The organism is Microbacterium sp. che218 (genome assembly GCF_040436305.1).
In the GTDB taxonomy this organism is placed as follows: Bacteria; Actinomycetota; Actinomycetes; order Actinomycetales; family Microbacteriaceae; genus Microbacterium; species Microbacterium algihabitans.
On the sequence record NZ_AP031501.1, the window covers coordinates 285,378 to 396,768 of the forward strand.

The 111,391-nt window shown below is 70.5% G+C and carries 117 protein-coding genes and 4 tRNA genes (1 of these 121 running past the window's edge); 80 read left to right on the plus strand and 41 right to left on the minus strand.

The genetic code is table 11. From position 1 onward, the window contains the following. Nucleotides 1-256: 256 nt before the first annotated feature. Entirely contained in the window at nt 257-1,570 is a 1,314-nt protein-coding gene (locus ABXS86_RS01285) for an LLM class flavin-dependent oxidoreductase (RefSeq protein WP_353665374.1), read from the minus strand. Next, nucleotides 1,567-2,877 (minus strand): O-acetylhomoserine aminocarboxypropyltransferase/cysteine synthase family protein, encoded by a 1,311-nt coding sequence (locus ABXS86_RS01290; RefSeq protein WP_353665375.1) that lies wholly within the window; start codon nt 2,875-2,877, stop codon nt 1,567-1,569. The genes ABXS86_RS01285 and ABXS86_RS01290 overlap by 4 nt, the downstream gene beginning before the upstream one ends. Before the next feature lie 260 nt (nt 2,878-3,137). Here ABXS86_RS01290 and leuC point away from each other — a divergent pair, with 260 nt between their 5' ends. The 6 genes from leuC to ABXS86_RS01320 all read left to right on the plus strand — a co-directional run bounded on the left by leuC (nt 3,138) and on the right by ABXS86_RS01320 (nt 9,505). After that, a complete protein-coding gene (gene leuC, locus ABXS86_RS01295; RefSeq protein ID WP_353665376.1) occupies nt 3,138-4,610 on the plus strand; it encodes a 3-isopropylmalate dehydratase large subunit in 1,473 nt (490 codons plus the stop codon). Between the two features lies 1 nt (nt 4,611). Then, a complete protein-coding gene (gene leuD, locus ABXS86_RS01300; RefSeq protein ID WP_353665377.1) occupies nt 4,612-5,208 on the plus strand; it encodes a 3-isopropylmalate dehydratase small subunit in 597 nt (198 codons plus the stop codon). 62 nt (nt 5,209-5,270) lie between these two features. After that, a complete protein-coding gene (murA, locus tag ABXS86_RS01305; protein ID WP_251506664.1) occupies nt 5,271-6,644 on the plus strand; it encodes a UDP-N-acetylglucosamine 1-carboxyvinyltransferase in 1,374 nt (457 codons plus the stop codon). A 3-nt stretch (nt 6,645-6,647) separates the two neighbouring features. Further along, entirely contained in the window at nt 6,648-7,388 is a 741-nt protein-coding gene (locus tag ABXS86_RS01310; protein ID WP_230704758.1) for a lysophospholipid acyltransferase family protein, read from the plus strand. Further along, nucleotides 7,378-8,520 carry an NAD(P)H-dependent glycerol-3-phosphate dehydrogenase gene (locus tag ABXS86_RS01315; RefSeq protein WP_144834884.1) on the plus strand — a complete coding sequence of 381 codons (1,143 nt, stop codon included), beginning with the start codon at nt 7,378-7,380 and terminating at the stop codon, nt 8,518-8,520. The genes ABXS86_RS01310 and ABXS86_RS01315 overlap by 11 nt, the downstream gene beginning before the upstream one ends. Continuing rightward, on the plus strand, nt 8,420-9,505 hold the full coding sequence (locus tag ABXS86_RS01320; RefSeq protein ID WP_307211569.1) for a D-alanine--D-alanine ligase family protein: 1,086 nt from the start codon (nt 8,420-8,422) through the stop codon (nt 9,503-9,505). Before ABXS86_RS01315 ends, ABXS86_RS01320 begins: the two co-directional genes overlap by 101 nt. 9 nt (nt 9,506-9,514) lie before the next feature. Here ABXS86_RS01320 and ABXS86_RS01325 read toward each other — a convergent pair whose 3' ends face one another. Next, nucleotides 9,515-10,012: a DUF3515 family protein gene (locus tag ABXS86_RS01325; protein ID WP_307211566.1), complete on the minus strand. Its 498-nt coding sequence runs from the start codon at nt 10,010-10,012 to the stop codon at nt 9,515-9,517. Between the two features lie 25 nt (nt 10,013-10,037). On the opposite strand from ABXS86_RS01325, the gene thiL reads away from it, so the two are divergent. Then, on the plus strand, nt 10,038-11,033 hold the full coding sequence (gene thiL / locus ABXS86_RS01330; protein ID WP_353665378.1) for a thiamine-phosphate kinase: 996 nt from the start codon (nt 10,038-10,040) through the stop codon (nt 11,031-11,033). A 1-nt stretch (nt 11,034) separates the two neighbouring features. On the opposite strand, the gene rsmD is transcribed toward thiL, so the two are convergent. Beyond that, nucleotides 11,035-11,595: a 16S rRNA (guanine(966)-N(2))-methyltransferase RsmD gene (gene rsmD, locus ABXS86_RS01335; RefSeq protein WP_353665379.1), complete on the minus strand. Its 561-nt coding sequence runs from the start codon at nt 11,593-11,595 to the stop codon at nt 11,035-11,037. 76 nt (nt 11,596-11,671) lie between these two features. On the opposite strand from rsmD, the gene ABXS86_RS01340 reads away from it, so the two are divergent. From ABXS86_RS01340 to ABXS86_RS01375, 8 genes are all read left to right on the plus strand, one after another. Further along, nucleotides 11,672-13,855: an ATP-dependent DNA helicase RecG gene (locus ABXS86_RS01340; RefSeq protein WP_353665380.1), complete on the plus strand. Its 2,184-nt coding sequence runs from the start codon at nt 11,672-11,674 to the stop codon at nt 13,853-13,855. 41 nt (nt 13,856-13,896) lie between these two features. After that, nucleotides 13,897-14,394: a pantetheine-phosphate adenylyltransferase gene (coaD, locus tag ABXS86_RS01345; protein ID WP_353665381.1), complete on the plus strand. Its 498-nt coding sequence runs from the start codon at nt 13,897-13,899 to the stop codon at nt 14,392-14,394. Between the two features lie 157 nt (nt 14,395-14,551). Continuing rightward, nucleotides 14,552-15,046, plus strand: a complete 495-nt coding sequence (locus ABXS86_RS01350) for a YceD family protein (RefSeq protein ID WP_144835045.1) — start codon at nt 14,552-14,554, stop codon at nt 15,044-15,046. A gap of 2 nt (nt 15,047-15,048) precedes the next feature. Then, nucleotides 15,049-15,258 carry a 50S ribosomal protein L32 gene (rpmF, locus tag ABXS86_RS01355; RefSeq protein ID WP_013586329.1) on the plus strand — a complete coding sequence of 70 codons (210 nt, stop codon included), beginning with the start codon at nt 15,049-15,051 and terminating at the stop codon, nt 15,256-15,258. Nucleotides 15,259-15,268: 10 nt separating this feature from the next. After that, entirely contained in the window at nt 15,269-15,961 is a 693-nt protein-coding gene (gene rnc / locus ABXS86_RS01360; protein ID WP_307211555.1) for a ribonuclease III, read from the plus strand. Beyond that, nucleotides 15,954-16,844, plus strand: a complete 891-nt coding sequence (gene mutM, locus ABXS86_RS01365; RefSeq protein ID WP_353665382.1) for a bifunctional DNA-formamidopyrimidine glycosylase/DNA-(apurinic or apyrimidinic site) lyase — start codon at nt 15,954-15,956, stop codon at nt 16,842-16,844. The genes rnc and mutM overlap by 8 nt, the downstream gene beginning before the upstream one ends. A gap of 44 nt (nt 16,845-16,888) precedes the next feature. Next, nucleotides 16,889-17,332: a MerR family transcriptional regulator gene (locus tag ABXS86_RS01370; RefSeq protein WP_307211551.1), complete on the plus strand. Its 444-nt coding sequence runs from the start codon at nt 16,889-16,891 to the stop codon at nt 17,330-17,332. Nucleotides 17,333-17,365: 33 nt separating this feature from the next. After that, nucleotides 17,366-18,361 carry an NAD-dependent epimerase/dehydratase family protein gene (locus ABXS86_RS01375; RefSeq protein WP_353665383.1) on the plus strand — a complete coding sequence of 332 codons (996 nt, stop codon included), beginning with the start codon at nt 17,366-17,368 and terminating at the stop codon, nt 18,359-18,361. A 47-nt stretch (nt 18,362-18,408) separates the two neighbouring features. Here ABXS86_RS01375 and ABXS86_RS01380 read toward each other — a convergent pair whose 3' ends face one another. Beyond that, nucleotides 18,409-19,491 carry a GNAT family N-acetyltransferase gene (locus ABXS86_RS01380; RefSeq protein ID WP_353665384.1) on the minus strand — a complete coding sequence of 361 codons (1,083 nt, stop codon included), beginning with the start codon at nt 19,489-19,491 and terminating at the stop codon, nt 18,409-18,411. A gap of 68 nt (nt 19,492-19,559) precedes the next feature. Beyond that, entirely contained in the window at nt 19,560-19,847 is a 288-nt protein-coding gene (locus ABXS86_RS01385; protein WP_353665385.1) for a hypothetical protein, read from the minus strand. A 435-nt stretch (nt 19,848-20,282) separates the two neighbouring features. Between ABXS86_RS01385 and smc the strand changes: the two genes are divergently transcribed. The 4 genes from smc (at nt 20,283) to ABXS86_RS01405 (ending at nt 25,684) form a co-directional block, all read left to right on the plus strand. Further along, the gene (gene smc, locus ABXS86_RS01390; protein WP_353665386.1) at nt 20,283-23,789 is read left to right on the plus strand and encodes a chromosome segregation protein SMC; all 3,507 of its coding nucleotides are present in this window, start codon (nt 20,283-20,285) and stop codon (nt 23,787-23,789) included. 4 nt (nt 23,790-23,793) lie between these two features. Beyond that, nucleotides 23,794-24,666: a signal recognition particle-docking protein FtsY gene (gene ftsY, locus ABXS86_RS01395; RefSeq protein WP_251506708.1), complete on the plus strand. Its 873-nt coding sequence runs from the start codon at nt 23,794-23,796 to the stop codon at nt 24,664-24,666. An 84-nt stretch (nt 24,667-24,750) separates the two neighbouring features. Continuing rightward, the gene (locus tag ABXS86_RS01400) at nt 24,751-25,251 is read left to right on the plus strand and encodes a DUF2004 domain-containing protein (protein WP_144834913.1); all 501 of its coding nucleotides are present in this window, start codon (nt 24,751-24,753) and stop codon (nt 25,249-25,251) included. A 4-nt stretch (nt 25,252-25,255) separates the two neighbouring features. Further along, nucleotides 25,256-25,684: an MSMEG_6728 family protein gene (locus ABXS86_RS01405; protein WP_353665387.1), complete on the plus strand. Its 429-nt coding sequence runs from the start codon at nt 25,256-25,258 to the stop codon at nt 25,682-25,684. Between the two features lie 7 nt (nt 25,685-25,691). On the opposite strand, the gene lipA is transcribed toward ABXS86_RS01405, so the two are convergent. Together lipA and lipB are read right to left on the minus strand one after the other, a co-directional pair. Then, on the minus strand, nt 25,692-26,726 hold the full coding sequence (lipA, locus tag ABXS86_RS01410) for a lipoyl synthase (RefSeq protein ID WP_353665388.1): 1,035 nt from the start codon (nt 26,724-26,726) through the stop codon (nt 25,692-25,694). Further along, entirely contained in the window at nt 26,723-27,361 is a 639-nt protein-coding gene (gene lipB, locus ABXS86_RS01415) for a lipoyl(octanoyl) transferase LipB (protein WP_307211536.1), read from the minus strand. The genes lipA and lipB overlap by 4 nt, the downstream gene beginning before the upstream one ends. Nucleotides 27,362-27,429: 68 nt before the next feature. On the opposite strand from lipB, the gene ABXS86_RS01420 reads away from it, so the two are divergent. After that, nucleotides 27,430-27,978: a TetR/AcrR family transcriptional regulator gene (locus tag ABXS86_RS01420; RefSeq protein WP_307211532.1), complete on the plus strand. Its 549-nt coding sequence runs from the start codon at nt 27,430-27,432 to the stop codon at nt 27,976-27,978. Between the two features lie 50 nt (nt 27,979-28,028). After that, complete coding sequence (gene ffh, locus ABXS86_RS01425) at nt 28,029-29,573, plus strand: signal recognition particle protein (protein WP_353665389.1); 1,545 nt, start codon at nt 28,029-28,031, stop codon at nt 29,571-29,573. A gap of 12 nt (nt 29,574-29,585) precedes the next feature. On the opposite strand, the gene ABXS86_RS01430 is transcribed toward ffh, so the two are convergent. Together ABXS86_RS01430 and ABXS86_RS01435 are read right to left on the minus strand one after the other, a co-directional pair. Next, nucleotides 29,586-30,317 (minus strand): SGNH/GDSL hydrolase family protein, encoded by a 732-nt coding sequence (locus tag ABXS86_RS01430; RefSeq protein ID WP_353665390.1) that lies wholly within the window; start codon nt 30,315-30,317, stop codon nt 29,586-29,588. Between the two features lie 48 nt (nt 30,318-30,365). Next, the gene (locus tag ABXS86_RS01435) at nt 30,366-31,529 is read right to left on the minus strand and encodes a glutamate--cysteine ligase (protein WP_307211526.1); all 1,164 of its coding nucleotides are present in this window, start codon (nt 31,527-31,529) and stop codon (nt 30,366-30,368) included. A 233-nt stretch (nt 31,530-31,762) separates the two neighbouring features. Here ABXS86_RS01435 and rpsP point away from each other — a divergent pair, with 233 nt between their 5' ends. From rpsP to trmD, 4 genes are read left to right on the plus strand one after another with little or no spacing between them, the layout of a single operon-like run. Continuing rightward, nucleotides 31,763-32,176, plus strand: coding sequence for a 30S ribosomal protein S16 (gene rpsP, locus ABXS86_RS01440; RefSeq protein ID WP_307211524.1), 414 nt, complete (start codon nt 31,763-31,765; stop codon nt 32,174-32,176). A 5-nt stretch (nt 32,177-32,181) separates the two neighbouring features. Continuing rightward, on the plus strand, nt 32,182-32,412 hold the full coding sequence (locus ABXS86_RS01445) for an RNA-binding protein (protein WP_144834927.1): 231 nt from the start codon (nt 32,182-32,184) through the stop codon (nt 32,410-32,412). Next, nucleotides 32,412-33,056, plus strand: a complete 645-nt coding sequence (rimM, locus tag ABXS86_RS01450) for a ribosome maturation factor RimM (RefSeq protein WP_307211522.1) — start codon at nt 32,412-32,414, stop codon at nt 33,054-33,056. The genes ABXS86_RS01445 and rimM overlap by 1 nt, the downstream gene beginning before the upstream one ends. A gap of 1 nt (nt 33,057) precedes the next feature. Further along, the gene (gene trmD, locus ABXS86_RS01455; RefSeq protein WP_353665391.1) at nt 33,058-33,747 is read left to right on the plus strand and encodes a tRNA (guanosine(37)-N1)-methyltransferase TrmD; all 690 of its coding nucleotides are present in this window, start codon (nt 33,058-33,060) and stop codon (nt 33,745-33,747) included. Nucleotides 33,748-33,897: 150 nt separating this feature from the next. Here the strand turns inward: trmD and map are convergent, their stop codons facing one another. Continuing rightward, complete coding sequence (map, locus tag ABXS86_RS01460) at nt 33,898-34,680, minus strand: type I methionyl aminopeptidase (protein ID WP_144834933.1); 783 nt, start codon at nt 34,678-34,680, stop codon at nt 33,898-33,900. A 112-nt stretch (nt 34,681-34,792) separates the two neighbouring features. Between map and ABXS86_RS01465 the strand changes: the two genes are divergently transcribed. From ABXS86_RS01465 to ABXS86_RS01510, 10 genes are all read left to right on the plus strand, one after another. Continuing rightward, nucleotides 34,793-35,284 (plus strand): MFS transporter permease, encoded by a 492-nt coding sequence (locus tag ABXS86_RS01465; protein WP_307211516.1) that lies wholly within the window; start codon nt 34,793-34,795, stop codon nt 35,282-35,284. Between the two features lie 161 nt (nt 35,285-35,445). Beyond that, nucleotides 35,446-35,793, plus strand: a complete 348-nt coding sequence (gene rplS / locus ABXS86_RS01470; protein WP_307214071.1) for a 50S ribosomal protein L19 — start codon at nt 35,446-35,448, stop codon at nt 35,791-35,793. Between the two features lie 142 nt (nt 35,794-35,935). Further along, nucleotides 35,936-36,685 carry a signal peptidase I gene (gene lepB, locus ABXS86_RS01475; protein WP_307211514.1) on the plus strand — a complete coding sequence of 250 codons (750 nt, stop codon included), beginning with the start codon at nt 35,936-35,938 and terminating at the stop codon, nt 36,683-36,685. Continuing rightward, entirely contained in the window at nt 36,682-37,335 is a 654-nt protein-coding gene (locus tag ABXS86_RS01480) for a ribonuclease HII (protein WP_353665392.1), read from the plus strand. Before lepB ends, ABXS86_RS01480 begins: the two co-directional genes overlap by 4 nt. A gap of 89 nt (nt 37,336-37,424) precedes the next feature. Next, a complete protein-coding gene (locus tag ABXS86_RS01485; RefSeq protein ID WP_055836674.1) occupies nt 37,425-37,748 on the plus strand; it encodes a DUF2469 family protein in 324 nt (107 codons plus the stop codon). Nucleotides 37,749-37,841: 93 nt separating this feature from the next. Continuing rightward, the gene (locus ABXS86_RS01490) at nt 37,842-38,204 is read left to right on the plus strand and encodes a YraN family protein (protein WP_307211507.1); all 363 of its coding nucleotides are present in this window, start codon (nt 37,842-37,844) and stop codon (nt 38,202-38,204) included. Further along, nucleotides 38,201-39,724, plus strand: coding sequence for a YifB family Mg chelatase-like AAA ATPase (locus tag ABXS86_RS01495; RefSeq protein ID WP_353665393.1), 1,524 nt, complete (start codon nt 38,201-38,203; stop codon nt 39,722-39,724). Before ABXS86_RS01490 ends, ABXS86_RS01495 begins: the two co-directional genes overlap by 4 nt. Further along, on the plus strand, nt 39,721-40,878 hold the full coding sequence (dprA, locus tag ABXS86_RS01500) for a DNA-processing protein DprA (RefSeq protein ID WP_353665394.1): 1,158 nt from the start codon (nt 39,721-39,723) through the stop codon (nt 40,876-40,878). Before ABXS86_RS01495 ends, dprA begins: the two co-directional genes overlap by 4 nt. Before the next feature lie 73 nt (nt 40,879-40,951). Beyond that, nucleotides 40,952-41,908, plus strand: coding sequence for a tyrosine recombinase XerC (locus ABXS86_RS01505; protein ID WP_353665395.1), 957 nt, complete (start codon nt 40,952-40,954; stop codon nt 41,906-41,908). Nucleotides 41,909-41,963: 55 nt separating this feature from the next. After that, nucleotides 41,964-42,599, plus strand: coding sequence for a hypothetical protein (locus tag ABXS86_RS01510; protein WP_353665396.1), 636 nt, complete (start codon nt 41,964-41,966; stop codon nt 42,597-42,599). A gap of 23 nt (nt 42,600-42,622) precedes the next feature. On the opposite strand, the gene ABXS86_RS01515 is transcribed toward ABXS86_RS01510, so the two are convergent. Further along, nucleotides 42,623-43,120: a murein hydrolase activator EnvC family protein gene (locus ABXS86_RS01515; RefSeq protein WP_353665397.1), complete on the minus strand. Its 498-nt coding sequence runs from the start codon at nt 43,118-43,120 to the stop codon at nt 42,623-42,625. Nucleotides 43,121-43,434: 314 nt separating this feature from the next. On the opposite strand from ABXS86_RS01515, the gene rpsB reads away from it, so the two are divergent. From rpsB to ABXS86_RS01560, 9 genes are all read left to right on the plus strand, one after another. Next, nucleotides 43,435-44,349, plus strand: coding sequence for a 30S ribosomal protein S2 (rpsB, locus tag ABXS86_RS01520; RefSeq protein WP_353665398.1), 915 nt, complete (start codon nt 43,435-43,437; stop codon nt 44,347-44,349). A gap of 151 nt (nt 44,350-44,500) precedes the next feature. Next, entirely contained in the window at nt 44,501-45,328 is an 828-nt protein-coding gene (gene tsf / locus ABXS86_RS01525) for a translation elongation factor Ts (RefSeq protein ID WP_307211492.1), read from the plus strand. A gap of 148 nt (nt 45,329-45,476) precedes the next feature. Further along, a complete protein-coding gene (gene pyrH, locus ABXS86_RS01530; protein WP_186325582.1) occupies nt 45,477-46,193 on the plus strand; it encodes a UMP kinase in 717 nt (238 codons plus the stop codon). Nucleotides 46,194-46,270: 77 nt separating this feature from the next. After that, the gene (gene frr / locus ABXS86_RS01535) at nt 46,271-46,825 is read left to right on the plus strand and encodes a ribosome recycling factor (RefSeq protein WP_307211489.1); all 555 of its coding nucleotides are present in this window, start codon (nt 46,271-46,273) and stop codon (nt 46,823-46,825) included. Nucleotides 46,826-46,830: 5 nt separating this feature from the next. After that, nucleotides 46,831-47,880 (plus strand): phosphatidate cytidylyltransferase, encoded by a 1,050-nt coding sequence (locus tag ABXS86_RS01540; RefSeq protein WP_307211487.1) that lies wholly within the window; start codon nt 46,831-46,833, stop codon nt 47,878-47,880. Then, nucleotides 47,877-48,452, plus strand: coding sequence for a DivIVA domain-containing protein (locus ABXS86_RS01545; RefSeq protein WP_251506784.1), 576 nt, complete (start codon nt 47,877-47,879; stop codon nt 48,450-48,452). Before ABXS86_RS01540 ends, ABXS86_RS01545 begins: the two co-directional genes overlap by 4 nt. Before the next feature lie 49 nt (nt 48,453-48,501). Further along, on the plus strand, nt 48,502-49,230 hold the full coding sequence (locus tag ABXS86_RS01550) for a transglycosylase SLT domain-containing protein (protein ID WP_307211484.1): 729 nt from the start codon (nt 48,502-48,504) through the stop codon (nt 49,228-49,230). 9 nt (nt 49,231-49,239) lie between these two features. After that, complete coding sequence (locus tag ABXS86_RS01555) at nt 49,240-49,527, plus strand: hypothetical protein (RefSeq protein ID WP_353665399.1); 288 nt, start codon at nt 49,240-49,242, stop codon at nt 49,525-49,527. Next, on the plus strand, nt 49,527-50,249 hold the full coding sequence (locus ABXS86_RS01560) for an alpha/beta hydrolase (RefSeq protein ID WP_353665400.1): 723 nt from the start codon (nt 49,527-49,529) through the stop codon (nt 50,247-50,249). Before ABXS86_RS01555 ends, ABXS86_RS01560 begins: the two co-directional genes overlap by 1 nt. A 9-nt stretch (nt 50,250-50,258) precedes the next feature. Here the strand turns inward: ABXS86_RS01560 and ABXS86_RS01565 are convergent, their stop codons facing one another. Continuing rightward, entirely contained in the window at nt 50,259-51,332 is a 1,074-nt protein-coding gene (locus ABXS86_RS01565; protein ID WP_353665401.1) for an AI-2E family transporter, read from the minus strand. Nucleotides 51,333-51,503: 171 nt separating this feature from the next. Between ABXS86_RS01565 and ABXS86_RS01570 the strand changes: the two genes are divergently transcribed. Together ABXS86_RS01570 and ABXS86_RS01575 are read left to right on the plus strand one after the other, a co-directional pair. Further along, a complete protein-coding gene (locus ABXS86_RS01570) occupies nt 51,504-53,282 on the plus strand; it encodes a glycosyl transferase (RefSeq protein WP_353665402.1) in 1,779 nt (592 codons plus the stop codon). Further along, a complete protein-coding gene (locus tag ABXS86_RS01575) occupies nt 53,279-54,226 on the plus strand; it encodes a tetratricopeptide repeat protein (protein WP_353665403.1) in 948 nt (315 codons plus the stop codon). Before ABXS86_RS01570 ends, ABXS86_RS01575 begins: the two co-directional genes overlap by 4 nt. Nucleotides 54,227-54,308: 82 nt before the next feature. Here ABXS86_RS01575 and glgB read toward each other — a convergent pair whose 3' ends face one another. The 3 genes from glgB to glgX form a co-directional block, all read right to left on the minus strand. Then, complete coding sequence (gene glgB / locus ABXS86_RS01580; RefSeq protein WP_353665404.1) at nt 54,309-56,447, minus strand: 1,4-alpha-glucan branching protein GlgB; 2,139 nt, start codon at nt 56,445-56,447, stop codon at nt 54,309-54,311. Next, the gene (locus ABXS86_RS01585; protein WP_409988244.1) at nt 56,444-58,513 is read right to left on the minus strand and encodes a maltotransferase domain-containing protein; all 2,070 of its coding nucleotides are present in this window, start codon (nt 58,511-58,513) and stop codon (nt 56,444-56,446) included. The genes glgB and ABXS86_RS01585 overlap by 4 nt, the downstream gene beginning before the upstream one ends. An 83-nt stretch (nt 58,514-58,596) precedes the next feature. Continuing rightward, a complete protein-coding gene (gene glgX / locus ABXS86_RS01590) occupies nt 58,597-60,687 on the minus strand; it encodes a glycogen debranching protein GlgX (RefSeq protein ID WP_353665405.1) in 2,091 nt (696 codons plus the stop codon). Between the two features lie 46 nt (nt 60,688-60,733). Here glgX and ABXS86_RS01595 point away from each other — a divergent pair, with 46 nt between their 5' ends. From ABXS86_RS01595 to ligA, 3 genes are all read left to right on the plus strand, one after another. Next, the gene (locus tag ABXS86_RS01595; protein ID WP_353665406.1) at nt 60,734-61,930 is read left to right on the plus strand and encodes a cysteine desulfurase family protein; all 1,197 of its coding nucleotides are present in this window, start codon (nt 60,734-60,736) and stop codon (nt 61,928-61,930) included. A gap of 9 nt (nt 61,931-61,939) precedes the next feature. Further along, nucleotides 61,940-63,037 (plus strand): tRNA 2-thiouridine(34) synthase MnmA, encoded by a 1,098-nt coding sequence (gene mnmA / locus ABXS86_RS01600; RefSeq protein WP_307211468.1) that lies wholly within the window; start codon nt 61,940-61,942, stop codon nt 63,035-63,037. 167 nt (nt 63,038-63,204) lie between these two features. Then, on the plus strand, nt 63,205-65,694 hold the full coding sequence (gene ligA / locus ABXS86_RS01605; RefSeq protein WP_353665407.1) for an NAD-dependent DNA ligase LigA: 2,490 nt from the start codon (nt 63,205-63,207) through the stop codon (nt 65,692-65,694). A 155-nt stretch (nt 65,695-65,849) separates the two neighbouring features. Here the strand turns inward: ligA and ABXS86_RS01610 are convergent, their stop codons facing one another. Both ABXS86_RS01610 and ABXS86_RS01615 read right to left on the minus strand, forming a co-directional pair. Further along, complete coding sequence (locus tag ABXS86_RS01610) at nt 65,850-66,347, minus strand: hypothetical protein (RefSeq protein ID WP_353665408.1); 498 nt, start codon at nt 66,345-66,347, stop codon at nt 65,850-65,852. 131 nt (nt 66,348-66,478) lie between these two features. Next, nucleotides 66,479-68,158, minus strand: coding sequence for a long-chain-fatty-acid--CoA ligase (locus ABXS86_RS01615; RefSeq protein WP_353665409.1), 1,680 nt, complete (start codon nt 68,156-68,158; stop codon nt 66,479-66,481). 62 nt (nt 68,159-68,220) lie between these two features. Here ABXS86_RS01615 and gatC point away from each other — a divergent pair, with 62 nt between their 5' ends. The 6 genes from gatC to ABXS86_RS01645 all read left to right on the plus strand — a co-directional run bounded on the left by gatC (nt 68,221) and on the right by ABXS86_RS01645 (nt 73,976). Next, a complete protein-coding gene (gene gatC, locus ABXS86_RS01620; RefSeq protein ID WP_058231460.1) occupies nt 68,221-68,520 on the plus strand; it encodes an Asp-tRNA(Asn)/Glu-tRNA(Gln) amidotransferase subunit GatC in 300 nt (99 codons plus the stop codon). Further along, on the plus strand, nt 68,517-70,049 hold the full coding sequence (gene gatA, locus ABXS86_RS01625) for an Asp-tRNA(Asn)/Glu-tRNA(Gln) amidotransferase subunit GatA (RefSeq protein WP_353665410.1): 1,533 nt from the start codon (nt 68,517-68,519) through the stop codon (nt 70,047-70,049). The genes gatC and gatA overlap by 4 nt, the downstream gene beginning before the upstream one ends. After that, complete coding sequence (gene gatB / locus ABXS86_RS01630; RefSeq protein WP_353665411.1) at nt 70,049-71,566, plus strand: Asp-tRNA(Asn)/Glu-tRNA(Gln) amidotransferase subunit GatB; 1,518 nt, start codon at nt 70,049-70,051, stop codon at nt 71,564-71,566. Before gatA ends, gatB begins: the two co-directional genes overlap by 1 nt. Before the next feature lie 201 nt (nt 71,567-71,767). Continuing rightward, entirely contained in the window at nt 71,768-73,024 is a 1,257-nt protein-coding gene (locus ABXS86_RS01635) for a DNA polymerase IV (RefSeq protein ID WP_307211449.1), read from the plus strand. A gap of 63 nt (nt 73,025-73,087) precedes the next feature. Beyond that, complete coding sequence (locus tag ABXS86_RS01640) at nt 73,088-73,408, plus strand: hypothetical protein (RefSeq protein WP_076675934.1); 321 nt, start codon at nt 73,088-73,090, stop codon at nt 73,406-73,408. Next, nucleotides 73,383-73,976: a hypothetical protein gene (locus tag ABXS86_RS01645; RefSeq protein WP_353665412.1), complete on the plus strand. Its 594-nt coding sequence runs from the start codon at nt 73,383-73,385 to the stop codon at nt 73,974-73,976. Before ABXS86_RS01640 ends, ABXS86_RS01645 begins: the two co-directional genes overlap by 26 nt. A gap of 19 nt (nt 73,977-73,995) precedes the next feature. On the opposite strand, the gene ABXS86_RS01650 is transcribed toward ABXS86_RS01645, so the two are convergent. From ABXS86_RS01650 to ABXS86_RS01660, 3 genes are read right to left on the minus strand one after another with little or no spacing between them, the layout of a single operon-like run. After that, a complete protein-coding gene (locus ABXS86_RS01650; RefSeq protein ID WP_353665413.1) occupies nt 73,996-74,478 on the minus strand; it encodes a DUF2017 family protein in 483 nt (160 codons plus the stop codon). After that, the gene (gene clpS / locus ABXS86_RS01655; protein WP_307211442.1) at nt 74,475-74,774 is read right to left on the minus strand and encodes an ATP-dependent Clp protease adapter ClpS; all 300 of its coding nucleotides are present in this window, start codon (nt 74,772-74,774) and stop codon (nt 74,475-74,477) included. Before clpS ends, ABXS86_RS01650 begins: the two co-directional genes overlap by 4 nt. Then, nucleotides 74,774-75,121: a metallopeptidase family protein gene (locus ABXS86_RS01660; protein WP_316001335.1), complete on the minus strand. Its 348-nt coding sequence runs from the start codon at nt 75,119-75,121 to the stop codon at nt 74,774-74,776. Before ABXS86_RS01660 ends, clpS begins: the two co-directional genes overlap by 1 nt. A 197-nt stretch (nt 75,122-75,318) precedes the next feature. Between ABXS86_RS01660 and ABXS86_RS01665 the strand changes: the two genes are divergently transcribed. Further along, nucleotides 75,319-75,765, plus strand: coding sequence for a winged helix-turn-helix transcriptional regulator (locus ABXS86_RS01665; protein ID WP_307211440.1), 447 nt, complete (start codon nt 75,319-75,321; stop codon nt 75,763-75,765). Here ABXS86_RS01665 and ABXS86_RS01670 read toward each other — a convergent pair. The 3 genes from ABXS86_RS01670 to orn all read right to left on the minus strand — a co-directional run bounded on the left by ABXS86_RS01670 (nt 75,746) and on the right by orn (nt 77,368). Next, nucleotides 75,746-76,435, minus strand: a complete 690-nt coding sequence (locus ABXS86_RS01670) for an SDR family NAD(P)-dependent oxidoreductase (protein WP_353665414.1) — start codon at nt 76,433-76,435, stop codon at nt 75,746-75,748. The genes ABXS86_RS01665 and ABXS86_RS01670 overlap by 20 nt on opposite strands. Before the next feature lie 194 nt (nt 76,436-76,629). Continuing rightward, a tRNA-His gene (locus ABXS86_RS01675) sits at nt 76,630-76,705 on the minus strand. A 36-nt stretch (nt 76,706-76,741) separates the two neighbouring features. Then, nucleotides 76,742-77,368: an oligoribonuclease gene (orn, locus tag ABXS86_RS01680; RefSeq protein ID WP_353665415.1), complete on the minus strand. Its 627-nt coding sequence runs from the start codon at nt 77,366-77,368 to the stop codon at nt 76,742-76,744. A gap of 91 nt (nt 77,369-77,459) precedes the next feature. Here orn and ABXS86_RS01685 point away from each other — a divergent pair, with 91 nt between their 5' ends. Further along, on the plus strand, nt 77,460-77,765 hold the full coding sequence (locus ABXS86_RS01685; protein WP_353665416.1) for a hypothetical protein: 306 nt from the start codon (nt 77,460-77,462) through the stop codon (nt 77,763-77,765). Between the two features lie 263 nt (nt 77,766-78,028). Here ABXS86_RS01685 and ABXS86_RS01690 read toward each other — a convergent pair whose 3' ends face one another. Together ABXS86_RS01690 and ABXS86_RS01695 are read right to left on the minus strand one after the other, a co-directional pair. Further along, on the minus strand, nt 78,029-78,244 hold the full coding sequence (locus ABXS86_RS01690) for a hypothetical protein (protein ID WP_353665417.1): 216 nt from the start codon (nt 78,242-78,244) through the stop codon (nt 78,029-78,031). A 36-nt stretch (nt 78,245-78,280) separates the two neighbouring features. After that, nucleotides 78,281-78,353: transfer RNA gene (locus ABXS86_RS01695), tRNA-Arg, on the minus strand. A gap of 104 nt (nt 78,354-78,457) precedes the next feature. Between ABXS86_RS01695 and ABXS86_RS01700 the strand changes: the two genes are divergently transcribed. Then, nucleotides 78,458-78,667, plus strand: coding sequence for a methyltransferase (locus ABXS86_RS01700; RefSeq protein ID WP_154096540.1), 210 nt, complete (start codon nt 78,458-78,460; stop codon nt 78,665-78,667). An 87-nt stretch (nt 78,668-78,754) separates the two neighbouring features. Here ABXS86_RS01700 and ABXS86_RS01705 read toward each other — a convergent pair whose 3' ends face one another. Next, entirely contained in the window at nt 78,755-79,363 is a 609-nt protein-coding gene (locus tag ABXS86_RS01705) for a YczE/YyaS/YitT family protein (protein ID WP_353665418.1), read from the minus strand. Between the two features lie 61 nt (nt 79,364-79,424). Between ABXS86_RS01705 and ABXS86_RS01710 the strand changes: the two genes are divergently transcribed. Continuing rightward, nucleotides 79,425-80,843: a PLP-dependent aminotransferase family protein gene (locus ABXS86_RS01710; RefSeq protein ID WP_353665419.1), complete on the plus strand. Its 1,419-nt coding sequence runs from the start codon at nt 79,425-79,427 to the stop codon at nt 80,841-80,843. Nucleotides 80,844-80,848: 5 nt separating this feature from the next. Here the strand turns inward: ABXS86_RS01710 and ABXS86_RS01715 are convergent, their stop codons facing one another. Continuing rightward, nucleotides 80,849-81,106 carry a hypothetical protein gene (locus ABXS86_RS01715; RefSeq protein ID WP_186325583.1) on the minus strand — a complete coding sequence of 86 codons (258 nt, stop codon included), beginning with the start codon at nt 81,104-81,106 and terminating at the stop codon, nt 80,849-80,851. A 205-nt stretch (nt 81,107-81,311) separates the two neighbouring features. Between ABXS86_RS01715 and ABXS86_RS01720 the strand changes: the two genes are divergently transcribed. The 4 genes from ABXS86_RS01720 (at nt 81,312) to ABXS86_RS01735 (ending at nt 84,696) form a co-directional block, all read left to right on the plus strand. Next, the gene (locus tag ABXS86_RS01720; protein WP_353665420.1) at nt 81,312-81,830 is read left to right on the plus strand and encodes a single-stranded DNA-binding protein; all 519 of its coding nucleotides are present in this window, start codon (nt 81,312-81,314) and stop codon (nt 81,828-81,830) included. A gap of 91 nt (nt 81,831-81,921) precedes the next feature. Continuing rightward, nucleotides 81,922-82,428, plus strand: a complete 507-nt coding sequence (locus ABXS86_RS01725; RefSeq protein ID WP_353665421.1) for a DUF6993 domain-containing protein — start codon at nt 81,922-81,924, stop codon at nt 82,426-82,428. Nucleotides 82,429-82,487: 59 nt separating this feature from the next. Next, on the plus strand, nt 82,488-84,167 hold the full coding sequence (gene ettA, locus ABXS86_RS01730) for an energy-dependent translational throttle protein EttA (protein ID WP_144835008.1): 1,680 nt from the start codon (nt 82,488-82,490) through the stop codon (nt 84,165-84,167). Further along, nucleotides 84,160-84,696, plus strand: a complete 537-nt coding sequence (locus ABXS86_RS01735; protein ID WP_307211422.1) for an acyl-CoA thioesterase — start codon at nt 84,160-84,162, stop codon at nt 84,694-84,696. The genes ettA and ABXS86_RS01735 overlap by 8 nt, the downstream gene beginning before the upstream one ends. Before the next feature lie 116 nt (nt 84,697-84,812). Here ABXS86_RS01735 and ABXS86_RS01740 read toward each other — a convergent pair whose 3' ends face one another. Further along, nucleotides 84,813-85,682 carry an acyl-CoA thioesterase gene (locus ABXS86_RS01740; protein ID WP_353665422.1) on the minus strand — a complete coding sequence of 290 codons (870 nt, stop codon included), beginning with the start codon at nt 85,680-85,682 and terminating at the stop codon, nt 84,813-84,815. A 54-nt stretch (nt 85,683-85,736) separates the two neighbouring features. Between ABXS86_RS01740 and ABXS86_RS01745 the strand changes: the two genes are divergently transcribed. Further along, nucleotides 85,737-86,405: a hypothetical protein gene (locus ABXS86_RS01745; RefSeq protein WP_353665423.1), complete on the plus strand. Its 669-nt coding sequence runs from the start codon at nt 85,737-85,739 to the stop codon at nt 86,403-86,405. Nucleotides 86,406-86,595: 190 nt separating this feature from the next. After that, on the plus strand, nt 86,596-87,423 hold the full coding sequence (locus ABXS86_RS01750; RefSeq protein ID WP_353665424.1) for a cation-transporting ATPase: 828 nt from the start codon (nt 86,596-86,598) through the stop codon (nt 87,421-87,423). Here ABXS86_RS01750 and ABXS86_RS01755 read toward each other — a convergent pair whose 3' ends face one another. From ABXS86_RS01755 to pepN, 5 genes are all read right to left on the minus strand, one after another. Continuing rightward, entirely contained in the window at nt 87,424-87,873 is a 450-nt protein-coding gene (locus ABXS86_RS01755) for a globin (protein WP_353665425.1), read from the minus strand. Next, nucleotides 87,870-89,111 (minus strand): mechanosensitive ion channel family protein, encoded by a 1,242-nt coding sequence (locus ABXS86_RS01760; protein ID WP_353665426.1) that lies wholly within the window; start codon nt 89,109-89,111, stop codon nt 87,870-87,872. Before ABXS86_RS01760 ends, ABXS86_RS01755 begins: the two co-directional genes overlap by 4 nt. A gap of 63 nt (nt 89,112-89,174) precedes the next feature. Next, nucleotides 89,175-89,972 carry an ABC transporter permease gene (locus ABXS86_RS01765; protein ID WP_353665427.1) on the minus strand — a complete coding sequence of 266 codons (798 nt, stop codon included), beginning with the start codon at nt 89,970-89,972 and terminating at the stop codon, nt 89,175-89,177. Continuing rightward, on the minus strand, nt 89,969-90,880 hold the full coding sequence (locus tag ABXS86_RS01770) for an ABC transporter ATP-binding protein (protein ID WP_353665428.1): 912 nt from the start codon (nt 90,878-90,880) through the stop codon (nt 89,969-89,971). The genes ABXS86_RS01765 and ABXS86_RS01770 overlap by 4 nt, the downstream gene beginning before the upstream one ends. A gap of 132 nt (nt 90,881-91,012) precedes the next feature. After that, nucleotides 91,013-93,562: an aminopeptidase N gene (gene pepN, locus ABXS86_RS01775; RefSeq protein WP_353665429.1), complete on the minus strand. Its 2,550-nt coding sequence runs from the start codon at nt 93,560-93,562 to the stop codon at nt 91,013-91,015. Nucleotides 93,563-93,709: 147 nt separating this feature from the next. Here pepN and ABXS86_RS01780 point away from each other — a divergent pair, with 147 nt between their 5' ends. The 5 genes from ABXS86_RS01780 to ABXS86_RS01800 all read left to right on the plus strand — a co-directional run bounded on the left by ABXS86_RS01780 (nt 93,710) and on the right by ABXS86_RS01800 (nt 99,229). Beyond that, on the plus strand, nt 93,710-94,897 hold the full coding sequence (locus ABXS86_RS01780; protein ID WP_353665430.1) for a ferrochelatase: 1,188 nt from the start codon (nt 93,710-93,712) through the stop codon (nt 94,895-94,897). Nucleotides 94,898-94,986: 89 nt separating this feature from the next. Further along, entirely contained in the window at nt 94,987-95,529 is a 543-nt protein-coding gene (locus ABXS86_RS01785) for a ribose-5-phosphate isomerase (RefSeq protein WP_353665431.1), read from the plus strand. Next, nucleotides 95,529-96,521 carry an Fpg/Nei family DNA glycosylase gene (locus ABXS86_RS01790; RefSeq protein WP_353665432.1) on the plus strand — a complete coding sequence of 331 codons (993 nt, stop codon included), beginning with the start codon at nt 95,529-95,531 and terminating at the stop codon, nt 96,519-96,521. The genes ABXS86_RS01785 and ABXS86_RS01790 overlap by 1 nt, the downstream gene beginning before the upstream one ends. A 582-nt stretch (nt 96,522-97,103) precedes the next feature. Next, on the plus strand, nt 97,104-97,736 hold the full coding sequence (locus ABXS86_RS01795; protein WP_353665433.1) for an FMN-binding negative transcriptional regulator: 633 nt from the start codon (nt 97,104-97,106) through the stop codon (nt 97,734-97,736). After that, nucleotides 97,733-99,229 (plus strand): amidohydrolase, encoded by a 1,497-nt coding sequence (locus tag ABXS86_RS01800; RefSeq protein ID WP_353665434.1) that lies wholly within the window; start codon nt 97,733-97,735, stop codon nt 99,227-99,229. The genes ABXS86_RS01795 and ABXS86_RS01800 overlap by 4 nt, the downstream gene beginning before the upstream one ends. 182 nt (nt 99,230-99,411) lie before the next feature. On the opposite strand, the gene ABXS86_RS01805 is transcribed toward ABXS86_RS01800, so the two are convergent. The 5 genes from ABXS86_RS01805 to ABXS86_RS01825 all read right to left on the minus strand — a co-directional run bounded on the left by ABXS86_RS01805 (nt 99,412) and on the right by ABXS86_RS01825 (nt 102,839). After that, the gene (locus tag ABXS86_RS01805; protein WP_154096551.1) at nt 99,412-99,897 is read right to left on the minus strand and encodes a Dps family protein; all 486 of its coding nucleotides are present in this window, start codon (nt 99,895-99,897) and stop codon (nt 99,412-99,414) included. 109 nt (nt 99,898-100,006) lie between these two features. Next, nucleotides 100,007-101,215, minus strand: coding sequence for a signal peptidase I (locus ABXS86_RS01810; RefSeq protein ID WP_353665435.1), 1,209 nt, complete (start codon nt 101,213-101,215; stop codon nt 100,007-100,009). Beyond that, entirely contained in the window at nt 101,212-101,721 is a 510-nt protein-coding gene (locus tag ABXS86_RS01815; RefSeq protein ID WP_307211389.1) for a hypothetical protein, read from the minus strand. Before ABXS86_RS01815 ends, ABXS86_RS01810 begins: the two co-directional genes overlap by 4 nt. Next, on the minus strand, nt 101,718-102,230 hold the full coding sequence (locus tag ABXS86_RS01820) for a hypothetical protein (RefSeq protein ID WP_353665436.1): 513 nt from the start codon (nt 102,228-102,230) through the stop codon (nt 101,718-101,720). The genes ABXS86_RS01815 and ABXS86_RS01820 overlap by 4 nt, the downstream gene beginning before the upstream one ends. 12 nt (nt 102,231-102,242) lie before the next feature. After that, nucleotides 102,243-102,839 carry an alternate-type signal peptide domain-containing protein gene (locus ABXS86_RS01825; RefSeq protein ID WP_353665437.1) on the minus strand — a complete coding sequence of 199 codons (597 nt, stop codon included), beginning with the start codon at nt 102,837-102,839 and terminating at the stop codon, nt 102,243-102,245. 165 nt (nt 102,840-103,004) lie between these two features. On the opposite strand from ABXS86_RS01825, the gene ABXS86_RS01830 reads away from it, so the two are divergent. Beyond that, nucleotides 103,005-103,583 (plus strand): gamma carbonic anhydrase family protein, encoded by a 579-nt coding sequence (locus ABXS86_RS01830; protein WP_353665438.1) that lies wholly within the window; start codon nt 103,005-103,007, stop codon nt 103,581-103,583. 10 nt (nt 103,584-103,593) lie between these two features. Next, entirely contained in the window at nt 103,594-103,962 is a 369-nt protein-coding gene (locus tag ABXS86_RS01835) for a hypothetical protein (RefSeq protein WP_353665439.1), read from the plus strand. A 7-nt stretch (nt 103,963-103,969) separates the two neighbouring features. Here the strand turns inward: ABXS86_RS01835 and ABXS86_RS01840 are convergent. Further along, nucleotides 103,970-104,043: transfer RNA gene (locus ABXS86_RS01840), tRNA-Gly, on the minus strand. A 194-nt stretch (nt 104,044-104,237) separates the two neighbouring features. Between ABXS86_RS01840 and ABXS86_RS01845 the strand changes: the two genes are divergently transcribed. From ABXS86_RS01845 to ABXS86_RS01880, 8 genes are all read left to right on the plus strand, one after another. Further along, nucleotides 104,238-104,311: transfer RNA gene (locus ABXS86_RS01845), tRNA-Pro, on the plus strand. 72 nt (nt 104,312-104,383) lie between these two features. After that, the gene (gene tig / locus ABXS86_RS01850) at nt 104,384-105,892 is read left to right on the plus strand and encodes a trigger factor (RefSeq protein WP_353665440.1); all 1,509 of its coding nucleotides are present in this window, start codon (nt 104,384-104,386) and stop codon (nt 105,890-105,892) included. Between the two features lie 227 nt (nt 105,893-106,119). Beyond that, nucleotides 106,120-106,608 carry a tetratricopeptide repeat protein gene (locus ABXS86_RS01855; protein WP_353665441.1) on the plus strand — a complete coding sequence of 163 codons (489 nt, stop codon included), beginning with the start codon at nt 106,120-106,122 and terminating at the stop codon, nt 106,606-106,608. 77 nt (nt 106,609-106,685) lie between these two features. After that, complete coding sequence (locus ABXS86_RS01860) at nt 106,686-107,273, plus strand: ATP-dependent Clp protease proteolytic subunit (RefSeq protein ID WP_174799692.1); 588 nt, start codon at nt 106,686-106,688, stop codon at nt 107,271-107,273. A 23-nt stretch (nt 107,274-107,296) separates the two neighbouring features. Then, entirely contained in the window at nt 107,297-107,959 is a 663-nt protein-coding gene (locus ABXS86_RS01865; RefSeq protein ID WP_056231073.1) for an ATP-dependent Clp protease proteolytic subunit, read from the plus strand. A 278-nt stretch (nt 107,960-108,237) separates the two neighbouring features. Further along, nucleotides 108,238-109,506: an ATP-dependent Clp protease ATP-binding subunit ClpX gene (gene clpX / locus ABXS86_RS01870; RefSeq protein ID WP_144835365.1), complete on the plus strand. Its 1,269-nt coding sequence runs from the start codon at nt 108,238-108,240 to the stop codon at nt 109,504-109,506. Between the two features lie 41 nt (nt 109,507-109,547). After that, nucleotides 109,548-110,081, plus strand: a complete 534-nt coding sequence (locus ABXS86_RS01875) for a hypothetical protein (RefSeq protein ID WP_307211372.1) — start codon at nt 109,548-109,550, stop codon at nt 110,079-110,081. A gap of 79 nt (nt 110,082-110,160) precedes the next feature. After that, a complete protein-coding gene (locus ABXS86_RS01880) occupies nt 110,161-110,670 on the plus strand; it encodes a GNAT family N-acetyltransferase (RefSeq protein WP_353665442.1) in 510 nt (169 codons plus the stop codon). A 51-nt stretch (nt 110,671-110,721) separates the two neighbouring features. Here the strand turns inward: ABXS86_RS01880 and ABXS86_RS01885 are convergent, their stop codons facing one another. Then, nucleotides 110,722-111,391, minus strand: the end of a protein-coding gene (locus ABXS86_RS01885; protein WP_353665443.1) for a M3 family metallopeptidase. It continues 1,382 nt past the right edge of the window; only the last 670 of its 2,052 coding nucleotides appear in the window; its start codon lies beyond the right edge, outside the window; the stop codon is at nt 110,722-110,724.

Below are 111,391 nucleotides of genomic sequence, written 5' to 3' on the forward strand. Positions count from 1 at the left end.
TGGCTTCGACGGGCTCAGCCACCTGGGTCGGGGGCCCGCGGGTTCCGGTGGCTTCGACGGGCTCAGCCACCTGGGTGGGGGCCTGTGCGTTGCGGTGGCTTCGACGGGCTCAGCCACCTGGGTGGGGGCCTGTGCGTTGCGGTGGCTTCGACGGGCTCAGCCAGCTGGGTGGGGGCCTGTGCGTTGCGGTGGCTTCGACGGGCTCAGCCAGCTGGGTCGACAGGGTCAGCCGCCTGAGGTCACGGCATCCGCCCCGCTAGAACGCGCGCAGGTTGGCCTGCAGGCCGCCGTCGACGTACTCCTCGCGGAGGATGCCGCGCCGACGCAGGATCGGCACGAGGTCGTCGAGCACGCGATGCACGGTGACCGGGTGCAGGTCGCCCCACAGCAGCACGCCGTCGTTGCCCCAGTCGCCGAGCTCCTCGATACGGTCGGCGAACTCGTCGGCCGTGCCCACGAAGCCCGAGCCGTCGTTCAACCGGCCCAGGCGCGCGTGCGCGGCGAGGATCGTGCGCAGGGGAGCGTCGTCGTCGTGCTTTCCGACGAGGCGGCGAATGCTGCCCTCCGACACGTGCTCGCCGAAGATCGAGCGGTCGAGCGGCTTGTCGAGGTCGAGTCCGGTGAGATCGGTCTCGAGATCGCTCGACTGCTTGCGCGCGATGGCGACCAGCGCGTCTTCGGTCGGATCGGCGGATGCCGCGACCAGACGGTCGGCTTCCTCCGGCGACGAGACGAGCACGGGCTGGATCGCGAAGAGGATCTTGATGTCGGCCGCGGTGCGGCCCGCGGCTTCGGCGGCCGCGTGGATGCGACCGCGGTACGCCCGGATGCTCTGCTCGTCGAGGGGCGCGAGCGCGAGCTGCACGTCGGAGTTGTGCCCCGCGAACGACAGGCCGCGGCCCGATCCGCCGGGGGAGACGATCGCCGGCGCGCCGTCGGTGAAGGGGACGGCGTTGAGCGGCCCGTCGAAGCCGAAGTGCTCGCCTCGGTGCTGCACCGCCTCGAGCTTCGTGCCGTCGGCATAGACACCCGTCTCCTCATCGGCGACCAGAGCGCCCTCGCCCCAGCTGTTCCAGAGCTTCCGGATGCCGTCGAGCCACTCTTCGGCGCGGTCGTAGGCCGCGTCGTGCCCGAGCTGCGGCGCGGCGGAGAAGTGGCGCGCGCTGCCGGTGTCGGTCACGACGTTCAGGCCGAGACGGTGGCCGCTCAGGTGCTGGAGCGTCGCGAACTGCCGGGCGGCGGTGTACGGCAGGTACGCGGCCGGGTTGACCGTCGGCACCACGCCCAGGTGGTGCGTCGCGGCGAACAGATACGGCGCGAGCAGCAGCGGGTCGTGCTTGGGTCCGCCGAAGGCGTGACGCACGCGCAGGTCGATCGTGTCGGCGCTGCCGAGCGAGGGCGCGTCTTCGATGATCAGCAGGTCGAAACCGGCCTGCTCGAGCGTGCGGGCGGAGTCCTGGTAGAGGCCGGGCTCGGTCCAGCGGTGGTTCCATCGCAGGTAGGGGTGGCCCCACCCGTGCGGGCCGAAGCCGCGGGCGAGGAACCAGCCGAAGTGCTGCAGCCGGCTCACAGCACGACCGTCTCGCGCTCGAGGACGGGGACGCCGACGAGCGCCTGGTCGAGGTCGGCGAGCAGGTCGTCGATGTCCTCGATGCCGATCGACAGGCGGATCGTGCCGGGGAAGACCCCCGCGCGCTCGCGCTCCGCGACGGTGCGGGCGGCGTGCGAGGTGCTCTGGGGGTGCAGCACGAGCGATCGCACGTCGCCGAGGTGGGTCATGTGCGTGATGACCTCGACCGACTGCACGACGTGTCGCGCGGCTTCGAGCCCGCCGCGCAGGGTGACGGTGAAGACCGAGCCGAAGCCGCGAGTGAGATACCGCTCGCCGAGGTCGTGGTGGGGGTGCGAGTCGAGACCGATGTAGTCGACGCGCTCCACCTCGGGGCGCTGTTCGAGCCAGCGGGCGACGGCGAGGGCGTTCTGCGACTGCCGTTCGACGCGCAGGCTCAGCGTCTCGATCCCCTGGCCGATCAGGAAGGCGTTCAGCGGCGAGGGCGACGGGCCGAACCGCGGGGCCACGCTCTCGCGGATGTACTGCCCGCGCGCGCGGGCGCCGTGCTTCTCGGCGTAGCTGGCGCCGCCCAGGCGGTCGGTCTGCACGAGGTGGGGGAAACGGTGACCGGATGCCGCGGCGTCGAAGCGACCGTCGTCGACGATGACCCCGCCGAGCACGGCGCCTTGACCGGCGAGGAACTTGCTCGCCGAGTGCACCACGACGGCGGCCCCGTGCTCGATCGGGCGGAGCAGGTACGGAGTGGTGAACGTGCTGTCGACGACGAGCGGGATGCCGTGCTCGGCGCCGATCGCGGCCACCGCGGCAACGTCGAGCACGTCGTTGCGGGCGTTCGAGAGCGTCTCGGCGAAGAGGGCCCGCGTGCGGGGCGTAATCGCGGCGCGCCAGGCGTCGAGGTCGTCGGTGTCGACGAAGGTCGTCTCGACCCCGAGGCGCGCGAGGTTGTCGAGCAGCAGGCCGCGGGTGCCCTCGTAGATGTGCTCCGACACGACGACGTGGTCGCCCGCGCCCGCGAGGGCGAGGAGCGCGACGGTGACCGCCGCCTGGCCGCTCGAGACGAGCACGGCCTGGTCGCCGCCCTCGAGCGAGGCGAGGCGCTCCTCGACGGCGTGCACGGTGGGGTTGCCGGTGCGGCTGTATCCGAAGCCCGTGCCCTCGCCGAAGTGCGCGGCCGACTCGTCGAGGTCGCTGAAGGTGAAGCCCGCCGTGAGGTAGATCGGGGTCGCGCGGGGGCTCGCCTGCGCGGTCGCCGATCCTGCGTGGACCTGGCGAGTGGAGAATCCGGTGTCGGCGCCTGCGGCCATGGCGCACTCCTTCCTTCGGGTCGGCCCAGATTCGCACGCGCGGGCGCCGGGAGACGAAACGTGCGTCGCTCTGTGACACCGCCGGCCCGGCATCCGGCATCCGTTCCCGACGGCAGGGGTGTCGGACGCCGGTGGTATCGTGACGACGTGCGGATCGCTCGCCTCCTCCTTAGCGGCCGCGACGAGACCTTGTCCTAGGCCTCTCTCGTCGCGGAGTTCGTCGCGGGCCTCACACCCCCTTCCGAGGAGAAACGCAAGACATGAGCACGATTCCCGAGAACCCTCGCACCCTGGCCGAGAAGGTCTGGGACGACCACCTCGTCGTCAAGGGCGAGAACGGTCAGCCCGACCTCATCTACATCGACCTGCACCTCGTGCACGAGGTCACCAGCCCCCAGGCCTTCGACGGCCTGCGCGCCGAGGGTCGCCCCGTGCGCCGGCTCGATCTGACGATCGCCACCGAAGACCACAACACCCCGACGCTCGACATCGACAAGCCGATCGCCGACCTCACCAGCCGCACCCAGATCGACACGCTGCGCCGCAACGCCGAGGAGTTCGGCGTGCGCATCCACTCGCTGGGCGACAAGGAGCAGGGCATCGTCCACGTGGTCGGCCCGCAGCTCGGCCTCACCATGCCGGGCATCACGGTCGTGTGCGGCGACTCGCACACCTCCACCCACGGCGCGTTCGGCGCGATGGCGTTCGGCATCGGCACGAGCGAGGTCGAGCACGTGCTCGCCACGCAGACGCTGCCGCTGAAGCCCTTCAAGACGATGGCGATCACCGTCGAGGGCGAGCTGAAGCCCGGCGTCACGGCGAAGGACATCATCCTCGCGATCATCGCCAAGATCGGCGCCAACGGCGGTCAGGGCTACGTGCTCGAGTTCCGCGGCAGCGCGATCCGCTCCCTCTCGATGGAGGGGCGCATGACGATGTGCAACATGTCGATCGAGGCCGGCGCCCGCGCGGGCATGATCGCCCCCGACGAGACGACCTTCGCGTACGTCAAGGACAAGCCCCACGCGCCGCAAGGTCAGGACTGGGACGACGCGGTCGCCTACTGGCGCACGCTGCCGAGCGATGAGGGTGCCGTCTACGACGCCGAGGTGTTCCTCGACGCCGCCGAGCTCGAACCCTTCGTCACCTGGGGCACGAACCCCGGCCAGGGCGTCTCGCTGAGCGACGTCGTTCCCACCCCGGCCGACATCGTCGACGCCAACGAGCGCGCAGCCGCCGAGCGGGCGCTCGAGTACATGGATCTGCAGGCCGGCACCCCGATGAAGGACATCCCGGTGGATGCCGTGTTCATGGGTTCCTGCACGAACAGCCGCATCGAAGACCTCCGCGCCTTCGCCTCGGTCATCGAGGGGCGCACCAAGGCGGAGAACGTCCGCGTGATGGTCGTGCCGGGTTCGGCACGCGTGCGCCTCGAAGCCGAGGCCGAGGGCCTCGACAAGGTCTTCACCGACTTCGGCGCCGAGTGGCGTTTCGCCGGGTGCTCGATGTGCCTGGGCATGAACCCCGACCAGCTCGCCCCCGGGGAGCGCTGCGCGTCGACCTCGAACCGCAACTTCGAAGGACGCCAGGGCAAGGGCGGTCGCACGCACCTCGTGTCGCCGCTCGTCGCCGCGGCCACCGCCGTGCGCGGCACGCTGTCGAGCCCGGCCGACCTCGACCCCCTCCCCGGGCAGAACGCGCCGGAGACCGTTTCGACCGGGGCGGAGGCCTGACATGGAGAAGTTCGCCACGCACACCGGAATCGCGGCCCCGCTGAAGCGGTCGGCCGTCGACACCGACCAGATCATCCCCGCCGTGTTCCTCAAGCGCGTCACCAAGACGGGCTTCGAAGACGCCCTGTTCTCGAACTGGCGCCAAGACCCCGGGTTCGTGCTCAATCAGGACGCCTACCGCTCGGCATCCGTCCTCGTCGCCGGCCCCGACTTCGGGACCGGATCGAGCCGCGAGCACGCGGTGTGGGCGCTGCGCGACTACGGATTCCGCGTCGTGCTCAGCCCGAAGTTCGCCGACATCTTCCGCGGCAACTCGGGCAAGCAGGGCCTGGTCACGGGCGTGATCACCGAAGACGAGGTCGAGCAGATCTGGGCCGTCCTCGAGGCGAACCCCGGCATCGACATGACCGTCGACCTGCAGGCGAAGACCGCCACGGTCGGCGACCTCACGGTCTCTTTCGAGATCGACGATTACACTAGGTGGCGGCTTCTCGAAGGGCTCGACGACATCGGGCTCACGCTGCGTGACGAAGACAAGATCACGCAGTTCGAGGCGCGCCGCGAGGCATGGCGGCCGCAGACCCTTCCGGTCCGCTGAGCCCGATCGACCCGATCGGGTCGATCTGCCGCCCCTCGTCCACGAAGTGAGGTCCACCCCCCATGAGCACACTCGTCACCGATTCCGGAGACCAGAACCCCGGACAGCCGGACTGGGAGGCGGCCGAGACCCTCGCGATCCGCGGCGGCCGGCCCCTGCGCGGAACCGTCGAGGTCAAGGGCGCGAAGAACCTGGTGACGAAGGCCATGGTGGCCGCGCTCCTGGGCGAGACCACGAGCACGCTGCGCGACGTGCCGATGATCAGCGACGTCAAGGTCGTCCGCTCGCTCCTGGAGGTCCACGGCGTCACGGTGACCGAGGGCGACGAGGAGGGCACGCTCCACCTCGACCCCTCGGGCGCCGTCGCCGCGCACTTCGAAGAGATCGACGCCCACGCGGGCGCGTCGCGCATCCCGATCCTCTTCTGCGGCCCGCTGCTGCACCTCCTGGGTGAGGCGCTCATCCCCGACCTCGGCGGATGCCGCATCGGCGACCGACCGATCAACTTCCACATGGACGCCCTGCGCGCCTTCGGCGCCGTCGTCGACAAGAGCTACGAGGGCATCCGCATCACGGCGCCCAACGGCCTGCACGGCGCCTCGATCGAGCTGCCGTACCCCAGCGTCGGCGCGACCGAGCAGGTGCTGCTCACGGCCGTCCGCGCGAAGGGCGTGACCGAGCTGCGCAACGCCGCGATCGAGCCCGAGATCATGGATCTCATCGCCGTGCTGCAGAAGATGGGCGCGATCATCTCGTACGAGCCCAACCGCGTCATCTTCATCGAGGGCGTCGACAAGCTCGTCGGCTACGACCACCGCGCGATCTTCGACCGCAACGAGGCCGCGTCATGGGCCTGCGCCGCGCTCGCGACCGACGGCGAGATCTTCGCCAAGGGCGCGCGCCAGCAGGACATGCTGACCTTCCTCAACGTCTTCCGCAAGGCCGGCGGATGGTTCGACGTGCGCGAAGACGGCATCCTCTTCCGCCGCGGCGACGCGCTCAAGCCCGTCATGGTCGAGACCGACGTGCACCCCGGCTTCATGACGGACTGGCAGCAGCCGCTCATCGTCGCCCTGACGCAGGCGCCCGGCACCTCGACGGTGCACGAGACGGTGTACGAGAACCGTCTCGGCTTCACCGAGGCCCTCAACAAGATGGGCGCCGACATCACCGTGCATCCGAAGGGCATCTCGAGCCCCGACCGCCGCGTCCCGCGTCGTTCGCTCGAGCAGGCCGCCGTCATCAACGGCCCGACGCCGCTGCACGGCGCCGACGTCGAGGTGCCCGACCTGCGCGGCGGCTACAGCTACGTCATCGCGGCCCTGGCCGCCGAGGGCGAGTCGACGGTGCGCAACATCGGCATCATCCGCCGCGGCTACGAGAAGTTCCTCGAGAAGCTGACCGCTCTCGACGCCGACTTCGACGTCGTGGGCTGATCCGTGGCCGCCTCGCCCGAGAAGACGAAGCCGAGCGCCTTCTGGCCGCTCGCGGCGATCATCGTGCCCATCACGGGCCTGTTCGCCCGCATCGAGATCCGCGGGGCCGAGAACCTCCCGCGCGAGGGCGCGTACGTCATCGCTCCGAACCACAACTCGGAGTTCGATCCGGTCATCGTGGCGGTCGCGGTGTGGCGTCTCGGGCGCGCTCCGCGGTTCATGGCGAAAGAGAGCCTGTTCAAGGTCCCCGTCCTCGGGGCCGCCTTGAAGGCCACCGGGATGGTGCCCGTGCCGCGCACCTCCACGAGCGCGAACCAGTCGATGAAGGCCGCGCAGCAGATCGCGAGCGACGGCCGCGGCGTCATCGTGTATGCCGAGGGAACCCTCACGCGCGATCCCGAGCTGTGGCCCATGCGCGGCAAGACCGGCGCCGTGCGCCTCGCTCTCGCCGCCGACCTGCCGCTCATTCCGATGGCGCAGTGGGGCGTGCAGCAGATCCTCCCGCGCTACGGCAAGCTGAAGTTCCCGCGTCGCTCGCACGTGATCGTCGAGATCGGACCCGCGATGGACCTCAGCGAGTACACCGCGACGGCGACCCAGCCCGCCACGCTGGCCAAGGCCACCGACGCGATGATGAACCGCATCACCGAGATGCTCGCCGGCATCCGGGGCCTTCCCGCTCCGACCGAGCGCTGGAACCCGTCGCAGCACGGGCAGAACGAGACGGGCCGCCTTGACGCGTAAGGCGGTCGTGCCCACCACCGGGCCCAAGGTCGCCGTCGTCGGCGCGGGCAGCTGGGGCACGACGTTCGGCAAGATCCTCGCCGACGGCGGGGCCTCGGTCGTGATGTGGGCGCGCCGCCCCGAACTGGCCGCCGAGATCACCGAGTCCAAGCGCAACAGTCGCTACCTCTCGGGCATCAACCTTCCGCGGACCATGACCGCCACGACCGATCTCGCCGAGGCGCTGAACGGCGCCGAGCAGATCTTCCTGTCGGTGCCGAGCCAGTCGCTGCGCGAGAACCTCGCGGCCATCCGTCCGCTCGTCGAGCACACCGACGTGCCGCTCGTCTCACTGATGAAGGGCGTCGAGAAGTCGACCGGCCTGCGCATGAGTCAGGTCATCGAACAGGTGCTGGAGTGCGACCCGGCGCGCATCGCCGTGGCATCCGGCCCCAACCTCGCCCTCGAGATCGCGCGCGAGCAGCCGACCGCGGCGGTCATCAGCTCGCTGAGCCCCGAGACGGCCGAGGCCGTGGCCCGCCGCGCGCGCAACAGGTACTTCCGCTCGTTCGTGAACACCGACGTGATCGGCACCGAGTTCGGCGGCGTGCTGAAGAACCTCATCGCCGTCGCGATCGGCATCGTCGACGGCGTCGGCTACGGCGAGAACACGAAGGCCTCGATCATCACGCGCGGTCTCGTCGAGATGACCGACTTCGCCGTCGCGCAGGGCGCCCAGCCCGAGACGCTGCAGGGCCTCGCGGGCCTCGGCGACCTCATCGCGACGTGCCAGTCGCCGCTCAGCCGCAACAACACCGCCGGGCGCCTGCTCGGCCAGGGGTACGGCTACAAAGAGGTCGTGGCCCAGATGCAGCAGACCGCGGAGGGCTTGGCATCCGTCGCCCCCGTCCTGCAGCTCGCGAAGCAGGTCGGCGTCGACATGCCCATCGTGCAGCAGGTCAAGATGGTGCTCGACGGGACAATGGACCCGCGCGACATCGCACCGCACCTGACGACAGACGACGACCAGCCGCAGGGCGAGAGGACGCAGAATGACCAAACCGGTGGTGGTGGTGCTCTTCGGCGGGCGCTCCAGCGAGCATTCGATCAGTTCCGCCACGGCGGGCGGGGTGCTGCGGGCGATCGACCGTGACCGCTTCCGGGTCATCCCGGTCGGCATCACGCGCGACGGCGCCTTCGTGCTCGAAGACGACGATCCCGACAAGTTCGCGCTGATCCCCGACGCGCTGCCCGAGGTGCGCGACAACGGCACGCGCGTGCGCCTGCCCGACTCGACGCTCTCGCGCGAGTGGACGGTGACGGATGCCGAGGGCACCCGCTCCCTCGGAGACGTCGACGTCGTGCTGCCGATCCTGCACGGCCGCTTCGGTGAGGACGGCACCGTGCAGGGGCTGCTCGAGCTGCTCGGCATCCCGTACGCCGGCGGGGGAGTGCTCATGTCGGCGATCGGCATGAACAAGCACGTGACCAAGCAGGTGCTGCGCGCCGCGAACGTGCCCGTGGTGCCGTGGGTCGCGGTGACTCGCGCCGACCTCGCCCGCGACCGTGCCCTGTGGGAGCGCCGCATCCGCGCGCTCGACCTGCCCGTGTTCGTCAAGCCGAACGAGGCCGGCTCCAGCGTCGGCGTCACGAAGGTGTCGCAGTGGGACGACCTCGACGCCGCGCTCGACACCGCCTTCGCCGAAGACGGCCTGGTGCTCGTCGAGAAGGCGATCGTCGGCCGCGAGGTGGAGTGCGGCGTGCTCCCCGGGCGTGACGGCGGACCGGTGCGCGTCAGCGTCGCCGGCGAGATCGTCGTGACCGGCCGGGAGTTCTACGACTTCGAGGCGAAATACCTCGGGGCTGCGGGCGTCGAGCTCGTGTGCCCCGCCGACCTGCGCGACGGCGAGCTCGCCGAGATGCAGCGGATCGCCGCTCAGGCGTTCGAGGCGATCGGCGGCCAGGGCCTCGCGCGCGTCGACTTCTTCTACACCGGCACCGAGTTCTACGTGAACGAGGTCAACACCATGCCCGGGTTCACGCCGATCTCGATGTTCCCGACCTGCTGGATCGCTTCGGGCCTGTCGTACCCCGACCTCATCAGCGACCTGCTCGACGCGGCCCTCGTCAAGGCCTGACGCGCGGGATCAGGGCGTCGGAGACGGGGTTGTGTCGGATGCCGAGGTGCACACGGCACCCGTCGACGGCAGGTACTGGCTGATCAGCGGGCCGAGGGCTTGGGCCACGTCGGCACTGCTCGCCTCTTCGTAGTCGAGGTAGACCTGGATCGCGGGACTGCGCCCGAAGGTCGTCAGCGTGTAGCGATTCTGGTCGGCCTGCGATTCGTCGACGAGCCAGTCGACGCCGTCGAACGGGCGGCACGGAAGGGTGGACGGGCCGGGGGTCTCGAGGCCGCACGTCATGAGGATCGCGGCGGGGTCGCCCCACGCGCCTGTCGACTGCGCGTCGGTCCACCGGCGCTGCTGGCCCGAGATCTGGTCGGGCAGGCGCGAGATGACGGCGGCGCAGGCGGGGTCGTTCGCCTGCTTCGCCGGTTCCATCGCGACCGTCGTGCTGCACGCCGCGAGTCCCGGGAGAAGGACGAGGGCGGCAACGAGCGCGAGGGAGCGGGAGGAGCGGGGCACCCCTCCAGGCTAATAGCGTGGGGAGGTGACCGACGCCGAGACCACCCGTGCAACGACTGTGGGGGAGCTGTCCGAGGGGCAGATCCTGCGCGGCATCCTCGACCGCCTTCCGCCCTCGACCGCGCCGGTGGGGCCGGGCGACGATGCCGCCGTGCTGGCGGTGCCCGACGGGCGGGTGGTCGCAACCACCGACACGCTCGTGCACGGGCCCGATTTCCGCCTGGCGTGGTCGAAGCCCTTCGACCTCGGGTTCAAGGCGGCGGCGGTGAACCTCTCCGACGTCGCGGCGATGGGGGCGCGCCCGATCGCCCTGCTCGTGGCGCTCGCGATGCCGGATGCCACTCCCGTGTCGTTCGTGCGCGGTTTCGCTGACGGCCTCGCCGCCGCCTGCGCGGAGCTCGCTCCCGGCTGCGCGGTCGAGGGCGGCGACCTCACCGTGTCGGACACCCTCACGATCGCGGTCACGGCGCTCGGCAGCCTCGATGGCCGCGAACCGGTGCGCCGCTCGGGCGCGCGAGCGGGCGACGGCGTCTACGTGATCGGCGAGCTGGGTGAGGCCGCGCGCGGGCTCGAGGTGCTGTTCCGACGGTTCACGGATGCCGAGGGGGCCCCGGTCCCGGTCGATCCGGCGCTGCTCGACTCGGCCGAGGCCCGCGCTCTGTCGCGTCAGCTCCGGCCGCGCCCACCCATCGCCGAAGCGCTGGAGGCCGCGGCATCCGGAGCCACGGCCATGATGGACGTCTCCGACGGACTCGTGCTCGACGCGACGCGCCTGGCCGATGCCTCCGACGTCACGATCGCGTTCGACAGCGCGACGCTGGGAGACGACCCGGGCCTCGCGCTCGACGGGGGAGAGGACCACGGCTTTCTCGTGACCTTCCCCGCCGACGCCGCGCCCCTCGGTCGCCGCGTCGGCACGGTCGAGCCGCGCGGCGCGGAGGCGGTCACGGTCGACGGACGCGCCTGGACCGGTCGCGGCGGCTGGGACCCCTACCGCGACTGGGACGCCGGGCGCGGCTGAGTCAGGCGGGGCGCCCCCACCACATCGTCGTGTCGCCGTAGGCGCGGTCGCGGTCGGCGTCGAGGCCCGCGGCGGCCCAGTCGGGCGCGGGGGAGCGCTTCGCGCGTTCGACGATCACCGTGGCATCCGGACTCAGCCGCGGAGCGAGGGCGACCAGGGCGCGCGTGAGCTCGTCGTCGCCGACGTCGTAGGGCGGGTCGAGGAACACCAGGTCGAATTCGGCGACGGATGCCGTGAGCCAGGTCGTGACGTTCGCCCGGTGCACGCGCGCGGGGGCGCTCACGCCGGCGGTGCGCAGACGGTCGGCGTTCTTGCGGATGAGCGTCGCGGCGGGGGCGGACAGCTCCACGAGGTCGGCGGACGCCGCGCCGCGGCTGAGGCTCTCGAGCCCCAGGGCCCCGGATCCGGCGTAGAGGTCGGCCACGCGCGCGTCGTCGAGGAGCCCGGCCGATTCGAGTGCGCCGAACAACGACTCGCGGACGCGGTCGCTGGTGGGCCGCGTGCCCTTCGGGGGGACGTCGAGAACGGTGCCGCCGGCGCGGCCGGAGATGATGCGCGTCACCGTCCCAGCCTAGGGTCCGGGCGCCGTCGCCGCCGGGCGGGCCGCCGGTGTCGGAGGCCCTGCCTAGACTCGGAGCATGCCCGGATTCTCGCTCGCCTCGCGCCTCGACGGCGCCATCGGCGGCAAGACGGCGACCGCGTTCGACAAGGCGTTCGGCGTGAAGACCGTGGGCGAGCTGCTCGAGCACTATCCGCGGCGGTACGCACGACGCGGCGAGCTCACGCCCATCGCCTCTCTGCCGCTGGGCGAACCCGTCACGATCGTGGCCGAGGTGGTCAGCGCGAGCGAGCGCCGCATGCAGAACCGGCGCGGATCCCTGCTCGAGGTCGTCATCAGCGACGGCGACGGGCGCATGTCGCTGACGTATTTCAACCAGCCGTGGCGGCTGAAAGACCTCACTCCCGGGCGACGAGGCATCTTCTCGGGCAAGGTCGGCGAGTACCGCCGCCAGACGCAGCTGACCAACCCCGACTACGAGCTGTTCGACGACCTCGCCGAAGCCCGCGCCGAGGCCGAGGTCACGGCGAAGCGGCCGATCCCGATCTATCCGGCGACGAGCTCGGTGCCCAGCACCCTCGTGCAGAAGACCATCTCGCTCGTGCTCGACGGGCTCGACGACATCGACGATCCGCTCCCCGAGAGCCTCCGCGCCCGGCGCGGGCTGCTCCCCGCGCGTGCGGCGCTCGAGAGCATCCACCGCCCGCAGCACGACGACGACATCCCTCCCGCGGTGCAGACGCTGCGCATGCAAGAGGCGTTCGTGCTGCAGACGGCCCTGCTGCAGCAGCGGCAGTTCGTGCGCGCGCTGTCGGCGACCAAGAGGCCGGCCGCCGCGGGCGGACTGCTCGAACGGTTCGACGCGATCCTCCCGTTCGAGCTGACCCCCGACCAGCAGACCGTCGGGGCGCAACTGCAGACCGACCTCGTGGCCGATTGGCCGATGAACCGTCTCGTGCAGGGCGAGGTCGGCTCGGGCAAGACGCTGGTGGCGCTGAGGGCGATGCTGCAGGTCGCCGAGTCGGGCGGGCAGTCCGCGCTCATCGCGCCCACCGAGGTGCTGGCGGGTCAGCACCTGCGGTCGATCGCGCGGATGCTGGGTCCCGAGCTCGCACCCGAGCTCATGCCGACGCTGCTGACGGGGCAGATGCCCGCGGCCGAGCGTCGCAAGGCGGCACTGCGCGTCGCGTCGGGCCAGGCGCGCATCGTCGTCGGGACCCACGCCCTGCTGAGCGCCACGACGACCTTCGCCGATCTCGGTTTCGTGGTGGTCGACGAACAGCACCGCTTCGGCGTCGATCAGCGCGAGGCCCTGCGCTCCAAGGGCGACTCTCCGCACACCCTGGTGCTCACCGCGACGCCCATTCCGCGCACGGTGGCCATGACGGTGTTCGGCGACCTCGACGTCTCGACCATCCGCACCATGCCGGCCGGTCGCGCGGGCATCCAGTCGTTCGTCGCCCCTCTCGCCGAGAAGCCCGGCTGGTTCGCCCGGGTGTGGGATCGCGTGACCGAAGAGGTCGCGCTCGGACGACAGGCCTTCGTGGTGTGCCCCGCGATCGACGCCGATCAGGTGGCCGACGGAAAGAGCGACGAACCCGCCGACGCGCCCGATGCGCCCGCTCCGACCGCCGCCGAGGGAGCGCGCACGCGCTGGGGCGTCGTGCAGGTCGAGGCCCTGCTGTCGCAGTTGCCCGCCTTCCGCGGCATCCATACCCAGATCCTGCACGGAAAGATGTCGGCCGACGAGAAGGACGCCGTCATGCAGGCCTTCGCCCGCGGCGACATCGACGTGCTCATCGCGACGACCGTCATCGAGGTCGGCGTCGACGTGCCCAACGCCTCGACGATGGTGATCCTCGAGGCTGACCGGTTCGGCGTGTCGCAGCTGCACCAGTTGCGCGGCCGCGTCGGTCGAGGGGGCCTGCCGGGGCTCTGCCTGCTCGTGACCGAGGCCGCGCCCGGAACCTCGGCGCGCTCGCGGGTCGAGGCCGTCGCCGCGACCCTCGACGGCTTCGCGCTGGCCGAGGTCGACCTCGAACTGCGCGGAGAGGGCGATGTGCTCGGTGGTGCGCAGTCGGGGGCGCGCTCGTCGCTCAAGCTGCTGCGGGTCATCACCGACTCCGAGCTCATCGTCGAGGCCCGCGCCGAGGGCGAGAAGCTTCTCGCCGACGACCCGGCTCTGCAGCGGCATCCGGCCCTCGCCGCCGCCCTCGAACGCCGAGTCGGGGTCGAGGAGCGCGCCGCGCTGGCGAAGTCCTGAGCGCCCGCCGCCTCGGCCGGAGCGATCGGTAGGCTGGCGACATGGATCCCCGGATCGCCGTCGTGCCCGGCTCGTTCGACCCGCCCACGCTCGGTCACCTCGACGTCATCCGTCGTGCCGCCGGTCTGTTCGACCAGTTGCACGTGCTCGTGGTGCACAACCCCGGCAAAGAGGCGATGCTGCCCATCGCCCAGCGGCAGCTTCTGCTCGAGCAGTCGATCTCGGAGGCGGGCGTCGAGGGCGACGTGATCGTCGCCGCGTGGAGCATGGGCCTGCTCGTCGACTACGCCACCGATGTGGGGGCGAAGGTGCTGGTCAAGGGCATCCGCTCGCAGGTCGACGTGGCCTACGAGACGCCCATGGCGATCGTCAACCGCGACCTCGCGCACGTCGAGACGGTGTTCCTGCTGCCGGATCCCGCACACGCCCTCGTCTCGAGCTCGCTCGTGCGCCAGGTCGCGGGACTCGGCGGAGACGTGTCGCCCTACGTGCCGCCGGCCGTCGCCCGCTTCCTCGACACCGGCGCCCGCGGCATCTGAGGCGCCGCTGCGGGCCGGGCGATCCGCCCGGCGTTCGCCCCCGCGTGCCGCCCGGCCCCCGTTCAGGCGCCCGCCGGTAGCATTGACGACCGTGAGAACCCACCGACCCGGACCCTTCCAGCTCCCCGTGCGCGACATCGAGCACCACCCGGGCGAGATGCGCGAGCACAGCCTCGACCTCGCCACCCCCGAGAAGTGGGGCGAGGGGCTGCTCTCCATCCCGGAGGGCGAAACGCTCGAGCTCGACGTGCGTCTCGAGTCGGTGCACGAGGGCATCCTCGTCTCGGGCACCGTCGACACCACCGCCACGGGCGTGTGCGGACGCTGCCTGATCGACATCACCGAGCCTGTCGAAGTCGAGTTCCAGGAACTTTTCGCGTATCCTGGGGATGAAGCGAGCGACTACGACGTTCAAGACGACCACGTGGATCTTGAAAATCTGGTCCGGGATGCCATTGTCCTGTCGCTTCCGTTCCAGCCGGTGTGTCAGCCGGACTGCCCCGGGCTCGACCCGAACACGGGCGAGAGGCTGACGGAAAGCCCCGGCAACACGGAGCAGACGCCCGCCGATCCCCGGTGGGCAGCGCTCCAGCAGTACACCCCAGACGACGGCGATGCGCTCCGCGCCGCCCCCAAGACAGAGAAGAGCTAGTCATGGCAGGTAACCCCCCGAAGCGGAAGGTCTCCCGCTCCAACACCCGCTCGCGTCGTGCGCAGTGGAAGGCTGAAGCCCCCGCGCTGGTCAAGACCATCGAGAACGGCAAGGTCGTCTACAGCCGCCCCCACCAGGCGAAGGTCGTCACCGACTCGCAGGGCACCGAGCTCTTCCTCGAGTACAAGGGCCGCAAGGTCGCCGACGTCTGATCGGCGATTCGTGACGCGTAACAACGTCGAGCGCGCAGCGCTCACCGAGAAGCTCGGGGTCGACATCGACCCCGAGCTTCTTTCACTCGCTCTGACGCACCGCTCGTTCGCTTACGAGAACGGCGGCATCCCGCACAACGAACGCCTGGAATTCCTGGGCGACTCGGTGCTGGGCCAGGCCGTCACGGTGCGTCTGTTCACCCGGCATCCGGATCTCGATGAAGGAAGCCTCGCCAAGCGGCGCGCGAGCGTCGTGTCGACGGTCGCCCTCGCCGAGATCGCGCGGACGATCGGCCTCGGGGCGCACATCCGGCTCGGCCGCGGCGAAGTCCTCACCGGCGGCCGCGACAAGGACTCGATCCTCGCCGACACCATGGAAGCCCTGATCGGCGCGACCTTCCTCTCGGCGGGTCCGGATGCCGCATCCGCGATGGTCCTGCGTCTGGTCGAACCGCTCATGGCCGACCCCGAGCGCTACGGCGCCGCGATGGACCCGAAGACGAGCCTGCAGGAGATCGCCGCGCGTCTCGGACTGGCGGCGCCGCTGTACGGAGTCGAGGCGACCGGCCCCGACCACGACCGCCGATTCACGGCGACCGTCACGGTGGGCGACGTCTCGACCACGGGCGAGGGGTCGAGCAAGAAGCAAGCCGAGATGGCCGCCGCCCTCACCGCGTGGCGCGAGCTCGACGCGCGTGCCTGAGCTCCCCGAGGTCGAGGTCGTACGCGCGGGTCTCGAACCCGCCGTCACGGGCGCCCTCATCTCGTCGGTCGACGTGCGCGATGAGCGCGCTCTGACCCGGCACACCGGAGGAGCGGCGCACTTCGAGGCGGAGCTGACCGGCCGGCGCATCGCATCGGCCGTGCGGCGCGGCAAGTTCTTGTGGATGCCGGTCGGCGACGACGAGGCGATCGTCACCCACCTCGGCATGAGCGGTCAGATGCTGCTGCGCCTGCCCGGGTCCCCCGAGGAACGGCACGAGCGCATCCGCATCGAGCTCGAACACCCGGAGCACGGCGCACTCTCGGTCGTCTTCGCCGATCAGCGCACCTTCGGCTCGCTCGCGATCGACCGTCTCGTCGACACCCCCGACGGGGCGGCGGGCGGCCGGGGATCCGCGCTCGCGCGGGTTCCCACGCAGGTCGCGCACATCGGTCGCGACCCCCTCGACCCCGCATTCAGCGCGACGCGCTTCCGCGCGCGTCTCGCACGCACGGCATCCGGCATCAAACGCGTGCTGCTGGATCAGACGGCGGCCAGCGGCATCGGCAACATCTACGCCGACGAGTCGCTGTGGGCGGCGCGCATCCACCCCGAGACCTCGGCGCGCGATCTGCCGACCCGGGCGGTCAATAGACTGCTCGGAGAGGTGCAGGCGGTGCTCGAGAAGGCCCTCGCCGAGGGCGGCACGAGTTTCGACGCGCAGTACGTCAACGTCAACGGTCAGGCGGGCTACTTCGCGCACTCCCTCAACGCCTACGGCCGCACGGGTCAGCCGTGTCCGCGATGCGGGCGGCCGATCGTGCGGGTGTCGTTCATGAACCGCTCGAGCCACTTCTGCCCGCACTGTCAGAAACGACGGTGACGCGACCTCGACCTCGAGTGCGTGAGGTGTGCTGTGCTGGGGACATGTCGATGGTCACGATCCAGCAGGCCGCCCGGCGTTCGGGGCTGAGCGAACCCACCCTCCGGTACTACGAGGAGGTCGGGCTCATCGGTCCGATCTCGCGCGATCCGAGCAGCGGACACCGACGGTATCGAGAGCGCGACCTCGACGACCTCCAGGTGCTCGCGTGCCTGCGCGCGATGGGGGTCGGCATCGAGGACATGCGCACGTACCAGGCGAATCGGGCGCGGGGGCACGAGGCGGCGGGGGAGCAGCGGGATCTCCTGCTGCGCCATGCCGAGCGGGTCGAGCTCGAGATCGCGACACTGCACGTGCACCGCGACTATCTGGAGCGCAAGGCCGCGCTGTGGGATGCCCGCGAGCGCGGCGACGTCGCCGCCGAGGCCGAGGCGCAGGCGCGCGTGGCGGAGATCACCCCGCGGCTCGAAGCGATGATCCACGCTTGACTTCACGCGCTTGAGGTCTGTTCGACTCTGACCATGAACACTTCTCACCGCACCATGCTCGTCACCGGAGCCACGGGATACCTCGGCTCTCGCATCGTCGCCGACCTCCTCCAGCGCGGCACTCCCGTCCGCGGGGCCATCCGCTCCCTCGAGGCCGAGCCTGCACTGCGGGCGGCGGTCCGTCGTGCGGGAGTCGACGACGCCGGGCTCGAGGTGGCCGTCGCCTCGCTGACCGAAGACGCCGGCTGGGACGCGGCGGTATCGGGCGTCGCCGGCGTGCACCACGTCGCCTCGCCGATGACCCACGCCACCGAAGACGCCGACCTCGTGGTCACCCCGGCACGCGACGGAGCGTTGCGCGTGCTGCGCGCCGCCCGGGATGCCGGGGTCAAGCGGGTCGTGCTGACCTCGTCGTTCGCTGCGGTCGGCTACTCCGCCAAGCCGGTGAACGCCCAGGGCGTGCGCGAGTTCGACGAGGGGGACTGGACCGACCCCGACACCGCGGGACTGCCGGCGTACCCGCGGTCGAAGGCTGTCGCCGAGCGCGCCGCATGGGACTTCGTCGAGCGCGAAGGCGCCGGCCTCGAACTCGTCGTGCTCAACCCGACCTGGATCGCGGGGCCGTCGCTGACGGCAGACCCCCGGTCATCGTTGCAGGCGTTCCTCGCCATCCTCGGCGGGCAGATGCCGCTCGCCCCGCGTCAGCGTTTCGGCGTCGTGGACGTGCGCGATGTCGCGACGGCGCATCTCGCGGCGATGGATTCTCCGGATGCCGCGGGCAAGAGGTATCTGCTGCTCGCGGACGGGCCGACGACGTCGTGGCTCGGTGTAGCCTCGGTGCTGCGGGAGCACCTCGGCGAGCTGGCATCGAAGGCACCCGTCGAAGAGGTGCCCGGCGACGACCTCCCGCCGCTGGTGATCCACAATGAGCGGGCGACGGCCGAGCTCGGCTTCGCGCCCCGCCCGGCCGAGACCACGCTCGTCGACACCGTCGACGACCTCCGCACGCGCGGGCTGATCGGCGCCTGAGACGACGAGGAACGGGGCGCCGGCGATGACCGCCGGCGCCCCGCCCGTCAGTCGAGGACCTTCTTCCACACGCCCTCGTACGAGAGGGGGCGGAAACCGATCTCCTCGTTGATCGAGAGCATCGGCCGGTTCTCCTCGGCGTTGTAGGTGATCACGCGAGGCGAGTCGGGCGCGACCTCGTGCCAGGCGAGCAGACCCGCGCACTTCACGAGCATGCCGAGGCGGTGGCCGCGGTGGCTCGCGACGACCAGGGTGTCCTCCTGGTGCGTGGCGGCCGCGCGGTCTTTGCCGATGACGAGCTCGTTGAAGGCGGCGAGTTCACCGGTGTCGACGTGCTGCGCCGCGGTGACGAGAAGGTGCCGACCGGCGTCGAGGTAGTCGCGCTCGTAGCGACGCAGGCGCGCGGCATCCCACACCTCCTCGTCGAACTCGAGTCCGGCCGAGGGGGCGTCGGTCACCATGCGCGACTTCATCCACGCGAACGCGTCGACGAACTCGTCGGGCGTGGGCAGCGTCCACTGGACCACGCGGTACCCGGCCGCGGCCCCCTCAGCCGCAGCGAGGAGACTCTCGAGGTTCGGTCGGGAGCCCTCCAGGTCGAGGGCGCTCACCCGCACGATCTGCTCGAGGGTGTTGCCGGATGCCAGGAAGAAGCGGGCCGCGTGATCCTCGGGGATCGCGCCGAATCCCGTCGGCGCCGCGACCTGCGGCCCCTCGACGGCGGGGTGCTCCGCCCACGCCTGCAGAACCGAGCGTCCCTCCTCGCGGGCGACGCTCTCGATGAGGGCGAAGGCGGTGCGGCCGATGCCGTGGCCCCACGCGGAGCGCCGGAGGTCGATGTGCCAGAAGCCGGTGCGGGCGCCCTCCTCCTGCGGGAACTCGAGGCCGACGCGGCCGACGACCTCCCCGTGGAAGACGACGATCCACGCGTAGCGCTTCATGTCGGGCTTGGGCTGATACATCGGCAGCAGTTCGTCGGCGGGCATCGACCCGTCGTCGTGGCCGGAGATCTCGGCGTAGATGAGGTTGCGCAGGCGCACCATGTCGCGGAAGTCCGCGGCATCCGGCGCGTCGATCGAAGTGGGGACGTGCAGGGGGCGCAGCTCGAGGCCGGCCGTGAGGGTGGTCATGTCGTGACTTCCGTGTCGCAGGAGGAGAGGGAGGGGTGGAGTCGACCGGGTGGTCGACCCCACCGGGATCAGAACGGCGGGCGGCTGAACGCGGCGGCGCTCTGCCACGCGCGTTCGCGGCGATCGCGCTCGGCGGCGGCGTCGCGCGCCCGCAGGGCTTCGACGGCCCGGTGGTCGAGGGCCCGTGCGCGGTCGGCGTGCCGCGTGAGCAGCCAGAGGCCGAGACGCAGCGAGAGCCGGTCGAACAAGCCCAGCGGCCGGTAGGCCGTGGTGTCGAAGGTGATGGTGTTCGGGGTGGGAGTGGTGGTGGGCGCGGCCGTCGTGTGCTGCGGCGCGCGCGTGAACAAGGCGTTCATGCGGAGGCTCCGTGAAGAAGAGGAGTGCGAGTGAAGGTGCGCGCGAAGCGCGGGCGGGATCACGGGGATCCGGCGGGAGCGGCGTCGAAGGACGGCTCACGGGAAGCGGAGACGCAGAGCGTCTCGACGCGACGGGTCAACCCAGACGAGAGGGCATGCCGACGGCGAGGGTCACTCCGGTGACGGGTGCGGAGAGCACGGGAACGGCGACGAAGCCGGTGGCGGTGAAGCCGGTGTGGGTGCGAATCATGGGAGGACCTCCTTTCGACGTCGGTTGCGACTGCCGACGCTAGCGAAGGCATTCAGCCGATGTCAAGCTCTCGTCCAGAAATGGCTGGTCCCCGGGCGCGTCGCGTGCCCGGGATCGGCTCGGCGCCGCGGAATTCCGCGCCTTTCGGTTAGCGTGAGACGCCGGGTCGATCGAGGGAGGGTGACGTGCATCTGAAGAGCCTGACCCTCCGCGGCTTCAAGTCGTTCGCCCAGTCGACGACCTTCGCCCTCGAACCGGGGGTCACGTGCATCGTCGGTCCCAACGGGTCGGGCAAGTCCAACGTGGTCGACGCGTTGGCGTGGGTGATGGGCGAGCAGGGGGCCAAGACCCTGCGCGGCGGCAAGATGGAAGACGTCATCTTCGCCGGCACCTCGACCCGCGGCCCCCTCGGCCGCGCCGAGGTGCAGCTCACGATCGACAACGCCGACGGCGCCCTGCCGATCGACTACAGCGAAGTCACCATCAGCCGCACGCTCTTCCGCACCGGCGCGAGCGAGTACGCGATCAACGGTCAGACGTGCCGTCTTCTCGACGTGCAGGAGCTGCTCAGCGATTCCGGCCTCGGCCGCGAGATGCATGTCATCATCGGGCAGGGCCGTCTCGACACGGTGCTGCAGGCGACGGCCGAGGACCGACGGGGGTTCATCGAAGAGGCCGCCGGCATCTTGAAGCATCGCCGCCGCAAGGAGAAGACCGTGCGCAAGCTCGAGGCGATGGAGACGAACCTCACCCGTCTCAGCGACCTCGCCGGAGAGCTGCGACGCCAGCTCAAGCCCCTCGGCAAGCAGGCCGAGATCGCGCGCGAGGCGGCGACCATCGCCGCCGTCGTGCGTGACGCGAAGGCGAGACTGTACGCCGACGAGCTCGTGCTGCTGCGCACCCAGCTCGCCGACGCGGCGCGGGCCGAGAGCGAGCGGCACACCGAACGACTGGGCCTGCAGGAGCAGGCCGAGGGGCTCCGCGGCCGGGTCGAGCGCCTCGAGAACGACCAGCGTTCCGAGGCGGTCGATCGTGCCCGCAGCGTGGCCTTCGCCCTCGAGCAGGTGCAGGAGCGCGTGCGCGGGCTGTACACGCTCGCCGGTCAGCGTCTCGCGCTGCTCACCGACGACGGCGACGGCGGGGGAGGGTTCGCGCCGACCGTCACGCAGTCGATGATCGACGACGTCCGGGCCGAGATCGATGACATCGCGGCGGGCCTGGGGGATGCTCAGGATGCCGCGTCGCAGGCCGCCCGCGGCGTGGCGCGAGCGCGCGCCGAGCTGGACGCGCTCGACGTCGACATCGCCGCCCAGAGCGCCCTCGTGTCGGAGCACGACATGCGCCTGACGAGCCTGCGCGGTGCGGCCGATGCCGCGAACTCGGCCCTCACCGCGGTGCGCGCAGGCGTCGATCGACAGCAGCGGGCGCTCGACGCCGCGCTGGTGCGTCGTGCCGAGGCCGAGGAGGCGCGCGCGGGGCTCGATCCCGACGTCGCCCCCGAGGCGGCCAGCGCCGAACACGCTGCGGCCTACGAGCGTGCGCAGCGCGAGGCGAACGACGTCGAGACGCGCGTGGCCGGGCTGCGCGAACGCCTGCACGCCGCCGAACGCGAACGCGATGCCCTCGAGGCGCAGACGACGGCTCTCGGCCGCGCCCTCGATGTGCGCAACGCCGCCGCAGACCTCATCGCCGCCGGAGGTCGCGGCATCCGGGGTCTCGTCGGAGACGACGTGAAGGTCACCGCCGGCTACGAGGCGGCGATCGCCGCGGCGCTCGGGGGGCTGGCCGAGGGTCTGCTCGTCGACGACGCTGCGGCGGCCTTCGCGGCGGCGCAGACCGCGAGCGAGGCGGATCTGGGCGTCGTCGACATCGCGATCGCGGATGCCGCGGGGGCACAGCCCGCACGCGTCGCCGGGGGGACGCCGGCCGTTGACGTCGTCACCGCGTCGGCGGGCGTGCGCGGAATCCTCTCGCGCGTGGTGATCGTCGACGACCTCGAGGCAGCGCGCGCAGCGCAGTCGTCTCTCGAGCCCGGCGTGACGCTGGTGACCCGGGCGGGGGAGCTGCTCACCGCGCACACCGTGCGCGCGGGGTCGGGCGCCGGGCGTTCCCGGCTCGAGCTCGCCGCGGAACGCGATGCCGCCGCTGAGCGTCTGGCCGAGATCGTCGTCGTGGCCGACTCGCTGCGAGAGGCTCTCGCCGACGAGCAGCGCGTGCTGACCGAGGCACGCCAGAAGACGAAGGACGCGCTCGCCCACCTGCGCGAGCACGACGCGGCACTGGCGGCCCACGCCGAGAAGGTCAATCGCGTGACGGTACGGCACGAAGCCGCCGTCGCGGAGTGCGAACGCCTGGCCGCGGGACTGGCGCAGACCGAGACGGCGGTCGCCGAGGCCGAGGACGCCGCCCGTCGAGCCGACGAGGTCCTCGCCCGGGCGCTCGAGGCGCCGCGCCCCCTGCTCGATGCGTCGGCGCGCGAGGGGATGGCCGCCGCCGTCGACGCGGCTCGGGAGCTCGAGATGCGGGCGCGCCTCGACATCGAGACGCTCAAGGAACGCGTGCGGGCCGGTGAGGCGCGCATCGTGCAGCTCGAGCAGCAGCGAGAGCGCGAACGGTCGGCGGCCGAAGAGGCCGCTCGCCGGGCGGTGATCCGCCGTGCTCAGCGCGAGGTCGCCGCCGAGGTCGCGGGGCAGCTGCCGGCGCTGCTCGACGCGATCGACCGGTCGGTGAGTCAGGCGCGCGTCGAGCTCGCCGCGGCCGAGGCGGCGCGCACCGCGGTCACCGCCGAGCTGTCCCGCGCGCGGGCCGACGAGACGGTGGTGCGCGAGCGACTCGCGCGACTGACCGAGAGCGTGCACGGCCTCGAGCTGCAGATGCACGAGAAGAAGCTCCACGTGACGAGCCTGCTCGAGCGCGCGCAGTCCGAGCTGGCGCTCGACGAGCACATTCTCGTTTCGGAATACGGCCCTGACCAGCTCATCCCCGCCGAGACGGAGGGCGAGAGCGTCCCGTTCGAGCGGGCGGCGCAGAAACGCCGACTGCAGGATGCCGAGCGCAAGCTGTCGCAGTTGGGCCGGGTGAACCCGCTGGCCCTCGAGGAGTTCGCCGCCCTCGAGCAGCGCCACGCCTTCCTCACCGAGCAGCTCGCCGACCTGCAGCAGACCCGCGCCGACCTGCAGACGATCATCGCCGAGCTCGACGAACGTATGCAGACGATCTTCGTCGCGGCGTTCGAGGACACCCGCGCGGCGTTCACCGAGATCTTCCCGATCCTCTTCCCGGGCGGAACCGGCAGCATCTCCCTGACCGACCCCGAGAATCCGCTGACGACCGGCATCGAGGTGTCGGTGCGACCGGTGGGCAAGAAGATCGAGCGTCTGTCACTGCTCTCGGGCGGCGAGCGGTCGCTGGCGGCGGTGGCCTTCCTGACCTCGATCTTCACGGCGCGCCCGAGCCCCTTCTACATCCTCGACGAGGTCGAGGCGGCGCTCGACGACGCCAACCTCGGGCGCCTGCTGGGCGTGTTCGAGAAGCTCCGCGCGAGCAGCCAGCTCATCGTCATCACCCACCAGAAGCGCACGATGGAGATCGCCGACGCGCTGTACGGGGTGTCGATGCGGCAGGACGGCGTCTCGGCCGTGGTGGGCCAGCGCGTGGGCGACCGTGCCGCCCGACCCGCCCCCGTAAGCTGAAGCAATGGCTGAGAACTCCTGGTCGTTGGGCCGCGCGCTGCGCGGGCTGTTCGTCAAACCCACCATCGACGAGACCACGTGGGAAGACCTCGAGACGGCCTTGCTGACCGCCGATTTCGGCCCCGACGTCACCGAGCGGCTCGTCGACGAGCTGCGCGAGAAGGTCGAGCGTTTCCGCACCACGGATCCGCGCGACCTGCAGCGCATGCTGAAGGAGACGCTCGAAGAGCACTTCGCCAAGTTCGATACGACGCTGCGCCTCACCGAGCGTCCCGCCGTCGTGCTCGTGGTCGGCGTCAACGGCGTGGGCAAGACCACCACCATCGGCAAGTTCGCCAAGTTCCTGCAGCGCTACGGCCGCACCGTCGTCGTCGGCGCCGCCGACACCTTCCGCGCGGCGGCCGTCGATCAGCTCGCCACCTGGGCCGAGCGCGGGGGAGCGACGATCGTCCGGCCCCAGCACGAGGGCCAGGATCCGGCATCCGTCGCCTTCCAGACCGTGGCGCACGCCAAAGAGACCGGCACCGAGATCGTGCTCGTCGACACCGCCGGTCGGCTGCACACCAAGGGCGGCCTCATGGACGAGCTCGGCAAGATCAAGCGCGTCATCGAGAAGCAGGCCCCCATCAGCGAGGTGCTTCTCGTGCTCGACGCGACGACCGGCCAGAACGGTCTCATGCAGGCCCAGGCCTTCCTCGACAGCGCCGGCGTCACCGGTCTCGTGCTCACCAAGCTCGACGGGTCGGCCAAGGGCGGGTTCGTGCTCGCGGTGCAGGAGCTCACCGGAATTCCCGTCAAGCTCCTGGGCCAGGGTGAGGGCATCAACGACCTCACGGGTTTCACCCCGCACGTGTTCGCCTCCTCGCTCGTCGACTGACGGAAGAGCAGAAGCGCCGTATCGCATGCGCGGGTGCGGGCGGGTCGTCTTCCCGAAGAGGGGGCGGACTGCTTACATGGAGTCATGGCCATCGAGCACGACTTCTTCGGACTCCTCGAGTCGGGCCCCGACGGGTCGATCTTCTGGAGTGAGAACGTCGAGTTCGGCGATCAGAGCGTCACGGTCGACCTGACCGCTCCCGACCAGGACGACGTCTCGGTCGAGGCGCTCGACGTCGCGGCATCCATGGTCTCGTCTCTCGAGGCGATCGACCTCGCCGCGCGCAACGCGATGGTCAACGAGCTCGACGACCGCACCAGCGAGGTGACGGAGTACATCCTGCAGCAGCAGGCGACCTTCGGCGAAGAGATCGAAGACCTGCTCACCGACGTCACGGGCGACACGCACATCGACGTGATCAAGGCGCTGCAGTTGATGAGCATGACGATCCTCGCCGACGAGCACGGCGGGGCAGACCCCTTCGCGGTCCTCGAGTACGCGCTCGACCCCGACGCCACCGACGACGTGCTACTTGTGAATCTCGCCTCCGACGGCCGGGTGCAGTCGGTCACCAGCGCCGACTGACGGCGTGCAGACCTTTCTGCCGTATCCCTCGTTCACGGCATCCGCTGCCGCTCTCGACCTCAAGCGTCTGGGCAAGCAACGCGTCGAGACGTTCCAGCTGTTGCGCGCGTTGACCGTGCCCGACCACGGCTGGCGCCACCACCCCGCCGCGAAGATGTGGGACGGCCACCTGCCGGCGCTCGTCTCGTACGGCCTCGTCATGACGGACGAGTGGATCGCCCAGGGCCGCGCCGACACCGTGCGGGACAAGATCCGCGTGTTCGCGCCCGAGGTCGACGGCCTCGCGCAGAACGCACTCGACCTCCCGCCGTGGGTCGGGGACGAGGCGTTCCACCTCGCGCACCGCTCGAACCTCGTCCGCAAGGACCCGGAGTTCTACGTCCCTCGATTCGGCGACGTTCCCGACGACCTGCCCTACGTCTGGCCGGTCTGAGGCGCGCTCACACCGCCTGGGCGAAGCCCGCGTCGGCGGCGGCGATGTCCTTCGCGAGGTGCGCGAGGTGCGGCGGGATCTCGCGGCCCTTCGACACCATCGACTGCGCCCACAGGCGCCCTGCGCGGTACGACGAGCGCACCAAGGGACCTGCGAGCACGCCGAGGAAGCCGATGCGCTCGGCCTCCTCCTTGAACTCCACGAACTCGGCCGGCTTCACCCAGCGCTGCACGGGGAGGTGCCGCGGGGTGGGGCGCAGGTACTGCGTGATCGTGATGATGTCGGTCCCCGCCGCGTGCAGGTCTTCGAGCGCTTGCACGACCTCTTCGGGTTCTTCGCCCATACCGAGGATGAGGTTCGACTTGGTGATGAGCCCCGCCTCGCGCGCCGCGGTCAGCACTCCGAGGGAGCGCTCGTAGCGGAAGGCGGGACGGATGCGCTTGAAGATGCGGGGCACGGTCTCGACGTTGTGCGCGAAGACCTCGGGCCGCGACGAGAAGACCTCGTCGAGGTGCGCGGGGTTTCCCGAAAAGTCGGTCGCGAGGATCTCGACCCCGGTGCCCGGGTTGTCGGCGTGGATGCGGCGCACCGTCTCCGCGTGCAGCCACGCGCCCTCATCCGGCAGATCATCGCGGGCGACGCCGGTGACCGTGGCATAGCGCAGCTGCATCCGGGTGACGCTCTCGGCGACGCGCCGGGGCTCGTCGCGGTCGTAGTCGGCGGGCTTACCGGTATCTATTTGGCAGAAGTCGCAGCGGCGCGTGCACTGCGAGCCGCCGATGAGGAAGGTCGCCTCGCGGTCCTCCCAGCACTCGAAGATGTTGGGGCAGCCGGCCTCCTGGCACACCGTGTGCAGATCCTCGCTCTTCACGAGCTTCTGCAGGGCGGTGTACTCCGGGCCCATCTTCGCCTTGGTCTTGATCCACTCGGGTTTGCGCTCGATCGGCGTCTCGGCGTTGCGCACCTCGAGGCGCAACAGCTTGCGTCCGTTGGGGGCGGTGGATGCCGGCGCTCCGGCGTGACCGGTTCCGCAGGCGCTCATGCGGCCACCGCCGCGTACTCGGCGCGGAACACGCGTTCGATCGCGTCGACGAGGTCGGCGGGGGAGACGTCGGCGCCGACGATCTCGCTGACCGTGGTCACCCCGGCATCCGAGATCCCGCACGGCACGATGTGCCGGAAACCCGCGAGGGTGTTGTCGCAGTTGACGGCGAAGCCGTGCATGGTGACTCCTCTTTCGACGCGGACTCCGATCGCCGCGACCTTGTCGACGCCGAGGGGACGTCGGACCCACACGCCGCTGCGTCCGTCGACGCGGAAGCCGTCGACGCCGTGAGCGGAGAGGGCCTCGATCAGCAGGCCCTCCAAACGGCGCACGTGCGCGACGACGTCGATCGGTTCGGGCAGGCGCACGATCGGGTAGCCCACGAGCTGGCCCGGACCGTGCCAGGTGATCTTGCCGCCGCGATCGACGTCGACCACGGGGGTGCCGTCGTCAGGACGCTCGTGCGCTTCGGTGCGCTTGCCGGCGGTGTACACGGCCTCGTGCTCGAGCAGCAGAAGGGTGTCGGGACGCTCGCGCGCGACGACGTCGGCGTGCACGCGGCGTTGGTGCGCCCAGCCGTCGAGATAAGGCACGTAGTACGGGGCGAGGCCCGCCCGCTGGATGTCGATCATCGACGATCCCTCCCCTTGTTGGATCGCGTCTAACAATACACATCGGCCCGCCGCCTAGGCTGGCTGGCGTGACCACCGAACCTCGCAGCGGGCGCCCCCGCGCCTCCTCGCGCGAGGTGCTGTCGGAGGCCGCGTGCGAGCTGTTCCTCGAGCAGGGCTACGACGCCACGAGCGTCTCCGACATCACGCGCCGGGCCGGGGTGAGCCGCTCGAGCTTCTTCAACTACTTCTCGGCCAAGAGCGACGTGCTGTGGTCGGGTTTCGACGAGCAGGCGGATGCCGGGATCGCGCTGCTGCGCGACGGGACGCCCGTCGCCGACGCCCTGTCGGCGATCGGCCGGGGGCTCGCCCCCGATGCGCTCGCCCTCGCGATCACGAACGCCGACGCGATGGGCATCGCCGCCGAGCTCGACCGTGACCGCGCCGTGCGGCAGTTCCGGCTGCAGCGCGAGGTCGCCTCGCGCCTCGCGCACGACGGGGCGGCCCCGCTCGCCGCCCAGGTGCGCGCCGGTGCGCTCTCGGCCGCCGTGCTCGCGGCGGTGTGGGCGTGGGCCGACCGCACCGCGGCCGGTCGCTCCCTCGCCGACACCCTCGCCGAGGCGCTCTCCGCGGCATGAGCGCGGGGCGGGCGACGGCTGCGGCCCGGCCCGCGTAAACTCGTCTCATCATGGCGACTTTCGGCACCCTCTCCGACCGGCTCACAGAGACCTTCCGCAATCTCCGGAAGAAGGGCCAGCTCACGCCCGCCGACGTCGACGGGACGGTGCGCGAGATCCGCCGTGCCCTCCTCGACGCCGACGTCGCGCTGCCCGTGGTCAAGGAGTTCACCGCCGCGGTGCGCGAGCGCGCCCTGGGCGACGAGGTCAACCGCGCGCTCAACCCCGCGCAGCAGGTCGTGCAGATCGTCAACGACGAGCTCATCGGCATCCTGGGCGGTCAGCAGCGTCGCCTGCAGTTCGCCAAGAACCCGCCCACGGTCATCATGCTCGCCGGCCTCCAGGGATCCGGTAAGACCACCTTCGCGGGCAAGCTCGCCAAGATGCTCGAGAAAGACGGCCACACCCCGCTCCTGGTCGCGTGCGACCTCCAGCGCCCGAACGCCGTCAACCAGCTGCAGGTCGTCGCCGAGCGCGCCGGTGCCGCGATCTACGCGCCCGAGCCCGGCAACGGCGTCGGCGACCCGGTCAAGGTCGCCCGCGACGGCGTCGCCTACGCCACGCGTCAGCAGCACGACATCGTCATCATCGACACCGCCGGCCGCCTGGGCGTCGACGCCGAGCTGATGAAGCAGGCGTCCGACATCCGCAAGGCCACCGAGCCCGACGAGGTGCTCTTCGTCATCGACGCGATGATCGGTCAAGACGCGGTCAACACCGCCAAGGCGTTCCAGGACGGCGTCGACTTCACCGGTGTCGTGCTGTCGAAGCTCGACGGTGACGCCCGCGGTGGAGCCGCCCTCTCGGTCGCCTCGGTCACCGGCCGCCCCATCATCTTCGCCTCGACGGGCGAGGGCCTCGACGACGTCGAGCCCTTCCACCCCGATCGCATGGCATCCCGCATCCTCGACCTCGGTGACATCCTCACCCTGATCGAGCAGGCGCAGTCGGCCTTCGACGAGGCCGAGGCGATGAAGGTCGCCGAGAAGCTCGCGACCGAGACCTTCACCCTCGAAGACTTCCTCGAGCAGATGCAGCAGATGAAGAAGCTGGGCTCCATGAAGAAGATGCTCGGGATGCTCCCGGGCATGGGAAACATGAAGCAACAGCTCGAAGACTTCGACGAGCGCGAGATCGACCGCACCGGGGCGATCATCCGCTCGATGACCCTCGTCGAGCGTCGCAACCCGAAGATCCTCAACGGCTCCCGCCGCCTGCGCATCGCGCGCGGTTCGGGCATGACCGTCACCGACGTCAACCAGCTCGTGCAGCGCTTCGACCAGGCCGCGAAGATGATGAAGACCGTCGCGCGCGGCGGTGTGCCCAACATCCCCGGCATGGGCCCCGTCGGCGGCAAGCCCGGCGCGTCGTCCAAGCGCGGCAAGCAGCAGAAGGCCAAGGGCTCGCGTTCGGGCAACCCGGCCAAGCGCGCCGCCGAGAACGCCGGCATCGCGGCATCCGCCCCCGCCACCGGCTCGGGCTTCGGCCTGGGCGGGCAGAAGGCGCCGAGCGAGGCCGATCTCGCCGAGCTGCAGAAGATGCTCGGCCGCGGCTGAGCCCCGGCTCTTCTACGGCAGCACGTCGGCGTCCTGCAGCGCCGACATGACCGTCTGCTCGATCGCCCGCTGACCGCGGGCGGTCGGGTGCACGTCGTCGTCCTGCATCCACTCGGGGTGGCCCACGAGAGGCTGACCGACGTCGATGAACGTCCCCCCGACCTCGTCGACGGCGTCGCGGAGGGCATCGGAGGTGACGGCGGTGTCGTCGGGCACGTCGGGGTCGTCGTTCCAGATCGTGCTCAACCCGACGATGCGCGCGTCGGGGGCGGCGTCGTGGATCTGCGACACGGTGTCGGAGGTGTCGCTGCGGATCTCGTCGCCGTCCTCCCAGAAGTCGTTGCTCGAGGACTCCACGACGACCAGTTGGGGCTGCAACGCCGCCACCGCGGGCACGAATCCGGCGTAGGTCGTTCCGCATCCGCCCTGCACGACGAAGCCCATGCCGGGGCAGGCGAGGTTCGTCAGCGCGAGGTGCGCCCGATCGCCGAGCAGCACCGGCCAGGCCTCCTCGGGCGGCAGGTTGTACCCCGACATCAGCGAGTCGCCGATCATGACCACCCGCAGCGGCCGGGTCTCGTTGGGCGACGGAGCCGGGCTCGCCGACGCCTCCAGCTCGGGCGCCGCGAAGGTCGGAGAAGGGGCGGATGCCACGGGCTCGGGCGCGCACGCGCTGAGGGCCAGCACGAGGCCCGCCGCAACGACGACCAGCGACGGCGTCGACCGGGGGCGCGCGGAGACCATGGGGCGATCCTAGGAGCGCGCGCCTATGAACCAGCGCGGAGTCGCCTCTCAGACACGCAAGGCCGCGAGGTGTTCGCGCAGCGTGGGGCCGCCGCGGAACTCGCCGATGAGGTGCTGCACGACCTCGCGCAGATCGCCGTCGGCGGCTTCGGCCACCGCGATCTGGCGCGCCGAGCTGCCGCCCGTGGCGAGGATGGTCTCGAGGCTCGCGAACTCCTTCGCGCAGTGCAGCTCGAGGGCCACGTCGGCGAGTTCTTCCATGGTCTCGCGGAGGTGCTCCACCACCGGACGCTGCGTGCCCTCGCGGTCGACGATCACGTGCGCGTCGAGACCGTAGCGCGCCGCGCGCCACTTGTTCTCGCGGGCGTACCAGGCCGGGATGCCCGGCAGCGGCTTGCCGTCGTCGATCAAGCGCGAGAAGTGCTCCACGAGCGTCTGCGCGAGGGCGGCCACCGCGGCCAGCTCCGGCAGGGTCGACATGCCGTCGCACGCGCGGATCTCGACGGTGCCCCACTTGGGCGCCGGACGGATGTCCCACCGCACCTCGCTGGCATCCGCCATCACTCCGGTGCGGACCATGTCGTCGAGGTAGTCCTCGAAGTCGCCCCAGGTCTCGAGCTGCCAGGGGAGCCCCGCGGTCGGGAGCTGTTGGAACACCAGCGCGCGGTTCGAGGCGTACCCCGTGCGTTCGCCCGCCCAGAACGGGCTCGACGCCGACAGGGCCTGCAGGTGGGGGAGGAAGACGGTCAACGCGTTGACGATCGGCACGACCTTCTCGACGTCGTCGACGCCGATGTGCACGTGGATGCCCCAGATCATCATGTTGCGCCCCCACCACTGGGTGCGCTCGATGAGCGTGTGGTAGCGCGTCTTGTCGGTGACCTGCTGGTCGTACCACTGCGCGAACGGGTGACTGCCGGCGCAGAGCAGCTCGACGCCGCGCGGCTCGGTCTCTTCGCGCAGCGCGCCGATGGCGTCGGCGATGTCGTCGACGGCCTCGGCGACGGTGTGTCCGACGCCGCTGGTGACCTCGACCGTGTTGGTGAGCAGCTCTCCGGTGACGGTGAAGCGCTCGAGGGCCGTGCGCTCTTCGAGCTCTTCCAGGATCTCGGGGGCCCGGGGTGCGAGGTCGCCCGTACCGCGGTCGGCGAGCATGAGCTCCCACTCCAGCCCCACGGACGAGCGCGTCGATGCAGCGAACGGCAGCCTCATGCGGTCAGTCTGACACGGGGCCCGCGGAGTGGGCCGCTCCGCTACCCTGCGCGACGGCGCGTGTCGTTTCGCGTCGCCTGTCACGCGGCGGCCCGGGGATCTGGCAGAATAGAGGGCTGGACCCGCTACTCGACCCTCTATCCAGTATCGGTCCACCCTTTTGAGCTTCCGCCGGGTGTGCACCCCACTCTCCAGGCGACCGGTTCGTTCGTTTTTCATCATCAGGAGTCATCGTGGCTGTCAAGATCCGTCTCAAGCGCCTCGGAAAGATCCGCGCGCCCTACTACCGCATCGTCGTCGCCGACTCGCGCACCAAGCGCGATGGTCGTGTCATCGAGGAGATCGGCAAGTACCACCCGACCGAGGAGCCCTCGTTCATCGAGGTCGACTCGGAGCGCGCGCAGTACTGGCTGTCGGTCGGCGCCCAGCCCACCGAGCAGGTCGCCGCCATCCTCAAGCTCACGGGCGACTGGGGCAAGTTCAAGGGCGACAAGAACGCCGTCTCGACCGTCAAGGTCCGCGAGCCCAAGGCTCCGTTCGAGGCCGACACCTCGAAGAAGTCGGTCGTCAAGCCCAAGGCCGAGAAGAAGGCCGAAGCTCCCGCGGAGGCGCCTGCTGACGCCGCCGCCGAGACCTCGGCCGAGTAATTCCCGTGCTGTCCGCCGCGCTCGAACACGTCGTCAAGGGGATCGTCGATCACCCCGACGCCGTGACCATCCGCTCCAGCTCGTCCCCGCGTGGCGACGTGCTGGAGGTTCGCGTGCACCCCGATGACCGGGGTCGCGTGATCGGGCGCGGCGGTCGCACCGCCAAAGCACTGCGCACGGTCGTCGCCGCTCTGGCGGACGGCCGTCGCGTGCGCGTCGACGTCGCCGACGACTGATGTCGGCCGGCGACACCGCGGGCGCGCAGCCCGCCAAGACCCAGCTCCGCGTCGGACGCCTCGTCAAGGCCCACGGCCTCAAGGGCGCCTTCAAGATCGAGCTGTACACCGACGATCCCGACGGGCGCTTCACCCCCGGGAGCACGTTCACCCTGCAGGTTCCGGAGTCCTCGCCGTGGCACGGCCGCGAGCTGACGGTCCGCGAATTCCGCTGGATGAACTCCCACCCCGTGGTCTTCTTCCAGGGGGTCGACGACCGCAACGCCGCCGAAGAACTGGTCAAGGCGATCCTCTGGATCGACCAGGACACCGAGGCCGCCTCCACCGAAGACGACGCCTGGTACGACCACCAGCTCGTCGGTCTCGACGTGGTGCGCGAGGGCGCGGTGATCGGCCGTGTCGTGCGCGTCGACCACTTCCCCGCTCAAGACCTGCTGATCGTCAAGCCCTCCGGTGACGAGCGCGAGGTTCTCGTGCCCTTCGTGAGCGCGATCGTCCCCGAGGTCGACATCGCCGGCGGCCGCGTCGTCATCACCCCGCCGACCGGTCTCTTCGAAGACCTCCCGGCCGACGCCGACGACGAGCCGGAGCCGGCGGATGCCGCGGTCGAGGCCGACGAGAACCCCGACTCCCGCGAGGACTGACGTGCGCATCGACGTCGTCTCGATCTTCCCGACGATCTTCGACGCTCTCGAGGTGTCGCTGCTGGGCAAGGCCCGTCAGAGCGGGCTGCTCGACGTGCGCGTGCACGATCTGCGCGACTACACGCACGATCGACACCGCACCGTCGACGACACCCCGTACGGCGGCGGGGCCGGCATGGTCATGAAGCCGGAGCCGTGGGGCCTCGCGCTCGACGACATCGCCGGCGGCGCCGACCCGCGACCGGTCATCGTCTTCCCCTCGCCCGCCGGGGAGCGCTTCACCCAGGCGACGGCTCGCGAGCTGTCGCAGGCCCCGCACCTCGTCTTCGGGTGCGGACGCTACGAGGGCATCGACGAGCGCGTGTTCGACTACGCGTCCGAGCTCGGCGAGGTGCGCCTGATCAGCCTCGGCGACTACGTGCTCAACGGCGGCGAGGTCGCCGTGATGGCGATGATCGAGGCCATCGGGCGTCTCGTGCCCGGCGTGGTCGGCAATCCCGAGAGCCTCGTCGAGGAGTCGCACGAAGACGGCCTCCTCGAGTACCCGTCGTTCACCAAGCCCGCGGTGTGGCGCGAGCGCGAGGTGCCGCCGGTGCTGCTGAGCGGCAACCATGGCGCCGTGGCCTCGTGGCGCCGCGAGCAGCAGATCGAGCGCACGCGCGAGCGTCGGCCCGACCTCCTCGCCGACTGAACGTCACCGCCTTCGCGGGCGACTCCGGATGCTGCGGCATCCGGTCGTCCGGCAGCGCTCGCGCCGTCCTCTGCGCGCCGCCGACGACACCGGCACGGCCGGACATGACGGATGCCGCGACCTCGAAGCCGCGGCATCCGGAAACCGTCGTCAGTCGACGCCGAGGAACGAGCGATCGGTCAGCACGATCGGACCCGCGGTCGTGATCGCGACGGTGTGCTCGGAGTGCGCTCCGCGCGAGCCGTCGACGCTGCGCAGCGTCCACCCGTCGGGGTCGGTGACCAGTTCGTCGGTGGTCTGCAGGAACCACGGCTCCAGCGCCAGCACGAGGCCGTCGCGCAGCGGGTAGCCGCGCCCGGCCTTGCCGTCGTTGGCGACGTGCGGGTCGCCGTGCATCGTGCGTCCGACGCCGTGACCGCCGAAGTCGGTGTTGATGCTGAGGCCCTCGGCGTGCGCGACGGCGGCGATCGCGGCGGAGATGTCGCCGATCTTGTGGCCCACCGTGGCGGCCTCGATCGCGGCGGCCAGCGCGCGCTGCGAGGTGTCGATGAGGGCGAGGTCCTCATCGCGGGCGGTGCCCACCACGAACGACACCGCGGAGTCGGCGACCCAGCCGTCGACCGAGGCGGCGAAGTCGAGCGAGACGAGGTCGCCGTCGCGCAGCGCGTAGTCGTGGGGGAGGCCGTGCAGCACCGCGTCGTTGATCGAGGTGCACAGCACCTTGCCGAAGGGACTTGCCCCGAACGAGGGGTGGTAGTCGATGTAGCAGGACTCGGCTCCCGCGGCGCGGATCATGTCGTGAGCGCGACGGTCGAGCTGCAGCAGGTTGGTGCCGACCTTCGTCTCGTCGCGCAGGGTCGCCAGCACTTCGGCCACGAATCGCCCGGCCGGACGCATCGCGTCGATCTCAGCCGGGGTGCGCAGTTCGATCATGGGGGACTTCCTTCCGTCGAACTCCCATTGTCCCCGATGCGGGGCGCGTACCCGCTCCGGAGACAGAGGCATCTCAAAGCCACCGCACATGGATCGGCCATAGCATCGGTTCATGGTGCTGCGCCGAATCTTCTTCCGCTGGCTGTTCCCCGCGGCCTTCGTGCTGCCGCTGTGGTTGTTCATCGGGTGGATCGTGTTCTCGGGCGGAAGCGGCTGGGCTCTGCTCTGGCTGTTCATGGCCGCCCCCGCGGTCTTCGTATCGCAGCTGATCCTGACCCTGGTCGTGCGGGCGCGGGCCTCCGTGCGCGAGTCGCGCGCCGTGTCGTGGCGTGATGCGGCCGGCATCGGCGTGTGGCACGTCGCGATCGTGGCGCTCGGGCTCTTCGACTCGCGCGTGTTCTTCCCGCTTCTCGTGCTCTCGGTGCTCGGCGCCCTGCTGCTGTTCTGGTCGTCGCTCGCGCAGCTGTGGAACGAGGCGCGAGGAGCCGTGACCGTCATGCACGCCAGCGACGGCACCGCCTACATCCCGCCCGTGCGCGAGCGCCCGGCGGCGCCGGTCGACGGCGAGGTCATCGTCGTGTCGGAGACGCGGCGGCCCGACTGAGCCCGGTTTGGCCGGGTGGTCGTGGCGTGGCAGAATAGACGATTGTGCCCTGACAGACTCTGCCTCAGGGGAGTCCGCCGCATCCCGCGGCCTCGGGTACGCCTCACCTTTTCCCTTTAAATCGTGCGATCGACCTGTGGCGGTCGCAGGAAGTGATGATCATGCAGATCCTCGACTCCGTCGACGCGGCTTCGCTGCGCTCCGACATCCCCGTCTTCGGCCCCGGCGACACCGTCAAGGTGCACGTCAACATCACCGAAGGCACCCGCTCGCGTATCCAGGTGTTCCAGGGCGTCGTCATCGGCCGCTCGGGCGACGGCGTGCGCGAGACCTTCTGCGTCCGCAAGGTCAGCTTCCAGGTCGGCGTCGAGCGCACCTTCCCGGTCCACAGCCCCGTGATCGACCACATCGAGGTCGTCACGCGCGGTGACGTGCGTCGCGCCAAGCTGTACTACCTGCGCAGCCTGCGTGGCAAGAAGGCCAAGATCAAGGAGAAGCGCGACCGCTGAGTCCGCGCTCTCGAACGCCCCGTGGGTCCGCCCACGGGGCGTTCGGCGTTTTCGCGGGTGAGCCGGTCACGGGCGGCGGCTCGGATATGCGACCCTGGTCTGTGCGGTTCCCCGACGGGCGGTGGACCCGGTGAAGGATCACATGAGCGACCAGACCGCCTCGACCTCGGATGCCGTGGCATCCCGTTCCGCCGCACCTCGGCGCCGTGGATGGGGGGCGTTCTTCCGCGACCTGCTGGTGATCGTCGTGATCGCCCTGCTGGTGTCGTTCCTGGTGAAGACCTTCGTCGTGCGCTCGTTCTACATCCCGTCGGCGTCGATGGAGAACACCTTGATGATCAAGGACCGCATCCTCGTCGACGAGCTGACCCCCCGCTTCGGGGAGTACTCGCGCGGCGACGTCGTCGTCTTCCGCGACCCGGGCGGCTGGCTCGACCAGACCCCGGCGCCGGCGCGATCGCCGTTCGTCGAGGGCGTGGACTGGGTCCTCTCGCTGTTCGGCCTGTCGGCACCCGACAGCGACGACCACCTCATCAAGCGCGTGATCGGGGTCGCCGGCGACCACGTGGTGTGCTGCAACGCCCTCGGCCAGACCGAGGTCAACGGCGTTCCGATCGATGAGCCCTACGTACGTCTCGCGCCCGGGGCGAACGCCCCCTCGCCCGTCCCGTACGACGTGACCGTCCCCGACGGTTCGCTGTGGGTGTTGGGCGATAACCGCAACAGCTCGCGCGACTCGCGCTTCAACCAGGACCAGCCCGGTCGCGGCTTCGTGCCCGTCGACAACGTCGTCGGACGCGCGTTCCTCATCACGTGGCCGTTCGACCGGTTCGGGCTGATCGATTTCCACCACGAGGTGTTCGCGGGGGTTCCCGCACCGGGAGCGCAGTGATCGAGCCCACCTTCACCCTCGAGCGGCGCCTGCTGAAAGAGCACGCGCTGATCATCGCGTGCGACGAGGTCGGCCGCGGTGCCCTGGCCGGCCCGGTGGCCGTGGGGGCGGCCGTGATCGACCCCGCGCGCTCGCGCAAGCGCGTGCCGGCGGGGCTCCGCGACTCGAAGCTCGTGCCCGAGGCGCGGCGCCCCGAGGTCGCGGCGCGTGCGGCGGCCTTCGTGCAGCACAGCGCCGTGGGGTGGGCGAGCTCGGTCGAGGTCGACGAGATCGGCATCATCCGTGCCCTGGGCCTCGCTGCGGTGCGCGCGATCGCCGATCTGCGCGCGCACGGGGTCGTCCCCGAAGACGCGCTCGTCATCCTCGACGGCAACCACGACTACATCACGCCGGCGGGGGAGTCCGGGCTGCGCGTGAAACCCATCGTGAAGGCCGACCGCGACTGCGCGAGCGCCGCCGCGGCATCCGTCATCGCCAAGGTCGCCCGCGACACCCTCATGACGGGCCTGCACGACGACCTGCCCGCCTACGGCTGGGCGCGCAACAAGGGCTACGCCAGCCTCGACCACCGCGACGCGATCGCCGCCCACGGCATGAGCGTGCACCACCGTCACTCGTGGGCGATCGCGGCCGCGCCGACCCTGTTCTGACCGGGTGCCGCGCCCGTGCCGGCCGGACGTGCCCGAAGCGCCCGCCCCGTGCGGCCGCGGTGGCGGCGCGCGCCTAGGATGGAGTCACCATGGATGACGACGTCTTCGAGGACTACGACCGCGAACTCGAACTGGCCCTGTACCGCGAGTACCGCGATGTCGTGCGCCAATTCACCTACGTGATCGAGACCGAGCGTCGGTTCTACCTCGCCAACGACGTCAACGTCGTGCGTCGCGACACCGAGCACGACTTCTACTTCGAGATCTCGATGACCGACGTTTGGGTGTGGGACATCTACCGCGCCGACCGCTTCGTCAAGTCGGTGCGCGTGCTGACCTTCAAAGACGTCAACGTCGAAGAGCTGTCGCGGCACGACTTCCAGCTGCCCGACGAGCTGTCGCTCGACAACTGACGCCTCCTCCCCAGCGAGGCGCCCGCGGAGCTTGTCCACAGATGGCGCCGTACGGCCGACGCGAGGGGTGATCCGGATGCCACGCTCTCGGGCATGGCAGCGAAAGACGACCTCGGCCGAGCCGGAGAAGAGCGCGCCGTCGCCTTCTTGAGCGACGACGGCTACCGCATCATCGACCGCAATTGGCGGTGCCCGCAGGGCGAGATCGACATCGTCGCCGAGCGCGACGACACCCTCGTGGTGATCGAGGTAAAGACGCGCCGCAGCGAGGCGTTCGGTCACCCGTTCGAGGCGATCGACCGCCGCAAGGCTGCACGGCTGTGGCGCTTGGCGATGGCGTGGCTCGCCGCTCACCCCGACGAGGCCCGCGGGCGCGCCCTGCGCATCGACGCGATCGGACTCGTCGGCGAAGACCCCGCGACGGCACGCCTCGAACACCTCGAAGACGCGCTGTGACCGTCGCGCGCACCTGGGCCGTCGCCCTCTCGGGACTGCGGGGCGACCTGGTCGAGGTCGAGGCCGATGTGTCGGCACAGATGCCCGAGTTCGCGATCATCGGGTTGGCCGACAAGGCGCTCGGCGAGGCGGGCAGACGCGTGCGCAACGCCTGCGCCAACCGCGGCCTCGATCTGCCCAAGCGCCGCATCACGGTGAACCTCTCACCGGCGAGCCTGCCCAAGCGCGGCTCGGGGTTCGACGTGGCGATCGCCGTGGCCGCCCTTGCCACGAGCGTGCGGATGGATGCTGATCACGTCGCGCAGACGGTGCATCTCGGCGAGCTCGGTCTCGACGGTCGGCTGCGTCCCGTCCCCGGCGTGCTGCCGGCGGTGGTCGCCGCGCACCGCGGGGGAGTGCGGCGGGTCGTGGTGCCGATCGCCAACGCCGCCGAGGCGCGGCTGGTCGAGGGCATCGAGGTCTTCGCCGCGGTGTGCCTGGCGGAAGTGGTGCGCTGGCACGGCGGATCGTGCGATGCGCCCGAACTCGCGCCCGTCGATGCTCCCACCGCCGAGGCCGCCGACGACGCGCCGCTCGAGCTCGCCGACGTGGTCGGACAGTCCGAGGCGGTCGATGCACTCGTCGTGGCGGCGGCGGGCGGGCACCACATCCTCATGAGCGGGCCGCCCGGTGCGGGCAAGACGATGCTCGCCCGGCGCCTGCCCGGCATCCTGCCCCCGCTCGACGACGAGGCGGCGCTGTCGGTCGCCTCGGTGCGATCGCTCGCGGGCGAGACGGTGACGCGGCTCTCACGGACGCCTCCTTTCGAGAGCCCGCACCATGGAGCGACCGCTGCCGCACTCATCGGAGGCGGTTCGGGCATCGTGCGTCCGGGCGCCATCGCGCGCGCGAGCGAAGGCGTGCTGTTCCTCGACGAAGGAGGCGAGTTTCCCGCCGCCGTGCTCGACGCCCTGCGGCAACCGCTCGAGAGCGGCGTCATCCAGGTGCACCGGTCGGGGGTCTCCGCCACCTATCCGGCCCGGTTCCAGCTCGTGATCGCGACGAACCCGTGTCCGTGCGGCCAGTACGGGGTCGCGGGCGGATCCTGCGAGTGCGCGCCGCAGGCGATCCGCCGGTACACCCGTCGACTGTCGGGCCCTCTTCTCGACCGCATCGACATCGATCTGCGACTGCAGCGGGTGTCGTCGGCGCGACAGGCCAGTGACGTGCAGCCCACCAGCACCGCCCAGGCGCGCGAGGTCGTGGCATCCGCCCGCGCCCGCGCGGCGCATCGGTGGGCGCAGACCCCCTGGCGACGCAACGCCGACGTGCCCGGCACGTGGCTCCGCGGACCCGCAGCGCCCGCGGCCGACGTGCTGCGTCCCCTCGACACGGCCCTGCGCCGCGGCGCCCTCACCCTGCGCGGCTACGACCGTCTGGTCCGGGTCGCGTGGACGGTGGCCGACCTCGCCGGACACGACGACCTGCGTTCCGATGACGTCGGCCGAGCGCTGTTCCTTCGGCAGGGAACCCGTACGTGACTGCCCTCGATCCCTCGCCGCGCGCCGCCGCGGATCTGGCGGCGGTGCGCCCCGGCGACGACGGAGACCCGCTCGACGTCTACGCCCGCGTCGTGTGGAACGTGCTGGTCGAGCCCGGAGACGGGGTGGCCGGTGCACTCATCCGCGCCTACGGCGCGCGCGAGGCGTTGCGCATCGCGACGAGCGACGAGGCGCCCGAGCTGACGACGGCGCGCGCGCGGTGGATGCCGCGTCTGCAGCCCACGGCGATCGAAGCGGCCCTCGCGTCGGCCCGGCGCGCGGAGGTGCGGTTCCTCGTTCCGGGCGACCCCGCGTGGCCGGCGCGGCTCGACGACCTCGACGACCATGCCCCGCTCGCGCTCTGGCGCCGCGGCGGACACGAGACGGCCGCCGCTGCGACCATCGCCCTCGTCGGAGCGCGCGCGGCCACTGCTTACGGTGAGGGGGTCGCCGCCGACCTCGCGGGGGATCTCGCCGCCGCGGGAGCCGCCGTCGTGTCGGGAGCCGCGTACGGGATCGACGGAGCGTGCCATCGCGCCGCTCTGGCCGCCGGGGGAGCAACGGTCGCCGTGCTGGCCGGAGGTGTGGACCGGCCGTACCCCCGCGGACACGAGGCCCTGCTGGGGCAGATCGCCGCCGGGGGCGCGGTGTGGAGCGAAACCCCCTGCGGAGCGGCGCCGACGAAGTGGAGGTTTCTCGCGCGCAACAGACTCATCGCCGCGATGGCCGACGCGGTGGTGGTCGTCGAGGCGGGGTGGCGCAGTGGCTCGCTCAACACCGCGGCGCACGCGGCGAGCATCGGCCGCCCGCTCGGGGCGGTGCCCGGCCCGGTCACCAGCGCCGCCTCGGCCGGATGCCACCGCGTGCTGCGCGAATACGGCGGCGTCTGCATCACCTCGGCGTCGGATGTCTGGGACATGCTGGGCCACCCGGGCGACGCGACGGGGACCGACGATCGCGTCCCTCACGAGACCACGCGCCTGTTCGACGCGCTGTCGGCGCGCTCGCCCCGGTCGACCACGGAAGTGGCGCGGCGCAGCGGTCTGGCCCCCGACGAGGCGGGGGTTCTGCTGGGGTTCGCCGAGCTCGAAGGCCGCGTGACACGCGATGACGCCGGGCGGTGGCGCGCCACGAGCGCCGCCCAGAGGGGATGAGCAGGGGTGCCGCGCATCCTCGCTCTGCGCGTGGCGTGCGCGCGGGGGTCGCGGGCGCGGGCAGGCTGAAGCCATGCGTCTGTCCGAAGCCGTCGAGGGGTATCTGGCCCACCTCGCCGAGGTGCGGCGGCTGTCGCCCGCGACGGTCCGGGCCTACCGATCGGATCTGACCGATCTCATCGCCGTGGTGGGCGACGGTGCCATTGAGGCGGTGAGCGTCGACGACCTGCGGGAGTGGCAGTGGCGGGCCACCAAGGCGGGGCAGTCGAAGGCGACCTCGGCTCGGCGCACCTCGAGCGTGCGCGGCCTGTTCTCGTGGGCGGCGGAGGAGGAGCTCATCGCGCTCGACCCGTCGCAGCGTCTGGTGACGCCCAAGCGGGGCCGCACCTTGCCGACCGTGGCGACGGCGGAGACGCTCGACGGCGTTCTCGAGGCGGCCCGCGTGCGCACCGCAGACGGCGACCCTCTCGCTCTGCGCGACCACGCCGTGCTCGAGGTGCTCTACGGCTCCGGCGCGCGCGTGTCGGAGATCTGCGGACTCGACCTCGACGACGTGGACCACGAGCGTCGCACCCTGCGCGTGCGCGGGAAGGGCGACAAAGAGCGGGTCGTCCCCTTCGGCCTGCCCGCCGGAGAGGCTCTGCAGGCCTATCTCGTGCGCGGGCGACCCGTGCTCCTGGCGCGTGCCTCGGCTGCGGGCGCCGATGCCACCGAGCCGGCCGCCTCCCGCGGCCGTGTCGTCGAGAGAGCGGCGCGCGCCGTGTTCCTGGGTGCGAAAGGCGGCCGTCTCGGTCCGCGGGCGGTGCACGCGCTCGTCTCGGCCACCGTCGCCCCGAGCGTCGGAGCCGAGGTGCTGGGCCCGCACGCCCTCCGTCACTCCGCGGCCACCCACCTGCTCGACGGCGGCGCGGACCTCCGCTCCGTGCAGGAGATCCTGGGACACGCGAGCCTGGGGACGACCCAGATCTACACCCACGTCTCAGCCGAACGGTTGCGCGAGGCGTACCGGCTCGCGCACCCCCGAGCCTGACGCGGCTCCGCGCGCCGCGGTGGCGCCACGCACGCACGCGTCCTAGCGTGGGGGAGTGCGAAGAGCCCGAACACCCGCCCTGCTGACAGGTGCCCTCGTGTTGGCGGCCGTTCTCGCGGCGTGCGCGCCGGTCCCGCAGCCCGTCGAGACGCGCCTCCCGCCTGGCATGTCGGCATCCGCCCCCGCCCCCACCCCGACCGTCTCGGTGCCCTCGCCCTCGGTCGTCACCCTGTCGCCGGCGCCGTCGGCGAGCGTCGCACCGGCCCCCACAACCGCGCCCTTCGTGCCCAGTGACGACCCCGGTGCCCTCTCGTGCGGTGACGGCGGCTCGCAGAGCGTGTCGGGCGCCGAGCAGACCGTGAGGATCGTGGGCACCTGCGCCGAGCTCGACGTCTCGGGCTCCGCGCTCACCGTCGACGCGTCGGGAGCCACGGTGCAGACCCTGCGCGTCTCGGGCGATCGCGCGCGGGTGACCGTCGCGTCCGTCGACTCGCTCGTTGTGCAGGGGAACGACGGCTCCGTCACCTCCGCTGGAGCGATCGGCAGTGCCGACCTCAGCGGCGACCGGACGACCGTGCAGTCGGGCGGGACGATCTCGTCGGTCACGGTGCGCGGTCAGGACAACGTCGTCCGCGCAGACGGCGGAGTCGGCTCCACCACGGTCGAAGGGCGCGGCAACCAGGTCGGGTGACGGCATATGCCCCCTCGCCCCGGTCAACAGCAGGGGAGGAGGACCGCACGCGGGACTCCTCCGAGCAGGCGCAGCGGATTGACGTAGACGCCGTCGAGGCGCACGCCGAAGTGCACCTCGCCGGGGCCCGTGTGCCCGCCCGTCGAGACGACCCCCACGGGGGCGCCCCGCGCCACGGCATCCCCCACCGCGAGCTCTGTCGTGACCGGTTCGAGCGTCGTCACCAGCCCGTCGCCGTGGTCGATCGTGACCACCGCGCGCCCGGCGACCTCGCCCGCGAACGCGATCCGTCCGTCGGCGGGGGAGTGCACGCTGCCCGACGCCGTCAGGTCGAGGCCGCGATGACCCGGGCCGTACGCGTGCGCGGGAGCCTCGAACGGGCGGACGACCTGTACCCGGTCGGTCGGCCAGACCCATCCCTTCGTCGCGGGGGGATCCCCCGGACCGGCCGCCCCGCAGACCAGGACGATCGCGGCGAGCACGACCAGAGCGCGGACGAGACGGAGCCGAACGGGAGACATTCCGGCAGTCTCACCGCCTCGGCGGGGCCGAGCGAGCTCGATCGCCCCCTCGGTGTAGGCGCGGGGCGGAAGGCACTGTGGGGAGGAGGCGTCCTGTATGCTGGGCGGTGCATCTCGCACGTCGGGATGACTCCGCGTGCCCACAGCGCATCGCGTGGCCCTCACGGGCAGCGCACCGCGCGGCATCCACATCCCATGGTCCACCGCTCCGGCGGTCGGCGGGTGTGCGCCGGGCACCAGGCTCGTCAGACGGACCGTCTGACGCGAACAACCGCAACCATGGCGCGAAAGCGCCCAGAAACAGGAGTACGACCATGGCCGTCGTCACCATCCGCCAGCTGCTCGACAGCGGCGTTCACTTCGGACACCAGACCCGCCGGTGGAACCCGAAGGTCAAGCGCTTCATCCTCACCGAGCGCAGCGGCATCCACATCATCGACCTGCAGCAGTCGCTCGGTTACATCGACAAGGCGTACGAGTTCGTCAAGGAGACCGTCGCGCACGGCGGCACCATTCTCTTCGTCGGTACCAAGAAGCAGGCGCAGGAAGTCCTCGCCGAGCAGGCGACCCGCGTGGGCCAGCCCTACGTCAACCAGCGCTGGCTCGGTGGCCTCCTCACCAACTTCCAGACGGTGTCGAAGCGCCTCGCCCGCATGAAGGAGCTCGAGGAGCTCGACTACGAGAACCCGGCTGAGAGCGGCTTCACCAAGAAGGAGCTCCTGCTCAAGAAGCGCGAGCTCGACAAGCTGCACAAGTCGCTCGGTGGTATCCGCAACCTGCAGAAGACCCCCTCGGCCATCTGGGTCGTCGACGCCAAGCGCGAGCACCTCGCGGTCGACGAGGCCAAGAAGCTCGGCATCCCCGTCATCGGCATCCTCGACACGAACGCCGACCCCGACGAGTTCCAGTACCCGATCCCCGGCAACGACGACGCGATCCGTTCGGTGAGCCTGCTCACGCGCATCATCGCCGACGCCGCCGCCGAGGGCCTCATCCAGCGTCACCAGCCCGCTGGCGAAGAAGAGGCCGCTGAGCCCCTCGCCGAGTGGGAGCGCGAGCTGCTCGAGACCCCCGCCGAATCGACCGAGGCTCCCGCCGCCGAATCGACCGACGAGGCTCCTGCCGCTGAGGCGACCGACGAGGCTCCCGCCGCCGAGTCGACCGAGGCCGTCGAGGCCCCGGCCGCCGACGCCGAGGCTGCCGACGCCGAGGCCACCGACAGCAAGTAAGCCGCGAGTCGCTCCGTTCGCCTCCGCGTGAACGGCGCGCCACCCGCACAGGCTACGATCCGGCGGGGTCGTGACAGCTCCCTCTTCGGAGGGCGCGCACGGCCCCGCCGGGCTCACATACAGAACGCAAACGACAAGGAGACGCCACACCATGGCAAACTTCACGATCGCCGACATCAAGGCGCTGCGCGAGCAGCTCGGCACGGGCATGGTCGACACCAAGAAGGCGCTCGAAGAGGCTGACGGCGACGTCGAGAAGGCCGTCGAGATCCTGCGCCTCAAGGGTGCCAAGGGCAACGCCAAGCGTGCCGACCGTTCGACCAGCGAGGGCCTCGTCGCCGCGCGCGAGAACAACGGCTCGGTCACCCTGCTCGAGCTCGCCTGCGAGACCGACTTCGTCGCCAAGAACGAGCGTTTCATCGCTCTGGCCGACAAGGTCGTCGACGCGGCCGCCGCCGCCGGTGCCGACTCCGTCGAGGCCGCCCTGGCCGCCGACGTCGACGGCAAGACCGTCGAGCAGCTCATCTCGGACGAGGCCGCGATCATCGGCGAGAAGGTCGAGCTCCGTCGCGTGCGCACCATCTCGGGCGACAAGTTCGAGGTCTACCTGCACAAGACCAGCAAGGACCTGCCCCCGCAGGTCGGCGTGGTGCTCGCCTACACGGGTGACGACGCCGAGACCGCTCGCTCGATCGCGCAGCACATCTCATTCGCGAACCCCTCGTACCTCACCCGCGACGCCGTGCCCGAGGCCGACGTCGACAAGGAGCGCGAGATCGTCACCGAGATCTCGCGCAACGAGGGCAAGCCCGAGGCCGCCCTGCCCAAGATCGTCGAGGGCCGCGTCAACGCGTTCTTCAAGCAGGTCGCCCTGCTCGACCAGGACTACGCGAAGGACAACAAGCTGTCCGTCGCCAAGGTCGCGTCCGACGCCGGTCTCACGCTGACCGACTTCGCGCGCTTCAAGGTCGGCGCGTAACCCCGAGACAGGCTCACGGCCCGTCAAAAGGCCCGGGATGCCACGGCATCCCGGGCCTTTTCCCTGCCCGCGCTCCGTCGGTGACCTGCCGTATCGGTCGCGACGGGCAGGGGGATAGTTTGTTCAAGACGAGAGGACACATCACGTGATGGATGCAGCCACCAAGCGCCGCCGAGTACTGCTGAAGCTGTCGGGGGAGGCGTTCGGCGGAGGCCAGTTGGGCGTGAACCCCGACGTCGTCAGCCAGATCGCCCGCGAGATCGCCGAGGCGACGGATCGCGTCGAGATCGCGATCGTCGTGGGCGGAGGCAACTTCTTCCGCGGAGCCGAGCTCAGCCAGCGCGGCATGGACCGCGGGCGCGCCGACTACATGGGCATGCTGGGCACGGTCATGAACGCCCTCGCCCTGCAGGACTTCCTCGAGCAGGCCGGAGCCGCCACGCGCGTGCAGTCGGCCATCTCGATGACCCAGGTCGCCGAGCCCTACATTCCGCGCCGCGCGATGCGCCACCTCGAGAAGGGCCGCGTCGTCATCTTCGGCGCCGGCGCGGGCCTGCCCTACTTCTCCACCGACACCGTGGCCGCCCAGCGCGCGCTCGAGATCGGCGCGACCGAGGTGCTCGTGGCGAAGAACGGTGTGGACGGCGTCTACACAGCCGACCCGCGCACCGACCCCTCCGCCACCAAGCTCGACCACGTGACCTACGGCGACGCCCTGCAGAAGGGCCTCAAGGTCGTCGACTCGACCGCGTTCAGCCTCTGCATGGACAACGGAATGGACATGCGGGTGTTCGGCATGGAGCCGGCGGGTAACGTCACCCAGGCGCTGCTCGGCGAGACGATGGGCACCCTGGTCACCGCGTGACGCGCCGCGCGCGGGCCCGGGGAGCCGGGCCCGCGCGCGACTAGACTGAGAAGCCAGTTCCAACGAATGGAGTCACCGTGATCGCCGATGTCCTCGCCGAAGCCGGAGCGCGCATGGATCGCGCCGTCGAGGCCGCCAAGGAGGACTTCGCGACCGTCCGCACCGGACGCGCGAACCCCCAGATGTTCCAGAAGGTCCTGGTCGACTACTACGGGTCGCCGACCCCCCTGGCGCAGCTCGCGTCGCTGAACAACCCCGAGGCTCGCACCCTCGTCGTGAACCCTTACGACAAGTCCGCGTTGAAGGCCATCGAACAGGCCATCCGCGACATGCCGAACCTCGGGGTGAACCCCACCAACGACGGCACCATCGTGCGCGTCACCATGCCCGAGCTCACCCAGGACCGCCGCAAGGAGTACGTCAAGATCGTGCGCGGCAAGGGCGAAGACGCCAAGGTGCAGGTGCGCAACCTCCGCCGCAAGGCCAAGGACGACCTCGACGCCCTCAAGAGCGACGTCGGCGAAGACGAACTCGTCCGCGCCGAGAAGGAGCTCGACACCGTCACGCGCACCCACGTCGACCAGATCGACGAGGCTCTCAAGCGCAAAGAGGCCGAGCTTCTCGAGGTCTGACCCCCATGCCCGACGCCCCTGAGATTGGCGACACCGGACCCCTCGACAAGCGCGGGACCCGTCGTGCCGAGTCGGCTCGGCGTGCGCCGGTCACGGGCGAGAACGCCACCGCCATCGAAGCGCAGCTGCGTGCGATGCGCACCGACGCGGAGCGCAACATCGCCCACGCCCGCGCGGAGTTCGACCAGGCCAACGAGCGCCTGAAGCAGCGCACCGGCCGCGACCTCATCGTCGCGACGCTCATCGGCGTCGCGATCGGTGCGATCGTCGTCGCCTCGCTGATCTTCGTGAAGTGGCTGTTCGTGCTGTTCGCCGCCACCGCGATGGTGCTGGGCGTGCTGGAGTTCTCTCGCGCCCTGCAGGTCGCCGGACGCAAGGTCGACGTCGTCCCGCAGCTCGCGATGGGCTTCCTGCTGCTGCTCAGCGGGTTCTTCCTCGGGCCGTGGGTGCACTGGATCGCCCTGCTGGTGGCCATCGCGGTCGTCATCGTCTGGCGCCTCACCGCCCAGATGTTCGCCGACGACGGGCGCGCGCACATCGAGGTCATCGGCGACGTGCTCGTCGCCTCGTTCGTACAGCTGTACGTGCCGTTCCTTACCTCGCTCGCGACGATCCTGCTCGCGCAGCCGCGCGGCGAGTGGTGGGTGCTGGCGTTCCTCATCCTCGCGGTCGCCGCCGACACCGGCGCCTACGTGTCGGGCCTGACGTTCGGCCGGGGCGGTCGGCATCCGATGGCCCCTCGCATCAGCCCGAAGAAGACCTGGGAAGGCTTCGCGGGCGCGTGCGCCGCCGCCCTGATCGCCGGTGCTCTGCTCGCGGTGTTCATGCTGCAGGTGCCGTGGTGGGCCGGGTTGATCTTCGGCGCCGTCGTGCTCGCCACAGCGACCGTGGGCGACCTCGGGGAGTCGATGGTCAAGCGCGACCTCGGCATCAAGGATATGAGCTCGTGGCTGCCCGGCCACGGCGGGGTGCTCGACCGCCTCGACTCGATCCTGCCGTCGGCTACGGCCGCCCTGGCGTTGTACTACCTGCTCGCCCCGTTGGGAGTGTCATGAGCGAGACCCCGATCCACGATCGTGCGGCCGCGACGCCGTTCCCCACCGTGACCGGGCGGGCGCAGGGCTACGAGAAGCGCGCCGTCGATGCCTTCCTCGCCAAGGCCCGCGAGGCCTTCGAGCAGGACGAGACCGGGACTCTCCGCTCCTCCGAGATCCGCGCCGTCGCCTTCCCCCTCGTGAAGGGCGGGTACGCCGTGCACGCCGTCGATGCGGCCCTCGGGCGCGTCGAAGACGCCTTCGCCGCGCGTGAGCGCGAGCACGCGTTGTCGCGCTTGGGCGCGCGCGCCTGGGTCGCCGAGACCCGCGACACGGCGCAGGTGGTGCTCGACAGGTTGCAGCGTCCGCGCGGCGAACGCTTCGAGCGCGTCGGCTGGATGCATTTCGGGTACCGCGTCGACGAGGTCGACGTCGTCGCCGATCGCGTCGCACGCTATCTCGCCGCGGGTGATCCCGTGACGGCGGAGCAGGTGCGCGCCGTGGCGTTTCGTCTGCAGCGCGGGGGATATCGCGAGACCCAGGTCGACGCCGTGCTCGACGCCGTCGTCGAAGTCATGCTCGCTGTCGGATGAGCCGCGCGGATGGCAGCTGTCGCGATGCGTCGGTAGAATCGGCGTCACTGTGACTTCTGGTTCGGAACTCTCGCGCGCATCGTCCCGCCGCGTCGCCCGTCGGGGCGGCTCGGCCGGTGACGTGGTCCCCCCGGCCCTCCCGCGCCGCACCGCCCCGCGGTGGTCGCGTCGTCGCGGCGTCGTCGGTGTGTTCGGCGCCTGCGCCGCGGTGCTGTTCGCCGCCGCGTACGTCGGCCCGATGGGCGCCGCTCTCCAGCCCGCGCAGGCCGAAGGCCCCCAGACGGTCACGCTGTACGCCCAGGGTCTCGACGACGTGCAGTCGGTGTCGACCACGGGCGAGAAGCAGGCCCCGTCGCTCGAGCGCTCCAGCTACAACGTGTACGTGAAGCCGAAGCCGACGCCGACCCCCACGCCGACGTCGTCGGGTTCGAAGAAGTCGGGGTCCGGTTCGGGTTCCGGCTCGTCCTCGGGCGGGGGCGGTCCGGTGAAGTACAGCGGCGGCGGCGCTCCCGCAGACTGGATGGCCGCGGCGGGCATCTCCGAGGCCGACATGGGCTACGTCGACTACATCGTGAGTCGCGAGAGCGGCTGGAACCCCAACGCGACCAACCGTTCGTCGGGTGCCTGTGGTCTCGTGCAAGCCCTGCCCTGCAGCAAGGTGCCGGGCAACGGCTACGACCCGGTCGACAACCTCCGCTGGGGCACGGGCTACGCTGTGGGCCGCTACGGCAGCTGGGCGAAAGCGTACGCCTTCTGGACCAGCAACCACTGGTGGTGAGCGGCGCCGATGCCCCGCTCCCGTAAGCGGCGTCCCGATCCGGGCCGCGGCGACGAGTCGCTCGATCGCCTCATCGCCGGCTGGAAGCGCACCGAGGTCAAGCGCGGCGTCGAGTGGACCGTGCAGCCGATCTCGGCCCCGCAGGCGCAGAAGGAGTACCTCTGCCCGGGATGCGGGCGCACCGTGGCCGTCGGGACCGCCCACCTCGTCATCTGGCGCGCCGACGGCGTGCTCGGCGACGCCGCCGACCTCGCGGCACGCAGACATTGGCACACGCACTGTTGGAGGATCGCCTGATGGAGATTCGCGGACCCGTCCTGCTCCCCGCTCGACGCGAGGAGATCGAACTGCGCACCGTCGACGAGCTGACCCTCGTCGGCGAACTCGCCCTGCCCGCGGACCGCGACCCGGTCGCGACCCTGGTGACCCTGCATCCGCTCCCCACCGCCGGCGGCTTCATGGACTCGCACATCCTGCGCAAGGCGGCGGGCCGTCTGCCGGCCCTGGCCGATCTCGCTGTGCTGCGGTTCAACACCCGCGGCACCACCTCGCCGCGCGGGACGAGCGAGGGCTCGTTCGACGGAGGCGCGGCCGAGTGCTTCGACGTCGCCGCCGCGGTCGATTTCGCGCGTGAGCGCGGGCTCCCGCGACCCTGGCTCGTGGGCTGGTCGTTCGGCACCGAGCTCGCGCTGAAGTACGGCCGCGATCACGACATCGAGGGCGTCATCCTGCTCTCGCCACCCTTGCACCGCGCCACGGCCGACGAGGTAGCGGCATGGGCGGGCGACGCGCGGCGCATGGTCGTGCTGGTTCCGGAGTTCGACGACTACCTGCGGCCCGACGAGGCCCGTGAGCGCTTCGCTCCGGTTCCGGATGCCACGCTCATCGCCGTCGAGGGCGGCAAGCACCTGTGGGTCGGTGAGACCCAGACGCGACGCGTCCTCACCGAGATCGTCGCCGCGGTGAACCCCGACGCGCTGCCGTTGCCGGTCGAGTGGGACGGCCCGCTCGCCGACTGAGACGGCGGCTCAGCGCTCGTTCTGCCGCGGGATGATGACCTCGCGGTAGATGATGAGCACGCTCGCGGCGACCGGGATCGCGATGAGCGCGCCGAGAAGGTTGAGCAGCGCGCCACCGGCGAGGGCGGCGATGACGACGACCGAACCGGGCACCGACACCGCGCGGTTCATGATGCGCGGCGAGATCACGTACGCCTCGATCTGCATGTAGACGAGGTAGTAGATCAGCGCGATGAGCGCCGTGGTTGGCGAGCCGAGCCCCGGCAGCAGACAGGTCAGCACGATGATCGTCGATCCGGTCAGGGTGCCCACCAGCGGGATGAGCGAGAAGAAGAACGCCACCACGGCCAGCACCGCGGGGAAGGGGGCTTGGATGATCGACAGGAAGATCGCGCTGAGCACGCCGTTGATCACACCGAGGCTGACCTGCCCCATGACGTAGTAACCGACGGAGTCGGTGATCTTCTCGGCCAGTTCGATGAACCGGGCACGCTTCGACGCGGGGACGAGCTGATAGACGGCCGACTTCAGCGAGGGGGTGGATGCCGTGAAGTAGATCGTGAGGATGAGCACGATGAACGCGCCGCCCAGGCCCGCGGCGACCGCGCCGGCGCCCGTGAGCAGGCCGTTTCCGACCATCGTGGAGATCGAACCGACGTCGAGGGTCGAGAGCCACTGCTGCACGCTGGCCCAGACGTCGTCGATCTTGAGCCAGGGGAGGGTCTGCGACACCCACGCCTGCACGTTCAGGACGATGTCGTTCCACGCCCCGGGCTGCAGCAGCTGCTCGATCTGCCCGACGAGCTGGGCGATCTGACCGACGATGATCGGCACGACCATGAAGACGATCCCGGTGAAGACGCCGAGCACCCCGAGGATCGTCACCAGGACGGCGGCCCAGCGGGGGAGCCCACGGCGTTCGAGGAACGACACCAGCGGATCGAGCCCGAGCGAGAGGAACAGCGCCGTGCCGACGTAGAGCAGGATCGTGGACAGACTCTGCACACTGCCGATGACGAGCAGGCCGACGCCGACGCCGAGCGTCGCGAGCAACGCGACCCGGAACGGGTTGTGGATCTTCATGGGAACGGCTCCCGCCTCAGCCGGGCGGTCGTGCCCGTGTGGTCAGGATACTGAGCACGGCGCCTTCGGAGCGTACGACGGGCCTCGCCGAGAACTTTCAGACGCCCTCGGATAGTCTGAAACGTCGATTCTTCGGTGGCGTCCGAGCCACCGGTGGGGATGGTGTGAAGCGTGAGATTCGTCTGGGCCGTGGTGGCGTTCGTCATCGCCGCCGCCATGATCGGTGCGGGCATCGCCCAGCGCACGGTTTTCCAGGGTCCGTCCGAGGCATCGGCGAACGTGCAGACCGACGGGAGCGAGGCCTACACGCTGATCGACGGCTCGGTTCTGACGAGCGTCCCCGGCGCGCAGACCCTGCGTGTCGAGGGCGACGGCGAGGTCTTCGCCTCGTACGGCCGCACCGCCGACATGGAGGCGTGGCTGGCCGACGTGCCGTACACCGCGGTGACCGTCGACGGTGAAGGCACGGTGCAGACCGCGACGGTCGAGCCGACCGTGACCCCGGCGTCCGACGCCGCCGCCGGACGCAGTCCCGTGGACTCCGACCTGTGGCTCGACGAGTACGAGCAGACCGGGTCGCTCTCGACGACACTGCAGCTGCCCTCCGACATGAGCGTGCTCGTGGCATCCGACGGCACCGCTCCCGCCCCCTCGAACATCAGCGTGACCTGGCCCATCGACAACTCGACCCCGTGGGCCGGCCCCCTCATCGTCGGCGGTGGCATCGTGCTGTTCATCGGCGTCGTGCTGTACGTGCTCGGCATCATGCACGTCCGTCGTCGTCGTCGCCCGCGTCGCAAGGGTCTACCTCTGCCGGTCACCGAGCCCATCTCGACCGTCGACGCGGATGCCGAGGCCAAGGGCGTGGTCAGTCGATCGCGCCGCGGCGGTGCCCGCCGTGCCCTGATCGCGGTGCCCGCACTCGGGGTCTCAGTGGCGCTGATGGCCGGGTGCTCGGCCGACGCCTGGCCTCAGCTGGCCGCGACGGAGACACCGAGTCCGACGCCCACCGTGATCGTTCCCGAGGGGCAGTTCCCGCCGGCCGTGACCGAGGCGCAGGCTCAGCGCATCGTCTCGCGCGTGTCGAGCACGGTCGCCGAAGCCGACTCCGCCCTCGACGCGAACGCGGCGAGCCAGCGCCTGGCCGGTCCCGCTCTCGCCGAACGTCAGACCAACTACACGCTGCGCGCCGCGCTGAGCGATCGCCCCGCCCTTCCGGCGATCCCGGCGGAGCCCGTGCAGATCGTGTTGCCGCAGACCACCGCCGCCTGGCCCCGCACGGTGATGACGGTGGTGGAGTCGGCGGATGCCGCCACGCCCACCACGACGATCATGATGCTGACGCAGGACTCGCCCTGGGATGAGTACAAGGCGTCGTACGTCGGCAACCTGGAGGCCTCGACCAACCTCCCCGAGCTCGCCGCCCCCTACGTCGGCGCGACCCAGGTGCCGCCGGACTCGTCGTTCCTCGTGCTCGCTCCGGACAAGGTCGCCGCGGCCTACGCCGACATCATCAACAACGGTGACAAGAGCGCGTCGTACGCCACCTTCGACACCGCCAACGACCTGCTGTTGAGCGCGATCCAGGCGAACAAGACGCAGCGCACCGACGAGCTCAATCAGACCGGCGCCGGCACGGCACAGATCAGCTTCTCGGCCTCCGCGGGTCCGGCGACGCCGATCGCCCTCGCCACGCTCGACACCGGCGCGATCGTCGCCGTCAACGTGTACGAGAGCGACACCGCCAAGCCCACCAACGCCGACGCGGTGATCAAGCTCGACAACAACCCCGCGGTCAAGGCCCTGACCGGCGTCGACCAGTCGGCGACCGGCTTCACCACGACCTACTCCGACCAGGTGTTCTTCTACGTGCCCAGCCAGGGCTCCGACGATCAGATCCGCCTGCTCGGCTACCGTTCCAGCCTCCTCGAAGCGAAGGTGTCCCCGTGAGCACTCCCGCCCCCGGTTCCGTCATGCGCGGTGCCGTCGACCTCTCGTCGTTGCGCAACCGCCCGCAGCCTCCTGCCGCCCCCGCCGCCGGAGCCCCGGCCGCACCGGCCCTCGCGGGGGGAGCGAGCCCGCTCGTGTTCGACGTCACCGACGCGTCGTTCGGTGAGGTGCTCGAGCTCTCGCGCACGGTGCCGGTCGTCATCGACCTCTGGGCCGAGTGGTGCGGTCCGTGCAAGCAGTTGAGCCCCGTGCTCGAGAAGGTCGTCATCGAACTCGGCGGGCGCCTGGTGCTCGCCAAGGTCGACGTCGACGCCAACCCGCAGTTGGCGCAGGGCTTCCGCGCCCAGTCGATCCCGATGGTGCTGGCCCTGGTCGCGGGTCAGCCCGTTCCGCTGTTCACCGGTGCGGTGCCCGAGCAGCAGGTGCGCGACGTATTCGCCCAGTTGCTGCAGCTGGCCGCGCAGCACGGCGTGACCGGAACGGTGCCGGTAGACGGCGTCACGGACGACGTCGCGCCCGAAGAGCCGCCGCTGCCCCCGCTGCACGCCGAGGCCTTCGCCGCGATCGAGGAGGGCGACTACGCCCGCGCGATCACCGCGTACGAGAAGGCCCTCGTCGAGAACCCGCGCGACGCCGACGCTCGCGCAGGCCTCGGCCAGGTTCGCTTGCTCGATCGCGTGCAGGGCGCTGACCTGCAGGCCGCGCGCGACGCGGCGGCCGCCGAGCCGACCGGTCTCGACGCGCAGTTCCTCGTGGCCGACCTCGACGTGGTCGGCGGTCATGTCGACGACGCGTTCGGTCGCCTGCTCGACCTCTTCCAGGCGCTGCCGGCCGACGACCGCGCTCCGGTGCGCGAGCGCCTGCTCGAGCTGTTCGGTCTCGTCGGCGACGACGACGCGCGCGTCATCCGGGCTCGTGCCCGTCTGGCATCGCTGCTGTTCTGACCGCGAGACGCCGTCGGCCGCCTGCGGGCATGCGAAGGCCCCGACCCGCAAAAGCGCATCGGGGCCCTCACACGATGAGTCGTCAGCTGCCGGCGCGGTGGTGCAACCAGAGCACACCCAGCGGCGGGATGGTCAGCGTGGCGCTGCCCCGCGCGTCGGTCACGACAGCGCCCAGGTTGCCCTGACCCGAACCGCCGAAGGCCTCCGCGTCGCTGTTGAGCACCTCGGTCCAGGTTCCGGCCTCGGGCAGGTCGAGCGGGAAGTCGCCGAGCGGCACTCCCGAGAAGTTGCACACGACCGCGACCGTGTTGCCGTGGTGGTCGCGGCGCGCGAACGCGAGCACGTTGGGGTTCCACGCGGGCGCGCCCAAGCGGGAGAACGCTGCTCCGTCGTGGTCGCGCGACCACAGCGGAGCCTGGTCCTTGTACACGCGGTTGAGCTCGGCGACGAAGTCGTGCAGCTGCGCGTGCGAGGGCTGGTCGAGCATCCACCAGTCGATGCTGCGCGACTCCGACCACTCGGACATCTGGCCGAACTCCTGGCCCATGAACAGCAGCTGCTTGCCGGGGTGGCCCCACATGTAGGCGAGGAAGGCCCGCATGTTGGCGAGCTTCTGCCAGTGGTCACCGGGCATGCGGCCGAAGAGACTGCCCTTGCCGTGCACGACCTCGTCGTGGCTGATCGGCAGGATGAAGTTCTCGCTGAAGGCGTAGACGAACGAGAACGACAGCTCGCCCTCGTGGTGCGAGCGGTACATCGGATCGCGCCCGATGTACTGCAGCGAGTCGTTCATCCAGCCCATGTTCCACTTGAAGCCGAAGCCGAGGCCCGCGGCGGAGGTGGGGGCGGTGACGCCGGGGAAGCTGGTCGATTCCTCGGCGATGAGCGCGATGCCGGGGTAGCGCTTGTACGAGGTGGCGTTGACCTCCTGCAGGAAGCGGATCGCCTCGAGGTTCTCGCGGCCGCCGAACTGGTTGGGCGCCCACTCGCCGTCGTTGCGGGAGTAATCGAGGTAGAGCATGGAGGCCACGGCATCCACGCGCAGACCGTCGACGTGGAACTCCTCGAACCAGTACAGCGCGTTCGCGACGAGGAAGTTGCGCACCTCGTTGCGGCCGTAGTCGAAGATCAGCGTGCCCCAGTCCTTGTGCTCGCCTCGGCGGGGGTCAGGGTGCTCGTAGAGGGGCTCGCCGTCGAAGCGCGCGAGGGCGAAGTCATCCTTCGGGAAGTGGCCGGGAACCCAGTCCATGATCACGCCGATGCCGGCCTGGTGGAGCCGGTCGATCAGGTAGCGCAGGTCGTCGGGATCACCGAAGCGGCTCGTCGGGGCGTAGTAGCCCGACACCTGGTAGCCCCAGGAGCCGCCGAAGGGGTGCTCGGACAAGGGCAGGAACTCGACGTGGGTGAACCCCTGCGCGCCGACGTAATCGATGATCTCGTCGGCCGCGTCGCGGTACGACAGGCCCTGCTTCCACGACCCGAGGTGCAGCTCGTAGATCGACATCGGTCGGTCAATCGGCGCGGTGCGCGAGCGCTCGTCGATCCATTCGTCGTCCGCCCAGGCGTACGTCGAATCGGTCACGACGGATGCCGTGGCGGGAGGGACCTCCGCCAGCCGCGCCATCGGGTCGGCCTTCTCGATCCACTGTCCGCCGCGCGTGAGGATCTCGAACTTGTAGCGGGTGCCGACGCCGACACCCGGGACGAACAGCTCCCAGACGCCGCTGCCGCCCATCGAGCGCATCGCGTGGCCGGTGCCGTCCCAGCCGTTGAAGTCGCCGATCACGCGGAGGGCCCGTGCGTCGGGCGCCCAGACGGTGAACGCGGTGCCGCTCGAGCCGTCGAGCTCGCGCGGGTGGGCGCCGAGCACGCGCCACAGCTCCTCGTGGCGCCCCTCGGTGATCAGGTGCAGGTCGAGTTCGCCGATCGAGGGGGCATGGCGGTAGCCGTCGTCGGCGACGTGCTCGCTTCCGTCGTACGACGCGCGCACCGTGTAGGCGCCGGGGTGGGCGTCGACGGTGGCCTCCCAGACGCCGCCGCGCACGTGCGCGAGCGGCACGGTCGAGCCGTCGGCGAGGACCGCGTCGACCTCGTGCGCCAGCGGGCGGCGGGAGCGGATGACCCACCCGTCGCTGCTCTCGTGCACGCCCAGCACGCTGTGCGGGTCGTGGTGCGCACCGTGGGCCACGGCATCGAGGATCTCGGGGGGAAGGGTGCTCATCGGTTCTCCTTGACGTGCAGGATGTGCACGGGCTCGGCGAAGGCGTCGAGACGCACGAAGTTGTGGTCGGCCCAGGTCCAGACCTGGCCGGTCACGAGGTCTTCGACGTCGTACGACGTTCCGGGCTCGATCCCGAACACGGTGGTGTCGAGGTGCACCGTCGTCTCGCGCGCGGAGTGCGGGTCGACGTTGGCCACGACGATGATCGTGTCGGTCTCACCCGTGGGGGAGAGGGCGGCATCGAGGTGCTTGGAGTAGACGAGGATGGCGTCGTCGTCGCTCCAGTGGATGTCGAGGTTGCGCAACTGACGCAGTGCCGGGTGCGCGCGTCGGGCGGCGTTGAGCATGCGCAGGTAGGGGGCGAGCGAGTCGCCAGCGGCTTCGGCCGCCTCCCAGTCGCGGAACTTGTACTCGTACTTCTCGTTGTCGATGTTCTCTTCCGACCCCGGCCGGGCGACGTTCTCGAACAGCTCGTAGCCCGCGTACACGCCATAGGTGGGTGCGGCCGTCGCGGCGATCGCGGCGCGGATCTTGTAGCCGGGGCGCCCGCCGAACTGCAGGTACTCGGTGAGGATGTCGGGCGTGTTGACGAACAGGTTCGGACGGAGGAAGTCGGCGGTGTCGTGGGCGAGACCGCCCAGGAACTCCTCGAGTTCTTCCTTCGTATTGCGCCACGCGAAGTAGGTGTAGCTCTGCTGGAACCCGGCCATCGCGAGACCCTGCAAGGGAGCGGGGCGCGTGAAGGCCTCGGCGAGGAAGACCGCACCGGGCTCTTCGGCGCTGACGGTGGCGATGAGCCATTCCCAGAACTGCAGGGGCTTGGTGTGCGGGTTGTCGACGCGGAAGATCGTGACGCCCTGCGCGATCCAGTGCCGCACGACGCGGAGGACCTCGGCGCGGATGCCCTCGGGATCGTTGTCGAAGTTGACCGGGTAGATGTCCTGGTACTTCTTCGGCGGGTTCTCGGCGAACGCGATCGAACCGTCGGGAAGGGTCGTGAACCACTCGGGGTGCTCGGCAACCCAGGGGTGGTCGGGCGAGGCCTGCAGCGCCAGGTCGAGCGCGACCTCGATGCCGTTCTCGCGCGCGGCGTCGACGAACGCGCGGAAGTCGTCGAGCGTGCCGAGATCGGGGTGGACCGTGTCGTGCCCGCCCGCTGCGCCGCCGATGGCCCACGGCGAGCCGGGGTCTCCGGGCTCGGTGACGAGGGTGTTGTTGGGGCCCTTGCGGTTGGTCTGGCCGATCGGGTGGATCGGGGGCAGGTACAGCACGTCGAAGCCCATGCCGGCCACGCCGGGCAAGCGTTCGGCGGCGGTGCGGAACGTGCCGCTGATCACGCTGCCGTCGTCGGCTCGGCGTGCCCCCTCTGAGCGGGGGAAGAACTCGTACCAGGCGCCGACTCCGGCGCGCTCGCGCTCGACGAGGAGCTCGGCGTCTTTGCCGACGGAGACGAGGCTCATCATCGGGCGCGCGTCGAACAGCGCGGCGATGGCGGGGTCGCGCACGATCTGCAGGGCGGTGTCGTCGTGCACGTCGGGGTCGCGCAGCAAACGCGCCGCGTCGTACAGCAGGTCTTTGTCGCTGCCGGGTCGCTTCTTCTCGCCGCGCGCGCGATCGAAGAGCTGAGCGCCCATCTCGCGCATGAGCGCGGAGTCGACGCCCGCGGCGATCTTGAGGTCGGCGGCGTGCTGCCACGTGGCGAAGTCGTCGGCGAACGACTCGCAGCGGAAGCGCCACACGCCCTGCTCGAGCGGAGCGACGAGGGTCGACCAGCGGTCGAACCCGTCGTTGAGCGGGCTCAGCCGGTGCAGCGACTCGTCACCGGACGGCGAGAACAGCCGCACCTGCACGCCGATGCGGTCATGGCCCTCGCGGAAGGCGGTGACGGTGAAGGGCACCGCTTCGCCGACGTAGGCGGAGGGCCGGAAACGCCCTCCGGGGACGCTGGGGTGCGGCAGCGCCATCGGGATGCGCGGTGTGACCACGCTGCGCGTGGTCTGCGTCGGCTTGACCGGACGCACCGGGATCGAGGCGGCGCTGCGCCAGGGCAGCTCGGGCGAAGGCATCGTCGTGGTGGCCACGGTCCGAACCTATCGCGGGCCGCCGACATCGCCGTACGGATTGCTCCGGCCTTGACAGCGAGCCCGGTTCAGTCGACGCGGAACAGCAGCATCGACGCCCCCGTCACGGGAACGGTGTCGCCGGGGGCATGGCGCTCGGCGCTCTCGACCGGCGTCTCGTCGGCGCTCGACCACAGCGGGACGTACACCGCGCCCTCGATGTCGGGGAGCGTGATCACGGTGTCGGCCTCGGTGCCGTGCACGACGAGCAGCACCCGGTTGGGCGACTCGTCTTCGGGCGTCGAGGTGGCGAGGTACTGCAGAGTGCGGTGCGCCGGGTCGTTCCAGCGCTCGCTCGACATCGTCTCGCCCCGCTCGTCGAACCACTCCATCACCGACGCCGAGGGGATCACCTCCCCGAGGCGTGCGAACCGCTGGGGGCGCAGCGCCGGGTTGTCGCGGCGCAGGCGCAGCAGCTGCTGGGTGTGGGCGAACAGGTGCTCCTGCCACGGGGCGAGGTCCCACGACAGCCACGTGAGGGCGGAGTCGTGGCAGTAGGCGTTGTTGTTGCCGCGCTGCGTGCGGCCCATCTCATCGCCCGCCGTGATCATCGGCACGCCCGCCGACAGCAGCAGTGTGCCCAGCAGGTTGCGCATGGCCTTGCGGCGGGTGGCGAGCACGCGTTCGTCGGTGGTGCTGCCCTCGGCGCCGTGGTTGAACGAGCGGTTGGTGTCGGCGCCATCGCGGTTCTGCTCGCCGTTGCCGAGGTTGTGCTTGACGTCGTACGAGACGAGGTCGCGCAGGGTGAAACCGTCATGCGCGGTGACGAAGTTGACGCTCGCCAGGGGCCCGCGTTCCTCGCTGAACGTGTTCGACGACCCGGCCAGGCGCGTGGCGAAGCCGCCCACGCCGACGGGGGCGGTGTCGGCGCGGCGGGCGTAGTCGATGTCGCTGAGCCAGAAGTTGCGCACGCGGTCGCGGTAGCGGTCGTTCCACTCCAGCCAGCCCTCGCCGAAGTTGCCGGTCTGCCAGCCGCCCATGCCGACGTCCCACGGCTCGGCGATGAGCTTCGCGCCCGCCAGCGACGGATCCTCCCGGATCGCGGTCAGAAGCGGGTGCGCCGGGTCGAACGAGTGGCGGGCGTCGCGCCCCAGCGTGACGGCGAGGTCGAAGCGGAACCCGTCGACCTGCACCTCGTCGCTCCAGTACCGCAACGAGTCCAGAACGAGGCGCGCAGCGGCATCCGTCGACGTGTTCACCGCGTTGCCGCATCCGGTCTCGTCGATGTAGACGCCCTCGTCGGTCTGGCGGTAGTAGGCGCGGTTGTCGATGCCGCGCAGGCTCGTACGCGGGCCGCCGATGCCCTCTTCGGCGGTGTGGTTGTACACCACGTCGAGCAGCACCTCGAGCCCGGCCTCGTGCAGGAGCTTCACCATGCCCTTGAACTCGCGCAGGACCGCCTCGGGTCCCTCGGCGCGGCTCGCGGCGGTCGCGTACGGCGCGTGCGGCGTGAAGAAGTTGAGGGAGTTGTAGCCCCAGTAGTTCGCGAGTCCCAGCTGCAGCAGGCGCGGCTCGGTCGCGAACGCGTGCACCGGCAGCAGCTCGACGCTGGTGATGCCGAGCGAGAGCAGGTGGTCGATCATCGCGGGGTGCGCGAGGCCGGCGTAGGTGCCGTGCAGGGCCGGGGGGATGAACGGATGCCGCTTGGTCAGGCCCTTCACGTGCCCCTCGTAGACGACGGTGCGGTCGAGGGGGATCCGCGGCTTCTGCGACGAGCCCCAGTCGAACGAGCCGTCGACGACCACCGAGCGCCAGTCGCCGTAGCTGCCCGAGACCAGACCGCGCGAGTAGGGCTCGACGAGCAGCGACTGCGGGTTGAAGGTGTGCCCGGGCCCGTGCGGACCGCCCACGCGGATCGCGTACCGCGCGCCGGGACGCAGGAGCGCGGAGGACGCCTCGAACACGCCCCCGCCGACGGGGGTCATCGTGATGGTCTCGGTCGCCCAGTCGAGGTCGACCTCGTCGAAGACCAGCAGCTGCATGGCATCCGCCGCTCCCGACCAGACGCGGAGCGTGCCGCCGTCGGGACCCAGGCGCACGCCCAGGTCGTCGAGGGTCGGGCTCAGCAGCCCGGGGCGGGCGGAGGCGCGGACGGGCAGGGCAGTCTCGGGTCGGACCATGCGTCATAGGCTAGTCACCGCGGCAGGCGAAACCGGGAGGGCGTGGATGCGGGTATACCTCGATCACGCGGCGACGACCCCGCTGCGGCCCGAGGCGCGCGACGCGTGGCTCGCGGCGCACGAGGTGCTCGGCAATCCGTCGTCGATCCACGGCGCGGGGCAGCAGGCCCGCCGCCTGCTCGAGGACGCCCGCGAGAGCCTGGCCGCGGTGCTCGGCTGCCAGCCGATCGAGGTCGTCTTCACCTCGGGCGGGACCGAGGCCGCGAACCTCGCGCTGAAGGGGCTGTGGTGGTCGCGGGCCGAAGGTGAAGACGCGGTGGTGCTGCCCGACGGAGAGCATCACGCGACCCTCGACGTGGTGCAGTGGCTCGCGTCGGCCGAGGGCGCGACGGTGCGCCCCGTCGCGCTCGACGAGGGCGGACGCATCGTGCCCGAGGTCTTCGCCGCCGCTCTGCCGGGTGCCGCGCTCGCGACGGCGCTCGTGGCCAACAACGAGGTCGGGACGATCCAGGATGCCGCGGGCCTGGCCTCGGCGGCCGCTGCGGCGGGAGTCCCGCTGCACCTCGACGCGGTGTCGGCCCTCGGCCAGATCCCCGTGGACTTCGCGGCGTGGCGCGGCGCCGGGTCCGCGGCATCCGGACTCGTGACGATGTCGGTGTCGGCTCACAAGGTCGGCGGACCCGTGGGCGTCGGTGCGGCCGTTGTGTCGCGGCACGCTCGCGTCACCCCTCTCGTGCACGGCGGCGGCCAGCAGCGCAGCCTGCGCGCGGGCACCCAGGACGTCGCGGGGGCGGCCGCCTTCGCCGCGGCGGCGACCGTCGCCGAGATCGAGCGCGAGGCCGAGTCCGAGCGTCTGCGCGGGCTGCGCGATCGCCTGATCGCCGGGATCCGCGCGGGGGTCCCGGCCGCACGGCTGCTCGGCGACCCGACGGATCGTCTGCCCGGCAACGCGCACGTGCTGTTCCCGGATGCCGCGGGCGAGACGTTGCTGTTCCTGCTCGACATGCACGGCTTCGCCGTCTCCACCGGGTCGGCGTGCCAGGCCGGGGTCGCCGAGCCGTCGCACGTCGTGCTCGCCCTCGGCCTCGACGAGCGCGCGGCGCGGTCGGTGCTGCGTTTCACCCTCGGGCGCACCTCCACCGCCGAGGACGTCGACGCTCTTCTCGCCCGCCTGCCCGAGGTGTACGCCCGGGCCGTGGCATCCGGAGCCCCATCCGGCGCTCGTTCAGACCGGGCTTCGTAGACTGGCTGCATGCGAGTTCTTGCGGCGATGAGCGGTGGAGTCGACTCCGCGGTGGCTGCGGCCCGCGCGGTCGAGGCGGGTCACGACGTAGTCGGCGTGCATCTGGCGCTTTCGCGCGCCGGGGGGACGCTGCGGGCCGGCAGCCGCGGCTGCTGCACGATCGAAGACGCGATGGACGCCCGCCGCGCCGCCGACAAGCTCGGCATGCCGTTCTACGTGTGGGACTTCTCGGAGCGTTTCCGCGACGACGTGATCGACGACTTCGTGTCGGAGTACCGCGCCGGGCGCACCCCCAACCCCTGCATGCGCTGCAACGAGAAGATCAAGTTCGCCGCCCTCCTCGAGCGCGCGGTCGAGCTCGGCTTCGACGCCGTGTGCACGGGCCACTACGCCACGCTCGTCGACACGCCCGAGGGACGCGAGCTGCACCGGGCCTCCGACAACGCCAAGGACCAGTCGTACGTGCTGGGAGTGCTCACCGCCGAGCAGCTCGCGCACACGTACTTCCCGCTCGGCTCGACCCCCTCGAAGGCGCTCGTGCGCGCCGAGGCGGAGGAGCGCGGACTCTCGGTCGCGCAGAAGCCCGACAGTCACGACATCTGCTTCATCCCCGACGGCGACACGCGCGGCTGGCTCGCCGACAAGGTGGGCGCCGAGCGCGGCGAGATCCTCGACCGCACCGGAGCCGTGGTGGGCACGCACGAGGGCGCGCACGCCTTCACCGTGGGGCAGCGCCGCGGCCTGCAGCTCGGCGTGCCCGCCGCCGACGGCAAGCCCCGCTTCGTCCTCGAGGTGCGCCCCATCAACAACACCGTGGTGGTCGGGCCGAAGGAGGCGCTCGCGTGCTCCGAGATCGCGGGGGAGCGCTTCACCTGGGCAGGTCGGGCTCCGGATGCCGACTCCTTCGCGTGCGACGTGCAGATCCGCGCCCACGCCGACCCGGTGCCGGCGTTCGCGGAGTTCGTCGACGGCGTGCTCACCGTGCGCCCCGAGACGCCGTTCGACGGCGTCGCGCCCGGACAGACCGCCGTGCTCTACGACGGAACGCGCGTGATCGGTCAGTTCACGATCGACCGCACGGTGTCGGCGGTGCCGGTCGAGGTCTGAGCCGACCGCAGCCTGGGCGACGGGAGGTCCGGGGAAAGGAGGGCGCTGACGCGTTCTGTTCCCCTCCCTTCCCCGAATCCCCTCCGCTCAGCCGGATGTCGCGATCGTCGCGGAACGCGGCGGGCAAGGCCCGGGGCGATGTCGTACCCCCTCCCTAAGCTGGAGACGTGACCGAGCACGATCAGCTTCCCGACCTGACCCTCGACCAGGCACGCGCCGAGGCGGGCGATCTCTCGCAGCGCATCCTGGGCGCGCGCGACGCCTACTACGGGCGCGACGCCGAGCTGGTCGACGACGCCACCTACGACGGGTGGATGCACCGTCTCGAGGCGATCGAGCGGCTGTATCCCGAACTTCAGGGGCAAGACAGCCCGACCCAGTCGGTGGGCGCCGCCGAGGCGACCGATCTGGCGACGATCGAGCACGCCGAGCGCATGCTGAGCCTCGACAACGTCTTCTCGCCCGATGAACTGCGCGACTGGGCGGTCAAGGCCGAGGCCTCCGCGGGTCGACCCGTGCACTGGCTCAGCGAGCTGAAGATCGACGGGTTGGCCATCAACCTGCGGTACGAGAACGGGGTGCTGACCTCGGCCGCCACCCGCGGCGACGGCCGGGTCGGCGAGATCGTGACCGACAACGCTCTGCGGGTCGCGGGCATCCCGCGCGAGCTCGCCGGCGAGGGCCACCCCTCTCTGGTCGAGGTGCGCGGCGAGGTCTTCATCCCGGTCGCGAAGTTCGAGAACCTCAACCGGCTCCAGGGCGAGTTCCGCGAGCGCGCGGTCGCCGAGGCGCGCGAGCGGGCGTCGGGCCGTCGCGGCGGTCGGGTCTTCGACGAGGAGAAGGCCGAGATCGCCGCCGCCCGTCGGTTCCCGGCTTTCGCCAACCCCCGCAACGCCGCGAGCGGAGGCCTCCGTCAGCAGATCGAGAAGAAGTCCGGCCTCGAGCTCGAAGCCGGACTCGCGCGCATCGACTCCCTCGCGCTCTACGTCCACGGCATCGGCGCCTGGCCCGATCCTCCCGTCGCCGCCCAGAGCGAGATCTACGCCTTGCTGGCGTCGTGGGGGCTGCCCACCTCGCCGTACTTCCGCGTCGAAGACTCCATCGACGGCGTGCTCTCGTTCGTCGCCCACCACGGCGAGCATCGCCACGATGTCGAGCACGAGATCGACGGAGTCGTGGTCAAGATCGATGAACTCGCCCTGCACGACGAACTCGGCGCGACCAGCCGCGCTCCGCGGTGGGCGATCGCCTACAAGTACCCGCCCGAGCAGGTCAACACGAAGCTGCTCGACATCGTCGTCTCGGTCGGGCGCACGGGCCGCGCCACCCCCTTCGCCGTGATGGAGCCCGCGCGCGTGGCCGGCAGCGTCGTGCGCCAGGCGACCCTGCACAACCAAGACGTCGTGAAGGTCAAGGGCGTGCTGATCGGCGACACCGTCGTGCTCCGCAAGGCGGGTGACGTCATCCCCGAGGTGCTCGGGCCCGTCGTCGAGCTGCGCGACGGCACCGAACGCGCCTTCATCATGCCCACCGACTGCCCCGAGTGCGGCACGCCGCTGCGACCGGCGAAAGAAGGCGACATCGACCTGCGCTGCCCCAACGCCCGGTCGTGCCCCGCGCAGGTGCGCGGTCGCGTCGAGCACATCGGCTCGCGCGGCGCGCTCGACATCGAGGCCCTCGGCGAGGTGACGGCAGCGGCGCTGACGCAGCCCGAGGTCCCCGAACGCCCTCCGCTCGACACCGAGGCGGGGTTGTTCGACCTCACGGTCGACGAGCTCGTGCCCATCGAGGTCGTGGTGCGCGACTCCGAGACCGGAGAACGAAAGGTCGATCCCGACTCGGGTGAACCGGTGCGTCGCGCCCCGTTCCAGAAGCTCGGCGCCGCGACCTACCCTCCGGGCAGCGAAGACCTCGACCCTGCGGAGCGGCGCCGACGCGGCATCCGCAAATCCCACCGCGAAGTGCTGCCGTCGGAGCAGGCGATCAAGCTCGTCGCCGAGCTCGAGAAGGCCAAGACCAAAGACCTGTGGCGCCTGCTCGTCTCGTTGAACATCCGCCACGTCGGTCCGGTCGCCGCGCGCGCGCTCGCGCAGTGGTTCGGCTCACTCGACGCGATCCGGGCGGCCTCGCGCGAAGAGCTCGCCGCGGTCGAGGGCGTGGGCGGCATCATCGCCGACGCCGTCATCGACTGGTTCGAGGTCGACTGGCACCGCGACATCGTGGAGCGATGGACGGCGGCGGGCGTGCGGTTCTCCATTCCCGGCCACCCCGGGCCCGGGGCGGCGGCAGCGGCCGGGGGAGTCCTCGCCGGACTCACCGTGGTGGCGACCGGCTCCCTCGACGGCTACACCCGTGAGGGAGCGCAGGAGGCGATCATCTCCGCCGGCGGCAAGGCGGCCTCGAGCGTGTCGAAGAAGACCGACTTCGTCGCGGCGGGTCCGGGTGCCGGCTCGAAGCTCGCGAAGGCCGAGGAGCTGGGTCTGCGCATCCTCGACGCCGCGCAATTCCGCATCCTGGTCGAGCAGGGGCCGGCGGCGCTCGACGGCGGTGCTCCAGACCCCGACGCTGCAGCGGTGGACGACGCAGAGACCCACGAGGCGGCGGAGACCGATGGGGCCGCGACGACCGGCGGGGCCGCGACGACCGACGCGCCGTGACGACCGGCGGGGCCGCGACGACCCATGCGCCGTGACGACCGACTTAGCCGGGGCCATTGACGAACCGGCCCGGGGCGGCGACGCACAGCCGGGAACAGAGAACGAGGGCGGGACAGGAGATCGCTCTCCTGCCCCGCCCTCGTGTCGTCAGCTGGTCAGCCGGTGCACACCGTCGCCGCGTCGGTGAAGCTCTCCTGCAGAGCGGTCACCTGGTCGCTGAGGCCGCTCGCCGTGTTGGGATCGGCGATGAGGCCCTCGAGGAACGTGGCGTACTCGTTGAGCGCGCCGGTCGCCTTCTGGGCGGCCGGAGCGACCTCTTCGTTCGTGATGCCGCCGAACTCGGTGTCGACCTGCGTCGCCAGCTCGCGGAACTGCGTCAGCGTGGCCTGCGGGTCGGACGTGTCGATCGAGCTGCCGGCCTGGCTGACGGCCTGGAACTGCTCCTGCACGATCTGGCAGGCGTCGGCCTTCGACTGGTCGCCGGCGGGAGCAGGAGCGCTCGACGCCTGCGCTGACGAGCTGGCCTCGCTCGTTCCGGCGGTGTCGTTGGTGTCGGCCTCGTTCGCGTTCGAGTCGCCGCCACCCGAGCACCCGGTCAGCAGCAGCAACGCCGATGCGGCGACGAGCGCGAAAGACGTACGCGTTTTGATCATGTGAATCCCCCAAGGTCACTTCCGGGCGCGAGTCAGTCCGGAATGGCCCCACCGTAGTGACATCCGTCGACGCGCTGCCAATCGCCCCCTGCCCCTTGCGCCGAGCGATGGATTCGGTGCAGGGCGCGTGCTCAGTCGCTGAGCAGCTTGTCGCGCACCTGCCGGCGCAGGACCTTTCCGATCAGCGAGCGCGGCAATTCATCGACCACGATGAGACGCTTCGGCACCTTGTAGGGCGTCAGGATGCCGCGGGCGAACGCCCGCACGGCCTCGGCGTCGAACTCGCCCGGCGTCGTCGGCACGACCGCGGCCACGACCTCTTCGCCCGAGTGCTCGTTCGGGAGCCCGACCACGGCCACCTCGGCGACCGAGGGATGCTGGCGCAGCACGTTCTCGACCTCGGTCGGCGCCACGTTGAAGCCGCCCGTGATGATCAGCTCCTTGATGCGGTCGACGATCCGCACGAAACCGGCGTCGTCGATGGTGACGATGTCTCCGGTGCGGAACCAGCCGTCGACGAACACCGACGCGGTCTCTTCGGGCTTGCCGTAGTACCCCGAGAACACTTGCGGCCCGCGCACCACCAGTTCGCCGCGTTCCACGTCGGTCGTGGGATCGTCGGGGTCGACCACGCGGCACTCGGTCCCCGGCAGGGGCAGGCCCACGGTTCCCGCGACACGGTTGTCGGCGACGGGGTTGGCCATGAGCACGGGGGAGCACTCGCTGAGCCCGTAGCCCTCGACCAGGTAGCCGCCGGTGGCCTCCTCGAAGGGCACCACGAGATCGTGCGGCAGGGCCATCGCACCCGAGATGGCGACCTCGGTGCCCGCGAGCGACACGCCCTGCGCCGTGGCCGCCGCCAACAGGCGTTCGGCGATGGGCGGCACGAGCGGGAGGAACGTCGCCGGGTGCTTCTTGGTGACCGCGAGCACGAGGTCGGGGTCGAATTTGGGGAAGAGCACAAGGCGCGCGCCCATCGACATCGCGAACGTCAGGCACAGAGTGAGCCCGTACGCGTGAAACATCGGCAGCACGGCGTAGACGACGCAGCCCTCGCCGCGCACGATCGAGGGCACCCAGGCGCGCGCCTGCGCCGCGTTCGCGAGCAGGTTGGCATGCGTGAGCATCGCCCCCTTGGGTGTGCCGGTCGTGCCGCTCGTGTACTGGATGATCGCGAGGTCTTCGGCGGCCGGGCGGGGGTGGCTCTCGGGCAGGGGAGCGTGGCGCACCAGGTCGGACCACTCGACGGCGTTCTTCGTCTTCTCGGTGAGCGCTGCGCGCGCCTCGCGGGCCTTCGCGACCGGCAGGCGCAGGGCGAGACGCGTGCGCAGCGGCATGGCCGTGGTCACATCGACCGCGACGAGAGTGTCGACGCGCAGATCGGCCGGGAACTCCTGCACGGTGGCGACGACCTTGCTCCACACGATGGCGTGCTTCGCACCGTGGTCCTCGAACTGCTTGCGCAGCTCCCTCGGGGTGTAGAGCGGGTTGTGCTCGACGACCACGGCGCCCAAGCGCAGCACCGCGTAGAACGCCACGATGTGCTGGGGGCAGTTGGGCAGCACGATGGCCACCGGGTCGCCCGCCTTCACGCCGCGTTGCTTCAGCGCGGCCGCGACGCGCACGATGTCGGCCGCCATCTCGGCATACGACGTCTCACGGCCGAAGAACTGCAGAGCGGGGGCGTCGGGGTAGTCGCGCACCGACGCGTCGACGATGTCGACGAGCGATCCGCTCTGGGGTTCCAGGTCTTCGGGGACTCCCGGTGCATAACTCGAGGTCCAGGGCCGCGGGGGATCGAAGCTCGTCACCCGGTCAGCCTACGGGTGGGTCCTCGGCGGGGACCGGAGCTCGCGCGAACTAGACTCGTGGGGTGTCTGAAATCACTCCTGATCTCGTGCGCCATCTCGGTGTGCTCGCCCGGATCCAGTTGAGCGACGAGGAGGTCCAGAGCCTCACCGGCCAGCTGGATGCCATCGTCGACAACATCGCGAAGGTGTCCGAGGTGGCCACGCCCGACGTCGTCGCGACGAGCCACCCGATCCCGCTCGAGAACGTCTTCCGCCCCGACGTCGTGCAGCAGCAGCTCACGCGCGAGCAGGTGCTGCAGAACGCCCCCGACCAGGCCGACGGCCGATTCCGCGTGACCGCGATCCTGGGAGAAGAGCAGTGACCGACCTCACCCGTCTGACAGCGGCGGATCTCGCAGCCAAGCTCGCCTCGTCCGAGGTCTCGAGCGTCGAGGCCACGCAGGCCCACCTCGACCGCATCGCCGCCGTGGACGGCGACGTGCACGCGTTCCTGCACGTGAGCGACCACGCCCTCGAGGTCGCGGCCGACATCGACCGCCGCCGCGCGGCGGGAGAGCAGCTGCACGAGCTCGCCGGCGTTCCGCTCGCGGTCAAGGACGTGCTCGTCACCACCGACATGCCCTCCACCAGCGGGTCGAAGATCCTCGAGGGCTACATGTCGCCCTACGACGCCACGGTCGTCGCGCGCTCGCGCGCCGCGGGCCTCGTGCCGCTGGGCAAGACCAACATGGACGAGTTCGCGATGGGCTCCTCCACCGAGTTCTCCGCCTACGGCCCCACCCGCAACCCGTGGGACCTCGACCGGATTCCGGGCGGCTCCGGTGGTGGGTCGGCCGCGGCCGTCGCCGCGTTCGAGGCGCCGCTCGCCCTCGGCTCCGACACGGGTGGCTCGATCCGCCAGCCCGCGCACGTCACCGGCACGGTCGGCGTCAAGCCCACCTACGGCGGAGTGAGCCGTTACGGCGCGATCGCCCTGGCATCCAGCCTCGACCAGGTCGGCCCGGTCACGCGCACGGTGCTCGACGCGGGTCTGCTGCATGACGTCATCGGCGGTCACGACGCGAACGACTCGACCTCGCTGTCCGACGCGTGGCCCTCGTTCGCCGCCGCAGCCCGCGAGGGTGCGACCGGCGAGGTCCTCAAGGGCCTCAAGGTCGGCGTCATCCGCGAGCTCGACGACCGCGGCTTCCAGAAGGGCGTGTCGGACTCGTTCCGCGCGTCGCTGGCGGCCATGGAGGCGCAGGGCGCCGAGATCATCGAGATCAGCGCCCCGCACTTCGAGTACGGCGTCGCCGCGTACTACCTGATCCTCCCCGCCGAGGCCTCGAGCAACCTCGCGAAGTTCGACTCGGTGCGCTTCGGCATGCGGGTCAACCCGCAGGGTGCCGCCACGGTCGAGAACGTGATGGCGGCGACGCGCGACGCGGGCTTCGGTCCCGAGGTCAAGCGCCGTATCATCCTCGGCACATACGCCCTGTCGGCCGGTTACTACGACGCCTATTACGGCAGCGCGCAGAAGGTCCGCACGCTCATCCAGCACGACTTCGACGCCGCGTTCTCGCAGGTCGACGTCATCGCGACGCCGTCGGCGCCGACCACGGCCTTCCGCCTCGGCGAGAAGATCGACGACCCGCTGCAGATGTACCTCAACGACGTGACCACGATCCCCGCGAACCTCGCGGGCGTGCCCGGGATCTCGGTGCCGAGCGGTCTGGCGGAAGAAGACGGCCTGCCCGTCGGCATCCAGTTCCTCGCCCCCGCCCGCGAGGACGCCCGTCTCTACCGTGTCGGCGCAGCCCTCGAAGCGCTGCTCGTCGACCAGTGGGGTGGCCCGCTGCTCGATAAGGCACCCTCCCTTCGACAGGCTCAGGGACCGGAAGGAACGCTCTGATGGCGAAAGACGCACTCATGGACTTCGACGAGGCGCTCGAGATGTTCGAGCCCGTCCTCGGTTTCGAGGTGCACGTCGAGCTCAACACCGCGACCAAGATGTTCTCGGCCGCGCCCAACCCGGCGAACGAGGCCCACCACGGTGCCGAGCCGAACACGCTCGTCGCTCCCGTCGACATGGGTCTTCCCGGTGCCCTGCCCGTGGTGAACGCCGAGGCGATCCGCTCGTCGATCAGTTTGGGCCTCGCCCTCGGTTGCTCGATCGCGCCGTCGAGCCGCTTCGCGCGGAAGAACTACTTCTACCCCGACCTCGGCAAGAACTACCAGATCTCGCAGTACGACGAGCCGATCGCGTTCGAGGGCTCGGTCGAGGTCGAGCTCGAAGACGGCACCATCGTGACCGTGCCGATCGAGCGCGCGCACATGGAAGAAGACGCCGGCAAGCTCACCCACATGGGTGGGGCGACCGGTCGCATCCAGGGCGCGGAGTACTCGCTGGTCGACTACAACCGCGCAGGCGTGCCGCTCGTCGAGATCGTCACGAAGCCGATCTTCGGCGCGGAGCACGCAGCCCCCGCGCTGGCGAAGGCCTACGTCGCGACCATCCGCGACATCGTGCGAGGGCTCGGCATCTCGGAAGCCAAGCTCGAGCGCGGAAACCTCCGCTGCGACGCGAACGTCTCGCTGCGCCCTCGTGGCCAGGAGAAGCTCGGCACGCGCACCGAGACCAAGAACGTGAACTCCATGCGTTCGGTCGAGCGTGCGGTGCGCTACGAGATCCAGCGTCAGGCCGCGATCCTCGCCAAGGGCGGGACGATCACGCAGGAGACGCGTCACTGGCACGAGGACACCGGTCGCACCTCTCCGGGGCGTCCGAAGTCGGATGCCGACGACTACCGCTACTTCCCCGAGCCCGACCTGCTGCCGGTCGTGCCCGCACCCGAGCTGATCGAGGAGCTGCGCGCCGCACTCCCTGAGCCGCCGGCTGCGCGCCGTCGCCGACTGAAGGGCGAGTGGGGCTTCACCGACCTCGAGTTCCAGGACGTCGCCAACGGCGGCCTGCTCGACGCCGTGGCCGACACGATCGCCGCGGGAGCCGCTCCGGCCTCGGCCCGCAAGTGGTGGACGGGTGAGATCACCCGCGTCGCCAACGCGCAGGAGCGCGACGCCGCCAACCTCGTGTCGCCCGAGAACGTCGCTGCGCTGCAGAAACTGATCGACGCCGGCACCCTCACCGACAAGCTCGCGCGCCAGGTGCTCGAGGGCGTCATCGCCGGAGAGGGCACCCCGCAAGAGGTGGTCGACGCCCGCGGTCTGGCCGTGGTCTCCGACGACGGGGCGCTCATCGCGGCGATCGACGAAGCCCTCGTCGCTCAGCCCGACGTGCTCGCGAAGATCCGCGACGGCAAGGTGCAGGCCGCCGGTGCCGTCATCGGCGCGGTCATGAAGGCCATGAAGGGCCAGGCCGACGCCGCGCGCGTGCGCGAACTCGTGCTGGAGCGCGCCGCCGCTCTGTAATCGACACCGGATGCCACGGCACCGCGCCCCGCGAGGGGTGGGGCCGTGGCATCCGTCGTCTCCGGGCGGGGGTGCGTGCGCATCGTCGGTGATTCGCGCACGCTCAGCGGATTCCGCGCGATGCGGGCTGACACCGTGCGGATCGCTGAGCCTGCGCGGGCGTCGGGGCCGATGTCGGAGGTCCGGGGGAGAATGGATGCCATGGGACGAGGTGACGGAACGGGGCGCATCGTCTCGCGCCCCGACGCCGACGACACGGGCACCGGCATCCTGCACGTCGACATGGACGCGTTCTTCGCCTCGGTCGCCGTGCTCGACGATCCGTCGCTCGCCGGCAAGCCGCTCATCATCGGCGGGTCCGAGGGTCGTGGCGTCGTCTCGAGCGCCTCATACGAGGCCCGCCGCTACGGCGTGAAGTCGGCGATGCCGGTGGCGATCGCGCTGCGCATGTGTCCGACCGCGATCGTCGTCAATCCGCCGTACCACCGCTACACCGAGATGTCGCGGCAGGTCATGGCGATCTTCCACGACGTCACCCCGCTGGTCGAGCCTCTCTCGATCGACGAGGCCTTCCTCGACGTCCGTGGTGCGCGGCGGCTGTGGGGGAGCCCGGGAACGATCGCCCGCGACCTGCGGGCCCGGGTGAAGGCAGAGACGGGCCTGACGTGCAGCATCGGGGTCGCGGCGACCAAGCACGTCGCCAAGATGGCCTCCACGATCTCCAAACCCGATGGGCTGCTCGTGGTGGCCGAGGCCGACACCGAGGCGTTCCTGCGCCCGCGTTCGGTCCGCGCGCTGTGGGGGGTGGGGCCCAAGGCCGCCGAGGCGCTGGAGTCCCGCGGCATCCGGCTCATCTCCGACATCCTCGACACCCCGCGTCCCGCGCTCGATCGGGTTCTCGGCCCCGCGATGGGCGAGCGCATCTGGCACCTCTCGCGCGGCATCGACGCCCGCGAGGTGCACACGGGGCGCTCCGAGAAGAGCATCGGGCACGAAGAGACGTTCCACACCGACATCTCCGACACCCGCACGCTGCACGTCGAACTCCGCCGGCTCGCCGATCGCGTGGGCGCGCGCCTGCGGACGCAGCAGTACGAGGCGTCGACGATCTCGATCAAGGTGCGCTTCTCCGACTTCACCACCCTGAGCCGCTCACGCACGCTGCCTGAGCCCACCTCGGTCGGCCAGCGCATCGGCGACGCCGCCATCGAGCTGTTCGACGCCATCGACCGACGCCAGGCCGTGCGCCTGGTGGGTGTGCGCGGAGAGAAGCTCAAGCCGGCGGCGATGGCCGCCACCCTGTGGGACGACGACGCCGAGTGGCGCCGCGTCGAAGGAGCTCTCGATGACGCCACGACGCGCTTCGGCCGGGGCGCCGTCACTCGCGGGTCGCTGCTCGGGCCGTCGCGCGGCGGGGGAGCCCTCCCCACCAACCCCCGGCCCTCGTACGACCACTGACACGCGGACCGCGGTCGCGCAACGCCCCTCGGCGCTCCGACGCCGGGCCGCTACGGTGGAGCCATGCCCAACATCGCTTTGGAACTCGGCAAGCAGGCCACCAGCTTCGGCGTCACCTCCGCCTACGGCGAGCAGCAGGACGTCGACGGCGTCCGCATCGTCCCCGTCGCCCTCACCTGGGCCGGGTACGGCGGCGGCTCCGACGAGCAGGGCAACGGCGGCGGCGGTGGCGGCGGATACACGCTCCCGCTCGGCGCCTACATCCGTCGCGGCGACGACCTGCGGTTCGACCCGAACCTCGTGTCGCTGCTCGCCGTTGGCATCCCGTTCGTGTGGGTGGCCGGTCGCGCCCTCAGCCGTGTCATCCGCGCCCTCAAGAAGTAAAGCGGACCCTCTCGACGACGCTCTCACCGCGGCCGTGGCCGCGATGTCGTCGCGCGTCGTCGAGATCGGCGCGTCGAATCCGGTCGTCGTCATCGACGGTCGCAGCGGAGCTGGCAAGAGTTCACTCGCCCGTCGCCTCGTGGCCGCGTGGCCGGGGCGCGGGCGGGTGCAGATGGTCGCCCTCGACGACGTCTATCCCGGGTGGGACGGCCTCGCCGCGGGCGCTGACTACGCTCGCGAGACGATCCTCCTCCCGCACGCCCGCGGACTGCTCGGCGTCTGGGAGCGATGGGACTGGGAGCTCGGCGAGCGTGCCGAGGCCTACGCGATCGACCCGTCCCTTCCGCTCGTCGTCGAGGGGTCGGGGCTCCTGACTCCGGAGGTGGCCCGGTTGGCCGACCTCACCGTGTGGGTCGAGGCACCGACCGATTCCCGGCGCACGCGAGCACTCGCACGTGACGGCGAGACCTACCGCCCGCATTGGGACCGATGGGCCGCGCAAGAAGACGCGCACCTCGCCGCGCACGACCCTGCGGCCCGCGCCGGGCTCCGGGTGCGCCTGCCCTGACGTTCGACCGGGGAGCGCCTCAGCGTCGGTCGAGCGCCGTCATCAGCCCGTCGAGGCGGTAGCCGATCCAGTCGTACACCCCGAAGCGCGGATCGTCGGGGTGATGGTCGTCTTCGGTCCGGATGCCGAGACGCGTGGCCAGCACGAGTCGCAGCGCCGACAGCGTCCGCATCCAGGCGAGGGCCTCGGTCTCGCCGAGAGCGATGGTGATCGTCGCGTCGGGATCGTCTTCGGTCGAGCGGTCGCCGCCATCGAGGCCGAGCGTCTGCAGGAGCACCGCGGCATCCTGAGCCCGCCTCTCGAGCAGGTCGCCCCCCGTCAGCCGGCGGAACTCGCGACTCGCGGCCTCGTCGTCGGGGTAGGCGTCGGGCAGCAACCGCGCGACGGCGGGGTCGTCATCAGCCTGCGAGTCGGCCAGCAGGTCGCGGAACTGGCCCACGATCCCGGCGAGATGGAGGGCTTCGAGACCACTGATCTCGAGCACGACGATCCGCTCGCTCACGAGGGGTCCTTCCTGACGGTGGCCCAGAGGCCGAAGTCGTGCATTGCCTGCACGTGCGCCTCCATGACCTCGCGCGGACCGCGTGCGACGACGGCATGACCGTCGTGGTGCACAGCGAGCATGAGGCGGTGGGCGGTGGGAGTGTCGAACCCGAAGTAGGTGCGGAAGACGTGGCTCACGTAGCTCATGAGGTTCACCGGGTCGTTCCAGACGACGGTCTGCCACGACGACGGCGGCTCGGGGGTCGTCTGCTGATCGCGCTCGATGTCGAGATCGGGCGTCGCGAGCGGGGCCATCACGCCCACCCCAATTCGTGCAGTCGGTCGTCGTCGATTCCGTAGAAGTGTGCGATCTCGTGCACGAGGGTGGTGTGGATCTCGTCGCGCAGCGCAGTCTCGTCGTCGCACACCGCGAGGTGCGGTTCGCGGTACAGGATGATGCGGTCGGGGAGCTCGCCGACGCCGTAACGATCGCGTTCGGTGAGGGCCCAGCCGTCGTACAGCCCGAGCAGATCGAGCGATCCGTCTTCCGGGCGGTCCTCGACGACGAACACGACGTTGTCGAGGCCGTCGACCATGTCGTCGGGAAGCCGATCGAGTTCGTCGACGACCAGGGCCTCGAATGCGTCAGCATCGAGCTGCAGGGTCGCGGGCGCGTCGACGTCGTCGTGCACGGCGGGCCTCCCGGGGTCTTCGGCCGTTCCAGCGGATGCCGCGGGCGCGAGCCATGGCATCCGGTTTCGATTCTACGGGCGCGGGAGGCCGATGCGCCGGAGATCGGCCTCGTTACGCACCGATCGTGCGGATAGGCTCGAAGGAGACGTCGACGGAAGGGATAGCCATGGCGGCGAAGCGGGCGATCAGCGGACTCTGCCGTGACTGGCCCGCCGAGAGCGCGTTCATCCGCGAGGTGTTGGACCGTATCGGTGACAAGTGGACGATGCTGGTGGTCAGCACGCTCGGCGAGCAGTCGCTGCGCTATTCCGACCTGCACGCGAGTGTTCCGGGCATCTCGCAACGCATGCTCACCGTGACGCTGAAGGCCCTCGAGCGCGACGGCCTTGTCACCCGAACGGCGTACGCCGAGGTACCCCCGCGCGTGGAGTACGAACTCACCGACCTCGGACGCTCGCTGGGTGCCGCCGTCCGGGCGATGGCTGTGTGGGCTGCGGCGAACCACGAGGCCGTCGCGGCCAGTCGCGCAGCGCACGCCGACGGCGGCGTGGGCCGGGAGGGCGCTCGACGTGCGCGCTCCCGGCCGGGGCCCGTCATCGCTCCGGCGTCGTGACGATCAGCTCGTTCCTCGAACGGTCGGCGTAGAGCTCCCAGTAGCGTTCAGCGATGTCGCGCGCGGGGAGGAAGGGGCCTCCGAACGTCGGCTGCTCGTCGGCGATCATGAGGGCGATCGCCACATGGGCGACGAAGACGCCCGAATCGGCCAGCGAGGTGCCCACGTTGAGCGCCCAGTTGCGCAGTGCCGCAGCTCCGACGGTCACATTTCCGTATCGCGGCACCGGGTAGACCGAACCTGCTCCCGTGGTGAAGAACAGTGCGCCCGCGCCCGTCGCCAGCATCTCGGGGAGCACTTCGTCGGTCGCCGTCATCGCGCCGTAGAGGTAGTACTCGATCTGCGGCTGCACGTTCTGCGTGGTGGTCGCGCGGATGTCGACCGGCGCGAGAGGGCCGGCCGAGGCGTCGGCGGGGGAGTACTCGAGCACGTCGATGGCGCCGAACCGCTCGCGCGCCGCCGCGAGGGCCGACCGCAGGGCCGGGCGGTCGAGGACGTCGGCGGCGAACCGCGCCGCCGTCACACCCTCGGCCGCGAGCTGCGCGACGAGACCGTCGAGCGTGGTGGCGTTGCGGGCGATGAGGGCGACGTCGAACCCTTCGGCTCCGAATCGTCTCGCGAGGGCGAGCCCGAGTCCGGGTCCGGCGCCGATGATCGCGATGGTGGGCATGCGTGTTCTCCCGTTCGTGGATGGTGCCGCGTAGCGGCACCGGGGGGTGTCGGGAGCCAGTGTGCGCGGGTGCGCGGACGGGTACAAAAGGTACATCGAGGTGCCTGACACGTCCGGCTCAACGTCGAGCGGAGAAGCCGATGGCGGGGAACGACGAAGGCCCGGGAGCGATGCTCTCCGGGCCTTCGTGGGGTTGGGGTGGCTAACGGGACTTGAACCCGCGGCCCCCGCGACCACAACGCGGTGCTCTACCAACTGAGCTATAGCCACCATGTGTCTGCCGCAGCAGACAACTGAACGATTATGTCATACGTCCAGTGCGAACGACGACACGGCCGAGGCCGAGACGGCCTTCGCTTCGTCGCTCGTGGGGCCCGGCTGCGGCACGAAGACCGCGGCGCGGTAGTAGGCGAGCTCGCGGATCGACTCGAGGATGTCGGCCAGGGCGCGGTGCCCGCCGTTCTTCTTCGGAGCCTGGAAGTAGGCGCGCGGGTACCACCGGCGCGACAGCTCTTTGATGCTCGAAACGTCGACGTTGCGGTAGTGCAGCCAGCGGTCGACGCGCGGCATGTACTTCGCGAGGAACATGCGGTCGGTGCCGATCGTGTTGCCGGCCAGTGGCGCCTTGCCCTCGATCGGAGCGAAGCGCTGGATGTACTCGAGCACCTGGAACTCGGCGTCTGCCAAGCTCACGCCGTGGGGGATCTCGTCGAGCAGGCCCGACGAACGGTGCATCTCGGTGACGAACTCGCCCATGTTGGCGAGGGCCGAGGCGTCGGGCTTGATGACGATCTGGAACCCGGGCTCGAGCACGTTCAGCTCGAAATCGGTGATGACGACGGCGATCTCGACCAGTTCGTCGACGGCCAGGTCGAGGCCTGTCATCTCGCAGTCGATCCAGACGAGCCGGTCGTTCTCGGAGGCGTTTACCATCCCCACATCCTACTGACGGGGTACGACATCGGATCTGGTCCCCCAGACACGATTCGAACGTGTGACCGGCGTCCCGACCTATGCTGCGATGGTGCGCGATGACACCCAGCAGGCGGAGCTCCAAAGGCGACGACGGTCTCTGGTCCTGTCGGCGATCTTCCACGGCCTCGCATTCACGATCATGACAGCGCTCCTCACTTTCCGGATTGCGGCGGGAAATGCAGTCACCCCCGTCGTTTTTGTGGGCGGCTTCCTGGTCGTCATGGAGCTCGTCCTGTTCGTCTGGGCGCTGCAACAGATTCGCCGGCGGACTCAGCCCGGTGACCGGATCGTTGACGTCCGGGCGATCGCGCCGGGACGGCTGCTCAACCGCGAGGTCGACAAGCGCGAAAAGTAGTCTCCGCCCATGGACAAGGCGTCGCTGCTCTTCACCGCCGGTGTGATCCCCTTGTGAGCGGCCACCATCGCATTCGCAGGCGCAGGTTGGTGGTCGGCTGCTCTGTGCGCCGGAGCCGCCGCCGGGGCTGTGCTTCTCCTGTCGCGCCGTGCTGCTGCGGAGCGAGGCATGCCGCACGACCATGGCGCTGATGACCAGGGGCTCTAGCTTCTGATGCACCGCGTGGTGCCAGAGCTCATCGCCTGACCCCATCGGAGAAGCGCTCAGCCACCACGGGCGCTGGATTCCTCCTCGCGCGGTATGACCGGCGGGTTGTAGAAGCATGTCGCGAAAACCACAGCGAGGCCGGCGATGTGGAGCGCAAACCCGACAGTGCGCCACGGCCCTTCGCACAGATAGCCGAGGATCATGCCACCGACCCATGCGACGATGCCGCAGGTGATGAACAGGCGCTTGATGAGAGTGCGGGGATTGTTCACCGCGCGGAGCCTCCTCAGGCTCGATGTGGGACAACGTCCCCCAGACACGATTCGAACGTGTGACCGGCGGATTAGAAGGCCGCTGCTCTATCCACTGAGCTACTGGGGGTCGGCGACCAGGATATCGCCCGGCGCTCCCGCGCGTGCGCCAGCCCCTGGCGGACACCGCCGCGGCGGGCGTACTCTCCCGGCAACGAGAGCAAAGGAGCACTCATGTCAGACACCGTGACCAAGCGCCTCTGGGTGGCCTACGGCCCGGCGGGCGTCGTCGGGAAGATCCAACGGGATGCCGAGGGCTTCAGCGTCCACATGGCGGGCAAGGACGAGCGGCTGGGCGTCTACCCCACGATGGAGATCGCGAAGAGCGCCCTTCACTCGCACCTCAAGCCTGGCAGCGACCGGCCGGAGTTCCGGGAGCACTGAGAGACGGGCGCCTCGTCCGTGCCGTAGTCGCCGGGCGGGGCGCCCCCCTGCCTGCGTCGCACGCCGACGGTGTCGCCTCGTGCCGCGTCAGACCCGCGCCGCGCGGGTGGCCCGGGGTGCGGGCTTCGGGGCGGCGAGCAAGGGCATTGCGATGTGGACGAGGGGGCCGATCCCGAGCGCGAAGACGACGGTGCCGATGCCCACCGTGCCGCCCAGGAGCCATCCGAGCACGAGGACGGATCCCTCGACTGACAGGCGGCACGCCCAGATCGGCCAGCCGAAGCGGGCGTGCATGCCGGTCATCAGTCCGTCTCGCGGTCCGGGGCCGAAGTGGGCTCCGATGTAGAGACCGGAGGCGAAGGCCACAGTCACGACGCCGGCGACGAGCATGAGCACCTGCAGCCACAGCACGTCGGGGTGGGGGAGGACCCCCAGTGCGAACTGGATGCTCGTGCCCACCAACAGGATGTTGGCGACCGTGCCGACGCCGGGCTTCTGACGCAGCGGGATCCAGAGCAGCAGGACGCACAGGCCGATGATGTTGGTCACCCATCCGATGCCGATCCCCGTCACGCGGGAGACACCCTCGGCGAACACGGTCCACGGGTCGACACCGAGGCCGGCGGCGATGGTGAAGGCGCAGCCGACGCCGTAGAGGACCAGGCCGACGAAGAGACGGGTGATGCGGGATGCCATGGAGAGATCCAATCACGCGATTGGATTCAAGACACGAGGCCAATTCCGATAATCTGGCCGCATGGACTCGCGCATCTCGGCTCGTACCCTCGCATCCGCCCTTGGAGGATGGCGGGGAAGTGGTCCTGCCTACGAGGCGCTGGCAGACGGCATCCGCCTCCTCTGCCTCGACAATAGGCTCGCCCCCTCGACGGCGCTGCCCGCCGAACGTGAGCTCGCCGCCGCCCTTCACCTCAGCCGGACGACGGTCGCGGCCGCGTATCGCAGTCTGCGCGACTCCGGGCACATCGAGAGTCTGCGCGGGAGCGGAAGCGTGACCCTGCCCCTGCGACGCACGGACCCCGGTCGGCACGACACCGACGACGTGGCCATCGACCTGCAACAGGCGAGCCCTGCCGCCTGGCCCGGCCTTCCCGCCATCGTGCAGGAGGTGATGCAGGATGCGCCGGCCCTGGTCGCACGCATCGGATACGACGTCGTGGGCGACCTCGGGCTGCGGCAGGCGATCGCCGACCACTACGCCCATCGAGGGCTCGCGACCACACCCGACCAGATCCTCGTGACGACGGGCGCGCAGAGCGCGATCCATTTGATCGCGTCGGTCCTGGTGGGCCGCGCCGACCGGGTCATGCTCGAGACGCCCACCTACCCGCACGCGGCCGACGCCTTCCGCCGGGTCGGAGCGCGCCTGATCGGTGTGCCGGTGGACCCGGGGTCGGGGTGGGATCTCGAGCGCGCCGAGCAGAGCTTCGCCCGCGCGCTGCCCACGCTCGCCTATCTCATGCCCGATTTTCAGAACCCGACGGGGCGGACGATGACCGCCTCGGAGTCCAACGCCTTTCTCACGGGGGCGCGCTCCGCGGGCACCGTTCTCGTGCTCGATGAGACCACCGCCCAGCTCGACATCGATCGCGGCTCGGGATCTGCGCCGTTCGGTGACGATGATCGGATCGTGCGCGTGGGATCCCTCGGAAAGACGGTGTGGGGAGGGCTGCGCGTGGGGTGGGTGCGCGCGGCGCCCGAGATCGTGCGCCGCTTGGCCAGTGGCAGACCCGTGCACGACTTGGGAACTCCCGAGATCGAACAGGCGATCGCGGCGCGCATCGTGCCGCGACTGGACGAGATCGCTCGCCAGCGGGGAGAACTGCTGCGCGCCGGACGCGACACCTTGGTGGCGGGGCTGCGGACACTGCTGCCGGAGTGGCAGGTGCCCGATGTCAGTGGCGGCGTCTCGCTGTGGGTCGGCCTCGGCGACCCGCTGAGCACCCCTCTCGTGATGAACGCCCGGGCCCGCGGGCTCGCACTGTCGGCGGGATCGCGGTTCGCCGTGGAGGGCGGCCACGATCGCCACCTGCGCGTGCCCTTCACCGCAGCCCCCGCCGCTCTCGAACAGGCCGCGCGCATTCTGCGCGACGCGTGGGATGACGTGCGCGGGGGACGGACGGCTGCTCCGCGCGAGGACTTCGCCACCGTCGTCTGACGCAGTCATCGCGCGTAGCGCAGGCATTCGACGGCGTCGCTCGACGACCAGAACTCGCCGAGTCTGCGGAAGCTGCCCGAGGCCGTGTGGAAGCGCTCGGCCGCGTACCGCCAGCCGCCGTCGGCCGCGATCGCGCGGATGTGGCCCACGACGATGCCGCGCGGATCGGCGATGCGCCACAGGCCCGCGGCGACGTGGGTCGCCGCGCCCCACCCGGCCGGGCGCGGTGCCGGGGCGAGGTCGTTCCAGAGTGCGGTGCTCATGGCCGTCACGGTAGACCGAACCTCCGACATCGCTCGTCGCGCGGTCGATGGACGCTTCTCCCCGCTGGACGGATCGTTCGGGTTATCCACAGATCGGCGGTTTCCCTCGGCGGCGCCCTCGTCGCTGCCGTCAGTCTTGCCGTGGCTCCGGCACCCGTCGGGCACACGGGTGCCGGAGCGCACACCACGACGAGAGGACACACGCATGAGCGATCACATCACCCTGGTGGGTAACATCACGGGCGAGTTGGACCAGCGGGCGACACGCGGGGGCGAGACCATCGCCGCGTTCCGGCTGGCGGTGGGCGAGCGAAAGCTCGACCGGGAGCGCGGAGAGTGGGTGGACGGTCACACCAACTTCTACAACGTCCCGGTCTTCGGCGACCTGGGCGCGCATGCGCTCACCTCTCTGCGCAAGGGGCAGCGGGTGATCCTCACGGGGAGACTGCGGGTGCGCGAGTGGGAGAACGAGACCAAACGAGGGGTGAGCGCCGACGTCGTCGTCGACGCCATCGGTCACGACCTGCGCTGGGGGACCTCCCAGTTCTCGCGCACGCCGCGCCCGCAGGCGGCGGTCGAACCGTCGGCGCACACGGCGACCGGCGCAACCGACGCCGACGGCTGGGCGGTTCCGGGCGCGGAGGCGGAGAGCACGCCGTCCGATGCCGGCGAATCGAGGCAGCCGGCGCTCGTGAGTGCGGAGGGGGGAGCAGGCCCGTTCTGAGGGCTGCGGCGGCGACGGGGACGGCGGCGAGGCGGCGGCGACGACGAAGGCACGGACGGGGCCGCTCGGGCGTATCCGTAGACTCGACCGCGTGGCTCGCCTTCTCGCTCGTCCTGTCGCCGTCCTCGCCCTCGCGGCCGCGCTGGGTCTCGCCGGCTGCACCGCGTCGCCCGCACCCGAGGCCGTGACCACGCCGGACGCCGCACCTCCGGTCGCCAGTGCCGCACCGACCGACGGGAGCACGTCCTCGTCGGCTCCTTCGGCCGACGCCTCGACCTCCGCGAGCGCTGCCGCCGCCGAGTTGCCGTTGTTCACGCAGACCGTGCAATCGGTCTGGTCGGGTCCCAATCAGGTCTCGGGCCGCGCCTACATCGACGCCCTGGTGAGTGCCGGCTTCGACAAGTCGGCGATGCAGGTCACCGCCGATGCGACGACGGTGGGCAACCCCGCCGAGAGCATCACCTTCTCGGTGCGCCTGGGCGATGAGTGCCTGGTCGGCCAGGTCGGTCCGTCGATCGGCAACCCCGTCACCTCGGTGCTGCCCGCCCTGTCGTCGGGTGGATGCCTGATCGGACAGACGCGCGCCATCAACTGGTGAGTGGGGCGGCCCCCGCTCTCGTCGGTGCGCGGCGTCACCGCCCCTAGACTGGAACGGATATGGCCGAATACATCTACTCCATGGTCCGCGCCCGCAAGGCAGTGGGCGACAAGCTGATCCTCGACGACGTCACGATGTCGTTCCTGCCCGGTGCCAAGATCGGCATGGTCGGCCCGAACGGCGCCGGTAAGTCCACGATCCTCAAGATCATGGCCGGTCTCGACACCCCCTCCAACGGCGAGGCCCGCCTGAGCCCCGGCTTTACGGTCGGCATCCTCATGCAGGAGCCCGAGCTCGACGACAGCAAGACCGTGCTCGAGAACATCCAGGACGGTGTGGCGATCAAGCCCAAGCTCGATCGTTTCAACGAGATCTCCGCCCTCATGGCCGACCCCGACGCCGACTTCGACGCGCTGCTCGCCGAGATGGGCACGCTGCAGGAGGAGATCGACGCCGCCGACGGATGGGACCTCGACTCCCAGCTCGAGCAGGCCATGGCCGCTCTGCGCACGCCCCCGGGCGACGCCTCGGTCGTCCCGCTGTCGGGTGGTGAGCGCCGCCGTGTCGCGCTCGCGAAGCTGCTGCTGCAGAAGCCCGACCTGCTGCTCCTCGACGAGCCCACCAACCACCTCGACGCCGAGAGCGTGCTCTGGCTCGAGCAGCACCTCCAGGCCTACAAGGGTGCGGTCATCGCGATCACCCACGACCGGTACTTCCTCGACAACGTCGCGGAATGGATCGCCGAGGTCGACCGCGGCCACCTGTACCCCTACGAGGGCAACTACTCGACCTACCTCGAGAAGAAGGGCCAGCGGCTCGAGGTCCAGGGCAAGAAGGATGCCAAGCTCGCCAAGCGCCTCAAGGAAGAACTCGAGTGGGTGCGCTCCAACGCCAAGGGTCGACAGGTCAAGTCGAAGGCCCGCCTCGCCCGTTACGAGGAGATGGCCGCCGAGGCCGAGCGCACGCGCAAGTTGGACTTCGACGAGATCCAGATCCCCGCGGGTCCGCGTCTCGGCGGTATCGTGATCGACGCCAAGAAGCTCGAAAAGCGCTTCGGCGACCGCTCGCTCATCAGCAACCTGAGCTTCAACCTGCCGCCGAACGGCATCGTCGGTGTGATCGGCCCCAACGGTGTCGGTAAGACGACGCTGTTCAAGACGATCGTCGGCCTCGAGCCCCTCGACGGCGGATCGCTGAAGATCGGCGAGACCGTCAAGATCAGCTACGTCGACCAGTCGCGCGCCAACATCGACCCCGAGAAGACGCTGTGGGAGGTCGTGTCCGACGGACTCGACATCATCACCGTCGGCAAGACCGAAATCCCTTCACGCGCCTATGTCTCGAAGTTCGGGTTCAAGGGCCCCGACCAGCAGAAGAAGGCGGGCGTGCTCTCCGGTGGTGAGCGCAACCGCCTGAACCTGGCGATGACGCTGAAAGAGGGCGGCAACCTCCTGCTGCTCGACGAACCCACCAACGACCTCGACGTCGAGACCCTGAGCTCGCTCGAGAACGCGCTGCTCGAGTTCCCCGGTTGCGCCGTGGTCATCACGCACGACCGGTGGTTCCTCGACCGCATCGCGACGCACATCCTCGCCTACGAAGGCACCGAGGAGCACCCCGATCAGTGGCACTGGTTCGAGGGCAACTTCGAGGCCTATGAGGCAAACAAGGTCGAGCGTCTCGGTGCCGACGCCGCCAACCCGTCGCGGTCCACCTACCGCAAGCTCACGCGTGACTGACGCGAGCACCCCCAGCGAGGGTTCGGCTTCGGCCGGGCCCTCGCGGCTGCACGTTCCGATCCACCTCCGGTGGGGCGACCTCGACGCGCTCGGACACGTCAACAACACGTCGATGCTTAAGCTGCTCGAAGAAGCGCGCCTCCGCGCCTTCTGGCGCGGCGACGGCGAGGGCGAAGCGCTCCCCACGGCCGTGTTCGACATGAGCGTGCTCGAGAGCGGCGGAGAACGCGCGACGCTCATCGCCCGGCAGGAGATCGAGTATCTCCGCCCGGTCCCGTACAGCCAGCGTCCCCTCGACGTGCGCATGTGGATCGGTGCGATGGGCGGCTCGAGCGCCGACATCTGCTTCGAGGTCTACAGCCCCGCCGGCGACGCAGCCCCCGTGCTCTATGCACGTGCGACCGCCGTCGTCGTGCTCGTCGACACCGCCAGCGGTCGTCCCATCCGCTGGAGCGAGACCGAACGTGCGGCCTGGGGCCCCTATGTCGGCGACCCCATCGAATACCGCCGGCGCTCCAGCAAGGGCTGACGTCCGCGGCACGGATCCCGCGAGACGCTGACCCACGCGAGTCGGGGCGTCGACGTCAGCGCCGCGATCGTTGAAAGATCCCGGATGCCGTGAGGCAGCGGCATCCGGAAGCTCGATCACTCGCGCGGGACGCGCACCATGACCTCTTGGGCGACGCTCGCGACGAGGACGCCCTCGCGGGTGTAGATGCGTCCGGTCGACAGGCCGCGGCCGCCGCGGGCGTTGGGCGACTCCTGCACGTAGAGCAGCCAGTCGTCGACGCGGGCCGCCCGATGCCACCACATCGCGTGGTCGAGGCTCGCGACGCGCAGACCCGGAGCGCTCCACGCGACGCCGTGCGCGCGCAGGATGGTCTCTTGAATGGTCAGATCGCTGAGGTAGGCGAGGGCCGCGCGATGCACGGCCGGGTCGTCGCCGACCGTGCGACGCAGCTTCATCCACACGGCCTGTCGGGGGACGTGCGGTCCCTCGACCGTCGCGTACACGGACGACCCGACGTGACGCACGTCGACCGGGCTCTCCGAGAGGAGGCGGCGGCTGATCGGATGCAGGCTCTCGGCGTCGACCGGCGCGGTGTCTTCGGGCTGCGGGATGCCCTCGGGCATCGGCTCGAAGTGCTCGAGGCCGGGGTCTTCGTCTTGGAACGACGCGATCATGGAGAAGATCGGGACTCCGGCCTGGAACGCCTGGGTGCGACGAGTCGAGAACGAGCGCCCGTCGTGGATGCGGTCGACCGAGAACGTGATGCCGTCGGCGGGATCGCCGGGCCGCAGGAAGTATCCGTGCATCGAGTGCACCGTGCGCTCGGGTGGCAAGGTGCGAGAGGCCGCCACGATCGTCTGGGCGAGCACCTGCCCGCCGTAGACGCGGCCGGTGGGCATGGCCTGCGACACGCCCGTGAAGATGTCTTCGGTGGTCCGGGCGCCGGCGTCGCGGAGGTCGAGCACCGCGAGCAGAGACGCCACGGGATCGATGGCGTCGGTCACGCTGACTCCCGTTCCGGCGCGGCGAGGTGCGCACCACTTGCTAGTTTAGAGCGGGTGTCCGCCCGCCTGTTATTCCCCGACCCGCAGGCGGCAGCCGACCTGCTCACCTTCGCCAGTCGCACGATCCGTCTCGGTGACGGAACGGTGCGTCTGCGCGCACGCGGCGGTGTGCTCGTGACGACCGCTGCGCCGCTCGCTCCCCGTGGACTGATGGACAGTACGCCCACTGTTCTCGGGTTGCGGGTCTCGGCCATCGACCCCGAGCTCGAGTGCGATGTCGTCGTCGACGCGTCGGCGCTTCTGCCCGCGGCCGACGATGCCAACGCCGTCGTGCTGCCCGATACCGCCACGTCGCCGGCGTGGGCGGGCATCTCGCCGCCGCAGGGCGGGTGGGAGCAGACGGATGCCATCGACGCCGCCGTGCTCGCCGCGCGTGCCCAGTACGGGGTCGCCGCCGTCGCCGACGCCCTCCCCGCCGACGCGGGTGAGGACGTGGTGCGGGTGATCCGCGCGCAGGTGTGGGGGCAGGCCGACGAGGCATTGGCCGGGCTGCCGCTGGGAGTGGCCTTCGCGGCCTTCGCGCTGGGCTTCATCGCCGGCGGCGAAGAGGCGCCCGTGCGCCGCAGCGGCGCGTGGACGCGCGTGAGCCTCGCCCGCGGGCACGTGCTCGTGCGTGGCCCGGTGCGCTCGGGGCTGACCGCGGTGCGCGCCACCGGCAGCTGACCCGCCCCCCGGGCGTTCGTCCAGGAAGCGCAAAGGTGGCCGCCTTACGGTGGAAGCCAGCAAGGGGAGTACTCCCGACACGGCGTATCCGTCATCACGAGTCCACGGTTGGATTCCGGGTGCGTCGGTCCGAAAGGGCGGAGGAGACCTTGACGTCGCGGCAGCATGCCGCCCGTCGAGAGGTATCCCCGTGGTCTCGTTCTCCCGTCTGTTCGACATCGCCTCGAAAGCCGCCGGCAAGGCCTCGGCCGCGAAGAGCGGCCCCTCCGCCTCCGGAAGCCGCGATTGGCGCGACATGGTCCGCTCGGCCGCCGACGCCGTGACCGGCGACGCGCGCACGCGGACCCGCGGCGCTGCTTCCGCCGACACCGCGGATCGATACGCCCCGCCCGCGGCGGGCCGCCGCACGGCATCCGGAACCGCCCTCTCACCCGACGACCGCGCCGCCATCGCGCGTTACGACTACCTGCTGCGCACGGCCGACCCCGACCGCGTCGAGCAGATGCACCGCGAGGCCTTCGCCCGGCTCACCCCGACGCAGCGCGCGCACGTGCGGGAGCGGATGGATGCCGAGCTCGCACCTCACGAGCGGCCCCGGTCCGACGCGCCCGACGACCTCGCGCGCACCGCGGCCCGGGCCGAGGCGGCGCGGCCGGGGCGCATGTCGTCCCTCCTCGCGAAGGCCGGGAAGGGGGGTCTGATCGGTGCCGGTGTCGTCGGCGCGGGCGGCCTGCTCGCCGCGGTCGCGGGAGGCGCGATCGTCAGCGCCGTCGCCGCACCCCTGCTCGCCCAGGCGATGCAGTCCGGAGTCGACTTCACGGGGCTCGCGGAGGGCGTCGACCTGGAGGCCATGGCATCCGGAGTCGATCTGACCTCTCTCGCCGAGGGAACGGGCATCGGCGAGTGGGCTGGAGGGGCGCAGGATGCCGTGTCGGGAGCGGGCGATCAGATCAGCGGGTTCGGCGAGAGCCTGTCGAACCTCGACATCCCCGGCTTCGGAGACTTCCTCGGTCGGTGATCAGTCGCTCGCGCGGACGGGCAGCCCCGTATCGGGGCGCCCGTCCTGCTGCGGGCCGATGCCCCGCGGCTCGAACGTGTTGACCATCGCGTAGGCGGCGCGCTCGAGGTAGTCCCACAGCGGCGCCTCGAACGCCGGCGGCAGGGCGATCTCGTCGACGGCGACGCGCATGTGCTGGAGCCAGCGGTCGCGCGCGTCGGGATCGACGTGGAACGGCATGTGGCGCATGCGCAGGCGCGGGTGTCCGCGCGTCTCGCTGTAGGTCGTCGGGCCACCCCAGTACTGCGCGAGGAAGAGCGTCAGCCGCTCGGCGGCGGGGCCGAGGTCTTCCTCGGGGTACATGGGCTTCAGTACCTCGTCGGAGGCGACGCCGCGGTAGAACGCGTCGACGAGTCGGCGGAAGGTGTCCATCCCACCGACCTGGTCGTAGAAGCTGACGGGCTCGGTCACGAGGTGCCTTCCTCATCGGCCCGCGTCGCCGGGGGCGTCGGCTTGGGCGCGTCGGTGCCGGGAGCGGTCTTGCCGGGGAGATCGAGGGTGGTCGTCGGGGCGGCGTCGTGCACCGGCGCCTTCGTGACCTTCGACTCGCTCGCCGCGTCGGTCTGCTCGTCGGTCGCGTCGTGCCTGTTGCGGCGCGGGCGCCACACCGGGCGACTGGCGGCGGGTGAGACCGGGGTCTCCTTCGTCTTCGGCGGGTGGGCCCCGCGCACGCTCTGCGCGCCCTCGGCCCCGGTGAGCACGATCGAGTTCAGCTGGGGGAGCGCGATGCCCATCGCATCGATCGCCCGCTTCAGCCGCGCCCGCAGCTCTCGGGCCACGTCGTCTTTCGCGCTCGAGCGGGTCTTCATGACGAGGCGGATGACGAGGGCGTCGCCGCTGATCGACTCCAGGCCCCAGATCTCGGGCTGCTCGATGATGCGCGAGCGCCACTTCGTCTCTTTGGCCATCGTCTTGGCGGCGGACAGCATCGCCTTCTCGACGTCGTCGATGTCGGCATCCACCGGCACGGCCAGGTCGATGATGACCCGCGACCAGCCCTGCGACATGTTGCCGATGCGCGTGATCTCGCCGTTGCGCACGTACCAGAGCGTGCCGTTGACGTCGCGGACGTGCGTGATGCGCACGCTGACGAACTCGACGATGCCGGTCGCGAGCCCCAGGTCGACGACGTCGCCGATTCCGATCTGGTCTTCGGCGACGATGAAGATGCCGTTCAGCACGTCTTTGACGATGTTCTGCGCGCCGAAGCCGAGGCCCGCGCCGATCGCCGCGGTGAGCAGCGTCAGAGACGCAAGCGCGTCGGGCGCGACGATGCCGGCGATCCAGACGAGCGCCACGATCACGAGGATGACGTTGACGATGTTCTGCAGGATCGTTCCGAGGGTGCGGGTGCGCTGCACCAGCCGCACGGCGCTGAGGGGCGAGCGATCGAGGGCCTGCGTGTCGTCGACACGGGCCTTGCTCTTCGCCCCGTTGACGATGCGATCGACCACGCGGCGGATGATCACGCGCAGGATCCAGGCGGCGACGGCGATCCCGATGATGATCCCGAGCACCCGCAGCAGCACTCCGCCGAAGCCCAGCAGCTGATCGCCGATCCAGGCCCAGGTGTCGAGATTTGTCAGGTCGCTGGGGGAGGTGATCGTGGGCGACGGGGACGGTTCGAGGTTTTCGGCGAGTACGAACATCGGATCCAGACTAACGACGGATGCCTCGGCGCCACCTGAGCGCCGAGGCATCCGTCGAGGGTGTCACGCGTCGCGCGAGCGCAGCGCCACCCAGCCGAGCAGCAGCGGTCCGACGACCCAGCCGGCCATCGTGAGAGCAGGTTCGAGCAAGTTCTCCGTCCCGGGGGAGGTCAGCTCGGCCGCCGCGTTGACGAGCAGGTACTTCGCCGACTCGAGCACCCACGTCCAGTCGGGACCCGCGATCGAGAACAGGCTCAGCATGATCGGCAACACGAACAGCACGCCCACGGTCGCCGCGATCGCGCCGGCGCCGCTGCGGATGAGGAAGCCGAAGCCGACGCCCAGCAGGGCGAAGGACGCCATCGAGACGACGCCCAGCGCGAGCGGAACGATCGAGTCGGCCGGCGTCGCCCAGTCGATGCCCGTGCTCGTGAACGGCGCGGTGACGACGATCGCGACGGCGTAGGTGACCACGGTGGTGGCGGCCATCGTGAGCGCGACGACGCAGGCCTTGGCCAGCAGCACGGCCCCGCGACGCGGCTCGGCGGTCAGGGTCGAGCGGATCATGCCGGTCGAGTACTCGCCGGTGACCACGATCGCGCCGAGGATGCCGGCGACCAGCATCGTGAACTGGGTGGGCGCGAGGATCACGTTCGTCGGCGCCATGCCGCCGCTCATGCCGGTGGTCGCGACGGCGATCAGCAGCGAGATGCCGACCGACATGGCGGCCGTCACCCCGAGCGACCACCAGGTCGAGCGGAGGGTGAGGATCTTGATCGCCTCGCTGCGCAGCAGGTGCGCGAAGCTCAGGCGGTGGGCGGATGCCGCGCGGCGAACCGGCGCGGGGGCGAGGGCGGTCATGCCAGCTCCTTGGTCTTGTACTCGACGGAATCGTCGGTGAGGGCGAGGTAGGCGTCTTCCAGCGAGCCGACGCGAGGCGTGAGTTCGTGCAGCGGGATGCCGTGGGCGGCGGCGATGTCGCCGACCGTCTGCGGGGTGATGCCGGTGATCTGGATCGCACCCGGCTCGACCGCCGAGATCGTGGCATCCGGCATCTTCAACGCCGCGACCAGGTCGTCGAGGCGAGGCGAGCGCACGAGCAGCGTCGTCGTCGTCCAGGTGCGCACGAGCTCCTGCAGGGGTGCGTCGGCGAGCACACGACCGCGGCCCAGCACGATGACGTGGTCGGCGGTCTGCGACATCTCGCTCATGAGGTGGCTCGACAGCAGCACGGTGCGCCCCTCGGCGGCGAGGTGCCGCACGAACTGACGCACCCAGCGCACGCCCTCGGGGTCGAGGCCGTTGACGGGCTCGTCGAGGATCAGCGTGTGCGGGTCGCCGAGCAGGGCGGCCGCGATGCCGAGGCGCTGACCCATGCCGAGCGAGAAGCCGCCCGCGCGCTTGCCGGCCACCGAGGCGATGCCCGTGAGCTCGATGACCTCGTCGACCCGGTCGCGGCCGATGCCGTGCGTCGCGGCCATGGCGCGAAGATGGTTACGGGCCGAGCGTCCCGTGTGGATCGCCTTGGCGTCGAGAAGCACGCCGACTTCGGTGAGAGGGGAGCGCAGGCTGCGGTAGTCCTGACCCGCGACCGTGACGCGTCCCGACGTGGGGCGGTCGAGGCCGACGATCATGCGCATCGTCGTCGACTTGCCCGCGCCGTTCGGGCCGAGGAAGCCGGTGACCCGCCCCGGAGGCACCGTGAACGAGACGCCGTCGACGGCGGTCTTGTCGCCGTAACGCTTGGTGAGGTTGTCTGCAACGATCATGGTGCCACGTTAGGAACGACCACCCCGTCGCCGCGTCCGCCGTGGGGATGACCCTTCGCGACGAGAGGATGACCCCCAGACGACGGATGCCCCCTCCCGAGGGGGAGGGGGCATCCGATCAGGCGGGGCGCGTTACTGCGCGTCGCGCTCCTGCACGGCCAGCGCACGCTCGACACCGGCGAGGTTCTCGCCGACGAGGCGACGCAGCGCGGGGGCGGCGTCGGCGTTCTGTGACAGCCACTGACGCGTCGCGTCGCGCAGCGCCTTGTTCGCCAGGGCGGCGGGGTACAGGCCCACGATCAGGTACTGAGCGATCTGATAGCTGCGCGACTCCCAGATGGGCAGCAGCATCGCGAAGTACGGCTCGACGAAGTCGGCCAGCACACCGACGGTGGTGGGGTTGGTGAACCCGGCGGCCGTCGATCGCACGATCGTGTTCGGCGCATCGGCGCTGTCGATCAGCGACGACCAGGCCTCCTGCTTCGCCTCGTGCGAGGGCAGCGAGGCCTTGGCCATGGCCGCGAACTCCCCGCCCTTCGCGGTGTTGTCCGCTGCGCGCGCCTCGTCGATGTCGGCGGCGGTGACCACGCCCGCCGAAGCGAGCGAGACCAGCAGCTGCCACGACAGGTCGGTGTCGATCTCGAGGCCGTCGAGCGAGGTCGACCCGTCGCGCAGGGCCTTGACCGTCTCGGCGTGGGCCGGGGTGGAGGCCGCCGACGCGAACGCCGTGACGAACTGCAGCTGGCTGTCGCTGCCGGCCTCGGCCTTCTGCGCCAGCTCCCACAGGCCGTCGGCCACGCGCTCGCGGGCCGCGTCGCGGGTCGCGGGGGCGACGTACGAGTTCGCGGCGAGCTGCAGCTGACCCAGCGTCGTGCGCACCGTGGTCGACTCGGTCTCGGAACCGATGTTCTGCAGCACCAGGTCGAGGTAGTCGGTGGCCGAGGCCTCGGCATCCCGCGTCTGGTCCCACGCCGCACCCCACACCAGCGAACGCGCGAGCGGGTCGGAGATGTCCTTCAGGTGCGCGATGGCGGTGGCCAGCGAGCGCTCGTCGAGACGGATCTTCGCGTAGGCGAGGTCGTCGTCGTTGAGCAGCACCAGGTCGGGACGACGGATGCCGCGGAGCTCGGCGACCTCGGTGCGGTCGCCGTCGACGTCGAGCTCGATGCGGTGCACGCGCTCGAGGGCTCCGGCGTCGTTCAGCGAGTAGAAGCCGACGCCGAGGCGGTGCGGACGAATCGTCGGGTAGTCGCTGGGCGCGGTCTGCACGATCGCGAAACGCGTGATGGTGCCGTCGCCGGACTCTTCGATGAGCGGGGTGAGCGTGTTGACGCCCGCGGTCTCGAGCCACTTCTTGGCCCAGTCGCCCAGGTCGCGCCCGCTCGTGGTCTCGAGCTCGGTGAGCAGGTCGCCCACCTCGGTGTTCGACCACTGGTGCTTCTGGAAGTACGCCGCGACGCCCGCGAAGAACTGCTCGATGCCCACCCAGGCGGCGAGCTGCTTGAGCACCGACCCGCCCTTGGCGTAGGTGATGCCGTCGAAGTTCACCTGCACGTCTTCGAGGTCGTTGATCTCGGCGACGACCGGGTGGGTCGAGGGGAGCTGGTCCTGGCGGTACGCCCAGGTCTTCTCCATCGCGTTGAAGGTCGTCCAGGCGGCCTCCCACTCGGTGGCCTCGGCGGTGGCGATCGTGGATGCCCACTCGGCGAACGACTCGTTCAGCCAGAGGTCGTTCCACCACTTCATGGTGACGAGGTCGCCGAACCACATGTGCGCGAGCTCGTGGAGGATCGTCACGACGCGACGTTCCTTCACGGCATCCGTCACCTTGCTGCGGAAGACGTAGGTCTCGGTGAACGTGACGGCCCCGGCGTTCTCCATGGCGCCGGCGTTGAACTCCGGCACGAAGAGCTGGTCGTACTTGGCGAACGGGTAGGGGAAGCCGAACTTCTCCTCGAAGTACGCGAAGCCCTGGCGGGTCTTGTCGAAGACGTAGTCGGCGTCGAGGTACTGCCACAGGCTCTTGCGGGCGAATACGCCAAGGGGGATGACGCGTCCGTCGGCGCTCGTGAGCTCGCTGGAGGTGGCCTCGTAAGGACCGGCGACGAGAGCGGTGATGTACGACGAGATGCGCGGGGTGGCCGGGAAGTCCCAGCGGGCGGTGTCGTCGGAGACGGCGACCGGCTCGGGGGTGGGGGAGTTGGAGACGACCTTCCAGCGCGCGGGCGCGGTCACCGAGAAGGTGAAGGCGGCCTTGAGGTCGGGCTGCTCGAACACCGTGTACATGCGGCGCGAGTCGGGCACCTCGAACTGCGAGTAGAGGTAGACCTCGCCGTCGACCGGGTCGACGAAGCGGTGCAGGCCCTCACCGGTGTTGGTGTACTCGCAGTCGGCCTCAACGATCAGCTCGTTCTCGGCCGCGAGGCCATCGAGCGCGATGCGCGAGTCGGCGAACACCTCGGACGGCTCGAGCGAGCGGCCGTTGAGCGTCACCGAGTGCACGGTGCGGGCGATCAGGTCGATGAAGGTCGACGCGCCCTCGGTGGCGGCGAAGGTCACGACGGTGCGCGAGGAGAAGATCTCGTCGCCACGCGTGAGGTCGAGCTGCACGTGGTAGTCGTGCGTGTCGACGATCGCGCGGCGCTCCTGCGCTTCGATGCGGGTCAGGTTCTCTCCTGGCACTGGCGTTCTCCCGGGGATCTGGGTGGATTGCGGACGACGCCATGGGCGTCACGACCGTCGACGCTGTTGGCGCCGACGACAACCGTATAAGCCTAGTAGCGAGATACCTCGCGTCCGGGCTGTTCGTGCAGGTGCGAGGATGTGATCGTGAGCACGACCGACACGGACACCACCCCCGAGACCGTCCTCTATGCGTCTCCCGCCGCGGCATCCGGACCCAAGTGGGTCGAGACGCCCGTGGCGTACGACGGCATCCTCCTCGCCGGCTTCGGCGGGCCCGAGGGCCAGGACGACGTCATCCCCTTCCTGCGCAATGTCACCCGCGGGCGCGGCATCCCCGATGAGCGCCTCGAAGAGGTCGCCCACCACTACCGCCACTTCGACGGCATCAGCCCGATCAACGCGCAGAACCGCGCGCTGAAGGCGGCGCTCGAAGCCGAGATCGAGCGGCGCGGACTGGGTCTTCCGGTCTACTGGGGCAACCGCAACTGGGGCCCCTACCTCGAAGAGGCCGTGACCGAGGCCGCCGGGGCCGGGCACACCACTCTGCTGGCCATCGCCACGAGCGCCTACAGCTCGTTCTCGAGCTGCCGCCAGTACCGCGAGGACTACGCCCGCGTGCTCGAGTCGACAGGCCTCGGCGAGACCGTGACCGTCGACAAGGTGCGCCAGTTCTTCGACCACCCCGGCTTCGTCGACACCTTCGTGCGCGGAGTGAAAGACGCCGTGTCCGGCTTCGTCGCCGAGGGCATTGCGCCCGAGAAGATCCGCGTGCTCTTCTCCACGCACTCGATCCCGATGGCGGACGCCGAGCGTTCGGGCCCCCGTGATGGTGGGTTCGTCGAGGGCGGTGCCTACGAGGCGCAGCACAAGGCCGTCGCCGAGGTCGTCATGGCCGAAGTGGCGGATGCCGTGGCCACCGTCGAATGGGAGCTCGTCTACCAGTCGCGTTCGGGCCCGCCCACCCAGCCGTGGCTCGAGCCCGACGTCAACGACGTCATCGCCGAGCTGCCCGGCCGCGGCGTCGAAGCCGTCGCGATCGTGCCCCTCGGTTTCGTCAGCGACCACATGGAGGTGCTCTGGGACCTCGACACCGAGGCCATGGAGGCCGCGGAAGAGGCCGGCATCAAGGCCGTGCGCACCCCGACCCCCGGTGTCGACCCCGCGTACGTCTCGGGTCTGATCGACCTCGTCGAGGAGCGCCTCAACGGCACCCCGAAGGCCGAGCGCCCGCACGTCACCGATCTGGGCCCCTGGTACGACGTGTGCCGCCCCGGCTGCTGCGAGAACATCCGCGCCGGGTTCAAGCCCGTCGCGGCGGGCATCCGCCCCTGACCACGCTCGACGCCGCCCGTCCCTTCCGAGGGGCGGGCGGCGTCGTCATGTCCGCCCTCGCTGTCCGCGGCTCTCAATAGGATTGGCCCATGCGCATCCACATCGGCACCGATCACGCCGGTCTAGAATTCTCCACCCAGATCCAGCACCACCTCGCCTCGCAGGGGCATGAGGTCGTCGACCACGGACCGATCGAGTACGACGCCCTCGACGACTACCCGGCCTTCTGCATCCGCGCGGCCCAGGCGGTCGTGCGCGACCAGGCGGCGGGCGTCGACGCCCTGGGCGTGGTGTTCGGCGGGTCGGGCAACGGCGAGCAGATCGCCGCGAACAAGGTGCTCGGCGTGCGCGCCGCGCTCGTGTGGAACATCTCCACGGCCGAGCTCGCCCGCGAGCACAACGACGCCAACGTCATCTCGATCGGTGCGCGTCAGCACACGTTCGACGAGGCCGCGTCGTTCATCGACCGTTTCATCGCGACCCCCTTCTCGGATGAAGAGCGTCACGCCCGTCGCATCGGCCAGCTCGCCGCGTTCGAGCAGGACGGGGTGCTGCTGCCCGACCCGCGCGCTGGCGACAAGCCGAACACGATGACCGACGCCAGCGACTCGTTCGACCCCGAGGCAGGCTGATGCCCGAAGGGCATTCCGTCCACCGCATCGCGCGGCAGTTCGACCGCAACATCGTCGGGCGCACCGTCGCGGCATCCAGCCCCCAGGGGCGCTTCGTCGAGGGCGCGTCGGTCATCGACGGCCGCGAGGCGGTCGAGGTGCGTGCCGTGGCGAAGCAGATGTTCCTCCGCTTCGACGGCGACGTCTGGCTGCGCGTGCACCTCGGCATGTACGGCGCGTGGGACTTCTCGGGCGACGTGGTCGTCGATGCGACCATCGCTTCGGCCAACGGCCGCATGGGACAGACGAACCAGCGCGGCACCGTGCTCGATGACGAACCGATCCTGGATGCCGCGGGCGAGAACTCCCTGACCTCGATCGGCGCCCCGCGGCGCGCGCGTGTGCGCATGTCGGAGCAGACGACGGGGCTCGAGGAGCAGAACGAGTGGCCCCCGCCGGTGGTCGGGCAGGTGCGCCTCCGTCTGCTCACCGACACCACCTGCGCCGACCTGCGCGGGCCGACCGCGTGCGTGCTGCAGACCCCCGACGAGGTACAGGCGACCATCGCGAAGCTCGGGCCCGACCCGCTCGTCGACGACCTCGCCGAGGGCGAGGAACGTTTCACCGCGACGGTGCGCAAGAAGCCCACGCCGATCGGGCTGCTGCTGATGGATCAGGCCGTCGTGAGCGGGATCGGCAACGTGTACCGCGCTGAGCTGCTGTTCCGCGCGCGGCAGAACCCGCACACCCCGGGGCGCGACGTGCCCGAGGAGGTCGTGCGCGGCATCTGGCGCGACTGGGCGGCACTGCTGCCGATCGGCGTCGAGACCGGTCAGATGATGACGATGGACGGGCTCGACCCCGCCGCCTACCGGCGCGCGATGGCGCGCCGCGCCGACCGGCACTGGGTCTACCACCGCGAGGGGCTGCCCTGCCGCGTGTGCGGCACGGCGATCGTGATGGAGGAGGCCGCCGGGCGCAAGCTCTACTGGTGTCCGAAGTGCCAGGCGTAAGAGCGGGGGTCGCGGTCGGGCAGGTGGCTGAGCCTGTCGAAGCCAGCGGCGTCGCGCGGGGTTCCTGTCGGGCAGGTGGCTGAGCCTGTCGAAGCCACCGGTCGCGGCGCGCGGTTCCGGTCCCTTCGACAGGCTCAGGGACCTGGGTGGGCGACTGGGCGTGAGGTGGCTGTGCCTGTCGAAGCCGCCGGGCGGAGCGTGGGTTGTGGTCGGGCAGGTGGCTGAGCCTGTCGAAGCCACCGGCGGCGCGCGGTTCCGGTCCCTTCGACAGGCTCAGGGACCTGGGCGGGCGATTGAGCGTGAGGTGGCTGAGCCTGTCGAAGCCACCGGGCATCTCGTGGGTTCCGTTCCCTTCGACAGGCTCAGGGACCTAGGTGCGACTGGGCGTGAGGTGGCTGAGCCTGTCGAAGCTGCCGGGCGGAGCGTGGGTTGTGGTCGGGCAGGTGGCTGAGCCTGTCGAAGCCACCGGTCGCTGCGCGCGGTTCCCGGTCCCTTCGACAGGCTCAGGGACCTGGGTGGCGACTGAGCGTGAGGTGGCTGAGCCTGTCGAAGCCACCGGGCGCTGCGTTCTAGGCTGATCCGGTGCGTCAGAACCCGAGCTTCGCGATGACCGACGTCGGAGAGATCCGCCGTCTGATCCACCTCAACCCGTGGGTGACCCTCGTCAGCCAGACCGACGACGGCCTCGTCGCCTCGCACTACGCGGTCATGCTCGACGACACCCGCGACGACCTCACGATCGTCGGGCACGTCGGCAAGCCCGACGACGCGATCCTCGGCCTCGGCGAGCGGGAGCTGCTCGTCGTCGTGCAGGGCCCGCACGGCTACATCACGCCCCGCTGGTACGGCGACGTGCCCGCCGTTCCCACCTGGAACTTCGTGTCGGCTCACCTCTCCGGCATCCCGGAACTGCTCTCGCCCGACGAGAACCTCCGCGTGCTCGAACGGCTCGTCGACCGCTTCGAAGGCGACGGCGACGACGCCCGGGGTCTGTACCGCCTGCCCAACGACGAAGCCTTCGTCGAGCGTCTCGAACGCGGGACCGTCGGATTCCGCCTCGCCCCGACCCGCGTGACGGCGAAGCGCAAGCTCAGTCAGAACAAGACGGCCGAGGTGGTCGAGACGATCATCGCGGGCCTCGCCGACGAAGGCCCCGAACGGGCGCCGCTCGTCGCCGAGATGCGCCGCGCCGCCGACGCCCGGGTGCGCCCGTGATCGGTGAGCAGGTCGGCTTCGTCCGCGCGGTTCGCGTGGCGGGACCCGGCCGGGAGTTCCTCCCGACGACCGAGCCCGTCGACCTCGTGCTCGCCGGCGGACTCATCGTCGACATCGCGCCGACGGGCAACCTGCGCCCCACCGGCATGATGCTCGACGGTGAGGGCGGCTGGCTGCTGCCCGGGCTGTGGGACCACCACGTGCACGCGCTGCAGTGGGCTCTCGTCGCCGACCGCGTGCCTCTCGGCGAGGTGTCGACCGCCCGCGAGGCGGCCGCGATCATGGCGCTCGCCCCCACCGACGACGAGGGCCGCCGGGTCGGGGCGGGCTTTCGTGACGGTCTGTGGCCCGACGCACCCTCCCTCGATCTGCTCGACGGGGTGACGGGAGAGGTGCCGACCTACCTCATCAACGCCGACGTGCACAGCGTGTGGATGAACAGTGCGGCCTTCCGTCGCGAGGGCTTCGAGCCCGCGGCATCCGGAGTCGTCGTCGAAGAGGACGCGTTCGAGATCTCGCGCCGAGTGAACGCCGGAGCACCGGATGCCGCCGACCGGGCCGTCGAGCGCATGGCACGCGCCGCGGCTGCCCGGGGGATCGTCGGTCTCGTCGACCTCGACATGACGTGGAACGACGAACCCTGGCAGCGCCGTGTCGCCCGCGGATTCGACACGGTGCGCGTGTCGTACGGCACCTACCCGCAGGATCTCGACCGCGCGATCGCCGAGGGGCTGCGTACGGGAGACCCCGTGCGCGGAGCCACGAACGACCTCGTGCGCGTCGGCCCGCTCAAGGCCATCACCGACGGCTCGCTCGGCACCCGCACCGCCGCGTGCGCCCACCACTATCCGGGCGAGGTCGGCAACCACGGCCTGCTCACGGTGCCGCCCGACCAGCTCGTCGAACTCATGACGCGCGCGACCGCGGCGGGACTCGAGTGCGCGATCCACGCCATCGGCGACCTCGCGAACGCCCACGCCCTCGACGCCTACGCCCGCACCGGAGCGGTGGGCACGATCGAGCACGCCCAGCTAGTGGCGCACGCCGACATCCCGCGCTTCGCCCGTCTGGGGGTCGCCGCGAGCGTGCAGCCTGAGCATGCGCTCGACGATCGGGACATGACGGATGCCATCTGGGCCGAGCAATCCGCGCAGCCCTACCCGTTGCGCGCCCTGGCCGACAGCGGGGCGAATCTGCGCTTCGGCTCCGACGCGCCGGTCGCTCCGCTGGATCCCTGGGCGGCCATGGCATCCGCCGTCTTCCGCACCCGCGACGGACGCGAGGCCTGGCAGCCGCACCAGCGGGTCGACATCGACACGGCCATCGCGGCGTCGACCGTGGGCGGTTCGACCGCCCCCGCGGAGATCTCACCCGGGGCACTGGCCGACCTGGTCATCGTGGGCGCCGACCCGCGAACGGCCGACGAGCGCGGCCTGCGGGCGATGCCGGTGCGTGCGACGCTCGTCGCCGGCCGCGTGACGCACGGCGCCTGACGCACGCGCCCTCCCCGCGAGCCGGCGCGTGCGCTCGCACGCACGCACGCACGCGTGAGGGGTCACCTTCTGTCGCCTGGTGCATCGCGAGGCGACACGACGTGACCCCTCACGCGGGGGCGCACCCCAGGAACGACGGAGGGGGCGGTGCCGCAGCACCACCCCCTCCGGAAAAGCCGTCTTTACGCGGCGAGGTGCGCGAACAGGAACCAGCGGTCCTTGTCGAGACCGCGCTTGATCTCGATGGCGACGTCCTGGCTCGACATGTCGATCTCGTCGAGGCCCTCGATGGCGGCCTCGATGTCGACCAGCACGGCGTCGATGTCGGCGATCACGGCGCGGATGACGACGTCGGACTGCGCGAAGCCGGCGGGCACCTCGGTGGCCTTCGCCTTGGCGGCGACGGTCGACAGGCGCGAGTCGATGGGAAGACCCAGGGCGACGATGCGCTCGGCGGCCAGGTCGGCCCAGTCCTGCGCGTGCGCCACGACGGTGTCGAGCAGCTCGTGCACGCCGATGAAGTTCGAGCCGCGCACGTGCCAGTGCGCCTGCTTGCCGTTGACGACGAGGGCCTCGAGGCCGATGACGACGGGGGAGAGGAACTGGGCGGTGCCGGAGGCCATCGTCGGGTCGACGGTGGTGGCGGCGGGGGTCTGAACGGTGCTCATGTCTGCTCCTTGTCGCAGTGAACGAAGTCTGTGAATGCAACGCTACTCACGCGGGAGCATTCCGCAAGCAAGAGAAGGCTCGGCTAAATACCTGGTGAAAAGGCAATCCTTACCTTCTCTGCGGGCGTCGCGACCGCACCGCCACCCCGATGCCGATCGCGAGCGCGGCTCCGCAGACGAGGAGCGCGAGCGGCGCGCCGACTCCCGTCCAGGGGAGCACCCCCGACGGCGGACGGGCGACCGGTGGCTTGGGAGTGGTGACGGCCTGCGTGAGGGTGACCACGGGGAACACGGTGGCCGAGGCGGAGCGCGAGGCGTTGCCCGCAGCGGCATCCATCTTCAGCCCCACCTCGAGGCGCACCGTCTGTCCGGCCGGGATGATCTCGCTGACCCACTCCGCCCCGTCGGGCACCGGCGAGGCGGCGACCACGAGCTGGAGCGCAGATGCCAGCGCCTCATCGGGAACGGTGGCGGGGGCCGGAGCGGCGTCGACGCGCAACGCGGCTCGGGCCGGAACGGTGCCGGCGTTGCGCACCCAAAGCGTCGCGTCCGCCGTCTGGCCGGGAACGAGTTCGCCGACCCCGCCGAACAGCTCGACCGAGCCGTCGGGCACGAAACGCTCTCCGTCGACGCTCACGAGCAGTCGGCCGGGCGCCGCGGCATCCGGCACCTCCACCGCCGAGGCAGGGCTGGGGGAGAGAATCGGCGCGCAGACGAGGACCGCGATCAACGCGCCCGCGGCCGGACCCGCCGCCTTGGTGCGACGAGCGCGAAGGGTGTCGAAGGCGAGCAACGCCAGACCGTACCCGACGACGGCGACACCGATGGCCGCGACGACCGCGCCGCGTTGCTGCCCGCCGAAGACGGCGCCCGGATAGCCGAGGTAGGGCATCGCGAGCACGACCGTGCCCCGCAGCTGCTCCGACTGCACCGCGGGATCGTCGGTGTCGTTGGCGTCGCCGCGCGTGATCAGCAGCCGGTCGCCTCCCGTGCTGCTGGTCGTGCCGACGACGCGGTGGGTCACCACCGCGGGATCGCCGGAGCGGATCTGGTAGGTCACCACGTCGCCGATCCGCACCGCGTCGATGGGAACCGGGCGCACCGCGATGAGGGTTCCGGGCGGCATGCCGGGCTGCATGCTCCCGGTCAGCACGGTGTACGTCTGCGCGCCGAGGATCAGGGGCAGCACCACGGTGAGCAGGGCGAAGAGCGACACGACGGCGAGCACGACGGTGCCGATGATCGCGCGGGCGCGGGCCCAGCCGCGGCGCGACGGAGCGTCGGGTGGGGTGGTGCGGTGGTCGCGTCGGAGGTTCACGGCTGACACTTCACACCGCCGAGCAATCCGATCTGGAGCAGCCCGGTCACGGCGATCGGGGCGCCGTTGCTCGGCACCGACACCCACGCGCCGTCGGTGAGAGCTTGAACGGTGACGACGGAGGGCGTTGAACCGAGAAGGGTCGTCAGCAGCCCGCCGAGGACGCTCTCGAGCAGACCGGTGTCGATCCTCAGCGAGGTCGCCGTCTGTCTGTCGACGAGGACCCTCGTGGCCCCGGTCGGTGGATAAGTGAGAGTGACGCGGTACCCCGTCGCTCGGGCCACCGTGTTCCACGACAGGGTGGCGGTGGGTGCGAGCGCCGTGCCTCCGGTGGCGCAGCCGATGACGGGGGCGGCGAGAGAGGCCGCCGTGAGAGCCGGCGCCGCAGCCGTCGCCTCCGCCTCCCAGGCTGCCGACGCGGGGCCGACAGCGGGCGCGGCGAAGACGAGCACCGCCGCAGCCACACCGATCCCGAGGCGACGGTGCAGACGATTCCGCGCGATCATTGCGTCACCTGGACGGCCTTCACCGAGATGGACGGGGTCAACGCGGTGCCTTGGATGTTCGAGGGCGCGTCCGCTTTCAAGGTGACGCGCAGGCACAGGTCGACCGATTGCCCCGGGGCGAATCCGCCGGGCGGAGCGTAGGACGCGCCGGCGGCGATGATGGTGGAGCTCCCGCACCCTCCCACGTACAGCTGGGTCGTCAGGCTCGACGAAGCGGTCACGGTCGGAGCGAGGCGCCAGCGCAGGGTGGTGCCGGCGGCCCCCGTCTCGGTCACCGTCAGGACGGGTGAGTCCCGCGTCTCACCCGGAAAGAGGGGAAGGGCACTCGACCATGCTCCCTGCCACACCGCGGAGATCGCGAAGGCTCCGGATGCCACGGTGCCCGACAACGGCTTCTGCGCCTGCCAGTACGCCTGTGCCGCGGCGGTCCCGGTTCCCAGAACCAGGACCGCCGCGAGCAGCCCCGCCCACCGCAGCCGTCGCGTGACGCCCTCGTCGCGCTTCGACATGGCGGGCGCCGCTCAGCTGGAGGCCTGCGTGAGCGCGAACGAGATGTCGTTGAGGTTGACGCTCGTGGCGACCGCCGTCTGACCCGCCGTGGCCGGCTTGAACGTGATGGTCACGGTCGCGGTCGTCGTGCCGGAGTTCGCCTGCGTGAGACGGAAGGTGTTGTTGCCCGTCGAGGTGCCGTAGTTCGTCGGCATGGTCAGCGCGACGGTGAGGTTCTGCCCCAGGGTGCTGCCGCTCAGGGTCGCGCCGACCTTGGCCTGCAGGTCGGCCACCAGCGTGTCGCCCGTCAGGGTCACGGTCAGCGGCTGAGTGAGGGTCAGCACGTCACCGGGGACGATGCGGACGTTGGCGAGGTTGCTCACGGGCGTGACCGCTCCCAGGACGCCTTTCAGCGACCAGGTGCCCGCTCCGAGACCGAGGTCGAGGTTTCCGGAGTTGATCGGCGTGGCGGTGAGTGCCTGCTCGGTCGACCAGTAGGCGTAGGTGCCGCCGCCTCCGAGAAGCAGGGCGGTGCCAGCGGCGATCGCGAGGATCGCCTTGGCCTTCCGGTGGCGACGCACGGGTCGCTCATCGGTCGTGGCGAGGGTGGGTTCGGTGATCTGCGACATGACGACTCCTGTGTCGGTGCGGCTTATGCCACCGAAGCTAGGAGTTCGGTGTGAGTTCTCTGCTACTGATCCGCGGCAATGCGGTATCCGCCACCCCGCGCCTGCGTAGTCCGTTCTCGTGGTGCGTAGCCCCTCAGTAGGCAGTCGGCGGGCTAGCCTCGGCGCATGCCGATCGATGCGCTCGCCTCCGTCCTCGCCCTCCCCGGTGCCGCCCCGGTCATCGATGAGACCGCGTTCGTGGCATCCGGAGCCCGTGTGGTGGGCGAGGTGCATCTCGCCGCCGGAGCGAGCGTCTGGTACAACGCGGTGCTCCGTGGCGACAGCGCCGCCATCACGATCGGTGCGCGCAGCAACCTGCAGGACAACGTGTCGGTGCACGTCGACGCCGGCCGCCCCGTGACGATCGGCGCCGACGTCTCGGTGGGCCACAACGCCGTCGTGCACGGCTGCACGATCGGCGACGGCTCCCTCATCGGCATGGGCAGCGTCGTGCTGTCGGGCGCCGAGATCGGGGCCGGATGCCTCATCGCCGGGGGAGCGGTCGTGCTCGAGGGCACCGTCGTGCCCGAGGGCTCGCTGGTCGCCGGAGTCCCCGCGAAGGTGCGCCGCGCGCTCACGCCCGACGAGCGGGCGAAGATCCTCCGCAACGCGCAGACCTACCTCGCGCACGTCGAGCGCCACCGTTCGGCGGAGCAGATCCCGGATGCCGCAACCCCGGCCGACGGCGAGACATCGGGCGCGTAACCTCGCGCGCATGCACATCACATCTCTCGCCCCGAACGAGGTCTTCGTCTTCGGCTCGAACGCCTCGGGCGCGCACGGCGGGGGAGCGGCGCGATTCGCGATGAACCGCTTCGGCGCGATCTGGGGTCAGAGCGAGGGCCTGCAGGGGCAGTCGTACGGGATCGACACCATGTCGGGGCTCGAGGTCTTCGAGGAGCAGGCGCGACGCTTCGTCGCCTTCGCCGCGGAGCATGACGAACTGCGCTTCCTCGTGACCGAGGTGGGCTGCGGCATCGCCGGGTACCGGCCGGAACAGGTCGCGGGCTTCTTCGCGGGAACGGGCGAGAACGTCGTGCTGCCGGAATCGTTCACGCGCGAGCTCGAAAGCGGTGACGCCTGAGAAGAGGTGGAGGGGCTGACGAGAATCGAACTCGCATCATCTGTTTGGAAGACAGAGGCTTTACCACTAAGCTACAGCCCCGAATTTCCGCGGTTTTTGAAAGAATCGGGAAGTCGGACGACACCTACTCTACGACACGCTGAGGCCCCTCGCGAACGCCGCGGAGTCGGCATCCGGCAGCCGTGTCGCGCAAGGGGACCGGCGAAATGGGCGCAGCCAGGCCGATCGACTAGACTTTCAGCGGTCGTTTCGTCGGCGCGTGCCGCGCGCCGCCCCGGGGCGTAGCTCAGCTTGGTAGAGCGCCCGCTTTGGGAGCGGGAGGCCGCAGGTTCAAATCCTGTCGCCCCGACGAACGGCCCCACAGACCACAGGCCCAACCGGCCCCCGCGTGCGCGCGGGCCACACGAGGAGAACGAACCGCATGGTCAACAGCACCGTCGAGAAGCTCAGCCCCACCCGGGTCAAGCTGCACATCACGGTCTCGCCCGACGAGCTCAAGCCGAGCATCGCGCACGCCTACGAGCACATCGCGCGCGACGTGCAGATCCCCGGCTTCCGCAAGGGCAAGGTCCCCGCGCCGATCATCGACCAGCGCATGGGCCGCGGCGCCGTCATCGAGCACGCCGTCAACGAGGGGCTCGACGGGTTCTACCGCGAGGCCGTCGAGGCCAATGACCTCCGCGTCATCGGTCGCCCGAACGCCGAGATCGTCGAGCTCCCCGAGCTGAAGGACTTCTCCGGCGACCTGATCGTCGACGTCGAGGTCGACGTGCGCCCCGAGTTCGACCTGCCGGCCTACGACACCATCACGGTGACCGTCGACGCCGCCGAGGCCGACGAGGCCGGAATCGACGCTGAGCTCGACCGCCTGCGCGCGCGCTTCGGCACGCTCGTCACGGTCGACCGCCCCGCCAAGACGGGTGACTTCGTCGAGCTCGACCTGGTCGCCACGATCGACGGCAACGAGATCGACCGCGCCGAGGGCGTGTCGTACGAGATCGGCTCGGGCGAACTGCTCGAGGGCATCGACGAGGCGATCGAGTCGCTCACCGCCGATGAGGAGACCACCTTCCGCTCGAAGCTCGTCGGTGGCGAGCACGCGGGCGAAGAGGCCGAGGTCGCCGTCAAGATCACCGCCGTCAAGGAGCGCGAGCTGCCCGACGCCGACGACGACTTCGCCCAGATGGCGTCGGAGTTCGACACGATCGCCGAGCTGCGCGAGTCGCTCAGCGAGCGCGTGTCGCAGCAGGCCGTCTTCACGCAGGGTTCCGCCGCGCGCGACAAGTTCATCGACGCCCTCCTCGAGGCCGTCGAGATCCCCGTGCCGCCGCAGCTCATCGAAGACGAGGTGCACACCCACCTCGAGGGCGAGAACCGCCTCGAAGACGACGTGCACCGCGCCGAGGTCACCGAGGCGAGCGAGAAGCAGTTCCGCACGCAGATGGTGCTCGACAAGATCGCCGAAGACGCCAACGTGCAGGTGTCGCAGGACGAGCTGACCCAGTACCTCATCCAGTCGGCTGCGCAGTACAACATGGCGCCGCAGGACTTCGTCAACGCGCTGCAGCAGGGCAACCAGCTGCCCGCGCTGGTCGGTGAGGTCGCCCGCAACAAGGCCCTCGCCATCGCGCTCGGCAAGGTCACCGTCGTCGACACCGACGGCAAGCCCGTCGACCTGACCGGTTTCGTCGCCGTCGAGGGCGAAGAGCCCGCCGAGGGTGACGACGCCGACGAGACTCCCGCCGACGAGGCCGCCGCTGACGAGGCCCCCGCGAAGGCTCCCGCCAAGAAACGCGCCCCCGCGAAGAAGAAGGCCGCTGCCGACGAGGCTCCCGCCGACGAGGCCGCCGCTGACGAGGCCCCCGCGAAGGCTCCCGCCAAGAAGCGCGCCCCGGCCAAGAAGAAGGCCGACGCCGCTGACAGCGAGTAAGTCATGACGGAGGGGGTGGATGCCACGGCATCCGCCCCCTTCTTCGTTCCCGGATGCCGTCGAGCGTCCTCGACACGCGGTTCCGCGACCCGCTCGCGCGGCGTGTCCCGGGCGCGCGCCATGCCGGACATCAACCCCCATTGAGTGTCCAGGACACGCCGCACGGCCCGACGGTCAGCGGCGTGTCCTGGACACTCGACATGCCTGACGAGAAATGGATGCGACACATGGACGACTGGCAGAACAGAGTGGATGCCGTCTGGGCCGATGAGGCGCTCAGCCCCGAAGACGTGATCGTGCGCATCGACGAGCTCGCTGCCGAGCGGCCGGCCGATGACGCCGTCGCGCTGTTCGAGCGCGCCGGAGCGCGCGACTCGGCCGGGATCGAGGCCGAGGCCGAGGTGCTGTACCGCCGCGCGCTCGAGATCGGCCTCGACGACGAGCGCCGCACGCGCGCCACGATCCAGCTGGCGAGCACGATCCGCAACCTCGGCAAGACCGAGGAATCGCTCGCGATGCTGCAGGCCGAGTACGAGCGCGAACCCCGCGGTCCGCTGCACGACGCGGCCGCCGCTTTCTACGCCCTGGCGCTGGTGTCGAGCGGAGCGCCCGAGCGGGCGGCATCCGTCGCCCTTCAGGCCCTCGCACCGCACCTGCCCCGCTATACCCGGTCGGTGACCGGATACGCGCGAGAAATCGCCGGAACACCGCGCTGATCCGCCCGCGGCGAACACGGCATCCGGTGTCGGAGGCCCCCGGTAGATTCATTGCAGATCACGGAAGAGGAGCACACATGCCCGAACCCCTTATGGCAACGAGCGTCTTCGACAGACTGCTCAAGGACCGCATCATCTGGCTCGGTTCCGAGGTGCGCGACGACAACGCCAACGAGATCTGCGCCAAGATCCTGCTGCTTGCCGCAGAAGACCCGCAGAAGGACATCTACCTCTACATCAACTCGCCCGGTGGCTCGATCACGGCCGGTATGGCGATCTACGACACGATGCAGTTCGTGCCGAACGACATCGTCACCGTCGGCATCGGCATGGCGGCGTCGATGGGCCAGCTGCTGCTGACCAGCGGCACCAAGGGCAAGCGCTACATCACGCCCAACGCCCGCGTGCTGCTGCACCAGCCGCACGGTGGCTTCGGCGGAACCTCGAGCGACATCCAGACGCAGGCGCAGCTCATCCTCGACATGAAGCGTCGTCTGGCCGAGATCACCGCGGCCCAGACCGGCAAGAGCGTCGAGCAGATCAACGCCGACGGTGACCGCGACCGCTGGTTCACCGCTCAGGAAGCCCTCGAGTACGGCTTCGTCGACCACATGCGCGAGCACGCCACCGACGTCACCGGCGGCGGCGGAACCGCAGCGGTCTGAGGCGAGAGGAAAAGGACACTCACATGAACATCCCCACCTTCGGCGGCGCAGCGTCTCACATGCCGTCCAGCCGTTACGTCCTTCCTCAGTTCGAGGAGCGCACGGCCTACGGCTACAAGCGCCAGGACCCCTACAACAAGCTGTTCGAAGACCGCGTGATCTTCCTCGGCGTGCAGGTCGACGACGCGTCGGCCGACGACGTCATGGCCCAGCTGCTCGTTCTCGAGTCGCAGGACCCCGACCGCGACATCATCATGTACATCAACTCGCCCGGTGGCTCGTTCACGGCCATGACGGCGATCTACGACACGATGCAGTACGTCTCGCCGCAGATCCAGACGGTCGTACTCGGCCAGGCCGCCTCCGCTGCCTCCGTGCTGCTGGCCGCCGGTGCTCCCGGCAAGCGTCTCGCCCTGCCGAACGCCCGCATCCTGATCCACCAGCCCGCGATGGGCGAAGCCGGCCACGGACAGGCGTCCGACATCGAGATCCAGGCGCAGGAGATCCTCCGCATGCGCACCTGGCTCGAAGAGACGATGGCGCGCCACACCGGTCAGGACGTCGCCAAGGTCAACAAGGACATCGACCGCGACAAGATCCTCTCCGCCGCCGAGGCGATGGAGTACGGCATCGTCGACCAGGTGCTCACGACCCGCAAGCGCACCCCGGCGGCCCTCACCGCCTGACGCACTCGCGACACGACGAAGCCCCGCAGACCCGTTTCGGTCTGCGGGGCTTCGTCGTGCGCGGGGCTCGGCCGCGTTCGGCGCGTGCGGTGGCCACCGCGGCGGGGTGACGATCGCGGCGGTTCGACGGCCGAGATGATCCGGCGGGGGAGCGGATGCCGTGTGTCCGCCATCGGCGATCATGACGCCGCCGCGCGCGCGAATGCCCTCGGTTCGCGCGGGCTCGGGTTAGGCTCGGGTAACACACCGGCGCAGGCCGGGTGACGGGAGGATCCGCGATGGCACGTATCGGTGAGAGCGCCGACCTGTTCAAGTGTTCCTTCTGCGGCAAGAGCCAGAAGCAGGTGCAGCAGCTGATCGCCGGTCCGGGCGTCTACATCTGCGACGAGTGCGTCGAGCTCTGCAACGAGATCATCGAAGAGCGCATGGCCGAGTCGTCGGCCGGCGAGGTCGCCGAGTTCGATCTGCCGAAGCCGCGCGAGATTTTCTCGTTCCTCGAGGAGTACGTCGTCGGGCAGGAGCCCGCCAAGCGTGCTCTGGCCGTCGCCGTCTACAACCACTACAAGCGCGTGCGCTCGCACGGCACCCTTCAGCCCGCGGAGCAGCGCGCCGAAGAGATCGACATCGCCAAGAGCAACATCCTGCTGCTCGGGCCCACCGGTTGCGGCAAGACCTACCTCGCGCAGACGCTCGCGAAGCGCCTGAACGTGCCGTTCGCCGTCGCCGATGCCACGGCCCTCACCGAGGCCGGCTACGTCGGTGAAGACGTCGAGAACATCCTGCTCAAGCTCCTGCAGGCCGCCGACTTCGACGTCAAGCGCGCCGAGACCGGCATCATCTACATCGACGAGGTCGACAAGATCGCCCGCAAGGCCGAGAACCCCTCGATCACGCGCGACGTGTCGGGCGAGGGCGTGCAGCAGGCGCTGCTCAAGATCCTCGAGGGCACGGTCGCCTCGGTTCCGCCGCAGGGCGGCCGCAAGCACCCGCACCAGGAGTTCATCCAGATCGACACGACGAACGTGCTGTTCATCGTGGCGGGCGCCTTCGCCGGGCTCGAGGAGATCATCTCCGCCCGCGTCGGCAAGCACGGCGTCGGCTTCGGAGCGCCCCTCCAGCGCAAGGAGGACGCGCCCGACCTCTTCAGCGAGGCGCTACCCGAAGACCTGCACAAGTTCGGTCTGATCCCCGAGTTCATCGGTCGCCTGCCGGTCGTGGCATCCGTGTCGCCCCTCGACCAGGACGCGCTGACCGAGATCCTGACGACGCCGCGCAACGCGCTGATCAAGCAGTACCAGCGCATGTTCGAGCTCGACGGGGTTCAGCTCGAGTTCGACGACGACGCCCTGCGCGCGATCGCCGACCTCGCCGTCAAGCGCAAGACCGGCGCTCGTGGGCTCCGCGCGATCCTCGAAGACGTGCTCGGCCCGATCATGTTCGACGTGCCCTCGGCCGACGACATCGCCAAGGTCGTCATCACCCGCGCGGCCGTCGAAGACGGGGCGCAGCCGACGATCGTGCTGGCGCAGAAGCGCCGCAGCGCCTGACCGCGTCCCCCGTGTTCCACGGGCGCGGCGAGCAGCTGCGAGTGAGCCCTCTCACCGTCGGGGGTGTGACCCGCGGGGCTCGGCTGATCGTGCGTGATCGTCCGGGTGCCGCGCTGACGGCGCTCGTCGAAGCCCTGCGCAGCGAGCGATTCGACGTCGGCGACGACCGGGTGTCGAAGGCGTTGTCGGCACGCGGCTCGGAGTGGATCGCGCAAGACCTGCGCATCGGAGCCTCCGCCCCGACGTGGTCGTCGGGCATCGTGGATGCCGCCGTGCAGCACACCCCGCTCGCCTTCGTGCCCGGTCTCCGCCGGCGGGTGACCCCGACGGTCGTCATCACGAGCGCCCGGGCGCACGACGAGGGTGCGGAGCTCGTGGTGTTCTCGCACCCCACGCTGGTGGGCTGGACCACGGCGAACGACGCCGCTCACCTCGTCAGCGCCGCCCTCGACCGCGTCGAGGCGCGGTACGCGCCGGCGGGCCTGCTGGTCTCGCGGGAGGCGCTGCGCGGGATACCGAATGACGGGGCTCCCGCCTCGCAGGCGTTCGTGCGCGACGTGCTCGGCTGGCGCTGACGGATTGCGGCAAAGCGCCGTGCAGCAGGTTGTCGAGCCGTGGGCCGACACGATGTTTTGAGGCGGGCAGGATGGAGGGATGCTTTCGGATCTCTCCCTCCCCGTTATCCTCTCGAGCCGCACCGGGGCCGTGCAGGTGCGTCGCGCTGTTCCCGACGACCTGCCCGGGTTGATGGCGCTGCTCTCGGACGACCCCATCAGCGCGGCCCGCGGTGATCGTGGCGACGACTCCGACGGGGAGGCCTACGCCGCGGCACTGCGCTGCGTGTTGGACGCCCCGCTGAACGACCTCCTCGTGGTCGACGATGCGGCCGGCCGTCTGGTCGGCACCCTGCAGCTCACCGTGATCCCCGGTATGGCCCGACGCGGCGCCACCCGTCTGCTCGTCGAGGGGGTGCGCGTGTCGTCGGCCGAACGGTCGTCGGGCATCGGCACGGCCGTCATGCGGTGGGTGATGCACGTGGCCGCACCCGCGACCGGCGCGACCCTCGTGCAGCTGACCTCCGACGCCGCGCGCGTGGACGCCCACCGGTTCTACACGCGCCTCGGCTTCGTCGACTCGCACGTCGGCTTCAAGTACGCGGTCTGACGACGACGGACCTGGACGCACGACGCGACCGGGCCCGACGTTCGGCCGACCTCAACCGGCGAGACCGCGGCGTTCGAGGAGCGGCTGGATCTCGGCATCCCGACCCCGGAAATCGCGGTACGCGGCGAGAGGATCGCCGGAACCACCGACCCCCAGGAGCCTTTGGCGGAAGCGGTCGCCGTTCTCGCGCGTGAGGCCGCCGTTCTCGCGGAACCACTCCACGGTGTCGGCGTCGAGCACCTCGCTCCAGATGTAGGAGTAGTACCCGGCGCTGTAGCCGCCCGAGAAGACGTGGGCGAAGTACGTCGAGGCGTAGCGGGTGGGAACGGCGGGGTTGTCGAGGCCGATGTCGGCGAGCGCTCGCGCCTCGAAGGCCGCGACGTCGATGTCGGCCGACGCCTCATCGACCGAGAGGCCGTGCCATGCCTGATCGATCCACGATGCGGCGAGGTACTCGCTGGTCGCGAAGCCCTGGTTGAACGCCTCGGAGGCGTGCAGGCGCTCGACGACGTCGGCGGGCAGCGGCTCGTCGGTGTCGATGTGACGGGCGTAGTTCGTGAGGACCTCGGGCCAGAGGATCCACATCTCGTTCACCTGGCTGGGGAACTCGACGAAGTCGCGGTAGACGGCCGTTCCGCCGAAGTGCGGGTAGGTCACGGTGGCGAAGAGCCCGTGCAGGGCGTGCCCGAATTCGTGGAAGAGGGTGGTGACCTCATCCAGA

Bases quoted from the DNA above. Each gene is read 5' to 3' on its own strand.
- ABXS86_RS01290 (WP_353665375.1), bottom strand. From the start codon at position 2,877: ATGGCCGCAGGCGCCGACACCGGATTCTCCACTCGCCAGGTCCACGCA.
- leuC (WP_353665376.1), top strand. From the start codon at position 3,138: ATGAGCACGATTCCCGAGAACCCTCGCACCCTGGCCGAGAAGGTCTGG.
- leuD (WP_353665377.1), top strand. From the start codon at position 4,612: ATGGAGAAGTTCGCCACGCACACCGGAATCGCGGCCCCGCTGAAGCGG.
- murA (WP_251506664.1), top strand. From the start codon at position 5,271: ATGAGCACACTCGTCACCGATTCCGGAGACCAGAACCCCGGACAGCCG.
- ABXS86_RS01320 (WP_307211569.1), top strand. From the start codon at position 8,420: ATGACCAAACCGGTGGTGGTGGTGCTCTTCGGCGGGCGCTCCAGCGAG.
- ABXS86_RS01340 (WP_353665380.1), top strand. From the start codon at position 11,672: ATGCCCGGATTCTCGCTCGCCTCGCGCCTCGACGGCGCCATCGGCGGC.
- coaD (WP_353665381.1), top strand. From the start codon at position 13,897: ATGGATCCCCGGATCGCCGTCGTGCCCGGCTCGTTCGACCCGCCCACG.
- ABXS86_RS01350 (WP_144835045.1), top strand. From the start codon at position 14,552: ATGCGCGAGCACAGCCTCGACCTCGCCACCCCCGAGAAGTGGGGCGAG.
- rpmF (WP_013586329.1), top strand. From the start codon at position 15,049: ATGGCAGGTAACCCCCCGAAGCGGAAGGTCTCCCGCTCCAACACCCGC.
- ABXS86_RS01370 (WP_307211551.1), top strand. From the start codon at position 16,889: ATGTCGATGGTCACGATCCAGCAGGCCGCCCGGCGTTCGGGGCTGAGC.
- ABXS86_RS01375 (WP_353665383.1), top strand. From the start codon at position 17,366: ATGAACACTTCTCACCGCACCATGCTCGTCACCGGAGCCACGGGATAC.
- ABXS86_RS01380 (WP_353665384.1), bottom strand. From the start codon at position 19,491: ATGACCACCCTCACGGCCGGCCTCGAGCTGCGCCCCCTGCACGTCCCC.
- ABXS86_RS01385 (WP_353665385.1), bottom strand. From the start codon at position 19,847: ATGAACGCCTTGTTCACGCGCGCGCCGCAGCACACGACGGCCGCGCCC.
- ftsY (WP_251506708.1), top strand. From the start codon at position 23,794: ATGGCTGAGAACTCCTGGTCGTTGGGCCGCGCGCTGCGCGGGCTGTTC.
- ABXS86_RS01400 (WP_144834913.1), top strand. From the start codon at position 24,751: ATGGCCATCGAGCACGACTTCTTCGGACTCCTCGAGTCGGGCCCCGAC.
- lipA (WP_353665388.1), bottom strand. From the start codon at position 26,726: ATGAGCGCCTGCGGAACCGGTCACGCCGGAGCGCCGGCATCCACCGCC.
- lipB (WP_307211536.1), bottom strand. From the start codon at position 27,361: ATGATCGACATCCAGCGGGCGGGCCTCGCCCCGTACTACGTGCCTTAT.
- ffh (WP_353665389.1), top strand. From the start codon at position 28,029: ATGGCGACTTTCGGCACCCTCTCCGACCGGCTCACAGAGACCTTCCGC.
- ABXS86_RS01430 (WP_353665390.1), bottom strand. From the start codon at position 30,317: ATGGTCTCCGCGCGCCCCCGGTCGACGCCGTCGCTGGTCGTCGTTGCG.
- ABXS86_RS01435 (WP_307211526.1), bottom strand. From the start codon at position 31,529: ATGAGGCTGCCGTTCGCTGCATCGACGCGCTCGTCCGTGGGGCTGGAG.
- rimM (WP_307211522.1), top strand. From the start codon at position 32,412: ATGTCGGCCGGCGACACCGCGGGCGCGCAGCCCGCCAAGACCCAGCTC.
- map (WP_144834933.1), bottom strand. From the start codon at position 34,680: ATGATCGAACTGCGCACCCCGGCTGAGATCGACGCGATGCGTCCGGCC.
- ABXS86_RS01465 (WP_307211516.1), top strand. From the start codon at position 34,793: ATGGTGCTGCGCCGAATCTTCTTCCGCTGGCTGTTCCCCGCGGCCTTC.
- rplS (WP_307214071.1), top strand. From the start codon at position 35,446: ATGCAGATCCTCGACTCCGTCGACGCGGCTTCGCTGCGCTCCGACATC.
- lepB (WP_307211514.1), top strand. From the start codon at position 35,936: ATGAGCGACCAGACCGCCTCGACCTCGGATGCCGTGGCATCCCGTTCC.
- ABXS86_RS01485 (WP_055836674.1), top strand. From the start codon at position 37,425: ATGGATGACGACGTCTTCGAGGACTACGACCGCGAACTCGAACTGGCC.
- ABXS86_RS01490 (WP_307211507.1), top strand. From the start codon at position 37,842: ATGGCAGCGAAAGACGACCTCGGCCGAGCCGGAGAAGAGCGCGCCGTC.
- ABXS86_RS01505 (WP_353665395.1), top strand. From the start codon at position 40,952: ATGCGTCTGTCCGAAGCCGTCGAGGGGTATCTGGCCCACCTCGCCGAG.
- ABXS86_RS01515 (WP_353665397.1), bottom strand. From the start codon at position 43,120: ATGTCTCCCGTTCGGCTCCGTCTCGTCCGCGCTCTGGTCGTGCTCGCC.
- rpsB (WP_353665398.1), top strand. From the start codon at position 43,435: ATGGCCGTCGTCACCATCCGCCAGCTGCTCGACAGCGGCGTTCACTTC.
- tsf (WP_307211492.1), top strand. From the start codon at position 44,501: ATGGCAAACTTCACGATCGCCGACATCAAGGCGCTGCGCGAGCAGCTC.
- pyrH (WP_186325582.1), top strand. From the start codon at position 45,477: ATGGATGCAGCCACCAAGCGCCGCCGAGTACTGCTGAAGCTGTCGGGG.
- ABXS86_RS01540 (WP_307211487.1), top strand. From the start codon at position 46,831: ATGCCCGACGCCCCTGAGATTGGCGACACCGGACCCCTCGACAAGCGC.
- ABXS86_RS01545 (WP_251506784.1), top strand. From the start codon at position 47,877: ATGAGCGAGACCCCGATCCACGATCGTGCGGCCGCGACGCCGTTCCCC.
- ABXS86_RS01555 (WP_353665399.1), top strand. From the start codon at position 49,240: ATGCCCCGCTCCCGTAAGCGGCGTCCCGATCCGGGCCGCGGCGACGAG.
- ABXS86_RS01560 (WP_353665400.1), top strand. From the start codon at position 49,527: ATGGAGATTCGCGGACCCGTCCTGCTCCCCGCTCGACGCGAGGAGATC.
- ABXS86_RS01565 (WP_353665401.1), bottom strand. From the start codon at position 51,332: ATGAAGATCCACAACCCGTTCCGGGTCGCGTTGCTCGCGACGCTCGGC.
- glgB (WP_353665404.1), bottom strand. From the start codon at position 56,447: ATGAGCACCCTTCCCCCCGAGATCCTCGATGCCGTGGCCCACGGTGCG.
- ABXS86_RS01585 (WP_409988244.1), bottom strand. From the start codon at position 58,513: ATGCCTTCGCCCGAGCTGCCCTGGCGCAGCGCCGCCTCGATCCCGGTG.
- glgX (WP_353665405.1), bottom strand. From the start codon at position 60,687: ATGGTCCGACCCGAGACTGCCCTGCCCGTCCGCGCCTCCGCCCGCCCC.
- ABXS86_RS01595 (WP_353665406.1), top strand. From the start codon at position 60,734: ATGCGGGTATACCTCGATCACGCGGCGACGACCCCGCTGCGGCCCGAG.
- mnmA (WP_307211468.1), top strand. From the start codon at position 61,940: ATGCGAGTTCTTGCGGCGATGAGCGGTGGAGTCGACTCCGCGGTGGCT.
- ABXS86_RS01610 (WP_353665408.1), bottom strand. From the start codon at position 66,347: ATGATCAAAACGCGTACGTCTTTCGCGCTCGTCGCCGCATCGGCGTTG.
- gatB (WP_353665411.1), top strand. From the start codon at position 70,049: ATGGCGAAAGACGCACTCATGGACTTCGACGAGGCGCTCGAGATGTTC.
- ABXS86_RS01635 (WP_307211449.1), top strand. From the start codon at position 71,768: ATGGGACGAGGTGACGGAACGGGGCGCATCGTCTCGCGCCCCGACGCC.
- ABXS86_RS01640 (WP_076675934.1), top strand. From the start codon at position 73,088: ATGCCCAACATCGCTTTGGAACTCGGCAAGCAGGCCACCAGCTTCGGC.
- clpS (WP_307211442.1), bottom strand. From the start codon at position 74,774: ATGGCCCCGCTCGCGACGCCCGATCTCGACATCGAGCGCGATCAGCAG.
- ABXS86_RS01665 (WP_307211440.1), top strand. From the start codon at position 75,319: ATGGCGGCGAAGCGGGCGATCAGCGGACTCTGCCGTGACTGGCCCGCC.
- ABXS86_RS01670 (WP_353665414.1), bottom strand. From the start codon at position 76,435: ATGCCCACCATCGCGATCATCGGCGCCGGACCCGGACTCGGGCTCGCC.
- orn (WP_353665415.1), bottom strand. From the start codon at position 77,368: ATGGTAAACGCCTCCGAGAACGACCGGCTCGTCTGGATCGACTGCGAG.
- ABXS86_RS01700 (WP_154096540.1), top strand. From the start codon at position 78,458: ATGTCAGACACCGTGACCAAGCGCCTCTGGGTGGCCTACGGCCCGGCG.
- ABXS86_RS01705 (WP_353665418.1), bottom strand. From the start codon at position 79,363: ATGGCATCCCGCATCACCCGTCTCTTCGTCGGCCTGGTCCTCTACGGC.
- ABXS86_RS01710 (WP_353665419.1), top strand. From the start codon at position 79,425: ATGGACTCGCGCATCTCGGCTCGTACCCTCGCATCCGCCCTTGGAGGA.
- ABXS86_RS01715 (WP_186325583.1), bottom strand. From the start codon at position 81,106: ATGAGCACCGCACTCTGGAACGACCTCGCCCCGGCACCGCGCCCGGCC.
- ABXS86_RS01720 (WP_353665420.1), top strand. From the start codon at position 81,312: ATGAGCGATCACATCACCCTGGTGGGTAACATCACGGGCGAGTTGGAC.
- ettA (WP_144835008.1), top strand. From the start codon at position 82,488: ATGGCCGAATACATCTACTCCATGGTCCGCGCCCGCAAGGCAGTGGGC.
- ABXS86_RS01760 (WP_353665426.1), bottom strand. From the start codon at position 89,111: ATGTTCGTACTCGCCGAAAACCTCGAACCGTCCCCGTCGCCCACGATC.
- ABXS86_RS01765 (WP_353665427.1), bottom strand. From the start codon at position 89,972: ATGACCGCCCTCGCCCCCGCGCCGGTTCGCCGCGCGGCATCCGCCCAC.
- ABXS86_RS01770 (WP_353665428.1), bottom strand. From the start codon at position 90,880: ATGATCGTTGCAGACAACCTCACCAAGCGTTACGGCGACAAGACCGCC.
- ABXS86_RS01785 (WP_353665431.1), top strand. From the start codon at position 94,987: ATGCGCATCCACATCGGCACCGATCACGCCGGTCTAGAATTCTCCACC.
- ABXS86_RS01790 (WP_353665432.1), top strand. From the start codon at position 95,529: ATGCCCGAAGGGCATTCCGTCCACCGCATCGCGCGGCAGTTCGACCGC.
- ABXS86_RS01805 (WP_154096551.1), bottom strand. From the start codon at position 99,897: ATGAGCACCGTTCAGACCCCCGCCGCCACCACCGTCGACCCGACGATG.
- ABXS86_RS01815 (WP_307211389.1), bottom strand. From the start codon at position 101,721: ATGATCGCGCGGAATCGTCTGCACCGTCGCCTCGGGATCGGTGTGGCT.
- ABXS86_RS01820 (WP_353665436.1), bottom strand. From the start codon at position 102,230: ATGTCGAAGCGCGACGAGGGCGTCACGCGACGGCTGCGGTGGGCGGGG.
- ABXS86_RS01825 (WP_353665437.1), bottom strand. From the start codon at position 102,839: ATGTCGCAGATCACCGAACCCACCCTCGCCACGACCGATGAGCGACCC.
- ABXS86_RS01830 (WP_353665438.1), top strand. From the start codon at position 103,005: ATGCCGATCGATGCGCTCGCCTCCGTCCTCGCCCTCCCCGGTGCCGCC.
- ABXS86_RS01835 (WP_353665439.1), top strand. From the start codon at position 103,594: ATGCACATCACATCTCTCGCCCCGAACGAGGTCTTCGTCTTCGGCTCG.
- tig (WP_353665440.1), top strand. From the start codon at position 104,384: ATGGTCAACAGCACCGTCGAGAAGCTCAGCCCCACCCGGGTCAAGCTG.
- ABXS86_RS01855 (WP_353665441.1), top strand. From the start codon at position 106,120: ATGGACGACTGGCAGAACAGAGTGGATGCCGTCTGGGCCGATGAGGCG.
- ABXS86_RS01860 (WP_174799692.1), top strand. From the start codon at position 106,686: ATGCCCGAACCCCTTATGGCAACGAGCGTCTTCGACAGACTGCTCAAG.
- ABXS86_RS01865 (WP_056231073.1), top strand. From the start codon at position 107,297: ATGAACATCCCCACCTTCGGCGGCGCAGCGTCTCACATGCCGTCCAGC.
- clpX (WP_144835365.1), top strand. From the start codon at position 108,238: ATGGCACGTATCGGTGAGAGCGCCGACCTGTTCAAGTGTTCCTTCTGC.
- ABXS86_RS01880 (WP_353665442.1), top strand. From the start codon at position 110,161: ATGCTTTCGGATCTCTCCCTCCCCGTTATCCTCTCGAGCCGCACCGGG.